Here is a 94,566-nt window from a genome sequence, read left to right on the forward strand (position 1 = left end):
TCTAAAATATCTCCAATCTATATAGCTTTTAATCTATAAAGTTTTATTATTTAATAAACGTCTTCAATTAATTTAGCAACACTGTCATATGATTTTACAGAGGCTGCTTTCACATCATCTCTTGCATTATTTACCGTATAACCCTTGTATCTTTCTATCATCGGGATATCGTTTAAATCATCCCCTATAACAGATACAAACTGTTCATCTATACCAATATGTTCTATGACAATACCAACACCCGTGGCTTTACTGATACCTTTAGGTACTATGTTTATATAATTTAAATTCAGAAAAACTTCTACTTGGTTTTCATATTTGAGTAGGATCTCTTTTTTGAGTTGTTCTGCCTGTTCAAAATTATCATTTAAACAACCAATTAATAACACATCGTCATCTAGCGCGGCTTGCATGGTTTTTGTATATATTGTTGAATTTCTATCGAATATTTCTTTGGATACTGCATTGGTGAGGCTGGCACTTTTATGAGTCATATTGAAACCGTCAAATCCATTGGATATATTAATTTCATCGCCCATTTTTTCTCTTAGCATGGTCACCAAATCTCTGGCTAATTGATTTTCTAAAGGCTGTTTAAACAATACATTGTTATCTATATCAACAACAAATGAGCCATTTAGAGAAACAATGTAGTCATATTCTATATTTCTCATTCTTTTTTCATTTAGCATACTAGCAACATCTCGACCAGTGCTGATGGCAAAGATATTGCCTTTATTTCGCCACTTCGTGACTGCATTCATGTTGGTTTCTAAATCTTGTTGATCGTGTCGATGGAAGGTTTTATCGTAATCTGAAGCCACTAATTTCATGCAATGTATTCCTTTTCTTTCATTTATTAAGGTAATCATGACATATAGCGGTTACCAATCAAAATGCAATGTTGAGTCGCTAGCTCAAACGCTCTGGTAAGCTGCACTATTACCACCTTTCAAATGATTAACTGCCTTGATACTCATTACCTGTAATTGGTAAAACAGCTATAGGCCTTAAATGGGCACCTCAAATTATAAGCAGGGAGCAACCAATGATTTTCATACCTTCAGATTTAGTACATTTAGATAGCCACATATAACAAATAGTTTATTTGGTTATGGCTAGTAGGTTTTGTATTTTGATTGGGAAAGTTTATTTGGTTATGGCTAGTAGGTTTTGTATTTTGATTGGGAAAGTTAATTGGGAAATTTGATTGCCACTGCAATACCAACTTATTTTAAGCCATTTTACTTTAAGCCATTTTATTCGGAGTTATTAAGATATTGAATACACAGATCATGAAAGGCTAGTGCTTGAGGGTACATTATTTTATCAATTAAACGGAAAATACCAATTTGTCGCTCAATGAGTGGGTCTATCAATGGGATCCAAGTTAAGTGTGTGGAGTGTGTTGGAAAAGCTAATTTAGGCAATGTTGTTACGCCTATGCCCAGTTCTAAAACCGAAAATAAAGAGGTGATATTTTCGACTGAACAAATCGCTTTTTCACTGAGTATTCGAGCGGGAGTAGGGTCAAGTAAGACACAGGTCCCATTTCGAATGAAAGGTTGATCTAACAATGCTTGCCATTCTATACCTTTAGTCTGGGCTGCTAATGGATTATCTTTGAGGCATACCACTCCAATGGGGTCAGAAATTAAAGGTGTAAATGAAATCTTCTGTTCGTCAATATAAGAACAATTACCTAATGCTAAATCAACATCACCAGATAGCAAACGTGCCTCTACCCCTGCCGCATTGTCATCGATTAAACTGACTTCTACGTTAGGGTATTTTTCATAAAACACACCTAGCACACTTGGAATCAATTTAGCGGCTACAGAGGGGACACTGGCAATTCTAACCTTACCTTGTTTTCCTGCTGCTGCCGCTTTTAGATCGTACTCTAAGGTATTGTAAATATTGATAAATTGTTTGATTCTTGGTAAACATATCTCACCATAGGGAGTTAATGTTGATTTGTTGCCGGCTTCAAAAAGAGACTGCCCTAAGATACGTTCTAGCTCCTTTATTGACGTTGAAAGTGCTGCTTGCGAACGGTTTGCAAGTTCGGCTGCTGCGCGAAATCCTCCTGATTCGACGACCAAAATAAAGTGTTTTAATTGTTGGATTTTAAAGCTCATGGTTTATTCCTGATCGCACATATTCAAGACTTGCTGCTTTCGATTCATCAACAGCAATGTATAGCCGACAACAAGCATTATACGCCGTCTGTTTATATTACATTAACTCTAAAAGTGATAAGTTTAATTTATCACTTTGATTAAATTTACCGTTATATTTATCAATAGTCAAAGGTTAGTATATTTTCACTTTATAAGGAGAGCGAAAAAATGAATCAAAGCGTAGCAGTACAGAATAATAAATATGCAGTTAAAACAGCGCTTTTTGCGTCAAAAGCTCCACTTGAATGGGCTGTTGTTAATAATGGCACTTTGTATACCGCACAAATTCCTATTGATCAAAGTGGTGTTGTTGTTCCTGGTGGAATTGAAGCACAAACACGACAAACGCTTGAAAACCTAGCACACACCTTAGAGTCGGCAGGAGAATCTTTAGATTCAGTGGTTCAGGTGTTAATTTACGTCACCGATCGTGCATACCTAAAAACAGTTAATGATATTTATGCCGAGTATTTTAAAGCACCTTATCCAAATCGTGCTGCAGTAGTAGTTGCAGGGCTTGCGAGAGAAGAGATGCTGGTGGAATTAGTCGTCTATGCATCGGTTCAGTCTGATCAGTAACTATTTATTAGTAAATGTTTATTAGCAGTTATCTATTAGTAAATGTTTATTAAAAATTATCTATTAAAGAATACAGCGCTAGTTTGTTAATAAATGTAAAAAACATCATCGCTAACGAATACAAAAGGAAATAAACATGACAGCTCAAGCACAAAATATTCAAGCAGAAAAATCTCTTTATATTGCTGGAGAATGGCAAGCAGGTGTTAGCACGATTGCTAATATTAACCCGTCTGACATTAGTCAAACACTAGGACACTTTGCTCAAGCGAGTTCAGCACAAGTAGCACAAGCGATTTCTGCAGCAAAACATGCGCAACCAGAATGGGAAAAAACCCCTCTTGAGCGTAAACAGTCAGTATTACAAGCGATTGGTGATGAACTGATTGCACGTTGCGATGAGCTAGGACGTTTATTATCTAGTGAAGAAGGTAAGCCTTTTTTAGAGGGAAGAGGTGAAATTTATCGTGCAGGTCAATTTTTCCAATATTTTGCCGCTGAAGTATTACGTCAAATTGGTGATAACGCAGATTCAGTGAGACCAGGTGTTTCAGTTGATGTCACGCGTGAAGCCGTGGGGGTGATTGCGATTATCTCTCCTTGGAATTTCCCAACAGCTACTGCAGCTTGGAAAATAGCGCCTGCACTTGCATTTGGCAATAGTGTGATTTGGAAGCCTGCGAATTTAACACCTGCTAGTGCAGTTGCATTAACGGAAATTATTTCTCGCCAAGGTTTACCGGCAGGCACATTTAACCTTGTCTTAGGTAATGGTTCTGAAGTTGGTAATGCCTTGATCCACAGTAAAGAGATTAGTGGCGTGAGCTTTACTGGCTCAGTGGAAACTGGTCGTAAAGTAGCGGCGGCAACTGCTCCAAATTTCGTTCGAAGCCAATTAGAAATGGGCAGTAAAAATGCACTATTAATTGCAGATGATGCAGATATACAAATTGCGGTTGAAGCGACTATCGCCGGTTCATTTTCAGGTTCTGGTCAAAAATGTACTGCCTCGTCACGTTTAGTGGTAATGGATAAAGTACACGATGTTTACGTGGAAGCATTAATCAAACGTATGAGTGAACTAACCGTCGGCCATGCATTAAAAGAAGGTGTTTTCATGGGGCCAGTAGTTGATTCAAAACAACTCGAGTCAAACTTTGCATGGCTGAATAATGCAACAACTAGCGGTGCTGAAATAGGCTTTGGTGGAGAGCGATTAAATCTCGAACATGAAGGTTATTACATGTCTCCGACTTTGTTGTTAGATACAAAAAATAGTTGGGAAGTTAACCAAGAAGAAGTGTTTGCTCCAATGGCGAGTGTGATCCGTGTTGCCGATTTAGAAGAAGGTATCGCAACGGTTAATGACACCCGTTTTGGCCTAACTGGCGGCATTATTACTCAGAGTTTACGTAGTAGTGCGATGTTCAAAGAACAAGCTCAAACAGGCTGTGTAATGGTTAACCTAGCAACGGCAGGAACAGATTATCACGTGCCATTTGGCGGACGTAAAGAGTCTAGTTTTGGTCCAAGAGAACAAGGTCAATATGCGAAAGAGTTCTACACCGTCGTTAAAACAACTTATCAACGTCCTTATTAAAGTCAGTTACATATAGATTAACAACGGATTAGTACTGAGTTCAAATTAACAAAGGGTGAGAGTAAGGAAATATTATGTATCAAAAACAAATTGTGATTGATGGATTGCAGTATTGCAATTGGAGCAGAGAGTATTTTCAAACGCTTCAAGCAAGTGGTATCACAGCGGTACACGCTACTTTGGTTTATCACGAAAATGCACGCGAAACCTTAAGCCGTTTTGCTGAGTGGAATTTACGGTTTGAGCAAAATGCAGATTTAATTATGCCTATCCATTCTTTGGCAGACATTAAAACTGCCAAAGCACAGGGTAAGGTCGGTATATTTTTTGGCGCGCAAAACTGCTCCTCTATTGATGATGAGATAGGTTTGATTGAAGTGATGCGTCAACAAGGTTTACTGATTATGCAGCTGACTTATAACAACCAAAGCTTATTGGCGACGGGATGTTATGAAAAGAACGATACAGGCATTACTCGCTTTGGGAAGCAGGCGATAGAAGAAATGAATCGCGTTGGAATGATTATTGATATGTCACACAGTGCGGAGCGTTCTACGCTGGAAGCGATTGAGCTGTCTTCTCGTCCAATTTGCATCAGTCATGCAAACCCTAGTTTTGCCTACGATGCTTTACGTAACAAATCAGATACCGTGATTAAAGCATTAGCTGCAAATGGTGGTTTATTAGGTTTTAGCTTATATCCCTTCCATTTACCAAATGGAAGCCAATGTACATTGCAACAATTTTGTCAAATGGTCGCTAAAACAGCGGATATGGTCGGGGTTGAACACTTAGGCATCGGCAGTGATTTATGTCTAAACCAACCACAAAGTGTATTGCAATGGATGCGTAATGGGCGTTGGTCAAAAGACATGGATTATGGTGAAGGTTCTGCGGGTAATGCGGGTTGGCCTGATTCATTACCTTGGTTCTGCGGTAGTGCTGGTATGGAAAATATTTATAACGGATTAATAAGTCATGGGTTCAATGAATCTGAGACTGGGTTAATACTTGGTGGTAATTGGTGCAACTTCTTAGAACAAGGACTCGCACCAATCTCCAAAAAAAGTACCCCACACATGGAGTCATCTGCTCAATATAAAATTATTGGTTAGGTGGTAAATAAAGTGTGTATCAATAGTGATAAGCAATTGAACAAGGGGGGCACTTTAAAAGTGCCTCTATTGATAGTGACCAATTGCCTTTCTTCTTTGATATATGCAGTGAAAGCGAATTTACTAATTAACAGTCTATTTACGCTTGTAAAAGCTAACTGAGCGACGCTATTCATTATAATTATTTGTATTGTAACTATATGTTTTAATTATTTATTTTGTATTTAGAACAATTAGTTACTTTAATCAATAGCTTTGTTTTGTACTTAAACAGACGCCTTAATTAAAAAATTAGCATGACAAACCTTTTAGGAGTCAGATATGACTGATTTAACTAGTATGAAAGTTTCAGGTGTTGATAATACACTTGTTGCAAGTAATAAATTAACTGATGCGAAGCAGCAATTAGATGCAAGTTCGAACATAGATAAAAGCTCGACGGCTGCCAAGTTAGCTTTAGGTAATCCTACTTTTTGGTACAGCGGCGGCTTTATTTGTTTGTTTGTATTACTGGCTTTGTACGATGGCGAACTGTTGGCCAGTATCGTCAACCAAGGCTTTTCATGGGCAGTTAATGTGTTTGGTCCTTATTGGCAAGTACTGTTATTACTGACTTTTTTAATTGGTCTTGCTTTAGCGGCTGGTCGAACCGGTAAAGTTATTTTGGGCGGAATTGATAAACCTGAAATGGATGGTTTCCGTTGGATGGCAATTATCTTTTGTACTTTATTGGCCGGTGGCGGTGTGTTTTGGGCTGCTGCAGAACCAATTGCTCATTTTGTTAGTCCTCCTCCTTTATATGGTCCTTCAGATGATGTGCAACAAGTTGCTTTTAATGCATTATCACAATCATTTATGCATTGGGGATTCCTTGCTTGGGCTATCGTCGGGAGTTTAACGTCTATTGTTGTGATGCACCTGCATTACAATAAAGGCTTGCCATTAAAACCACGTATTCTGCTTTATCCTTTGCTTGGTGAGCGAGCATTAAAAGGCCATACCGGAGCATTGATTGATGCGTGTTGTATTGTCGCCGTTGCCGCTGGCACCATAGGACCTATTGGGTTCTTAGGCTTACAAGTTAGCTATGCATTAAACGTTTTATTTGAGATCCCTGATGGTTTTACCACACAGCTTGTAATTATCATGTTTGCTATTGTTTTATATACGTTATCTGCATTAAGTGGCCTCAACCGTGGAATGCAAATGTTAAGCCGCTATAACGTGATCCTCGCTTCTGCGTTAATGCTTTATATTTTAATTTTTGGTCCAACCAACTTTATAATCAATGGTTATATTCAAGGGGTTGGTGGTCTAGTTAATAACTTTATTCCGATGGCAACATTCCGAGGTGATGAAGGTTGGTTAAGCTGGTGGACGGTATTCTTTTGGGGATGGTTCCTAGGTTATGGCCCGATGATGGCGATCTTCATTGCGCGTATTTCCCGCGGCAGAAGTATTCGTCAGCTAGTGTGCACGATCAGTATCATAGCACCGTTGGTAACATGTTTTTGGTTCACCGTAGTGGGTGGTTCAGGGTTAGCGTTTGAAATTGCAGAACCTGGTAGTGTTAGTAAAGCCTTTGAAGGTTTTAACTTACCGGGCGCCTTATTGGCTGTAACCTCTCAATTACCGTTTCCGATGCTGATCTCGATTCTATTTTTGATATTAACTACCATTTTTATTGTCACTACCGGGGACTCAATGACCTATACCATCAGTGTGGTGATCAGTGGTGAAACTGAACCAAATGCAATGATTCGTATATTCTGGGGGGCGATGATGGGCTTGACTGCATTGATTTTGATTTCTATAGGATCAGGTGGAATATCTGCACTGCAGTCCTTCATCATTATCACTGCTGTACCAGTGTCAATTATCTTATTACCGTCTTTGTGGAATGCCCCTCAAATTGCGATGAAAATGGCAAAAGAACAGGGTTTATAAAGGTCGTAGTAAAGATTTTAAGCAACAAGGGCGCTAAAATCGCGCCCAAATACAAACCATTTACACTGAAAGGTGGTGAGCAGTATGGAAGCACATCGTTTAACCAATAATGACGTCAATATGCGTCGTCCAGAAGTTGTTATGGCACCACAAAGATTGGGTGCTATGCATTCCAATAGAATAAGCTTTGTTCGTACTTTAATTCGTAAAATGGCACAACAGAAATGGCAAGTCACTAAGGATCTCTGGCAACTATCGGCACAGGGTTTTGGGCACGTTATTTATAAACTTAAGACACCTCATCATATTTATCATCTGGTGGTCTTTTGTAATGAGATAGAAGACGATGAACGTAATGATCGTGTTATTGCTGAAAAATGGGACGTTACCTTTGCGCTTGTTTATGGAGAAGTATCAGAGCAGTTATTAGCTCAGTTACAAGCCAATGTACCCTTACAAGAAGCGGGGAGAAACCCGACCAATGTGCTGGTGTTAGCAAGAGCAAATAAAAGTGTGCGGGTGTTTGAGCATATTGTCTCTCATTTAGCCGAGGGTGTGCAACCTACCTCCGATGAGTTGGTTGATGTGGGGTATATTCTTCGCACTACCGCTGTCTACGGTAATGGTAAATTTGGTATTGCTGACTTTAAAATATTGGAGAACAATCCTGACTTTAAACAATCTTTTAGCGCTCAAATGTGCGCCGTATATTTGTTACGTGAGTTCAGTTTAGATTGGATTGATTACCTAGCAAAGCAGAAGGGGGGTGAAAAAGCATCTCCTTTAAGTAATGATCTAAAACGTTACCTTGGTGTGGGCAATGCGACTGGGTTGGGCATGGCGCCTTATTTAATTAATCACCCCTGTGTTGTTGACCAATGGATGTCTAATCGTGAAGCTGCATTAACATTGGTACTAGACTGTCCTGCGGATCTTGCAAAGCATCAAGCATTATTATTTTTACTCAATAAAGCGGTGTGTCATTTACAACAAGTGAATACGCAGAATCAAAATCAAGAACAGTTAAATCATTGCTCAGTTAATGAGTTACAACGTTTTAATGGTCAATTAAAAGACTTAATTTCTACCAGTACAACCTGGCGTGACTTGCTGATTGCAACTGAACACTTAAGTTTAGAAACTCAAGAAATCTTAATTTCTTGTTTAATAGAAATTTACCCTGAACTCGTTGATGCTTTTGAAGATCAAGTCAATACACATGAGAGTTTAAACTTGGCAAAAGGTAAAAAAGTTAACGATTTATTAATGCTCTTAGATGACAAATACCGCTGGGCTATTGAGACTGATTTTAGCAAACCAGAAAACAATTATTGGTTTTGGTATCGCTCGCAGGACAAAGAGGAACCACGTTTGGGTGTTCGCGGTGAGGAGATAGGTGAAGAGCGAGAATTACCACTAGATATTGGTCGTCAGGTATATCGTTTGTATTACGCTTTATTAGCTTGTCCTGCAGAAATGACCTTGGCTGAATTTCTACTACAAAAGCCACAATATAGAGCCATTGCACGTCGAGTATGGACATTAGGTAATAAAGTAATGGGCGATATTCAGATGAATGTGCTGCATAAACAATCGTTACCGATGCATTTATTACGCTGTAAGTTATCTTTTTTTGGGGCGACTAAATTTGATCCCCGTTCAGATCGTTGGGTAAGGGTTAGCTTCTTTCAAGGTGCACCTTTGTTGAGTGAGATTCATGATGGAGAGTGGTTATTCCCAGTGTTACCTCAGCAAGCAGTCGTTGATAAAAGTACAGATGCGGCAGTAGATAAATCAATAATTGCACTACAGGAGAGCAGTAAATGATTGTTACACACAATGAATTAATTACAGTGACGAATAAAGCTTTCCTGGGTATGCGACGTGTGTGTGGTGAAGCTGATTTGATTGCAAATATGGTCGCTGATCTACAAATGGTGGGTTTGCATGGGGTAAAGCATTTTAATAATGCTACTCAGTTTATTTCTTTAGAGAGAGATGAACCTGTTGATATTAAGGTCACTGATGGGCACTTGATAGCCGATCTGCATGGCAGTAGTGTCGCTTGCCATTTACCGGTGATTATTGATTATGCACTTGAACAAATGATTGCTAATAAGCATTTAAAACTGTCGTTAAAAAACTGCCACAATCGCTGGTTGGCCTATAGTGAATTATTGATGTTGGCCGGTAAAGGTATTGCTTGTAAAGCGCAATGGGATAATGGAAGTAGTCCTAAACACACGCTATACATTCTGAACAGAGGTTGTGTTTTACCTGAATTATTTTTAGCAGAAACACTGCAACGAGAGGCTAATGGGTTAAATGATATGACCATTGAACTGTCGATTAATGATTTCGATATTGCTAATTTATCGTCGGGTTATAGCAAGCATATTGATGCTAAAAACCTCAGTGGAATTCAGGACACTGCTTGGAATAAAGGGGTTTTTGTTGAAGACCATGAGTGGGATTTATTAAAAAATACCGCCACTGCGATATTAGTTGAGAACAGTGAGCAATCGATTAGAGGAGCGGGTGAATAATCATTTTCCCGTTTCTTTTTGATTATAAAGGTACGGGAAACAAAGGTTATAACATGTAAAAATATAAAGCTGCATAGGCTCGATGTTTATCAGCTATTCCATTAATGTCACTTCTCAATAAAACCCCAATGCATACTAATAATGCTTATTCTATTAAGTATCTGATCAAATATTGGGCAAGTAAGGTGAATCAATTTATGCTGAAATTGCTCCAAAGGATTGTTATTTTTACAAAACTCTAACGCTACAGTGATATATTTTAACCTACAATAATGGGAGCTATTTAGTGCATTGCTATAATACCTTTTATCATAGTCAGCGTATTTACGACTGATCAGCAAAGTTTAAAAGTGCTTGTATGTTTAACCGTCAGCCAACTGTACCGCTGCATCACCGGCCAGATTATAAGACTGCAGCCATTGATTCATGAAAAATCACGGCAAGGTTATTTCAATTTATACCTTTATATTAAACAACTATATTAATCACCTATATTAATCACTTATATTAAAGACTCATTTTAAATATCTATATCGAACACTCATATTAAACATCTATATTTAGAACCTTCATTTAAAAGTATCACTAAAAACCATCATCAAAAACTAACACAATGACTCATTATTATTTTCTTTGAATAAATGCTGATGTTAACTGAATTTTGTTAGTGAAGAACATGGCCACTGATTTTTGCATTTTAATGGAAGGTAAGTTAAAAGCTTAGAATAGGGTTGACGAAGTAGAGTGAACGCTCTACCATTGTGTAGAGCGTTCATTCTACTAATAGGATTTATATGTTAAAAGACGAAATTGCGGTGAGTCTTGAAAGGGCGTTTAGCCTCTATGGTTTTGCAGAGCCGAGTGTAGCTGATTTAAAAAATGCCTGTAACGTAAGTTTACGCACATTATATAAGCACTATCCGTCTAAAGAGGCGATGATAATAGGGGCCCTCGGATACCGCCATCAACGATATCTTGCTTTTCTAGATCAAGAAGAAAGTGCTGGTGGACTTGAGTCTGTCCTTCATATTTTTAATCAACTTGAATTTTGGATGAAAGAATATGCTCCCCATGGCTGCATGTCGATGAATGCAATTGCCGCCTTTCCAGATAATTTACAAATCAATAAAGCAGTGAAACAACATAAACAAGATGTTCGTGAATTTTTAGGGCAGAAAAGCCAGAGAGATGACCTTGCAACGGTTATTTTTTTATTGCACGAAGGGGTTTCAAGCGCCTGGCCGGTGTTAGGAGCAAGTGCTGTAATATCAGCGCAGCAAGCGTTACTACAACTTTTAAAAGAGGATAAATGATGACTACAATTCCAAAGACGATGAAAGGCGTGCAGCTTATCGGCCACGGTGGTCCTGAAATGTTGCAATATCGAAATGATATCCCTGTACCTGTACCCACTTCAAATGAGGTATTAATTCGTATTGCCGCGGCAGGAGTCAACAATACTGATATAAATACTCGCATTGCTTGGTATTCGAAGAATGATGGAGGCAGTACTGATGCAAGTTGGTCTGGTCAAGCACTGGAATTTCCGCGCATACAAGGGGCTGATGTGTGCGGCATTATTGTAGCCGTAGGCGAAAATGTAGAGGTCGCGCGCATAGGTCAAAGAGTACTCATTGAACCTTGTATTACTGAAGTTAACGGCAAAAATCTGACAACACCTTGGTATTATGGATCTGAATGTGATGGTGGATTTGCAGAATATACCGTGGTTGCTGCCAAGCATGCCTATGCAGTAAACAGTAACTTTAGTGATACTGAGTTGGCCTCATTTCCGTGCTCTTATTCAACTGCCGAAAATATGTTGACGCGTGCGAAAGTAACTGCAAAAGATAGAGTGCTAATTTCAGGGGCATCTGGTGGAGTTGGTTCTGCTGCTGTTCAGCTTGCCAAAGCACGTGGAGCCTATGTCATTGCGATCACTAGTCCAAGTAAAAACCAGCAACTGCTTGAGCTCGGGGTTGATCAGGTTGTTGCAAGAGAAGCTGATTTAATTGATGTACTAGAAGAAAACAGTATTGATGTTGTCATCGACTTAGTCGCAGGAAAACAATGGCCTCAGTTTTTACAATTATTAAAACCCGGTGGTCGATACGCCGTATCTGGCGCAATCGGTGGCCCTTTAGTTGAATTGGACATTAGAACGCTTTATTTAAAAGATTTAAGTTTCTTTGGTTGTACTGTATTAAATCCAGAAGTGTTTCAAAAACTAGTCAATTACATTGAGCAGGGAAAAATAAAACCGATTGTTGCTCATGCATTTCCTTTGCAAGAAATTAATGCAGCTCAGAAATTTTTCTTAGATAAAAAACACACTGGGAAAATAGTTTTAAATATCACTAATCCATAAATTAGATTGATTATGCTGATTTTATGTCCTTTGAATTTTATTTATTGCAGGGCATTTTGATCGAAATAAAAGTATTTTAATTATTATGCAAGGTGTCTTGTTGAGATATTGTTAGTAAGACACCTTACACCCCTTACACCTTACAGTTTTATCTTTATTTGTAAGTATAACTGTACCAATACATCGATCTAGAGCATACCCCTTGCTAGAGCCATTACTCACTCATACCGATTGCTAGACCGATCCTCAATTTGAAATTAAATCACTTATTGAATCGACGGTTAATGTAAGATGAAATAAATTATTTATATTCAATACCCTAGAATCTAACGACGTGAATTTAGTATGTATAAATAAGTTTCTGCTCTAAGTATAGAGGATCCGTTTCGAACATAAGTTGGACATTAAAATGAGTGAACTAGATAAAATGCTTACGGGTGAATTTTATGATCCAAGTGATGAGACCTTGTCACAAATTCGCTTCAATGTGAGGGAGGTTACCGCTAAATATAATACTACTAATGGAGACCAAAAAGCAGAAAGAGAAAGGCTGCTAAAGGGGTTATTTGGACGTACCGGTAAAGACATTACTATAGAGCCACATTTTAATTGTGATTATGGCCAAAACATTAAAGTGGGTGAAAATTTTTATGCTAACTTTGCCTGCGTGATATTGGATTGTGCTGAAGTTAGCATTGGTGACAACTGCATGCTTGGCCCACAAGTGGGTATTTATACTGCTTGTCATCCTATTGACCCTATCGAGCGACTAACTGGAATCGAGTTTGCAAAGCCAATACGTATTGGTAATAACTGCTGGATAGGTGGACACGCAACAATAAATCCTGGTGTGACATTAGGCAATAATATAGTCGTTGCTTCAGGAGCTGTAGTGACAAAGTCTTTTCCTGACAATGTTGTTATTGGTGGTAATCCCGCTAAAGTAATCAAAACAATACCGTGAGTTTTACCCATTAGCAAAACAAGGTGTCGCTGAGTTGACACCAGATCGTTATTTTTTGAGATAGCTATTCTGATTGTTGACGTTGTTATTTTGAGTCAGTTATTTTGAGCAGGTATTCCGATTCAGATGCTGTTATTTTGCAGATTTAACGACCCTTGCTTTTTTCTCTGCTCGCTTAATATTAAATACGCCAATGATCCCTGTAAAAAATAGTAGAATCGCAAAAGGTAAAAACAAAGAAGGTGATTTATGTTGTAGTGAAGTGAGCGTTTCTACCACGGTACAAAATAACCCTGTGATCACTAAAACCAAATAAAACAACTTCATATTATTATTCATATCAATACCTTTCTTATGCTTTAAACATTCAATCTAATACAAAACTCGTCTTTTAAAGCTGCTCGTCTTTTAGAGCAACTAATATTTTAAAACAGTGAGTTACAAGCATTATTTTTTGCAAAGGAGTGTACTAAAGAAAGTTATCATAGATCAATATATGAACCTGTAAAGAGATAGATATATGATATGTATTTGATTTAAATGAAGGTTGTAGAGTAATAGCTGAATAATGTGGTTCATTAATAGGCAAAATGCGTTTGAATTACATGCAGCTGTTTGGTCTATGCAATAAACATTTTCAAATTTTCATCTATTAACTTTATTTAGTTATGAGAGTGGGCATGAAAAATGAGGTGTTGGACTATTTTTATGGTGAGCATTTATAAAATAGTCCGTGAGATGGTTAACCCTTTCTATTCTTTTTTAGTCATTCTACGTTAGGCTTATGAATTTTCTGATTAAATTTATCATTGACTACCAATGCTAATAAGATAATGCTAGCACCTATGGATAATCTTAAAATATCTGCATCTCGGTTCCAAAATAACACATTGACAATAATGCCTGCTGGAATTAATAAATTATTAGCCACCGCTAATGTACCGATATTAACCATCGTTGCCCCTTTGTTCCAAGCAAAGTAACCTATTCCAGAAGCGACGATACCTAAGTAAAACAAAATTGACCATTGTAGGGTGGTTGTCGGTAATTTATCAGGATCGCCAAGTACTAAATAACACGGGATAACGACGGTTAATGCGCCAATGAAAAACCATCCAAAGACTGTACGTTGTGGCAAATCTTCACGCTCTTTTGCAATAATACGTTTGTAGCCAACTTGTCCCGTTGCAAAACATAAATTGGCACCTTGCACTATTAACAACCCTTTCAAGAATCCTTGATCAATACCCTCATAACGAATAGCAATCGCGCCAATAACCGCTAATAAAGCACTAATAATAAATCCGATATTGAGTCTTCGATCTAATAAGTCATTCAGCAGCGTAATATAAATTGGTGTCATTACGGTAAACAGTAAAACTTCCGGGACTGAAAGGTATAAAAAAGATTGATAATAGAAGCCATACATAATGCCGAGTTGGAATGCACCGCAGACCATCAATTGTAACGCGACTTTTATGCTGATTTGTTGTAGTTTTAAAAACGGTAAAAAAACTATTGTCGCTAACGCAACTCGCATTAGTACTGAAAACCATGCATCGACTTGTCCGGCTAGGTAAACGCCAATTAGACTAAAAGAAAAAGCCCATAAAAAGGTGACGGCAATAAGTATTGGCATGAATAACAATTCCATTTGAATATAATGTCGGCTAGTTTACTGATTTCTGTGATCAGGGTAAATCTGTTTATGTTTATCGCTTTTATTTTAAAAATATATGGGTAAAAAAATTGAGTCAATTTAAACCAGCCAAAGGGCTTAGCAATCAGCATTTACAATCTATTTTGTCCAGCACTGGGCCGAGAAAGCTATTAGAGAAAAGACGTGCTTCTGTATTATTAAAAACAGCTGAAAGACATGTGATCACAACACCTCAAGGTGTAAAACTACTGGGCTTTCTAACAAAAAGTCATACTAAGGTTGCTAGCAAAGGCCTCGCCATTATTTTACATGGGTGGGAAGGGTGCTCAGAGTCTTTATATGTACTCTCCAATGGTCAAAAATTATTAAATGATGGTTATGATGTTTTTCGTTTAAATTTTCGCGATCATGGTGGTACCCAGTCCCTTAATAAAGACTTGTTTAATTCAACACGTTTGCAAGAAGTAGTGGAAACGGTTAAATATCTCTGCGGGCGATTTGGAGGGAGGCATAATGTTTTGTGTGGTTATTCGCTTGGCGGTAATTTTTGTTTACGCGTGGCTAATATCGCTAAGGTTGAAAACATTGCTTTGCACCAAGCCATTGCCATTTGCCCATTATTACATCCAACAACAACGATGCAAAAGCTGAATACGGGTTTTCCTGTGTATGAGCAATATTTTGTAAAAAGATGGAAAAATTCATTATTCAAAAAATTACAACATCACGATCATTTTGATTACGGCGATAAGTTAAAAAAATTAAAAACATTGGATCAAATGAATGAGTTTTTTGTATTAGGTTATACGCCATTTAAAAGTCTTCAAGCATATTTCGATGCTTATTCAATATTGGGTGAGAGTCTTAGTCAATTGGCGATTGCGACAACCATTATTGCTGCGGCAGATGATCCGATGATCCCTGCTGATCAATTGGATGAATTATTTAGCTCGCCTTGGTTAACCATAGAGTTGCAAGAGAAAGGGGGGCATTGTGCTTTTATTAAGAATTGGCGACTAGAGAGTTGGGCAAGTGACCGAGTTTCTGAGCTTGTAAAACAACAACAAGAAGCGATTGAGTAATTGCTTGAGCTAAATAATCACCACCTTAATGAAGGTGATGATTATTTCTATACTGTCTGGGTATTGGCTAATTAATGCTTAAACGCTCGCTAATGCTTGTTCTACATCAGCAATGATATCAACAATGTTTTCAATCCCTACTGAAATACGGATTAACTCCTCACTCACACCTGCCGCTTTTAGCTCATTGGCATTAAGTTGACGGTGAGTGGTGGATGCAGGGTGACAAGCGAGGGATTTTGCATCGCCGATATTCACAAGACGTAAAATCATTTGTAGTGCATCAATAAATTTACCGCCAGCTTCAGCGCCACCTTTAATGCCAAAACTTAATACACCGGAAGCTTTACCGCCACAAATCTTTTGACAAGTTTGGTAATAAGCACTGCTTTCAAGTGCGGCGTAATTAACCCAAGCGACTTTTTCATGGTTACTTAAATAAGTGGCAAGTTTCTCTGCATTTTCACAATGTCTCTCCATACGTAAACACAGCGTTTCTAGCCCTTGCATAATTTGGAATGAGTTCATCGGTGAGATAGCAGCGCCTGTATTACGTAAAGGTACTACGCGGCAACGACCTATAAAAGCAGCTGGTCCAAAGGCTTCAGTGTAAACCACATCATGATAAGAAGGATCTGGTTCATTTAATACGGCAAAACGTTGTTTGTTAGCAACCCAGTCAAATTTGCCTGAATCGACGATTGCACCACCAATTGAGGTACCATGGCCGCCAATATATTTAGTCAGAGAATGCACTACAATATCAGCACCAAACTCAAAAGGGCGACAAAGCACTGGTGTTGCTACTGTATTATCAACAATTAATGGTAATCCATGGCGATGAGCTATATCGGCTAGCTTTTGCAAATCAACAATATTACCGGCCGGATTACCGATTGATTCACAGAAGATAGCTCGCGTATTTTCATCTATTGCATCTTCAAACCCTTGAAAGTCATCATAAGAAACCATTCTTGTTTCAATGCCTTGTTTAGGTAATGAATGAGCAAATAGATTGTAAGTCCCACCGTAAAGTTGACTGGTACTGATGATATTGGTGCCAACTTCACAGATACATTGAATAGCATAAGTAATGGCTGACATGCCGGATGCGACTGCTAGTGCCGCGATACCGCCTTCCATTGCAGCGACACGCTTTTCTAATACATCGGTCGTTGGGTTCATTATGCGCGTATAGATATTCCCAGGTACTTTTAAATCAAATAGATCAGCACCGTGTTGGGTATCATCAAAAGTATAAGAAGTGGTTTGATAGATAGGCACAGCTGCTGCTCTAGTGGTCGCTTCTGATTCATAACCATGGTGTAACGCAAGTGATTCTAATTTCATAAATACCCCAAATAATGATTAAAAACATTTCACTGCATATTGCAGAATATCGTTCTCAATAAGTAATTTAACTCGTTAATTAACAGAAATTTTTATTGTTAAACTTTTTGTATCTGAATAGTGACGAGTACATCGGCTAACTTATATGAACAACAATAAACGCAATTTGAGTGAAACAGAGATAACATATTAATCGCTACTAGTGATGTTGCAATTAAAGGCAGTCGTTTCTGTAAGCTATAGCAAGTTTTGATCATTTAGCATGCAGGATAATTTATGCAGATATGCACTATTCAATGAGAATTGTTTCCCGATGGCAAAAAAGATCTAAGAACAACAGTCTTTAGAAATTGTGATTTAAAGGCGTGCTTGTTCTTTAATACTAAATTCTTAATTTTAAATAATGAAAGCTAAATAATTCATTGTAAACGGAAAATGATATATATGACCGGTAGTCAAAAATACTAAACTATTGTTATTTAGCTCATTAACATTTTAATTTAATCAAATTGTCTCCGGTGAACTAGCCTTTTATTATAGTGGATTATTACGTTTTTCTGCTCCAAAACGATCAGCATTAACCCCTTTTTTCCAATAGCCCACGGCAAAGATATTTAAGCGATCAAAGCCTATCTCTTCTTGTAAAACAGGACGTAGCGCGCGGATACTACTGGCTTCTAATCCTAGGAATACATGACTATCTTTTGCCATATTCTTAGCTGCCTCGAGTACCGTTTCTTCTAATGTTATTGTGGCTTCATCCTCAATAAACCAGTGTGTGTTAAGCGAATCATCATAATCCATTTTTATAATGTCTTTACGATTAGGCACTGCGATAATGGCTTTAATATCGGCTTCTTTTTTGAACTTTGGAATATATCCATTTAATGCATTCATTGAGGTTAAGTCACCCACAAGTAAATAACTGTGGTGATCATAATTTGTTATTTTCATTGGGCCTGGACCTGCGATACCAATGTTATCGCCTATTTTTGCATTTTGAGCCCAGTCAGTAGCTGGACCTTGATGACGATTAATGACAAAGTCTAAAGATAACTCATTTTTTTCTCGGTCAAATAGTCGGATCGTATATGAGCGCATCACGACTTCACCCTCTTTTTGCAACACAATTTTGACATAGGAGCCTTCTTGATCAATCGGAAAATCGTTAAGGCTATCACCTGTAACAACAATGCGACGTAAATGCGGTGAAAGGTCAATCACCTGCGAAACATGTGTTAATCGCTTATTCTTATTTGGCTTTTTAGATTGCATAGGGTTTTCCTTGAATTAATTTATTTTAGTTGATAAAGTCTACCATAATGTATTTAGGTTGATATTGTCAACTAATTTAAAAAGGTGCCTTATGAAAAATGATTTTAGTTCAAATGCTGTTTTCAATATCGTTCATTGCTATCGTTTAGCGATGCGTTCAGCACTGAAAGCTAATGAAATTGGTTTAAATTCAATGCATGTAAAGTGTTTGTCATTTATTAAAAAAAATGCATCTTGTACCGCGCATGATATTGTGTGTTTTTTCGATAAAGACAAATCGCAAATAGCCCGCTTAATTAAAGAAATGATTGATCATAAATGGATCACTAAAACAGCAAATCTCGAGGATAAGCGTAGCTTGATCTTGTCACTGACAAAAGATGGAGAAGTCTTAGCTACGCAGATCTCTGAGGCACAAGTAAAAGTCAAGCAGCAGATGCTGCAAGGGTTATCTCAGGAAGAACTACACGTGTTTAATAAAGTGAGTGAGACGATGACAAATAATTTGAAATTATCTAAAAGATGATATCGAGGAGATTATTTAACCTCAATTCTGGTTAATGAAAGCGGAATTATATTTAAAATCATAAGACTATATTTTTTTGGCTATACAGTGCCGCTAGTTTTGCGTAGTTCAAGGCGAATTATTGAAGCAATAACTGGTTATTGAGAGATAATTTAACGAATAAATCCGCGGAAATAACGGTGTTGTATCGCTTTGCTTATCCAGAACTGAGGTTATTTAGCAAAATAAGCCCTCGATAAAAAAGATCCTAAATAAGATCCTAAATAAAAGGGCGATGAGATTCTTTTATAATTTACTTTCTATACTCAACTTTCAATGCTGAAAGTATAAACTAATTGAATAGGGTATCAGCCAATTGATCAACGGTCATTTTTGCTTTTCTAATGGTGATCTCAATACATTCATCGCGACTGCCTACTAAATCAGATCGAATGAATTGATGAGTTTGTAATGTGTCATCTTCACCCTTAGTGATCGTCGCTGCTACTCGAAATTGCCCACCTTCTGCTATCGGAGCAGGCGTAATAATAAAGCCATTATACGCTACGCTTGCAGCTTCTGCGGCTGTTGTTGCTGCTTCTGAAGTGTTGCTTGAAAAAAGCGAGGTGATACTCGATAAAAATCCCATTGTATATTCTCCTTAAGTCCTGTCTGTAGCGGTACACTCATTTTGAATTATTGTTTGTATTTATATTTGTAATAAAAAAAGCAACTCAATGAGTTGCTTATAGACTGTTATACAGGATAAGCACAACAATCAGTATATTGTGCTTATTTTACGCAGCAAGCTAATATTTAAAATAAACCAATAGCATTGGCAAATACTAATAGAATACCGATTGGTGCTACAAAACGCAGTAACAATAATACAATCGAGAAAGCTGTATCTGACATTTGGAACTCTTCTTTCAATATTTCTGGTTTGATCACCCAGCCAGCAAAAATTGAGATAAAGATACCACCAAGCGGCAATAGAATATTAGCCGTGATGTAATCTAAGAATTCAAAGATGTCTCCGCCCATTCCAAATGATAGTTTTGTCCATTCTGCTCCTGCAAATGAGAATATAGTCAATAGACTTAAAATCCAAACTGTTACACCAGCAATGATAGCGGCTTTGGTACGACTCATATTTTGACGTTCAGCTAAATAAGCAGTAGGGGATTCAAGTAAAGCGATTACTGAAGTAAAGGCTGCAAATACAATCATGATAAAGAATAGTGTGCCCACTAAATCACCAAATGGCATTGAACCAAACGCAAGTGGAAGCGATTGGAATAATAGACCTGGTCCCGCACTTGGCTCTAGACCATTAGCAAATACGATTGGGTAAATAGCTAAGCCCGCAATTAATGCAACAACTGTATCGGCAATCGCGATAGTAATAGATGTTTTTACAATTGAGACACCTTTTGGCAGGTAAGCACCATAAATCATCATTATACCCATTGCTAAGCTCAGCGTGAAAAAGGCATGGCCTAATGCAACTAATGCCCCCTCAATAGTAAGCTGAGAAAAGTCAATGTGGAACATAAAGCTAAATGCAGATGCAAAATCACCAACCACTGCGGAGTAAAGCATAATGCCCACTAATAGCAGTAATAAAGATGGCATTAGGTATGTAATGGCCGTTTCTAAACCATTCTTTACGCCTTTTGAAATCACATAAACAGCAGCAATAAGTGTTAATGAAGACCAAACAAGCAGTTGTGAAACACTAGTAATTAAGTCAGTAAATAAAGCGCCAATTACATCTGCATTCGTTGCAGGTACTGCAGCCGCAGAACTGAACTCGCCTGAGCCAGCAAAAAATACGTAAGCTGCTGCCCAACCTGCAATTACTGCGTAAAAACTAAGTATTAAGAAACCCGCTAATACACCGATAGTACCAATGATTGACCAATGCGAAGAATGGCCTGACTCAGTAGCAACATGTGCTATAGCATTAGCTGGTGTAGAACGACCACGTTTACCGATCACTACTTCGGCCATCATCACCGGTATACCGATTAGGAAAATACATAAAAGGTATACAAAAACGAATGCACCGCCTCCATTTTCACCCATGATGTACGGAAATTTCCAAATATTACCAAGTCCAACTGCAGCTCCTGTTGCAGCTAAAACGTACGCGTATCGACTCGACCATCGATTGGAGACATGTGTATCAGTGTTCATTTAAATCCTTGAGATGTAATTAAAATAGATATATTTATAGCTGAAACGTATAAAAACATAATTTAAGTAAATAATTGGGTAAGAATAATAAAAGTTCGGCCTATAGGCTACATAAACCATCATAAAAATTAATTTATGTCATTGAAAGTGTGCATAGCTCAATAAAATGGCGCATACCTTAGCATTACTATGGCGAATAGAAACTGATTGCATACTAAATAATCGATTTTTAATGGCCTAACCGCAAGATTTAATTTGTGAGGAATCACGTATTTTTTTAATTTTTTATAAAACTACACAAAATTATAAAAAACTATGAAAAATCGCAATTGTTGTCTGACAACTAACGATCGATAAGGTTAACGATAAGATAAATGTTTTATAGATAAGTTCAAGGTTTGATAGGTAGCAATCAACGTTGTTAAGCGTGTAGCTAAGCATGTTGTTATCTAGGGCATTATGTTAATGGGCTTTATTTTAGCATTTAAATTATTACTAAATGATGGGGGGACATTGTCACTGTCACTGCCACTGAAAATCTCATCATGTCGCCATTTATCGTTTTGGGTTTACTGTCATTTTTTTGCTTGTGTTGCCAGCTATGTTTAGCAGGAGTAAACTGCTGTCTTTTTAAATTCATCATTAAAGCGACTGACTTGCTAATGAAAGATCCGTTATAAATCATAATGGCATAAAGCTTTGAGGCTTTAACCTATCAAGCTTGATCATCCTCCAATAGTCTAATTTTCTGGTTTTGAAGCAGATAATAAAATAATTTGGTCAGCGTATTTTCTAAAAATAAATGCTTTAATAAAATAATCTCCGTTGTTCAAATTAATACGGGACAACATCTGGTACATTAATCTGATGCAAACATCATAAAAATAATAGGAGTCATCAATGATCAAAATTGAAAAATCGATCACGGCCAGTTTTGATATCGATCCTCAGTGTGGCTTTACTCCGTTGTGTCCTGATGAATTACCCATTATTGAGGGAGATTTTATTGCACTAGAGTTAAATGCACAGGCTGTATTTACGCGTTATCGCTTAGTCAGTAAAGATTGTCACCCAGCACAAGCTCCTTGGATAGCAGAATCTTCTGACCAAGTGATGACCCCTGTAGAAGGCGAATATCCTGATTTAGATATTAAATGGCCCGCTCATTGTGTGGTGGGGACAAAAGGAAATACGTTAATTCCAGGCTTACCTAATGAAGCTGATTACGACTTATTAGTGAAAAAAGGAGAGCAACCATTTAAGCATCCCTATGGTGCTTGTTATCACGATCTTGCGGAAACTGAAAGTACTGGTGCTATTGAATGGTTAAAGCAACGGGGAATTGAAGTCGTTATTGTCGGTGGATTAGCCACTGACTATTGCGTTAAAACATCTGTATTACAGCTTTGCCGAGCTGGATTTCAAGTTATTGTTAATTTAGCCGCATGTCGTGGTGTTGACAGTGAATCGACTAAAACTGCCTGTGAGACGATGCAAAATGCAGGCGCAAAACTGATCACTAATAGTCAGGAATTGGAGCTTTAATGAGTAATGAAAAAATAGATCGCTGGTTGATTAATAGCTTAATGGATATCGACTTTTATAAAATTACCATGTTGCAGGCTTTTTATCACGCGGCTGAGTTTCGTCTTGTTAATGTGCAATGGAAGTTTGCATGTAGAAATAAGGAAGGATTAGATTTAACTCCATTGATTCCTGAAATTCAAAAACAACTTGAACATATCTGCACCTTATCTTTCTCAGAGCAAGAACTTGATTATTTAGCAAAGTTGTCTTTTATCAAACCTGATTTTATTGAGTTTTTACGGATCTTTAAATTAAACATGAAATTCATTCACCTGCATTGCGATGGTGAAAATATTAATTTGCGTTTTGATGGCCCTTTGTTGCATGTCAGTTTATTTGAAATTTACGCATTATCGATCATTAGCGAATTACACACTTATATTAATTGTGGCGGTTTTGACCTTTTTGTGGCACGTGAAAAGTTAGCTTCAAAAATTGCATTGCTGAAAGCGGAAGGGGATTTGACTGGCTTTAATTTTATCGACTTTGGTACCAGACGCCGTGCCAGTAAAGATTGGCAAGAAGAAGTATTAAAAACCTTGAAAACACAACTACCAGACTCTTTTCTTGGCACCAGCAGTGTACATTTTGCGAGAACGCTAGGTTTGCCAGCAGTTGGCACGATGGCGCATGAATGGTTTCAAAGTTGGCAGGCTGTTACTCGCTTAGCAGATGCACAAATTGCTGCCTTAGAAGGTTGGGTTAGGGAATATAGAGGACGCCTTGGTATTGCATTAACAGATTGTTATTCGATGGATTCTTTCATTCGTGATTTCTCTGATCCTTATTTTGGTAAACTTTATGATGGCTTACGTCATGACAGTGGTTGCCCCTTTGTCTGGGGAGAAAAAGCCATTGCGTTGTACCAAAAGATGGAAATAGATCCACTCAACAAAACTCTGGTATTCAGTGATTCATTGGATTTCCCGCGCATGATTGAAATTTGGAAACGATTTAGAGGGCGTATTAAAGTCTCTTTTGGTATTGGTACTAATTTGATGAATGATGTGGGTAATGTGCCATTGAGTATTGTGATTAAAATGATCTCGGTTAATGGTAAACCAGTGGCTAAAATTTCTGATGAGCCCGGTAAAAGTATGTGTGAAGACCTAGGTTATTTGCAATATCTCGCCAGTCAATATGGTATCGACCCAAGTATTGTAAGAATCTCTAAATAATTTTTGAGCGCTTAACGGAGTTAGGCGCTTTTTTTCCTGTTTCTCTTCACTTCAAGTCACTTTATTTTAGGATATTACAATACATTGTGTTTTCCATTGGTTGGTCTTCACGTTCAGTAACATTTTCTGCTATTCCTTAGTGATTCTTAGCCATCTAGTAGCAATTCCGCTAAATAGCGGATCAGTCCTGTTTATAATTGTGTTGCCCTTTTGTTTATTTTAATTCATTTCTTTTAATCCCCTACGTCATATTTTATGTTTTTGAAAAAAGTTCAATAATAAAACAAAATATTAATGACAATAGTTATCATTTACAATACCATGTATGTAACTGATAACTATTCGCAAATGATTGTGGTTTATCAATAATTTTATTAAGGATAAGCAATGCAAGGGATGGCCGTTTTATCATGTTGGGTATTAGGCGCATTGCAAGGTGCGATTTTAATACTGATCCCTAAGATGATGTTACAGGGTCAACTTACTGCGTTGCAATTAGCATTACCTTTATCTTTAGGTACCCTTATTTTCATGGCATTCTGCGGTCAATGGGGGCATTTGTTAGATAAGCGTTTTAGCGCGAAACAATCACTGTTGGTGGTTGTAAAATGGGTATTATTGGGTTTTATTATTTCTCAACTTAGCTTTATTTTATTATTACAATATAGCCAGCTTACAGGGACGCTCTTATTATTTGCACTGTGTGTAAGTCGTGTCTTACACGGTATTTTCTGTAGCGCAATCACTCCTAGTGCCCAACTTAGTTTGTCACGTGATGATATAAAAGGCGAACGCTTAGTTTGGTCTAGTATTGCAACTAATGTCGGAAGACTGACTGCACCGTTATTAACTTTTGTACCAATTAATAATGATTATTTTAGTTTATGGTTTATTTTAACGGTGACAGTCTGTGCTTTGCTCATTGCTTGTTTCAGTCATGATTCAAAACAACACCTCGATCCGGCATTTACAGCTATCAACCACGGTAAAGTAATTGCGCCGACGCCATTGTTTTCCTTTTTCAGCCAGCGTTTATTAGTGATTGTGTGTATCAGTGCACTTTTACTCTCTTTGTTTTCATCACAGTTACAATTTAGCCTCGGCCCTTTATTATTAGCGCAATACAACAGCGCCAATTTAGCGACAGAGATGACGGCTCACCTGTTGTTTGCTGCCAGTGCCAGCGCACTGATTTCATTATTTATTGTGTATCGTCTTCTTAGCCGTTATCCGGCCATCTTCTTAATGACTATTTCTACCGCTTTGATTGTAGGTTGCTGCTTATTTGTGTTGCAACAACAACTTATGCTTGCGGTTATCTTGATCAGTGCTGCGTTATCGATGGCACCTGCTTGGTATACCGCGTTAGCGATGCATGCTAGTCAGTTTCATAAAGCGCGCACCTCAGCGGCGGTCTCCCAAGGACATACTTTGGGCAATGCTTTTGGTGGGTTAGTAGGAGGGGCACTTTTATTACTTGGGGAACAATCCTTGTTAGTGAGTTTTATTTTGCTTACTAGTTGCATGTTAGCGACTTGGTTTGCCATTTACCTTCAAGCAAGCCGAAGCACTGAACGCACTGCTGTATTAGATAAACTCAGTTCAGGTTCTGTGTAATGGGAGGAAGCTAACAATATAAATACGAATTAGTCACTTGTTCAGACAAACAGTGTGTAGCTGCACTTTAAACACTAGATTAAAAAATTAACTCGAGGTCTCTGTAAAGCATGAAGCTGCCAATTATAGCGGTAAGGCTTCAAGGTATTGAAAGCTGAGACAATATTAAATGTGAATATCTTATTTATATAAATGGAATTAACCATGAAACTAGCGCAATCAAAATCAAAATCAATTAAATTTATCTTAAATCCTATTGTTATCGCAATGTTAGGGATGCCGTTACTGGCTCAGGCTGAAGTCGATGATGAAGGTTATGCAATGGTTGTAACCGCGAACCGAAGTGCGCAAAGTATCAGTGATATTGCAGCAACGGTGTTGGTCATTGAAGAAGAGCAAATTGCCGAGCAAGCGCAATCAGGTGTTGATTTCAAAGCATTATTAGCCAACTTAATTCCAAGTTTGGATATGGGCAGTCAATCTCGAACCAATTCTGGCCAAAACATGCGAGGCAGAAAAACCTTAGTGATGATCGATGGTATCTCATTGAACTCTTCTCGTAGTATCAGTCGTCAATTTGATTCTATTAACCCATTTAATATTTCCCGTATTGAAGTGATCTCTGGTGCATCAGCTATGTATGGCGGAGGTAGTACTGGCGGTATCATTAATATTATTACCAAAAAAGGCAATAACGTATCGGGTAATAGTGAAACTTGGGTTGGTGCTAAATCAGGGTTTAATAATAGTGAAGATTTGCAATATCAAGTCGCTCAAGCTCTATCAACAAGTACTGATACGCTGGATGCTCGTTTAGCAATTTCTTATGACCACTCTGATGCTATGTATGATGCAAACGGCGATATGGTGTTGCAAGATGTCACACAAACTAGCTCTCAGTATGTATCTCAAGTAGATATATTGGGTAGTGTAGGTTTCGATCTTACTGATACGCAACGTCTGGAATTAATGGCGCAGTATTATAATAGTGGCCAAGATAGTGATTATGGAGTGGATTACGGAGCGAATTACGGTAATATTTCTGACCCAAGCCAAGAGATCAATATGGTCGATGGTTACCAACTTGATGACCAAGCACAAACTGATCGTTATTTAATCGCCGCTAACTACATTAATAGTGATTTTTATAATCAGACCATGAATTTACAATTGTTTTATCGCTCAGAATCATTACGTTTCAATCCATTTCCCGATTTTGCTAACTCTTCTTTAGGGGGATCTGAGCAAGATACTAAAGTGGTCGGTTCAAAATTGGTGTTTACTGCTAAACCTACTGACGCACTTAGCTTAGTGTACGGTATCGATGCTGAATACGAAAAGTTCTCTGCGACTCAAACTTATTATGATATCAGCACAGCATTAGCTTCTAGCGGTTTAATAAATAACCGTATTGGTGCGGCAGGGCGTTACCCTGATATCGCAACAACCTCTATTGCTGGATTTTTACAGGGTGATTATGACGTTAACTCTGCATTGAATGTGCACGCAGGCCTTCGCTATCAATATACGAATGTTAAAGTAAGTGATTTTGTTGGCGCGGCTCAACAATATAAATTATTAACGGGTTCTTTAGCCTCTGCAGAGGCAATAGGGGGGGGAACAAAAGCTTACGGTAATACCTTAGTTAATGCAGGGTTAGTTTATAAATTAACAAAGCAACAACAGTTATGGTTTAACTTCTCGCAAGGTTTTGAAGTACCTGACCCAGCTAAATATTATGGACAAGGTGTTTATAATGCAGACGGCACGGTAGCCAGCAGCGTTAACGTTTCTGAAAATCCATTAGAAGGAGTAAAGACAAATGCGCTTGAATTGGGATACCGTATTAATGACGAATTATTTTCTGCGCAGTTAGCTTCTTATTACTCTATTTCTGATAAAAAAGTTGATTACAATAAAGCGGATCAAACCGTCGATGTTGTTGATGATAAAGTACATATTTATGGTTTAGAAGCACAACTAGACTTTTACTTAACAGAAGAAATTAGCACGGGGGGGAACTTTAATTACATTATTAGTGAAACTAAGGTGGATGGAGAGTGGCAAGATTTGTCAGTTGCCAGCGCTAGTCCTTCTAAGTTAACCGCTTATCTCAATTGGCATACTGAACAATTTGCTACTCGTCTTCAAACCACTCAAATGTTTGATTATAAAGATGCAAGTGGTGGCAAGCTTGAAGGGTATAACACGGTAGATTTATTATCTGGCATTAAGTTACCAGTTGGTAAAGTCCAGTTTGGTATTACTAACTTATTCAATACAGAATACGATACGTTATGGTCTCAACGTGCCCAAGATACTTATAGTACTTTGATTGCGAATTCTGACTTGGTTAAGTTCCAGGGCCAAGGTCGTACCTATTCTATTAACTACAATGTGGCATTCTAACGTTGACTGCTCTATTAACTGTGAATAATTTATCTTGCCATTTAGGTGGCAAGTTAATTTTAAATGATATTTCCTGCGAATTTCAACAAGGCAAAGTAACCGCTTTAGTTGGCCCTAATGGGTCGGGTAAAAGTACCTTGTTAAAACTCATTGCTGGCTTAGAAACGAGCAGTGCTGGTGATATTACGTTATCTGGAAAGGGAGTCGCGCAATACTCCCGTGCAGATTTAGCGATCAGATTAGCGATGCTACCACAGCGACATGCCACTCCAGTGGGATTGACGGTGGCTGATCTCGTTGAATTTGGTCGTCACCCTCATCGCCGTTGGTTTGCGCCATTAACCAAAAAAGATAAACAAAAAATGCATTGGGCGATGCAAGAAGCTGGAGTGCTTGAATTTGCAAACCTCGCCATTGAAACATTGTCTGGTGGAGAAGCGCAGCGGTGTTGGTTGGCAATGGTATTAGCACAAGATACTGATATCGTTTTATTGGATGAACCGACTTCATGGTTGGATATTGGCCATCAAGTTGAGTTGTTACATATTGTGAAACGCTTAAACGAACAATATGGAAAAACTATCATTTGGGTATTACACGATCTTAACCATGCGCAAACATTTAGCCATCAAGCTATTATGTTAGAAAAAGGCAAGGTAGTGGCTGCAGGTGATGTTGACGTTGTGTTCACTGCTGAACGTATTTCTGAAGTTTATAATACTTCTGTTGCACGTGTAGAAGTGGAAGGGCAAGCATTATTATGGCCAAGAACATCAGCGAAACCTGAATTAATCACAGCGGTAGACTCTGACCCTACGAGGCAAGGCTAATGTTATCTCGTTTTATGTTAGCCACTGTTTGTATACTAGGCGTATTGCCAAACTTAGCGTATAGCCAAATGGGTCAAGCTGCTATTAATAAAAACACCATTAATAAGGAGGTTATTAACAATGAAGTCATTAACAATAACATTGGAAATAAAAACCTCATAGATAGAGAAAGTGTCAATGAACTAAGTATTAATGAACTAAGCATTAATAAACAAAGCATTAACCAGTTTGAAGCTTCCATTGATATTTCAGATGACGCAGCCTTAGCACTGTCACTTCCTTCCATCTTAGTTGAACTGCCACGTGTTGTTGCATTAAATTGGACAGCTGCAGAAATGTTGTTGTCTTTGGGCATAAAACCCGTCGCAATGACGTCAAAAAATGGTTATCGGACTTGGCAATCTAATCATCCCGCTATTCCAGATAGTGTTAGAGAAGTCGGTAATCGCGCTTTTCCTAGTTTGCCAGTGATCTTACAACAGCAGCCGGACCTTATTATTGGCTATCCCTTTCGTCATGCTCGTTTAATTAATGAGTTAAAGATGATTGCCCCGACCTTGTTATTGCAACAATTTGCCCGCTTCAATCAGCCCAATTATCGATATATGCAACAAATGCGAGAAAACTACCTGCTATTAGCAGAGCGAGTGGGTAAACAAACCTTAGCTAAACAACAGTTAGCTGAAATGGATACGGAGTTAACGCGTCTACGTTTGCTGATCATTAAGGCGGGATTACACAATAAGAAAATAGCGTACGGAAAATTTGTTGGCATGGGTTATGGTTTACGTGTTTTCTCACAACGAAGTTTAGCGGCTTCTATCGCTAGCCATCTAGGACTTAATTATCAATGGGATATGACGTTACCGGGCAAGGACTTTACACATTTACAATTAGAACAAATTAAATTATTGCAAGATACGGCTTTGATTTTAGTTCAAGAACGAGCTGGTGTTGGTGAACGAATGATGCTTTCACCACTGTGGGCTGAACATGACTTTGTGAAGAATAAAGATATTTATACGGTGCCGTCATTGTGGAGTTTTGGGGGGCCTGTGTCTGTTATTCGTATGGCACGTGCTTTTACTAAAGCGCTATTGGAGCAACAACATGATCACTAATTTCTTAAGATTAGAGCAAGATCTTTTAAAAAAATCATTGCTTGTGTTGGTTAGTTTAATGGTTGTTGTTTTTGTTTGGGTTAGCTATCAACAAACAGTATTAACAAACATGTATCAAATCACTTACTTTTATCAATTATTGCTACCAACATTATTAATGGCGGGGTTATGTGGCGCATTACTTGCGCAATCAGGTGTAGTAGTACAAACCTCGTTAGGTAATGCTTTTGCTTCACCTTCCACTATTGGCATTAGCGCAGGGGCGTTGTTGGGTGCGATGGTGATCAATTTAGTGATTGATGAACCTACTATTTGGCAAGTGTGGATTGCAGCTTTTGTCTTTGCATTAGTGATTGCAATGTTGATTTTATTGTTATCACAGGTAATTGGTGGCGGTAAATTACAGCTTATTTTGATTGGTATGGCGATGAGTTTGGCCGTTGGCGCGTTGTCTTCTGCGATTATGATCTATGCAGAGCAGCGTATGGATGGTTTGTTTTTATGGGGCAGTGGCAATATTGGACAAAGTGATGACCAATTAGTGTTCACTATTTTATTACCCGCGTTATTGTTATTAGCGTTACCTATATTGTGTAATCGTCAGCTGGATATGCTCAGTTTAGGTGATGATACGGCTAATGTGGTGGGTTTATCTGTACGTCGTTGGCGCGCCATTTTATTGTTTATAGCCGTGTTACAAGCTTCTTTAGTGACTGCGATGGTTGGTGTTTTAGGCTTTGTTGGGCTGATGGCGCCTCATATTGCTCGCATGTTGGGGTTTAACAAAACACGGCAACAGTTGATTTGTGCCAGTCTGTTTGGCGCATTACTCGTTGTCATCGCAGAACTCTTTTCTCGATCATTACCAGTGTCTGGTTTTCGCTTACCTACCGGCGTTTTAACCGTATTGCTGGGTATTCCTTTTTTCTTGTATTTATTAAGTCGTAAAAAAGGAGCGATGGCGATGCAAGAAAGTGGTTTTGGTTTAGCGGCATTAATTAAATTACCAAAGTCGATAGCCCTTGTGCTGCCGGCTTGTTTTCTGGTTGTCACGGCAATGATATTTTGGCCTGATGCATTAGGTTTCCAATTTAATGCATGGCGAATGGCTGTTGCAGTGATGGCTGGTATGGGACTTGGTATGGCAGGGTGTGCGTTACAAGCCCTGTTTAGAAATCCGATGGCAAGCCCTGACATCTCTGGTGCAACCTCAGCATCCGTTTTATTTATTATCGGAGCCTTACAAATTTGGCCTGACGCTTCTAGAGTTGACCTGTTTTTCTGGGCTTTAGTGGGGGCGGCTATTGTTGTCTGTATTTTGTTTATTGTAATGCGATATCAATTACGGGTATCGCAACTCGCTTTACTAGGAATCGCGATTTCAGCTTGGTGCGGCACTATTGCTTCGATGGTCCTGACCTTTGGTGCTGGGGCGGCTTCCGTCACTGTATTATGGCTAACGGGTACAACCTATGGTGCTGATGCGCAAATTGGCTGGTTATTACTGGCGGTCACCTTACCCTGCTGTTTCGCTTTATTAATGTTATCGCGACATCTTGACCTTTTTACTCTTGGAGAAGATTGGGGGGTGCGACTTGGGCAGCCGTTAATGAAGTTACGTCTATTTATCATATTGCTGGTGGTGTTATTAACCGCTGCTGCGGTGGCTGCGGTAGGTGCGATCGCTTTTGTTGGATTGTTATCGCCACATATTTTACGTTTGCTCGGACAAACGCGTCATTGGGTATTGCTGTTAGGTAGTGCGCTAGTGGGGGCATGGTTATTATTATTAGCTGACGGTTTAGGCAGAACCTTGATTGCTCCTTTTGAAATAGCCAGCGGCATATTGGTGTCAATCATCGGTGGTTTATATTTTATTTGTTTAATTTTATTAGGTTATAGAAGGAAGTAAGGATGTCAGTATTAGATCTTATTTATCAGCGCAGTTCGTGCCATGTCCATGAAATGGAACATCCCGCTCCGGATCACATTAAGTTAAAGCGAATTTTCCAATCGGTAATGAGTGCACCTGACCATGGCAATATTAAACCTTGGCATTTAGTGGTGGTTGATACTGAACAAGTGGGGGAAATGTGTGAATTGATGTGTCAAGCATGGCTTGAACATGCTGAGCATATAGAACCTGCACGTATTCGCCGTTTAACGAGTTATTTGAAAGACGCGCCGATGGTGGTGCTCGTTTCTGCTGATATTGTTGAGCCACATGCAGTGTCAAGACGTGACCAAGTGTTAGCCGCCGCCGCCGCTTGTCAAAATATTCTCTTAGCTGCAGAGCAAGAAGAAGTAGCAGCCATTTGGTATAGCACTGATGCGGCAGAGTTACCTGCCGTGCATCGACTGTTTGGATTGACTTTACAACAAGAGCCCGTTGCTTTTATTATGCTTGGCACTAAAAAACAACAACGTATAAAAAAGCGCAGTGATGTTGCTTCGCATTGTTTCAAGTGGCAGGGGGATAATCAATTAAGTCCTTTATTTGATGCAACGGCGATGACCTTCAGTGAAGCAGAATAAACGCGCTAAATATTCATTATTAAATCTTCAACACCTAACATTTAAAAGTGTGTTCTAAACTATAAACAAGGCAGTTGATCAGAAAAATCGCAATACAAGTTATACCAATCAGGATAAATAAATGACTAGATAATTACTTAGATTGGTACTAGTTAGTTTATCAAGAGTTGAGCTTGTATGAACTGGATAAACAAAAAATCCAATACACTGTATTGGCTTTTTATGTTGGGCGTTATTTATTGGAGAGGCGGTTTAAAGGTTATTCGATGCTATTCGGATCTTTTAAGCATTAATTAACTGTTAGCGATTTAGTTTTAATCTAACCTTGTCTCACAAACTATCAACAGTAACTGAGTTTCTAAGCCCAAGTGCTCATGTACTAAGTCCATTAATTTTAATTGAAGCGACGTAATTTTGATAACACATCAATTAATAAAGTAATATCAAATTCATTTTCAAGTCCTGATTTTTCAACGCGTTCGCCTTGCCAATCAATACTATCAATGTCGCCATTGCCAGAGAACTGGGTGATTTTATCTGTTTCATAAATGATGTAATTATCGATGTCACCAGATAGCACATATTGGCGTTCATTATCATCCAACAAGTGTTGGCCACTGCTGTAAGTGCTGGTTGGGTTGGTAACTGAGAAAACGTCCTGCATCAAGGTTGGCATAATATCAACATGGCTAGTCATTCTATACACACTCTTAGGAGTTTTATCTGGCCAAATAATCACTAATGGTACATGTGAACCATTAATTAATTCATCATTGGTACTTTGACCTTTAAAGGATTGGCCGTGCGTTCCAGTGATCACAATGATCGTACTTTGATATTGTTTTTGAACTTTTAAAGTATCGATCAAACGCTGGATCTGAGTATCAATAGTGGCAACCTGGGACTGATATAAAGACAGGTTTTCACTTTGCTCTGGAATCGTTCGATGCGTTGCTTGAGCAAATAAATGATCATTTTTTTGTTCTAAATAAACATAGCTAAACCAAGGTTTATCTGATTGTTGAGCAGCAGCCCATTTAATCCATTGTTGTACGACTTGATTGTTGTTTTCAGCTTTTGAGTAATACACATCAGGTGTTTCTTTTAACTGGCTAAAGCTACTCTGTAAAAATTCAGGATGAACAAAACCAATACTGGAAAATAAACCCATTGAGCGTTGTTGCTCAGTTATTTCAGTCATGAAAATAGGGGCTATATGGTTTTCAGTTACGGAATTCCAATAACTGTTTGGTAAGCTATAAAATAAGCTAAACACACCTTGACTGCTATTATTTGCACCACTGAAATGATTTTTAAAATTCATTCCTTGTTCGCTTAATGCGGCTAAGTTAGGCATGTTGCTGGGATTCAACATATCTGCGCGCAATGACTCAACATTAATAATTAAGATATTATCGTTGACGCTAGTTGTAGGCTGCTCTGCATAACTGAGAGGGGCAAGCGGATACCTCAGTTGTTGCTGATTAGTACCTGCTTGACCTAGGCTATTTTTTTGTAATTTATCTTCATTTAACCAACCCTGTTTGGTCAAAAAAGTGCGCGCAGTCATCGGATAAGATAACGGGTAAAGTGACTTTTGATGAGTGATTGGTCGATATTGCGTGGCATCAGCCCAGATAAAAACCAGATGTGTGAGCACGAAAGCTGCAAATAAAAATAGCGCGATAGGCTTACCGATACGTTTAGACTGAATTTTTCGTACTTTTTTCCATAATAAAAAGGAAAAAATCAGTTCCAATGAGAATGTGATTGGTATTGAAATATAGTGAAGGTTGATTGAATAAATTGCTTCAACTTGTTCCGGTTTTTGTAAAAATTGCCAAATAAGTGGATTTAGATGGAAATCATAAAGCCGAAAAATTTGTGTATCAACAATCAAAAAGGTGATCGCAGTGGTTGCTATCACAATTGAGATTATTCGATAGGTCAAATTATGGGAGACTATAAATGCTAACGGAAATAAGAGAATGCCAAAGACCATCGCGCCGAGAAAACTGAAATGACCAACTAAGCTTAAGAATTGATAAAAAATTCCTAAGCTTGAATCGGCCAATCCTGAATAGGCGATATAACGCAGGCTAATTAAAGAGATGGCAACAATATTGAAAAATGTAAACCAGTGAGCCCAAGCAACTTGCTTGGCTACGTTATCGTGGAATTTATGACCCGTTTCAACCATTGTTATTATTTATCTTTCAAATTAATAGAAGCACTTAATGCTTTTACAAATTTGTCGCTAATGGCTTTACGTTGAGATGTTGGTACTTGGCTATTAATAACATGTGTAATGCTATTTCCGAGAATCATTAGACTCAAATCAACGGACACATCATTGTCATGTAAAACCTCCATTACCTGGTCAAGAATAGTTTCGATTTTTTGGCTAGAGTATTTCGATTGAATTGGCATAATAAACTTCTAATTAAGGGATAATAATTACGATATGATACCGCACTCATATTATTATACCAATCACTTAAAGACTGGAATTTTAAAGTTAATCGGATAATTAACCAAACATATTGTGTTCTCTAGCACATCAGCCTGTGAATTATGAAAGTGAATCCGAACAATAAGCATCGATTTGCTATTTTAAGATCCGCCGTGGTGTGTATAATTTACTAATTCAGTTCACTTGCTCCAATAAGGTCTCTCTATCTATGAACGTTTCTGCTACTAACATCATTTTACATTCTCTTAGTTACAATAGCGAAGGGGTTTTAAATTGTAAAATGCGCGAAGGTGAATTACCTATTTCCCCTTCTATTGAGCAACTGGTGATGGACTTACACCGTGGTTACCAAAGTAAATCAAATAAAGCATTTGCTTATTTCGCAGCCGAAGCAGACAAGCCACAAGTATTTCAACGCGCTTTGAAAGAAGAGTTAGCGGGTGAGTTAGACTTCGTTAGCTTTTCACAACAAGCAGCAACGTGCTTAGTTAATGAATTAAAAGAGCATGACTTCGCAGAAGAAGGTGTGTTGTTAATTACTAAGTACAGTTGGACCACCAGTGATTATTTATTGGTGGCTTTATTACAAAATAACCAATCTATTAGTGTTAACGAAAACTTAGAACTACAAGTTAGTCAGCATATTGAAACCAGTAAAATTCAACTTGTGGCCAGAATTGATCTCACTTTATTAGCTCGCGATCCAGAAGCTAATCGCTATATCTCATTTATTAAAGGGCGTGTGGGTAGAAAAGTATCCGATTTCTTTTTAGACTTTATGGGTGCAAAAGAGGGGTTTGATGCAAAAGCACAAAATCAGGGGTTGTTAAAAGCGGTCGATGAGTTTTGTGAAAAACAAGCTCTGCCTACTGAACAAAAACAAGTGGTGCGCGAAGTCACTTCAAATTATTGTAAAGAACAATTAAAAGAAGGTGAAGATATTGACCTATCGAGTTTATCAGAAGAGTTTAAAAGTGCTTCTAGCCTAGAAGGCAGTTTTTATGATTTTGTTAGTGAGGATTATCAACTAGAAGAGAACTTTCCTGCAGACCGAGCATTAATGAGAAAGTTAACCAAGTATACAGGCCAAGGCGGAGGCATGAACATCAGCTTTGACCAAAAACATTTAGGTACTTCGATCACCTATGATGAAGCTTCCGATACATTGACTATTCAAGGTATTCCACCGAATCTTCGTGAACAACTTAAACGCGATGCGTTAATCGAATCTGATAGCAAAACTGAGTCGACACAAATATCTGACGATGGCAAAGCGCCTTTTTAGGGTTGATTGTTAATTTAAAAAAGTGATTAAAGAATGAAATTATTTGTACGAGATTTAACGGTCATTGACTCTACTTATTTAGACCATAAACGTGGTTTTGTAGGCGAAAGTTACCAAGTCGACGTAGTGTTAGATGGACAGTTAAATGAACAATCTATGCTATTAGATTTTTCATTAGTCAAAAAACAAATTAAAGCAATTATTGACGCGGAAGTCGATCATAAACTTATCGTGCCGAAGGCAGCAAAGCAATGCACTATATCGATTGATGCAGACCGAACGCAAGTTGACTATGTACTTGAAGATAATAGTGCTATTCAGCTAAAAAGTCCGCACCAAGCTTATTGTTTATTAGAGTGCGACGCTGTCACTATCTCGGTATTAGAGGCTTATTTAGAGCAAGTGTTATTAGTTAAGTTGCCTGAAAATATAACCGGATTATCGATTACGTTACGTTCAGAAGTGATCTCGACACCGTTTTATCACTACACTCACGGATTGAAAAAGCACGATGGAAATTGTCAACGAATTGCGCATGGTCATCGTTCAAAAATTGATATTTATATCAATGATCAATACAGTGAACTATGGGTTGAAAAGTGGGGCCAACGTTGGACAGATATCTACTTAGCAAGCGATGAGGACCTATTGGATCCTGCGTTATTATCTTTTTCACCTAAAGCGTCAACGGTACCTATGCATTGTTCTGCTTATCATTCTGCGCAAGGATATTTCGAACTATTGATGCCGGCGAGTCGCTGTGAAGTACTCAATAATGACACGACGGTTGAAGAGTTAGCTCGCTTTATTTGTGAAACCATTAAGCAAGATGAAGGTCAGAACAATGTGACTGTTTATGCTTATGAAGGGATTGGTAAAGGGGCGATTGCAGAGTTGTAATCGTTTTACCTGTTTTATTGTATGGTGCGGCAAAGACTTAATTGTCGTTAAGAAATTAATTTAATACTAGCTTTAAGGATTTAAGATGGCTGAAGAAACCATATTTAGAAAAATTATTGATAAAGATATTCCGTCTGATACGTTATATCAAGATCAATATGTGACTGCTTTTCGCGATATTTCACCACAAGCACCAACACATATTTTGATCATTCCTAATAAATTGATCGCAACTGCAAATGATATCGAAATAGAAGATGAGTTTCTTATTGGTAAAATGTATACCGTTGCAAAAAATTTAGCTAAGCAAGAGGGGATTGCTGAATCGGGTTATCGTTTAATCATGAATTGTAATGCTGATGGGGGGCAGGAGGTGTACCATATTCACTTACACTTGTTAGGTGGTAAAGCTCTAGGTAAATTGGTGAACTAAAATAGACTGCTTACGTTTTACTTTCATTACTCGCTGCTAATGAGGCTCAATGAAGTCAAACAAGCTCATTATACTTTTACAAATAGATAAACTAATCACATTACTGTAAATAGATGATTTTTTATGTCATGGTTAATGAATATTTACAGTTATCTTCAATCATTCTTTTTAGGTGGAATTTACGATGAAAATACAATCTAGTTTTTGGTTAGCAATAGTAGCAAGTGTGATTTTATCTGCTTGTTCAACATCTGTTGAGCGTTTGGATGCCCAACAACAAATTGATTTAAGTGGCGCATGGAATGATACCGACTCTCAATTAGTCGCACGTGAAATGATCGAAGATTCTTTATCCCGCGCTTGGATTTCTAAATTTGTTAAAAGTGAAGGTAAAGATCCTGCTGTCATTGTTGGCCGAGTGAAAAACTTAAGCCATGAGCATATCAATACTAATACCTTTATTGCGAACATGGAGCGTGAGTTAATCAATTCAGGTGAAGTGCAATTTGTAGCAAGTTCTGCTAACCGTCAAGAAATTCGTGATGAACGAGCGGATCAAGACTTAAATGCTTCTGAAGCAACACGTAAAGAAATGGGCCAAGAATATGGTGCTGATTTTATGATGCAAGGTCAAATCAACACTATTATTGATGTTGATGGCAGCACTCAAGTTCGCTTCTATCAAGTTAATCTAGAGCTGATTAGTATTAAAGATAATCGTAAAGTGTGGATTGGTGAGAAGAAAATCAAGAAACTGGTTAAAAACAGTAAACTACGCGGTTAAGCATATTCAATCGACATTCATATACCCGTTAGATAGACAACGTTATACTAGCACCTGTGCACACTCAGCTTGCTGATGTCCTATGTTGAATATAATGGGTATATCTAATTAAGCTCTACTTAGCGCTTATTTAATTTGAAAGTGGTCTCTTTATGCACAAAATAATGTTTGTTCTTTTATGCTTATTATCGGGCTGCGCAGCTCAACATAACAATATTAAACTGGCTAACCAACTTCAACAAGAACCCCCAGAAAAAATCCTCTCAATACTGAGTGAGAAAGAGCCCGATCAATCTGATTTTGCACAGTACTATTTGAATCTAGGCTATTTGCAGTTACTTTCCGGTGAATTTGAGTTATCAATAGATTCTTTATTAAAAGCAAAAAATGAAATGCTCTCATTACAAGCAACCTCTATTTCGGAGAATGTTGCTGCCGGTACAGTCAATGAAACATTTAGGCGTTACAGCGGCTACCCTACGGATCGTGTGATGGTGCATAACATGTTGGCATTGAGTTATTTATTTAACAACGGCATAGATGATGCTCGTGTTGAAATGCTGCAAGCCGATGTTGAAATGAAAAAATTAGCACAAAGTGACTCCTTGAATGGTCAATTGGCCAGTACCCATTTGTTGTCTGCAATTATTTATGAGTTACTGGATGAACGTTCTAATGCATTTATTAGCTATCAATTAGCGGAGAAAATACTCAAAGAACGTAACATAAGCTTACCTCGAGGATTGAAGTTAGGCCTATTGCGCATGAGTGATAAAATGGGCAACGACACGCAATACCAATATTACAGTAAACAATATCCAGTACTGAGTAAATTAAAGCAAGTAAGGCAAAAAAAGCACCAAGTATTCGGTCTTTATTTTGATGGGGTTGTTTCAAATAAAGTGCAACAAAGTCTCGCGGTTCCTAGTTTTAATGGCAAGCAAATTGTCAGAGTTTCGATGCCTGCTTACACAAGTGTTCAGCACCGAGATCAGCACAATCAAATTAATGACAATGAGCAGAAAATCAACAGTGAAGTGGTAGAAAATGTAGATAAGCTAGTACGAGAAGATTTAGATAAAGAATATCCCTCCATTTTATTGTTAACAACGACGCGCGCTATTGCTAAATATCAACTGGTTAAGGAAGCGCAAGATAAAGATCCAATCTTGGGGATACTAGCAAACTTAGCAACGATATTTAGTGAGGTAGCTGATTTGAGAAGTTGGAATATGTTACCTGCAACCATACAGTTTAGTTATCTAGAAACAGATGCTGATCATATTGTTGTATCAACCAATCATCAAGGTGATAGTGTCGTGGAATTAGCCGCGTTAAAGCAGCATGTCATTTTAAGTACAGGATTGTCCGATAAAGTGTTCCATTATGAGCAATGATATAAAATATATTGCGGCTCATAGGACAGGATTAAATTTTTTATTCAATCGTTTTTACTGATTCAATTTTATGGAGTTTTTATGAACAAAATAACCTTCTCGATACCTATTTTATTATCAATGTTATTTATTGCCGCTTGCTCATCATCGAGCGATCTAGAGCAAGATAACAAACAACGACCGGATTGGATTGACCATGCGCAAACTACTTATCCAAGTAATGTCTATTTAACGGCTGTGGGACAAGCATCAAGTAGAACACTTGCGGGTAAAAATGCGGTTGCTAATTTAGTTGAAATATTTTCCGTTAATGTCAAAGCTGAAACACATACATTGACCGAGGCAATCAAAAATGAAAGTGCTTTAGGTGTCACTATGGAGAGTTCGAGCAGTTTACAACGTAATATTGCTACGGAAACAAATCAAGCAATTGCAGGCGTTGAAATAAAACAGACTTGGTTGAGCCCAAGTGGTGAATATTATGCGCTAGCAGTGCTGCATAAGATTAGTGCCGCACAAAACCTTACAGAAGTAATTATGGAAGCGGATCAAGAGGCGCTTAAGCTGATAGAGTATAGTCGTAATACCGCACCCAATTCTATTTTAGCCGTTAACGCATTACGTAATGCTAGAGATCTGCAAGTTTCGCGCAAAATGGCTGATTTACAGCTAGCGTATATTAGAGGACGCGGTATCCCTATTGAGGTTTCTAGCCAAGACATTGAACAGTTAATACGTAATAGCTTAGCTTCCTTAGAGGTTAGCATTGCTGATGATAGCGAGACAGATAGCAGTTTATTACAAGCAGGATTATCAACATTGGGAGTGAAAGTTGTTGATACATCGAGTTTACAATTATCAAGCTCGATTGATGTGACTAAACCAACGCGTCTCGAACAATGGTACTGGTTACGTGGAAGTTATGAACTGAGTTTTTCAGAAAATGGAAAAGTGATTAGCCGTAAACGTTGGCCAATTAAAGTCTCTTCGCAGCAACCAGAGTTATTGGAGCTGCGTTTAAGAGATAAGCTAAACGAGCATATTAATACTTATCTTCAGCAATTGCTGAGCGATTCTCCAACGCTTTAACTTTATTGTATAACTCATGTAAAAGAGGCGCCTCAAGGTTATGTTGTCGTGCCTTTTTGATTAAATAACCATTAATAAATTCGATTTCAGTCGGCCTATGATAAAAAATGTCACGGTTCATTGATGAAAAGTTTTTTGCTGTTGCTAAGATTACTTGATCGATGCTTTGCTGCAAAGTGAGTAATTCAAAATCAACATGTTCTGCTTTGGCAATGGCAACAATTTCTGCAACTAGAGATTGAATGACAACAGTATATTCAGAATATTTCAATTTTCCATTTTGTATTTGGTGAATTGCTGTTAAGGGGTTAATAACAGCATTGATGGCTAACTTTAGCCAACATTTTGTGACAATGTCTTCACTCCAACATACGTCTGGCATTGCCTGTTGCAGTGGCTCAATAACAGGTATTAAAATATGCTGCAGCTGCGTTGCTGATTGTCCGTTTTCCTTTGTTTGAGCCTTCACTGCCGCTAAATCTGTAAAAGGACCTAGGTAAGTAGGACCAATTCCTGTGTGCGTAATATCGAGTGGTGCATTGAGTAAACTTGCATTTGCCGTAGTCGCACAGATGATTGGATTATTTGGGAAGTGTTTACGGACTTTTTCTGCACAACCATAACCATTATGCATCAAAATAAGCGTTTGTTTTTTATCTATATATTGTTGCTGTGCTAATAAAGCAGAGACAACGTGCTGTGCTTTGACACAAACTAGAATAGTACTTCTTTTCTGCTCAGCGCTTGTATTTAATAGCTGTTGACTAATGGAAACAGTAAGTAAACTTTGCTTACCAGATAAATCTGTAAACTGTAAGGTTGAGTTTGTGTTTTTTGATCTAGAAACAAGGTGACAAACGCTGCCTGACTGTTGTAGTTTTGCCAGCCATAAACAGCCGATTGCCCCAGCACCAATAATTTGAATCATACTTGCCCTTACCTCTATCATGTCATTATTTTCTGCTTACTCTGCCTTATTATACCCGTGCCACCTCAAGATGCTTTGCCAGGCGAAACCTCGGATACCAGAGCAAGGCGCAACATGAGGCAATAGTTATTCCCTTTTTGATTGTTGCAACGCAGGGCTGATTTTCGAGGTTGCGCCCCGTAGGGCAAGGCAACTTGCACCAATCTGCGTTGTTATAAAATCTTTATGTAAAATAACTATACTTCAATTTTATGCCTAGCATCTCGGTACAATTTGCCTTGCTGACTTTGCATCTTGAGGTAGCATGGGTATATATCAATCCCGTTAATTTAATGATCAGTTAGTTAGCGGAGTTGGTATTATACCCGTTACTAATCAATCTTGTACAAGACTCGATGATTGACTAGAAATGACCCAGAGAGCACATTGTAGTCCAAGAGATGGCATCAACCTAAGAGATACCTAAACAAAGTCCAGTAGGGTGATAGATGCTAGCGAGGTTTTCTGGTAAATTTGCTATTAATTATTTTAATTGTTTATTAAGGAACAAAAATGCCTTCATTTGATATCGTTTCAGAAGTTGATTTAGTGGAAGTTAAAAATGCAGTCGATAACACCAGTCGTGAGCTCGGTACACGTTACGATTTTCGTGGTGTAAAAGCATCTATAACGCTAAACAAAGAAGTTGTTAAATTAGAAGCAGAAGCAGAAATGCAAATTAGTTCATTACGCGACATGTTACGAGCTAATTTAGTTAAGCGTAATATCGATACACGTGCAATGGATCCTGAGAAATGTGACCAATCGGGTAAGTTTTGGTCTCAAACAGTTAAGTTTAAAGTAGGGGTTGATCAACCTACTGCAAAGAAATTAGTTAAATTAATTAAAGACAGTAAAATTAAAGTTCAGGTTTCGATCCAAGGTGATCAACTACGTGTTACGGGAAAAAAACGTGATGATCTGCAACAAGCAATGCGCTTGGTAAAAGAGTGTGACCTAGGAATGGGTTTTCAATTTAATAACTTTAAAGACTAACTTTTATTGATTGAGCAGTGAATTAAGCAATTTAATACTGTTTAGTTCACTGCTTTTAGTCAACCTCCGCTTTACTTTCATCATTTGAGTACAAGTCGATTAAAAGTAAAGTATGAATGTCTAGTAATACTAAACATTTATACGACTCGTTGATGGCCACTAATTCATCATAAAAACTATCTTTAACAGGTAGAGAACAGGTTAATTGTCAGCAATATGCATTTCAATCAACTGTTCGAACTCCCTGTGCATTTCATCATGATTACCTAAATTAAGCTCAATCAATCGTTTTAAATGTGACATCGTTTCTAGCTCAGTTTTAGTAAAGTGAATACCTAAAAGTTGATCTTGTTGATGGCTCACTGTGCCATTTAGTAGTAGTTGTACCTCAGAGCCTTCAAGCGTAAGAATGACCTGAACCTGTTGTTGATTTAGATCCGGTGCAAAGGCATTAACGGCAACTAATGCGCCATTAAATGAGATATCTACCAGCGAAGCATCAAAGTCATGTGTAGCAATTTCTTGATCAAAAATGAGTGAACAATGACATTGGAAGTTTATACGTGAAAATTTACGACGTTCAGACATGATTATTCCTTTAGTGGATACTTACCGTGTGTTTATATTGCAAATATATTGTTTATATATGGTAGGCAACTCTTGCTGAATTAGCGATCCACCTTGAACAGTATATTGCTTTAAGGTGTTGGAAATAAGATCTAAATCCAGTTGTGATAAAAAATCATCAGCCAAAGGGAAATAACTGATATGCCAAGGTTCTTGTGCAACACCTCCTTGGTCATACTGATAAGGCCGATAAAAACCAAATTGTTCAATATTATTACTTAGCCATGCCGTTAGCTCTGAGAAGTAACCACCCTCTAAATATTCACTTTTTTGTAGCTGTAAAGATTGTTCAGCGGGCAGTAAAGTGGGGTCATAAACATCTATATCCGTGCCCCAGTGATGACGACTGGCAGAAGGTAATGCGGACCAATGTAATATTTTATATAATTTGTCTATCTCACTGATCTTATCACTCTGTATTGCAATTTCATGTTTATCTAAAATAGGAGTGAGACCTGCATATTTTTTATTCCAAATGAGCAACTGACGCTCAAAACTACGAAACGCGCTGGCAATATGTAATGTAAACCCATCACGTTTCGCGGCCTGTTGAAGAGCGGAAAAGTCAGCAATGACTTCTTTATGCAGTAATCGGTTAGGTGCAAACTCTATAAGATGTGTTTGTACCTGTCCGGTTAACTGCATTGGGGTCATGGTTGTAGGGCTCATGCTAATAAATTTTTCAAGGTCAGTTTAAAAATATCTACAAGCTCATCAAGTTGTTGCACATTGGTTGATTCATTAACTTTATGAATAGTGGCATTAATAGGCCCTAACTCGACAACCTGCGCACCTGTAGGCGCAATAAAGCGTGCATCAGATGTTCCGCCACTGGTGGATAGTTCAGTAGTGATACCGTTGGTTGCTAAAATAGCTTGTGCAACTGCATCGGTTAATGATCCTGGTTCAGTAATGAAAGGTTGCCCATTATAAGTCCAGTGAATTTCATACTCAAACCCTGCTTTATTGAGGATGCTTTCTACTTTATCTGTAATCATATCCGCTGTTAACTCTGTTGAATAGCGGAAGTTACACTGCACAACCGCATCACCTGGCACAACGTTGCTTGCACCTGTGCCTGAGTTGAAATTGGTAATTTGAAAGCTAGTTGCAGGAAAGTATTGGTTGCCTTTATCCCATTCTGTTTGTACTAATTCAGTTAATGTAGGTGCCGCAAGGTGAATCGGATTATTAACGAGATGTGGATAAGCAACATGTCCCTGTGTGCCTTTGAAGGTAATATCTGCCGTTAATGAACCACGTCGACCATTTTTAATAATATCGCCAACATGGTTGGTGCTTGAAGGTTCACCAACGATACAGTAATCAATTTTTTCATTTCTTGCTTCTAACACATCAATAACACGCGTTGTCCCGTTGATAAATGGACCTTCTTCATCACTGGTTATAAGCAATGCAATAGAACCTTTATGATCTTGATGTTCTTCAATGAAAGCTTCGAGTCCTAACATAAAACAAGCGATACCACTTTTCATGTCGGCTGCACCACGTCCATATAACATACCATCAATGATAGTCGGTTCAAATGGAGGGGTTGCCCATTTACTCTCAGGACCGGTCGGCACAACGTCAGTATGGCCTGCAAAACAAAACAATGGTGCTTTAGTTCCTCTTCTTGCCCACAGGTTTAACGTATCTTCAAATTCCATGGTCTCACAGACAAAGCCTAGTTTTTCAAGACGTGAAATTAATAAGTCTTGGCATCCAGCATCTTCAGGTGTCACTGAACGACGGCTGATTAAATCCTGTAACAGGCTTACCACTGGGGAATGAGTCATTGTATTTCCTTATACAGCAAAAAATTGTTGATAGTTGTTAACGTTAAATCCAATGATGGCCACGTTATTGTGGATCACTAGTGGTCGTTTTATCAGTGTTGGTGATGCAAGAAAAAGTGGATTAACAGTCTTTGCGTCAAGTGATGATTTTTGTTCTTCAGTTAGAGCTCGATAACTAGTACTGCGCTTATTGAGTAATTGATCCCAACTTGCAACTTGATAAAACTGTTCTAGTAATTGGGTATCTAAACCATCTTTACGATAATCATGGAAAGTAAACGAGATATTATTTTCATTAAGCCATTTTTGGGCTTTTTTAATCGTGTCGCAATTTGGGATACCGTACATTATTGTATTCATAAGAAGCACTTAAGTATTAGAATAAAAAAGATAGGGGATTGTAACAAGTAAGGAAGGAGAAGAAAAATATATAGCGATGAATATGCCCCCCATGATCTGGATGGTATGTGTATATTGAATGATAAGGGTATTTAAAAAGAATTATTAAAGCGTAATTATGGGAGATCAGTAAATTGTTAATGCTAAAAATGCAGAAAACAAAAGAGCCGTCTAAGCGACTCTTAATAAGAAAACATCTAAATAATTAAAAAGATTATTTAACTATTTTTAATACTACATCCGTTGCTACTTCAACAGTACCAGACATTTTTTGTAGCTCTTTAATCTCATCCATATTTGAGATTACAACAGGTGTTAAAATTGATTTTGCTTTTGCAGTTAAGAAAGCTAAATCAAACTCGATGATAGTATCACCGGCTTTAACTTTTTGACCTTCTTGAGCGATGCGAGTGAAACCTTCACCTTTTAACTCAACTGTATCAATACCGAAGTGAACAAATAGTTCAATACCCGTATCAGACTCTAATGAGAATGCGTGATTTGTTTCAAAAATCTTACCAATTTCACCGTCACAAGGTGCAACCATTTTGTTGCCTGTTGGGCGAATTGCAATACCGTCGCCAACGATCTTTTCAGCAAAAACAACATCTGGCACATCTTCAATTGCAACAATTTCACCTGAAAGTGGTGCAATGATATTAATCGTACTAGCTGTTTGTGTATTGCCTGTTACTGCTTTTTTTAAAGAATCAAAAAAACCCATATTAGTAAACTCCGAATATTTGATAAAGTGCAAGAAAAGGTGATGTTATATCACCTTTAAAATTAATTAGTTAACTAATTCCTTTAGCGCGATTGAAATCGTTAACTAAGGCTTCAATTTCAGCTGCAGTTGCCATTGAAAGAGCTTTATCAGCGAGTTCTTTAGCATCCGCAAAATTAGTACTGCGAATAATTTTTTTCACAGTTGGTATTGAGATTGCACTCATAGAGAACTCATCTAATCCCATACCTAATAGCAATAATGTTGCATGCTCATCACCCGCTAACTCACCACACATACCCGTCCATTTTCCGGCTGCATGTGAAGCATCAATAACGGTCTTAATAATAGTTAACACTGAAGGTGAAAGTGGATTATATAGATCAGAAATTAGTTCATTACCACGGTCTACAGCAAGTGTATATTGTGTTAAATCGTTTGTACCGATACTGAAGAAGTCGACTTCTTTAATTAAATGATGAGCAATCGCAGCTGCAGCTGGAGTCTCAATCATTACGCCAATTTCAATTTCTTCATCAAAGGCAAAATTTTCATTACGCAATTCTGTTTTCAACAGTTCTAAAATATCTTTTAGCTTACGAACTTCTTCTACTGAAATGATCATTGGGAACATGATACGGATCTTACCAAATGCCGAAGCACGAAGTAGGGCACGTAATTGCGGGTTCATTATTTCAGGGCGGTCGAAACAGATTCGAATTGCACGCCATCCTAAGAATGGGTTTAATTCAGCAGGAAGATTTAGGTAGGGTAAGTCTTTATCACCACCAATATCCATAGTACGGATAATACAAGGTTTACCTTCCATTGCTTCAACTACATCTTTATAAGCAATAAATTGCTCATCTTCAGTTGGTAGTTGATCGCGGTCCATGAATAAGAATTCTGTGCGGTATAAACCAACACATTCAGCGCCATTTCTTTTAGCACCATCGGTATCTTTTACAGAACCAACATTGGATCCTACTTCTACTTGATGACCATCTAACGTCATAGCAGGTAGATCTTTTAATTTAGCAAGTTCAGCTTTTTCTTCTAAGAATGCATCACGTACTACTTTAGCTTCAGCAAGTTGTGCTTTGCTTGGGTTAATGATGATTTTATTATTCAAAGCATCAAGAATAATCATGTCACCATTTTTAACGCATTTAGTAATATCATTAGTACCAACAATCGCTGGAATTTCTAATGAACGCGCCATGATAGACGTATGTGAAGTACGACCACCAATATCTGTAATAAAGCCTAACACTTTATCTAGATTAATCTGAGCTGTCTCAGAAGGTGTTAAGTCATTAGCAATTAAAATAACTTCTTCTGAAATGTCGCTTAAGTTAACTAATTCGATGCCTAATACATTTTTAAGTAAACGGTTACCGATATCACGGAAATCCGCTGCACGTTCACGTAAATATGGGTCATCTAATTCTTGTAACATTTGTGCATTCTCTTCCACAATCGAGTTGATTGCGAAATCAGCGGTGCACTTATTTTTTTTCATATAGGCGATGATATCTTCTTCAAGCTCTTCATCTTCAAGTAGCATTATATGCCCTTCAAAGATAGCTTCTTTCTCTTCACCAAATGTTTCAAGCGCTTTTTGCTTGACTATTTCTAGTTGAGCTGAAGTTTTTGCTCGGCCATCAACAAATCGAGTAATTTCGTGTTCAATATTGCGTACTTTCTCAGTATTGAGAGAAATTTCGTCTTCTTGTAATAACAACGCTTTTGCAAACGTAATACCAGGGGATGCAAGTATGCCAGATATCATAACCTATCCTTAAAAAACTACTGAATTTGATCTAATAAAAGATGTTTTGAATTAAACTAAAGTTGCCATTAATTCAACTAAAGTATCAACAGCTTTTTGTTCGTCTGCGCCTTCAGCTTTGATATTTACAGATGTACCTTGAGTTAAACCTAAAGTTTGTAGTTTGAAAAGGCTTTTAGCACTTGCAGATTTGGCGCCAACTTCAACAGAAATGTCAGATGCAAATGATTTTGCTTCTTTAACAAATTGTGCAGCAGGACGAGTATGAAGGCCATTTGGCGCAGTGATAGTTACTGTTTTTTGATACATGAGAGAACCTTAATTAAGTTTAAATGGTAATAATAACAATTAATCTAATGCAATTAATTGTTATTAGCTGAAGTAAATTGTAATAACAAACTGATTAAACATAAAAAACGACAAGAAAGTTTAGACATAGGTCAATATTTGTTTGAATAAATAATAGCTTTCAGATTTACTCAATTTTTTATTCAGTTTTATGTAACTATAACAATCTATATCGATCTTTATGATCCTAAATAAGACGGGTTAGGTCAATGACTTTCTCTATATAGGTGATGAAAATAGGGTATTATTCGTGTATTTGTATGTTTTTTGTCCTACGCAAGCAGTTAGGATCTCGGTAGTAAAAAATAAAGGTACTTAAAGTACCTTTATAAAATCATAAAATAACATTTATGCGACGTTTTATGCGAAGTTTTCGCCGTCAAAAAGACCTGCAAAAAGTGCAGTCGATAAATAACGTTCACCCGAACTAGGTAAAATAACAACAATGTTTTTATCTTTAAATTCAGGCTCTGCAGCCAATCGAGCGGCAGCAACAACTGCGGCGCCTGAAGAAATACCCGCTAGAATACCTTCTTCTTCCATTAGTCGTCGAGCCATTGCGATTGCATCTTCATTACTTACCGCTTCAGCTCTATCAACTAATGAGATATCTAAGTTTTTAGGAATAAACCCTGCACCAATACCTTGTATTTTATGCGGACCTGGTTTGATCTCTTCGCCAGCTAATGTTTGAGATATTACTGGTGAATCTGTTGGTTCTACTGCAACACTAATGATCGCTTTACCTTGTGTTTCTTTGATGTAGCGACTAACACCAGAAATCGTACCACCAGTACCCACACCTGCTACAAATACATCTATTTCACCGTCTGTATCATTCCAAATTTCAGGGCCAGTAGTTTGTTCGTGGATTTGTGGATTAGCAGGGTTATCAAATTGACGTAAAACTAAGTATTTTCCTGGTGCAGACGCTGCTAATTCTTCAGCTTTATTGATTGCGCCTTTCATGCCTAGTGCGCCTTCAGTCAATACTAGATTTGCGCCTAATGCTTTTAATAATTTACGACGTTCAATACTCATTGTATTTGGCATTGTTAGTGTGATTTTATAACCACGTGCAGCAGCCACAAATGCAAGTGCGATACCAGTATTACCACTTGTTGCTTCAACTAATTCAACGCCTTTAGTTAATGTGCCATCTTTTTCAGCTGCATCAATCATGTTCGCGCCGATGCGATCTTTAACGCTGAAACTTGGGTTGCGGCTTTCAACCTTTACAAATACATTACCTGTAGTCACATTATTTAAACGTACTAACGGCGTATGACCGATGGTTTGTGAATTATCGCTAAAAATCTTGCTCATAATGATGTTCCTATCCGTTGGGTTATTTAATAATTAGTTATTGATAGCATATCCAATGTTTGTAAATGAGGAAGTGAAATTTTGTTATACCATATAGGTTTTTGAGATAAGTTGTATTTTAGAGGGGTGAGGTAGCCTAAAAACGTGATTCAAAACCAATTAAAGCTTGGCTTGTGCCATAACCTGGTAGGTTCTTATTAGAAATCAATACTTTGATTTTACTGTAAGGGGATGTTTGAAAGCTAATACCGGCTCCAAGAGAGAGTTCACTATTATAAATATCGAGCGCTTCGGAGTTTTCAATATATTCATACAAGGTACGGCCAGCAGTCATAGTTTGGCGATTATCGTTATTAGGATCGGACAACTTACCAAAGATCTCAAACTGAACTAATTGGTTGTTAGTTGATATGAATGGAACGGAAATTATTTCGTACTGTTTACTTTTTTTAAAGGTACTATCTTTGATAGACGTTTCGAAAGAGATACGTTGATAAAAGCCACTGAATACAGAATCGAGGTAGTGATAAGTTGCTTCCGAGATGTGATAAAATGAAGAGAAAGGTTTATCCAAAAAATCAACTTTATTCATGCTTAACTGGTAATCAAGTTGCAGTTGATTTTGGTTATTCTCTTGAGCAAAACTAACACTGGGAGCAACTAAGCAACTTAGTACCAATATCGTTAATTTTACTGAAAGTAACTTTATTCCAGACCACTTACTCAACTTGATCGCTCCTTGATCTTCTCATCCTAGAATCGCAATTGCCATACTTTACTATTAAACACAAACTATAGAATAGTTTTGCTATTTTTTAACCATTTTCATTCAAAAACTCTAGATAATGTCCCAGTTTTTGTAAGATTTCTATCTTCTCTTCACTGTGTTGATGCTCGACCGCCAAGATATTAAGGCGTTCTACATAGTCATTAGTATGATCAATCAGATAAGCTTCACGATGCCTAGCCCACTTTTGTTGTTCTTCAATCGTCAACGTTTGTGGGTAATTTCTCGCTTTATATCGCCACCAAAGTGCAGCCAAGTTAGGGTCGTCAAAATTAACTTCATGATTGATTATTTGTTGTGGTGAAAGAGCACAAATAGTTTTTGCTTGTTGTTTATCATTAGCCGTTGGAAAACCACCTGAATAGAGTTTTTGCTCTGGCTGCTGATTTTCATTTATTTTGGCTTCAGTATTAAACACTGCAATCAGCTTCTCTACTAGCTGCCTGTTTGCTGAGAAAAAATCCATAGAAAGACGGCATTGTTTTGCATCTACGCCTAACTCTTTAGCCCTTTCTGCGGTCAATGTTTTTGCACTCGCAACGATGGGGCATTTATTAATATGAATAAGCTTAATAGGGGGCCTATTAATACCTTCAGGTAAATCATCCGTAGCAGTATATAAATAGGCTTGTAATTGTTCTACCGTTAATGAGTCCAATTGTGAAATATCTTTGTTTAAATCAAGCACAATGACTGCATTGTTATTCGTCGGGTGCTGTGCGATTGGCAGGATATAAGAACAACAACCCTGTAGCGCAGAAAACATGCCGGAAATATGTACCAACGGTGTAAAAGTACCGAGTTTAAGTTGTTCCAACACTTTATTTTTTTGTCTTAGGCTATAACAATATTGGTATAATTTAGGGTGCGTGTCCTTGATCAGTTTTGCCATGGCAATCGTTGCATAAACATCTGACATTGCATCATGTGCTTGTTGATGAGTGATATCATTTGCTTTAGTTAATAACTCTAATCTAAAGCTTGGCGCATCATTGTCATCAAATACCCACTCAATCCCTTCCGGCCTAAGGGCATAACAGGCACGTACCATGTCAATAATATCCCAACGTGAACAGCCATTTTGCCATTCTCTCTGATAAGGATCGTGAAAATTACGGTATAACGTAAAGCGAGTTACTTCATCATCAAAACGGATATTATTGTATCCAACCACACACGTCTGCGGTTGTTGAAATTGTTGTAAAATATTAAAGATAAATTGATTTTCAAATTCACCATGCTGCAATGCATGTTGAGGCGTTATTCCTGTGACTAAACAGGCTTCTGGTGCTGGTAAGTAATCATTCGGCGGACGGCAATACCACTGATAAGGTTCAGAGATAATATTTAATTCAAGATCCGTTCGAATTCCTGCAAATTGAGAAGGGCGGTCAGTGCCAGGGTTCAATCCAAATGTTTCATAATCATGCCAAAAAAGGCTTGGAGATGCTTGATTCATATTCTTATATCCAAAATGTTCAGTTGTCATATTGTGGCTAATTTGCTCCTAAAAAGCGAATCAATTGAACTGAATGTGATTGAATAGTAGGTATTAACGAAATAATAATCATTTTTCAATACAATTAAGCCAGTGCTCTTTGCATATGATGGTTTTGTTGATGATTCGTGGAAATGGATCTAAAAAGTAGCGATTCTGTTATTAGATGTTGCTAAATGTTATTTTTATGTTGCTTGTTATGATCTGACTTTCATCTTTTGGTATGTTAATTACAGTTTGGTTGTTAAAGCACTCAATGCAATTTATCTTTTTGAATGCATTTCCTAGTCTAAAATATAAAAAATGGGGTAAAAATAATATGTTATGAATGTTATTCGAGTAAGTTTTATACCATTTACTCCATTAACAGTGTGATCAAATATTGTGCAGAAAAATGAGTCAATTTAAAGCTGAAATAGCGTTAAATGACTGTTGTCTTTGTATTATTTATAACGCAGCAGTGATGCATTTTAAGCTGCAATATTGATCGGTTAGTTTGCGGTGTTGGTATTAGATTCAAACATTGTAAGCACAGCTTTAAGCCGATACAAGAACGATTAAACCCCATACATTTGTTGATCGCTATTTATACCAATCTAAGTAATTATGGAGTCATTTACCCAGGTTGCTATTAGTGTCATTTGATATTGCAGTGAGATTAGGCCTGGTTCTTTTTTGATGCAGTGAGATTAGGTCTGGCTCTTTTTTTATGCAGGGATGTTAATGCAGATTGATTTCGTCGCGCTACCAAGATATAGATTTAACACAAATTACAGATACAAAAAAACCTGCACTAGGCAGGCTTTATGATTCTGACTAATTAAACTTATTTAGAGATAAGTGAGATTAAGTCTAGAACTTTGTTTGAGTAACCGATTTCGTTATCGTACCAAGATACAACTTTAACGAATTTGTCAGTTAGTGCAACACCAGCTTTAGCATCGAAGATTGAAGTCAATGTTTCACCATTGAAGTCAGTTGAAACAACTGCATCTTCAGTGTAACCAAGAACACCAGCCATTTCGCCTTCAGAAGCCGCTTTCATTGCTGCACAAATTTCTTCGTATGTAGCTGCTGTTTTAAGGTTAACAGTTAAGTCAACAACAGAAACGTTAGCAGTTGGTACACGGAAAGCCATACCTGTTAGAAGACCGTTTAGCTCAGGAAGAACTTTACCTACAGCTTTAGCTGCACCAGTTGAAGATGGAATGATGTTTTGAGAAGCACCACGACCACCACGCCAGTCTTTCATTGAAGGACCGTCAACAGTTTTTTGAGTAGCAGTTGTTGCATGAACAGTAGTCATAAGACCAGATTCAATGCCCCATTTATCGTTAAGTACTTTAGCAACAGGTGCTAAACAGTTAGTAGTACAAGAAGCGTTAGAAACGATATCTTGACCAGCGTAACTTGCAAAGTTTACACCGTTAACGAACATTGGTACGTCACCAGAAGGACCAGTTAAAACAACTTTTTTAGCGCCAGCAGTGATATGCTTACGAGCTGTTTCGTCAGTAAGGAAAAGACCAGTTGCTTCAGCTACTACGTCAACACCAGCAGCATCCCATTTTAGATCTTCAGGGTTACGTTCTGCAGTTACACGTACAGTGTTACCATTTACGATTAGGTTACCGTCTTTAACTTCAACAGTACCGTTGAAACGTCCGTGAGTTGAGTCATATTTAAGCATGTAAGCCATGTATTCAACGTCGATTAAGTCATTGATTGCAACAACTTGAATATCATCACGTTCACATGATGCACGGAATACGAAACGGCCGATACGACCGAAGCCGTTAATACCTACTTTAATTGTCATTTTATTGTTCCTTATGGAGGTTTGATTTTAAACTTGTCATCATTATAAGCGTCCAAAACGCCAACGACTTGATGTTAGTCAAGTTATAAGCTCTGAAAACACATTTTTTGTCTGATTAAATCATTAAAAGTATTTAATTAAAAATTAGTGTGTTTTTTTGAACTGGTATCACAGTAATTAAATTACACGAGCATATTAAGGGCAATTCTAGAGAAAATAAAGAAAAACCATGATTAAAGTGCGATTTCAATAAGTCAATACCTAACTGTAATAATAAGATTGCTTTTATTTCACTATATTGGTGTTTTTTATTCTTTTTTTGTCAGTAAATTTCATTTTTTGAATAACGGTGAGTTATTTTATGACTGTTTTTAGTGTGTGTGACTCCCCAGGTACAACCAAAACACCTTGTTTTGAGGTTATTGCTGATTCAATACACATCATTGTTTGGTAACCATCATCAGGCATATCTGCAAAGGCAATTGATCCTGATATCCATGGATTCCAAACTACAACAGAATCATTACCCGTATTATTAACGGTTATTTTGCGTTGGTTTTGTAGGTCATTAATAGTCACATCACCGTTATTAACCGAGTAAATAGTATCAATCGGTTCATTAACTGTTAATACCGCCTCTGCTGTTTTTTGTTTGCCACTGTCCAATGAGTCCGTATAAGTTGCGGCTAAACCTTCTATAGAACTTTGCGTTATATCTGCAACACATAGGTAAGAGTGCAACGCGCCGCCATACTTGAAAGTTTCGGTACCAGTGTTTTCGGTAATAAGTGAAAGTTCAACATGGTCCGATAAAGACGCTTTTAGGGTTAATGTGAAGTCATGATCCCAGATCGCTTTAGTCGTTCCATTAGCTGATAGTGTAAACGCTAGATCAATGCCTTCAGATGTTTCACTAACAATAGACATTTCCCATTTACTGATACGAGCAAAACCATGTCCAGGTAATTTTTTGCTAAGACTTTCTTCGGTATTACCAAACCAAGGCCAACAAACTGGCACACCACCTCGAATTGCTTTTTTATCATCAAATAAAGCTGTTTTACTTAAATAAATAAGCGGCGCTTGTTGTTTTACTTGGAAATGAATTAAATGTGCGCCATGTAAAGTAAATGCAGCATCAAATTTAGGGTGATTAATAATAATAAACTCAAAGCCTTTACTGTCCACTTGAAGTGAAATCTGTTCAGAGAGGGTTTTTGTTGTGTTAAGTCTCAAATGTGAAATCATTTTTGTTCCCTATGTCATGAATTGTATGAAGTTCAGTTATGTTTTATCCATTCTACTATATTGTTTATTTAAATTAGTGAGCTAAATCATTAGCGAGGCTTGTTAATATAAAAGTGAACGAAATTTTGATATGGTTTTGAAAAATAAATTATAAACATGCATGAGATTTAATATTTTTAGTAAAATAACTATTTGATTAAGTTATCATCCACTGATGAATTCGTTATAAATTTTGTCTATTTTGTTACATATTCATTTTTAATATTAAAATCTAGCGATAAATTAACCATACATAGGTGTTTTATGAATAGTTCTGCATTAGAGTCGTTTATGCAATTGAAAGGGATTGATCCAAATTTTGTTGATGCGTGGGGAGCGCCTGCAATTGTTCTTGATGAAAATATTAAAAATATTATTAATCATATGGGGTTTGATGCTTCAGATGAACAAGCACTATCAGTGCATTATGAAGAACAAGAAACACAACATTGGCTGAGGTTACTCGCTCCTGTCTCAGTGCAACAACAGGCATCGCAATATCAACTTGAAGTACATCTGCCTATCGATTTTGTTACTGATCCGCTTATTTACAGAATCATCACGGAAGATGGTCTGCAAATAGACACAGCAATTACTGCAACAGATTTTCCGCTGTTAGGTAATAAAGATATAGCTGACGTTGAGTTTCAATTATATCAAGTGACTTTACCAACTGAATTAGCAATCGGTTATCACCAACTCATTCTATTGGAAGAAGGTAACGATGAACCATTAGCCAACATGTCTTTCATTGTTACTCCAAGTGCTTGTTTTACGCCGAAGGCGATGCAAGAAGGTAAAAAGCTATGGGGCACCAGTGTTCAACTATATTGTTTAAAAAGTCAAAACAACTGGGGTATTGGTGATTTTTCAGATTTGAAATCATTATTAACTAAAACGGCACAAAGCGGTGGCGATTTTATCGGCTTAAACCCAATTCATGCACTTAGCCCTGCACAACCTAATAATGCAAGTCCCTATAGCCCTTCATCACGTAAGTGGTTAAATATTCTATATACCGATATTCATGCCGTTCCCGAGTTTGAACATTGCAAAGCGTTGAAAGATAAATTAGCAAGCAGTGATTTTCAGCAGAAATTAAATTCACTACGTGCGGTTGAGTGGGTAGATTACGAGAATGTTACTGCTTTAAAGTTGAGTGCATTACGTGATTTGTTTGCAACTTTAAACGATGGCAAACCAAAAAATAATAAACGTTTACAAGAGCTTACTGAGTTTGTGCAACAAAAAGGCGAGTCATTAAAGCAGCAAGCAGCTTATGATGCTTTGCAGTTTAAATTTTTAGCTGAAAACGAACAAGCTTGGGGATGGCCTGTATGGCCGGAAGGTTTCCAATCATTCTCTACACCAGAAACCCAACAATGGTGCTCAGAAAATGAATCTGAAATTTTATTTTGGTGTTATTGCCAATGGCTTACTGAAACGCAATTAGCAGAAGCTGATGAGCTTGCAAAATCATTAGGTATGACGCTGGGTATTTATCGTGATCTAGCCGTTGGCGTAAGCAAAAATAGTAGTGAAATATGGGCTAATCATGAATTCTATTATGAGAATATTAGTATTGGTGCTCCACCTGATATTTTAGGTCCTTTAGGTCAAAGTTGGGGATTACCTCCGCTCTCTCCCGATAAGTTATATGAATCTGGTTATCAACCTTTTATTGAGTTATTACAATCAAATATGAGTCATTGTGGTGCATTACGTATTGACCATGTGATGGCTCTATTAAGACTTTGGTGGGTTCCTGAAGGAGCGCCTGCAGGTTGTGGTGCTTATATTTATTACAATATTTATGACATGCTAAATTTATTGGCATTAGAAAGTGTGCGTAATCAATGCCTAGTGATAGGTGAAGATTTAGGTACTGTTCCAGATGGTATGGATGAATTACTCAAAGAAGCTGGCGTTTATTCTTATAAAGTATTTTTCTTTGAGCAAGCTGAAGATGGTGGTTTTCTATCTCCATCTCATTATATTCAACAAGCAATGGCTACGTTATCAACCCATGATATGCCAACGATTAAAGGGTACTGGCATTGTGAAGATCTATATTTAGGCAAAAAATTAGGCTTATACCCTGACCCTGCTGTTTTGGAAAAGCTGTTTCACGATCGTGTAGAGTGCAAACAACAGATTCTCGATAGCTTACATGGACATGGTAGTTTGCCAGAAAATTACAACCGAGATGCTAATACAACAGGCATGGATCAAGTATTGAACTTTGCATTACAAAAACACCTTGCGGCGGGCAGTGCTTCATTGTTAAGTTTGCAGCTAGAAGATTTTTTAGAAATGGATCAACCAGTTAATGTGCCTGGCACAAGCGATGAATATAAAAACTGGCAACGGAAATTATCTAAAAATTTAGATGCTATTTTTGCTGACTCAGCTATTCAGTGCTTATTGAAAGATTTGACAGAAGCAAGATCTAAATAATCAGACATTAGGCCAAATAAACTTCGGATTAGGTATTTAAAATGACTAAAAAAACAACGTCAAAGAAAGTGTCACCAAAGAAATCACCGGCAAAAGCAACATCTGATAAAAAAGTAGTTGCTGCAAAAGAGCCTGCAAATATTAAAACGATGCCATTAAAGCATGAACTTTTAGGATCACTTAAAGAAGCTCGATTAGCGAATCCTTTTGAGCAATTAGGGTTAATTAAAAATCCAATTAGTGATGGTTTCCTGTTACGCGCTTGGCTACCCGATGCGACTTCAGTTTCATTTTCTGCTCTAGATGATAGCGGCATTTCTGGTGAATTATTAAAAGTCTACGAAGATGGTTTATTTGAAATTAACTTACCACAAGTAACCGATAAATTTGTTTATCAGTTAGATGCTGAATACAAAAATGGTAATCATCAATTTATAGACCCGTATCAGTTTCATGAGATTGCATTTGATGGTTTATCTACTTTGCATGAAGCGCCACAAAATGTTTACCACACCTTAGGCGCTCAATTAAAAACAGTGACTGTTGACGGTGTTGAAGTTAGCGGTGTTAGATTTATTGTATATGCACCCAATGCAAGTAGCGTAAGTCTTATTTCAAATGAAAATCATTGGGATGGTCAACGTAATCCTATGCAACGCAGTTGGTGTGGACATTGGGTATTATTTGTTCCTGGTTTAGCTGCTGGTTGTGCTTATAAGTTTGAACTGAAAGATGGACTAGGTAATCGTTTACCGCATAAAGCCGATCCAGTAGGTTTTCAAGCGGAATTATATCCTTCTCATTCATCCATTGTAGTTGACCATAATGCTTATCAATGGAATGACGATGCATGGCGCGCTTCGCAGCTAGGTGATAAACGCTATGCTGCTATGAGTATCTATGAAGTGCACTTAGGCTCGTGGAAACGCAAAAATGAAAATGGTCATGAACGTATGCTGACCTATCGTGAATTGACGGATGATTTATTACCTTACCTTGTTGAGATGGGATACACGCATTTAGAAGTATTGCCCATTTCAGAGTTCCCTTTTGATGGCTCGTGGGGATATCAACCGGTTGGTTTATTTGCTGCTACCAGTCGTTTTGGCGATGCAGATGATCTTAAATTCTTCATTGATCAATGTCACCAGGCTGGTATCGGCGTGATTGTTGATTGGGTACCTGCGCATTTTCCTTCGGACCCGCATGGATTAGCTCGCTTCGATGGGACTCCACTTTATGAATATGAAGATCCACGTCGTGGTTGGCATCCAGATTGGAATTCTTATATCTATGACTTTGGTCGTGACAATGTGCGTCAATTCTTAGTTGCCAGCGCTTTAATTTGGCTTGATAAGTTCCATGTTGATGGCTTACGTGTTGATGCTGTTGCCTCTATGTTGTATTGGGATTACTCGCGTGAAGAGGGTGAGTGGGTACCGAACGTTGATGGTGGTAATCATAACTATGAAGCGATCAGCTTATTAAAATGGTTTAACGAAGAAGTTTATAAACAATATCCTCACGCAATGACGATTGCTGAAGAATCGACTGCTTTCTCTGGTGTTTCAAAACCTACTTTTGATGGTGGACTTGGATTTGGTTTCAAATGGAATATGGGGTGGATGCACGATACATTAAGTTATATGCAGCAAGATCCAATGTACCGTAAATATCATCACCATGAAATGACCTTTGCGATGGTTTATCATTACAATGAGCATTTTGTTTTACCAATTTCGCACGATGAAGTGGTACATGGTAAAAAAAGTATGTTAGAAAAAATGCCAGGTGATGAATGGCAAGGTGCTGCTAACTTACGTGCTTATATGGGGTATATGTACGGTCACCCAGGTAAAAAATTAAACTTTATGGGCGGGGAGATCGCGCAAGCTCGTGAATGGAACCATAACCAAAGTTTAGATTGGGACCTATTAGCTTATGATAAACATAAAGGGCAAAAACAACTTATTTGTGATTTGAACCATTTTTATAAAAGTCATAGTGCTATGTATGAATCTGACTATGAACCACAAGGATTTGCTTGGTTAGACCACAGTGATGGTGAAAATAGTGTTGTTTCGTTTATTCGTTATAATATTACTAAAACAGAACATGTTATCTGTGTTAGTAACTTTACCCCTGTACCACGTGAACGCTACCGTTTACCCGTCGATGAAGCAGGGCAGTACGAAGTCGTTCTAAATACTGATAGTGAATATTATTGGGGTAGTAATTACCAAATGGGAGACCAAATGGGTACCTTTAATAGCGAAGATTACCCATGGCAGGGTAAAGATCATTCTATTGTGTTAAACTTACCTCCATTATCGACAGTGTACTTGAAGAAAAAAGGATCGTAAGTGTCAGGAACTAAAATGGAATTGGCTACACAAATAGGTGCTAAACAGCATCTATTTGTTAGTTTTACGGGAAAGAACTATCCGTTAGGAGCGACCCTAGACAAACAAGGTTGCAACTTCTCTGTGCATTGCCAAGAAGGAAAGCGTGTTGAATTATGTCTATTTGATAAAAATGAAAATCAAATTGATAGTTACTTTCTCACGCCTACTCATTCACATCTTTGGCATATTTATTTAGAAGGTATAACGGCGGGACAGATGTATGGTTACCGTGTCCACGGTGAGTATCAACCTAAAAAAGGGCTGTTATTCAATGATAAAAATTTATTAATTGATCCATACACCAAATGCTTAAGTAAAATTCAACACAGCTTTGTTCAATCACAAAGCGATTATAATGATAAATATGTAGCTAAATCAGTAGTTATTTCTGATGATTTTGATTGGAAAAATGTTGAAAAACCAGCAATAGAAGAACAACATCGTATTTTATACGAAGTGCATACTAAAGGTTTTACACGCACCAACCCTAATATTCCTTTGCCAATGCGCGGCAAATATCTAGGCTTATCACATCCTGAAAGCATCAAACATTACCAATCTCTTGGCGTGACCAGTTTACAAATAATGCCAGTGTTTAGTTTTGTCAGTGAACCACGTTTAAAAGACTTAGGGTTGACCAATTATTGGGGATACAACCCAATCAACTTCTTTGCACCTGAAACACGTTATGCCCAATATGATGCGGTAACTGAGTTCAAAACCATGGTGCGTGAGCTTCATGCCGCTAACATTGAAGTTATTTTAGATGTTGTTTTTAATCATACTGCAGAATCAGGTAGTGATGGTTTAATTCTGAGTTTTAAAGGCTTTGATAATAAACAATATTATACTTTTGAAAACAGTAAGATGGGGCTTGATTATCAGCGATACAGCAATCACTCTGGTTGTGGTAACACGGTTAATTTAGATTTTAGTTGGTCATTAAAGATCACTATGGATGCATTACGTTACTGGGTAACAGAAATGCAAGTGGATGGCTTTAGATTTGACTTGGCGGTTACCTTAGCGCGAGAAGCACAAGGTTTTACAGAACGAAGTGCCTTTTTTAAAGCGTTATTACAAGATCCTGTGTTAAGTGATGTGATTTTGATTGCAGAACCTTGGGATATTGGACCAGGAGGATACCGTTTAGGTGCATTTCCTGAACAATGGAAAGAGTGTAATGATCGTTATCGCGATACCATGCGTTCTTTTTGGCGTGGTGATACGGGGATCGTCTCTGAAGTGGCAATGCGTCTTCTAGGGTCACATGATTTCTTTCCTATTGGGCTGCGTAGTAATACCACTAGTGTTAACTATATTTGTTATCATGATGGGTTTACTTTGGATGATATGGTTTCCTTTCAAGATCGTCATAATCAAGACAATGGTGAAAACAATCGAGATGGTCATGGCCATAACTTATCAGCTAATTATGGCTGTGAAGGTCCAACTAAAGATGCGCGCATCAACACATTAAGACAACAGCAAAAACGTAACATGATTGCGACATTATTTTTATCTCAAGGCACACCGCATTTTTTATCCGGTGACGAGATGGGTAACCATCAATCGGGTAACAATAATGCTTATTGTCAAGATAACCAAATTAGTTGGATTAACTGGGACCAAAGTAAAGCGGACTTAGCCTTATTTAAATTTACTTCTCAATTGATCGCATTACGTAAGAGTTCTCGTTTATTTGGTGATTTAATATTAAATGACGATAAGTCTGTCAGTGATCAAGTACAATGGTATCACCCGGATGGTTATGTGATGGAACAATCTGATTGGCATGCCTCTAACTCACAAGCGATTGCCGTAGAGTTAAAGGAAGCGGATCCTGCTGGTGAGCATTGGCATTTAATCTTAAATGCATCAACCTATCAAATTGCTTGTCAACTTCCAGAATTACCTAACAATAAAGATTGGTATGAAGTGATGGATACTAATTGCCCTAGTGGTGAGTTGATTGAAGACCCTAAAAAAGTAGTGAGCCCTGTATTTGCAAAAGCACACTCTATTTTATTATTTAAAGCTAAATTAAGAGATTAATAGCTAAAAAATAAAGTCTTATTATGGCAGCCCTGCTATTTATAAAAACTAGATATTTATAACAGCTAGATATTTATAAAAATGCCTTAAACATTTTTTATCTTATTACTTTTTAGATTATTAGTAATAGATGACTTGAAGTTTAAGGCGTTTTTGATCGTCATAAATTTCATTGATTTATTGAATATAACTTGCCGCAGAGCATCTCCTTTATCCCTATCTCCTTTATTATTTTTAGATTCTCTTCACAGCCCAACACGCTTTTATTACGCTTATTATTCGACGTCTGTTGGTCATAAAAGCCGATCAATGGCAAAAAAACTAATGCTTGCGTAATCATCACTAGATAATTTTAAGTAAATAAATATACTTGCTGCACATTACTAAACTAGTTACGGGTAAAGTCTGTGTCAAATATCAATGAGTATGCAAAAAATATATCTTCAGAGCTTTATGAAAAGCTAAAAACAGCCGTAGAAACTGGGAAGTGGTTAGATGGCGCACCACTCACCGAGGAGCAAAAAGCTCACTCCCTACAATTGGTGATGGCTTACCAAAAAGAGTTTAATGTCGAGCCGGACCATTTCACCATTGCTCAAAATGGTGAAATTTATATGGAATCAAAAAAAGTATTAAAAAATCAATTCGCCAAAGCGACTGAAACTGACGAAGTACATTTAATTAATTTATAACCGCGATACTTCAAAGTGTAAAGTCTGCAAGGAAAACAAGCGTTAAGGTGATAGGCATAACATTGAGCTTTCGAGAGATTCACTGGTTATTCCTGTATCGCTACAATGATTAAAAGAGATCATACTGGTGCTAATTATTCTACATAGCAAGTTTATAACAACTCAAATTAGTGATGTTTATCTTGCCCTACGGGGCACGTGCTCAAATACCATGCTCTGTTGCAATAATCAAAAAGGGCAGTTCATTACTTGATATGGTGACTTGCTTTGATATTCGAGTTCCTGCCTGACAAAACACTTTGAAGTAAGATGGGAATATAACAACTCGCGATTTTAGTTCAATAATATACTGGTCGCGTCGGTTGTGGATGTAGATTTTCCTTGCTGACTTTGCATCTCACAGTATCATGGAGAAATACGAGCGCTTACTCGTAAGTTAAAAAATATAAATTAATAAAATATTGATGGTTACGTTTTCTGATCTGATGATTATCAATCAATCCAATTAAGTAGGTACTATGAATTTATCGATTATTAAAGATGAGCTACAAGAAGCTCAACAGGTGTTAACCGCATTTCTTTCGGAACAACAAAACTTACAACATATTGAAGATGCAGCTTCATTACTAGCAGATGCTTTTAAAAGTGATGGAAAAGTATTAGCTTGTGGTAACGGCGGCTCTCATTGTGATGCCATGCATTTTGCAGAAGAATTAACAGGTCGCTATCGTGAACATCGTCCATCATACCCAGCGATTGCAATTTCAGATGCCAGTCATATCTCCTGTGTAGGCAATGACTATGGTTTTGAACAAATATTTGCACGCTATTTAGAAGGTGTTGGGCGTGCTGGGGACGTATTATTCTGTTTATCGACCAGTGGTAACTCGACCAATATTCTAAAGGCCATTGATGTGGCAAAAAGTAAAGGTATTAAAGTCATTGCATTGACCGGTAAAGACGGTGGAAAAATGGCGGGTCTTGCGGATGTTGAGATTCGAGTGCCACACTTTGGTTATGCTGATCGTATTCAAGAAATACATATTAAGATCATTCATATTTTGATCTATTTAATTGAAAAGAAAATGGCTTAGGTTAAACAATGTGCGAATTATTAGGCATGAGTGCCAATGTCCCAACTGATATTTGTTTTAGTTTTAGTGGGTTAGTGAAACGAGGTGGAGCAACTGGACCTCATAAAGATGGGTGGGGGATCACCTTTTATGAGGGCAAAGGCTGTCGCAGTTTTAAAGATCCCAACCCTAGTTGTGATTCTAAAATTGCAGAACTTGTTAAAAAATACCCGATTAAAAGTAAATCGGTGATCAGCCATATTCGTCAAGCAAATCGTGGTGGTGTTAATTTAGAAAATACACATCCGTTTATTCGCGAGCTATGGGGACGTAATTGGACTTATGCGCATAATGGCCAACTTACGGGGTACGAAAGTCTAGAAATGGGGCATGCTTGCCCTGTTGGTGAAACAGACAGTGAACGGGCCTTTTGTTGGATTTTGCACAAGCTACATCAAGACTTTCCTGAGCAACCGACTGATATGCGATTAATCTTCAAAAAAATAGCCAGTTATGCGGATCAATTAAGAGCATTAGGTGTTTTTAATATGTTGTTGAGCGACGGCCAATATGTGATGTGTTACTGCACTAATAATTTACACTGGATAACACGACGTGCTCCTTTTGGTAAGGCACAGTTAATCGATGAAGATATGATCGTTGACTTTCAAGAGGAAACTTCTGACAGTGATATTGTTACCGTGATCGCAACTCGTCCACTCACTAAAGACGAAGCATGGAATAAAATGGAAACAGGGCAGTTCTGTGTTTTCCATTTTGGAGAGTTAATTTTGTAATCAATAATGAGGTCATGGACTTTAATAAAATGATCTCATTACTCATTCCCGTTATCATCTCTATTATTTATGCCTTTAAGCTGGTAAATATCCCATTCATTTTTTTATGATGGTGAGCTCAGTAAAATCTTAAACCTATCAGTTGGCGATTAGTCACTTCTCAATTCGATGCTAACTATCTCCGCTTACTTATTTACTTAATCGGTAGTCTATTAACCAACTTATCTACTAAACAACTCATCTACTAAACAACTGACTAAAAATAGGAACAACATGGCTGCTTTATTAAAAGATGTATATAACCTAAATTATATTTCTCACCTAGCTGATGTTGTTGAAAACAGTTATCCATTATTGCAAAAAAAACAATTTATCGAAGCGGTGTTTAACGAAGAGTGGATAGATAAAGAGCTCAAAGCACGGACTTTACACCTTGCACAACAACTGAACCTCTTTATTGAGCTTGATTACTTACAAAGCTTAGCGGTTATTAAACAAATAGCGCCTTATTTTACAGGTTACGAAGGCATGTTTATTCCTGCTTTTGTTGAATGCTACGGATTGCATGAATTTTCAGCCTCAATTGATGCACTCTCTTATATAACCCAGTTTGCAAGTGCCGAGTTCGCGGTACGACCTTTTATTGTCCAATATCCACAACAAATGCAATCTGTCTTATTAACATGGTGTAATAGTGACGATCGTCATATACGTCGTTTAGCATCGGAAGGGTGTCGACCTCGATTACCTTGGGCAATGGCTTTACCTGAATTTAAAAAAGATCCCAGTTTCATCTTGCCGGTTTTAGATGCATTAAAAAATGACGATAGCGAATATGTACGACGAAGTGTGGCTAATAACCTCAATGATATTGCCAAGGATCACCCTTTAATTGTGGTTAACTTAGCACAACAGTGGTTAGCTGAAAGTGAAACTACAGAGACAAAACGTTTAGTAAAACACGCCTGTCGAAGCTTATTAAAGCAAGCACACCCATCTGCATTGGCATTATTTGGTTATTTACCTCCAGTGCATGTTGAAGTATTTGATTTTAAAGCTGATAAAGTCGTATCGATAGGAGAAGTTTTTACTTTTTCTTGCCTTTTAACACATCAGAAATCCTTACCCTTGAATAAATTAAGGATCGAATTTGCCATTGATTTCATGAAAAAAAATGGACAACAAGCCCGTAAAATATTTCAACTATCCGAGGCGGTTATCAACAAAAATAACAAGCCGATCAGCAAATCTTTTAGCTTTAAAAAAATCTCTACAAGACAATATTACAGTGGTCAACATAGTGTTGCCATCTTAGTTAATGGTGTGCAATTAGCTGCTATTGATTTTATGTTAGCTGGTTAAAGAAGTATTAAAATGTCGTCACTTCTGTAGAATTGTGATCTAAGTACGTTTTGTTAAACGCTACTGCACTTATCTGATCGAATACCATACAAAGCGAACTTTTCAGACCGTAATAATGAGCTTAAATGCGCAACAGTGGATAATTAGCCTTGCGTGAGTACTTAATGCTGAAGTGCAGATTGATGTTTAATATCTTATAAAGTAAAGGATTATATGATGGAAAAAAAGGAAGTATGATGACCGCAACAACCGCAATAAAAAACCAAAATAAAATGTCATTAACTAAGCGTGTATTGGTCGGGATGGGCTTAGGTATTTTGGTTGGATTTGTTATCCGCAGCCTCTTCGCTGATGTTGCATTTGTTCAAGACTATATTGTAAACGGTGTCTTTTATGTTGGTGGCAAAGTTTTTATCGCTACGCTTAAAATGCTAGTGGTGCCATTGATTTTTGTCTCATTAGTGTGTGGAACAAGTAGCTTAAAAGATCTCTCTACATTAGGTCGTTTAGGTGGTAAAACCTTATCATTTTATATGTTGACGACAGCTATCGCGATCACGCTTGCTATTTTGATGGCTAATCTTTTTGAACCTGGCGTAGGCGTCGATTTAGCGCAGGCAACCAGTTTTTCCACTAAAGATGCGCCCTCGTTGGGAGACGTTATTATTAACATGTTTCCAACCAATCCTATTAGCTCAATGGCTGAAGGCAATATCCTGCAAATTATCATATTTTCAATTTTGTTCGGTATTGCTATTAGCGTTTCAGGCCCTGAGGGTGAGCGCATTGCAAGTTTATTTTATGACTTCAACAAAGTGATCATGAAGTTAGTCGTTATGTTAATGAATATCGCGCCATACGGGGTATTTTTCTTAATGGCAAAACTATTTAGTGACATTGGGTTAGAAGCCATATTCAATCTAATCAATTACTTCTTAGTATTAAGTGCTACCTTGTTACTGCATGCTTTGGTGACTTATAGTCTCTTTTTTAAAGCACTCACTGGTTTAAATCCAATCACGTTTTTCAAAAAGATGGAAACAGCGATCACTTTTGCTTTTTCAACAGCATCATCAAATGCAACTATCCCTGTGACCTTAGAGACAGCAACCAAGCGCTTAGGTGTTAATAATAAAGTTGCCTCATTCACCGTTCCACTGGGTGCCACCATTAATATGGATGGGACTGCTATCATGCAAGGTGTTGCCACCGTGTTTATTGCACAGGCTTTTAATATTCACTTAAGTCTTTCCGATTATGGGGCTGTTATTCTAACGGCGACATTAGCGTCAGTAGGAACGGCAGGCGTGCCGGGTGTTGGCTTAATTATGCTCGCCATGGTACTTAATCAAGTGGGTCTGCCGGTTGAAGGTATTGCGATGATTCTTGGGGTTGATAGATTATTGGATATGATCCGTACCGCCGTTAACATAACCGGTGATAGTGTGATCACCTGTATTGTAGCGAAGTCGGAAGGTGAAATGGACATTGATGTATTTAACGACCCTAGTGCAGGTGCGAGTGAAGAATCGGTACAATTAGGGACAACGAAAAAGTAATAATGCTGGTGGCTTGTTACATTGGTTTAAAAACCCAGTTTGAACTGGGTTTTTATGTTCTTAACTTTTAATACAACCGTGTATTGTAATTCGATTAATACAGGCTAGAAAACGGCTCAGCTAAATGCATCGATAATACTGCATTGCGACTGTTCATCACCGGGACATTGTTGAGTGATTTTAGTCAACTGATTTACAATTGCCTGTTGCTGTTGAATGCGTGACTCAATCTCTTTAATTTTTTCTAGCGCTATTTTCTTTACATCTGCGCTATTTCTATTCTCATCTTCACCGAGTAATAGTAAGGCTTTACATTCTTTTAGGTTAAAACCTGCTAATTTCGTTTTATGAATAAAATGCAACTGTTTTAATATTTGCGGTGTATAAAAACGGTAATCGTTTTCGCCTCTTGGTGGAGTACTAATCAATCCAATAGATTCGTAATGGCGAATTGATTTAATGGACAATCCTGTCTCTTTTGCTGCTTGGCTTATTGAATACATAACGACTCCTGCCTCTATCATGTGTGTTTAAATCGTACGTTAAATTATTATATTTAATGTACCTTTTCTCGCATATGCTGTTTGCTGATTTTGCACATTGATGCCAAATCAGCATCTGCAAAGTGACCTAAGTATGAGTTACTTAGTGCCACTTTTGTTTATAGCTATCAACAACAGTTAATTATCAGTACTGATTTTATTAATGCTTATTTGTCAGTACTAATGTTAATGCGTTTTAAGCGTAATGAATTACTCAATACCGTTAAGCTTGACGCAGTCATTGCGATTGCCGCTACAGTTGGGTTCAAGTAACCAAAGGCCGCTGCTGGAATTGCTAAACTATTAAAAATAAATGCCCAAAATAAATTTTGACGAATGGTCGACCAAGTACTGCGTGAAATCTTAATCGCCACTGCTATTAACCGCGGGTCATCTCGCATTAATGTCATTGAGGCTGTTTGTTTTGCAACATCACTACCTCCGCCCATTGCGATACTCACATCGGCTTTCGCTAATGCAGGGGCATCATTAACACCATCGCCTACCATCGCCACTAGCGATTGTTTTTGTAGTGTTTCTAGCTGTTGTAATTTTTGTTCAGGTGTTTGTTCTGCAAAATAGCTTTTAATACCTAATTGCTGACTCATCGATTTTACAACACTGTCTTTGTCGCCACTTATTAGCGTGGTAGATAGTCCCAATTGATGTAAGTCAGAGATGGCTTGTTGGCTCTCAGGACGAACTTGATCGGCAATACTAAAATAACCAATCAGATTTTGTTGATAGCAAACATAAATTACATTATCAGTTGTTTCCGGTTTAACGCCTCGAATGGCAAGCTGTTGGTTTAAATCAATATTAAAGTGCGACAGTAGCTTAGCATTACCAGCAATGATTTCTTGGTTATTAACACGCCCGTGGATACCTTCACCGTGAATACTTTGTATATCATTGACTGTGGTTGCTTGAATATCAAGTGTCTCACAATGTTCAACAACCGCTTTGGCAATTGGGTGTTTACTTGCTTGCTGTAAGCCTAATAAAAGCGGCAGGAAGTCTTTATCAAATGCAGTTATATTATTTAAACTAACTTGTCCTTTGGTTAACGTACCGGTTTTATCAAAGGCAATATGCGTTAATTTATGTGCAAGTTGTAATGTATTAATATCTTTTATTAAAATACCTTTTTGCGCTGCGAGCCCAGTGCCAACCACCATGGCCGTAGGGGTTGCTAAACCTAATGCACAAGGACAAGCAATCACTAGTACCGCTACACTGTGGATCAAGGCTTGTTCAAAGTCTCCACTATGTAACCACCATGCACTAAACGTCACTGCTGCAATGGCTAATACAATCGGAACAAAAATAGCGCTAATTCTATCCACTAACTCCAATATTGGTGCTTTACTCATTTGAGCGGATTCAACTAATTGAATAATTTGATGCAATTTGGTTTGTTCTTTGACCGCAGTGCTCTTCATTAATAACACACCATCGCCATTAATCGTACCGGCAAACACTGTATCTTCTACTTGTTTAAGCACTGGCTTACTTTCACCGGTTAATAATGCTTCATCAATGTAGCTGCTGCCTTCTAAAATAACGCCGTCGACGGGGACTTTATCACCGGCTGCAATTTGTATTAGGTCGCTCACTTGTACTTGATCAATCAATACTCGTTTGAATACTTTACCTTTTTTGACCAAGGCATCAACGGCTTGTAATTTATTTAGAGCACTCACCGCTTTAGAGCTTGCTTGTTTAGCTTGAAACTCCAAATATTTACCTAAACGAATTAATACGATCACTAAACTACTGCTTTCAAAATATAGATGCCCCGTATTGCCTTTTAGAATCATATATAGACTGAAAAAGTAGGCTGCGGAGGTGCCTAATACCACTAACACATCCATATTCGCTGATCGACCTTTCAGGCTTTTCCAAGCACCTTTATAGAAACGAGCACCAATAATAAATTGTAGAGGAGTCGCTAAAGCAAGCTCAAACCAAGGCGTTAATAACGGCGAATCACTAAATAGCATACTGATCATTGCGAACCAGAATGGCAGACTTAACAGTAGGGCAATAGCGAGGCCTAGTTTTTCTTGTTGTTGTTTTTTACGTTCTTTGTTTTGTTTTTCAATTAATTGTTGTTGTGATGTGATCGCTTTCTTTGCCGTTAATGGATAAGGACTTAAGGCGATTAACGCTTTGATAAAAGAGTCGTTAACAAAACTTTCTAATGTTTCTACATACACAATTTGCGTCGCAAAATTTGCTTTTACATCCACCACTAGTGGGTGTTTTTTTAATGCTGTTATCGTTGATTCTACACAGCTTGAACAAGACCACTCCGCTTCAAACACTACTTGTTGGTGATCGGTCTGATAGCCTTTTTGCTCTAAAATAGTGATGATTTGAGGCGCAATAGGGCTTTTTAATTGCGCTTCATCGACGCTTAAGCTTGCTTTTTCTAAAGTGATATTTACATTGGCTTCGATGCCATCAAGTGTATTAAATGCTGCACTTAGTTTACTGGCACAACTAGCACAATTCATTCCATAGACAGGGAACGTTATTTGTTGTGTTGTTGTCATATCAGTTACCTTATTAGTTAAAAATAGTAAGTTAAGTGATGATTATTTGGGACAATTAAAATGCCTGATCTCACTCAATAGTTAAAGCTTAACCTTTACCCTAAGGTCAATGTCAAACGTAAGTTTAATTTTTAACTTGTATTTTTTCAGTAGAGCCATTAAATTAACTGTCTATAAACACAGTTAATGCGTTGTAGTAAATCATTTTAGTGCTATTAACTATTATCATTCAACTAGTTATCAGTGTTTGTTAATTTTTGATTGTTAATCTTTTATCCATTTATCTTCCACGCAATGCTACTAGAGGTCGTTTAACCATGTATTCAGAAACGACCGAGTCAGATCCAGATGTTAAAGCGCCGAGTGTTACTCCAATAGCACGTAAAATAATTCATATTGATATGGATTGTTTTTATGCTGCAGTCGAAATGCGTGACAATCCTAGCTATCAGAATATACCACTTGCGATAGGGGGCCGCAGTCAACGTAGAGGTGTTTTGTCGACGTGTAATTACTTAGCACGTCAATATGGTGTGCATTCTGCTATGCCTGTATTTCAAGCAAAGCAATTGTGTCCAGATCTGCTTATCGTGCCGGGAAGAATGTCGGTTTATGTGGAAGTCTCTAAAAAGTTACGTGAAATTTTCTTTCGCTACACCTCTTTAGTTGAACCTTTATCACTGGACGAAGCTTTTTTAGATGTTACCGACTGTACTTTGTTCCAAGGTTCGGCCACTTATATTGCCCAAGATATAAGAAAATCGATTCAACAAGAATTGAATCTAACAGCATCTGCGGGTGTTTCATACTGTAAATTTTTAGCGAAAATAGCCTCTGATGAAAATAAACCTAATGGACAATGTGTGATCAGTCCAGAGCAAGCCAGTGACTTTATTTTAACCTTGCCACTTAAAAAAATCCCCGGTGTAGGTAAAGTAGGGCAGCAACACTTAGCTGACAAAGGCTTGTTTACCTGTGGTGATATTAGGAAATATCCAGAACAAGAGTTGTTATCGACTTTTGGTAAACTAGGGCAAGCATTATCAGCTTACAGTAAGGGCATTGACCAACGAGAAGTACAGCCGAATAGAGAGCGAAAATCCGTTGCTGTTGAGCATACATTTGAACATAACTTGCTCAGTGAAGAGCAGTGCCTAAAGCAGCTCAGTGATTTTTACTTACAATTACAATCTCGGTTGGAAAAACATTTAGAGAATAAAGTGATCACTAAATTGGGGATAAAGCTAAAGTTTAGTGACTTCACAATCAAAAGTAGTGAGCGAAAATATACGCAACTTAACATTTCAATTTTTGAACAATTGTTACATCAATTGATTGCTGCCAATCCGGACAAACCCATTCGCTTATTAGGCCTCAGTGTTGGCTTAAGCAATAAACTCCCTGAGCAACCAGTACAGTTGAGTTTGATTGATGAGTAACCTTACCGTTTAACGTTATCCCATGACTGTGATTTAATGATGTTGAATGTCTATAGCTAACGTTAATGAAGGAAGGTAAAGCTTAAAAGGGAATTGCTGAAACTAAATTGGTTAATCTCAGCAATATTAGAACTGTAATCTTGCGTGAGTTTTGTGCATGAGACAGTCAATCGACTGCTATTACATTGAAATAATGCGCATGGCTTCGTAAATAAATTGATTCAATTACAACTGAATCATCAACTTATGTCGAAACTGCAGACACATGGAGCATAAAGTGGATAGTCGTTATGAGAACCAAACTACAGCAAAATACATTCATACTTGTGGAGTTCGGGAGCGTTTATTGAAAGAGTGATCCTCTCTACGTGTAATAATATTTTATTTAGATGGGGTAGGTACTTACTTGAAGCAAGGGGGGACCATGCATTTGTGAACGATCATTTTCTAAATGGATGCGTGCATGTTAGTTGCGTCCAAAATTTAGATTAAGGCTGATTTTATAGCTTTAATCGTTGGGCTCAGATAAATTGACAATACCATCAGTTAGTATGAATAGAAGTTAAGCTTAAGTTTCTCTATCAAGTATAAATACAGGTAAAGACAGGTGCCAATATATTGCACTTAGTCGCAATGTTAGCGTGCCACATATAGCAAGCAGCATTGATAAAATTGGCGTTAATCCAATGAAATGGCCTATTACAAATAAGGTTGCGCCTAAAATAGATGCTGTCGCGTATATCTCTTTTTGTAAAACAAAGGGGATTTGACCACTTAAAAGATCTCGTACCATACCACCTGCTACACCTGTGATACAGCCCATACCAATTGCCACGGGGCCAGTAAATCCAAAAGACAATGCTTTTTGTGCTCCGATAATGGTAAATATGGCCAAGCCAAAGGCATCTAGCAGAGGTAATAAAAACACTGGAAAACGATGAATATGATGCAGCCAAATAACACTTAAAACGGTAGTGCATAAAATTACGTATAAATAGGTGTTATCAAGAATCCAAAATACGGGTGTTGCGCTCATCATCATATCTCGAATGGTTCCTCCACCAATACCAGTAACAGTAGCTAAAACTATGATGCCAAAGGGATCCATACGTAAACGGGCTGCAACAAGTACCCCTGATATCGCACAAGCAATTACACCTAACATATCTGCAAAATAAATAAAATTGTGTAACATATAGTCTGTCCGTAGGTTAAAAATATTGCAACTATTGAAGTCGTCGCCATTTAAGCCTTTTATGACGAGCACCAACTTCAGTTGCAGCAATTAATTGTTGATCTAATTCTGCCATATCATTATTTGCATAACGGTAAACGTTTCGCTTTACATAAACGAACACCATCAACGGTTGATGCGTGATTAAGTGAATCGGAGATAATCGCATCGTTTGCATCTAAAATAGTTTCAAATAACCCCGTATTTGCATCAAAGCAAGAGGTATACAAGATAGTATCTTCCATCCCTAAAAATGCTGATAACTTAGCTTCTAATTGCTTATGCTTATCTTGCGTATCACAAATAAAGCGTACGGATGCCATACCAAAACCTTGCTCATATAACCCCTTCTTAGCTGTTTCGATTAAAGAGGGATGATTTGCTAAACCTAAGTAGTTATTAGCGCAGAAGGTTAAAACTTCTTCATCTGTAGAGGTAGACACAGCGGCATTTTGAGCTGAAGTAATAACGCGCTCACGTTTATATAGGCCTTCTGATTTTAGGTCTTTTATCTGATTATTGATTTGATTATAAAAGGTAGAGGTCATGAGCATATTCCTTTTAAACATTTAATAAAAACAGATTGTTATGAAATAAACCCGAACAAGCTATAGAATCATTTACACCGTAAATACATTCTAATTGATTCGATATAAGAGTATTATCCCTATAGATGGAAAAGCATTAGTGAAAAAAAGGCACAAATGGAATGATAATATCTCAAAAACTGATCGCCTTATTACCCGACCTTGCTAGTTTTACTCTTGTTGTTCAGGAGAGAAGCTTTACTGCTGCGGCTAAAAAACTAAATGTCACACCTTCAGCGCTGAGTAAAACAGTTACTCGGCTAGAAAAAGCCTTATCTGTTAAACTCTTTGAACGAACGACCAGAAAACTGATCATTACCGAAGCAGGAAAGAAGATTTATGATCAATGCATTTCTATGGTTAATGCTGCACAGCAAGCGGTTGAAATATCAAGTGTCATCCATCATAAGCCTGCTGGCTCAATAACCGTTGCCGCGCCTGAGGCATTTTTAAATGTGGTGTTACAGCCTTTTGTCATACCATTTTTAAAGCAGTATCCGCAGATTCAGCTCAAGTTACGTGCTATTGATGGGGCAATCGATATTTTTACAACGGGGATCGATATTGCCTTTCTTCTTACCGATAAACCTGATGAAAATTTGGTTCTAAAAGAGATTGGTAAAACCAACTTAGTGCTATGTGCAAGCCCTGATTACCTAAAAGAGAAAGGGGTTCCATCCCACCCTGAACAATTAACAGAGCACGATTGTCTATATTTAGCTGAAAATGAAACCGACCACATCTGGGATTTTATTAAAGGCGATGAATCCCATACAGTGTCAGTTTCAGGACGCTACGCAGTCAACCACTCTCAGATGCGCTTAAACGGAGTTATTAATGGCTTAGGTATCGGTATTTTCCCTGATTTTGTGGTGCAGGAAGCAATAAGCAAAGGAAATGTTACTGAGGTTCTCTGCGACTGGACGATTAAGAGTAATTATCAGGGGATCATTGCACTTCAGTATGCCCAAACTAAATATATGCCAACTAGGCTCAGAGTTTTTATCGACTACGCTATGCAGCATTTGGCAATAAATTAGGGTTTATACTGCTAGGGTAGTGAAATCAATTAATCACACTATGATTGTCTACTCTCAGGTTGATTTGAGCGCTCCCCTTGGGGGAACTGTGGATCTCATCTTCAATAGTTGGATTTTGAATTCAAGTATAGCTTCGGTAAATTTGAAGGATAGTCATAGGCGACTTTATAGTGCAATGAAGCTAGGCCTCAAATAATATTATGATTTTTCTTCTTCGTCGTATTACGTTCTATAAATTTTATTGGAATCATGAGTTTTACTAAGCTAGCGCTCTGTTCTGCAATTTGTTCTACAATGATTTTTACCGACTCTCTGGCTAAGCGGCTAAAGTCCTGCTGAAAAGTAGTGAGTTGATAATTGAGCCATTCTGTTTGAGGTATATCATCAAAACCTATCACTTGTAACTCTTCAGGAATACGCAGTTTAAACTCTAATCGAGCGACATCCATCACTGCTATTGCCAGTTCATCGGTAGCACAAAAAATGGCTTCTACTCTATCTTGGCTAGACAATAGAGCTCTAATTTCATCCAGAGAATCGAGATAGCCTAAATCAGCTTCTATCACTCGAACCGGACATCCTGTTAGATCTTCAAATTCAGCACAAAATCCAGATTGGCGTTCCCCATTAGTATATGTAGGGATGTTGCCAGTAAGGTAGGCGGCTGATTTTACTCCGGTTTGATGAAAAAACTGTGCCGCAGTTTTCCCCGCTGTAAAGTTATCACTAATCACATAACTGCTTTTGGTTCCCTCAACCACACGGGCATATTGAACAATTGGAATATTAAATTCTTCACATTCTTTATAAAGTGACTTATTCAACGTTGCTGAAGCAGCAATGACACCATCCACCCTATACTGAAAAATATTAGGGATTGAATGCTCTACACCCCCATTCAATTGCCAAGGAATTAATACGGCAGAATACCCATTTTTTTGTAATTCAATCGAAATTAATTGCAGCGTTTTCATGTGAATCGGGTAATCAGTATCCGGAAAAACCAAGCCAATAAGCTTAGATTCATTGGTTGATAAACTGCGAGCAAAAGCATTTGGACGATAGTTAAGTGCCTTCGCTGCTTCAAAGACTTTTTGTTTGGTTTTGTCAGCAACGGAACTGCCAGGTACAAAAACACGAGATACCGTAGATTGAGACACGCCCGCGAATTTCGCAACGTCTTTTGAAGTAACAGTAGTTTTAGGTGAATTCATGAGTAAGTGCTTATTTAAAAATTAACTTAGTAAAGAATAGCATAATTATGGTGCGTACTCACAAAATTATAAAACCTTATTCCTATAATAAATAAGGTTTTATAATTATAATGTGGTCACCATATGGGTACAACCCATTACTCGTTTTTCAAGGTGCTGAAAGCCACAGAGTAATTTTAATTTGTGGTTGATTGATAACGGGTTGTTCAAAGAGTGCTTCAGCTAAGAAACACTCGTTGGTAATTAAGGCCAAGTTTTTAAGCTTAGGCTTTATTAGTATTACAGAGTAGGGTTTAATATTTGTTGAGTTCGTTCAAATACATCTATCCCTTGCTGTTGCAGCCAGTATGGCAAGTCTATTAATACCCAGTTCTCAGATAGCTTGTCACCATCGCGGTAGTAAACATCAACTACTTGCATATTCGCGCGTACTTCGCCGCCCGGCATTCCTAAGAAGCCACCAGTAGGGGTGTTAGACAGATTTGGCCAACCGAAGAAGCAAGCAAAGCTGCCTTCAGCAAAACGACAAACATGGCCGTTAAACTTCTTGTCTTTAAGATTGTTACGGAATGGAAGTTGGTGTTGCTGTTGGTAACGATGAATTGTATATGATGCACCGATGCCGCAAGGGCCATACCAAATCATATCTTCAGACCAGCTCTTAGCAAGTATTTCTGGAGGGCAACCCATCGCGCCACTGTCGTTAAGGGCAGATAGGTCGTCAACCATTTTATTGACTAGGGCTAGTGTTGCAACACCTTCCTTTGGATCCGCATCTTCAAACAATAAACCATCATGATTACGTGGGCCAGGGTAAACGAAATATTTACCGGTAGAGGGCGGAAGAGGATAACAGCCAGCTTGATCCATCATGCCTAATAGATCTAAAAACAGACCTGTCTTCGTTATTTTACCATTTTCAACACAACTGAACTCAGCGTAACGAACGTTCATGATCTTGCCGGTTGGACGCATTCCTAGAAATTCAGAATCTAATAAGCCCATGAAGTGACCCATGCTCATTACCCAAGTTTCATCATTATTTACATCGTTATCACCACCGATAAATATATCTTGGCGGCGTTGCATACGCGTCATAGATTTCATAAGAGGAGACCAAAAAACATCAGCAGCTGCTCGCGCACCTTCTTGCTCTCGGAATGGGTAAACGCCACGCCATAGGTAATTTTCTGAAGTATGAGATGCTAGTATTTCTGCTACATTTTCGTGAGTTGCATTTTCCATAGCATCGAAATATTTACGTACAACGAGTTTTGCTTCTTGATATTTAGACATATTTTTATTCCATATATTGGCGAGCCAACTTAAGATGGGACTCGAAAAAATTGATTGTGCTTGTCGGCAGGCACATTGCCTGCCGTTTTAATTAAATTAAGCGTTGGTTTGTATTGGAGATTTTCTTTTGTTGAAAATGCCACTTTTCAGCGTTTCTGGTAGCGACAACCATAATAGCCCCGCAACAACCCATATGATCGGAGACCCCCACATTGCAGTCTCTAAATTTGAACGTTCTTGGATATAGATAAGCACCATTGGCGCCCACATACCTATGATACGACCACCATGGAACAGTGCCGCACCGTGGCTACGAAGGTGTGCAGGGAACAACTCAGAGAAGTACCCACCCCATACCGCAGAAGCTGAAAGACCGAAGTTGTAAATAAGCCCCATAAGTGCCAGCGCATTTAAACCACCAATCATGACATCGCTTGGAGCGATGAAGAATATCGAAGCCATGATGCCCGCAAGAATGAAACCAAACGCATTCACTTTTCGGCCAAATTTGTCCGCAATCGCACCCCAGAACCATGCTCCGAATAAAGAACCAAATGCAGAGATAGAAAATATAATACCGATAGTCGCACCATCAAACTGTCGCACATCTTTTAGGTACGTAGTCACGAAGCCACTAAAGAATTGGTAACCGTAGAAGTTCAAGCCAGCCAATAATAAGCAAGTGATTGTTATTTTTCGGTGATGCCCGCTAAGCATTTCGCGCCAAGTACCTTTCTTCTTAACAACGCCTGAGTCCTTTTCTTGTGCTGCCGCTTCTTCTTCACCGTATGCAATGATTTTGTTCTCATTTGGAAGAAGAAAAATCATGAGTGCCGCTGCGACCAACGGTGGAATACCGCCAACCCACATTAAGCTTTGCCAAGGCGCATCAATACTGCTAATAAATGCTGCGTAAATCCCCATTGCCATCAGTGCTACAGAGAACATTGAAGAAGCAAATGCGGTTAATTTACCACGTACAGTAGGGGTGAATAGACCAATCATGAGGCTTACCGCAATAGTAAAGTAGCCACCTAGGGAAAGACCAATGATGAATCTCATCAATGCCCACGTCGCGTAATCCGTGAACATCATATTAATAATCGTCGCTCCACCGTTAAGTGCTGTAATTGCGATAAGCGTTGTTTTTTTGCCTAAATGGGATGCAATCCACGCACAGCTAAGTGCACCGATTAAAGCTCCAAGGGATTGCCAAGTATAGAATTGGGCGGTATCTGCAAGGCTAATACCATCGTAATCTTCTACGATGTAAGGGCGTACATAGTCAATAATTACAAAGTTATAACAATAGAAAAAATAGCCTACTAGAATGGTTAAATAAGCAGCTACCCTTTGAATCATGGGAACTTCACTCATATGTATTTTTTGATTATTTACAGTCATGATCGATATACCTCTACTTATCTGTAAGTTAGCTTAATTATCCGTAAATTAGCTTAATTATCCGTAAATTAGCTTTATGTTCAGGAGAGATAGACTGTCATTTACCTTTCTAGCTCTCTTCGATTTCGAATTGATAGTAGTTTTTTGTGGTTATAAAATATGTGATCAATATCGACTTATAAATGAATACGTACCCATTTGGTAGGGATTGGTGATCAGGATCTCTCTTTGGTTCTTTACCCTTGTTGCGAGCGAGCCCACAGTTATGGTGATTTAGTTCACGTTTGTGGTGGAATGTAACGATGGTAAAGACGTAAATGGGTAATATACAGTGATATTCATCGATATCGATACTGAAATCAGGACAATAAAATGGTTACGTACTCAAGCTATCTAGTGATCACAATTTATTTAGCAATAACCATACTCATTAGCTATTTAGTTAATAAGAGGTATAACACTGGGGGAGATTTCTCTACTGGTGGCAAGCAGTTTGGTTGGTTTACAGCAGGTGTTTCAATTCTAGCGACTTACATAAGTACAATGACATTTGTAGGAATGCCTGGTTGGGTTTTTAGCTCTGGAATGGAAGCTATGAGTATCCATTTGAATTACCCTATAGTAATCTTTTTCACTGTTCTATTTTTTGTGCCGGTATTTTACAAACTAAAACTTACTTCTATTTATGAGTATCTAGAGCTTCGGTTTGGCGTTTATGCTCGTACCATAAACTCGATAGTATTTATTGTTGTTCAGTGTATTTCTGCAGGAGTGATCCTTTATGCAGTGGCACTGATCTTAGTGAAAGTGATTCCAATATCTATCTCAGAAGCCATTATATGTATCAGTATTTTTACGGCTATTTACACTTATTCTGGAGGTATTTCTACGGTTATTTGGACTGATATGCTGCAATCTATTGTGCTTATTACCGGTAGTATTGCTATTTTTGTAATCCTCATAATCGAAATTAATAATGGTGGCAATTTATCACGAGATCATCTTACTATCATCAATACAAGTTTCGACTTGGGCGTCGATACGACACTCTTAGCTGGAGTTTTTGCAGTCAGTTTCTTGCACCTCAGTGTGTATGGAACTAATCAGTTAATTATTCAAAGAACATTGGCGACGAAAAATGTTAAGACAGCGCAAAAATCCATGCTGCTTTGTGGATATGGAGCATTTTTTATATATCTATTTTTCTCAATTATAGGTGTTCTTCTGAGTGTTTTTTATCAAGACCAGCCTTTTGAAAACAGCAATGAAGTTATATTAGATTTCGTTTTTAATCATACTAACCCGCTAATTATTGGACTAATTATTGCCGCTCTTTCAGCAGCCGCTATGTCTACTTTGGACTCTACATACAATTCAATGGCAACTGTCGCGACTTTCGATTTCTATAAGCGATTTTTCCGTAAGAATGCCTCTGGTACTCACTATGACTCAGTCGCTAGAAAAATGAGTTTAGTGTCTGCTTTTATAGTGGTTATCCCTGCATTATTTTCGGTGTCTAATGAATCAGTGCTCAAAACCATTGCGAGCTTGACCTCTATTTTTGTGGGCATTCGCTTAGGTTCATTCGTACTTGGACTATTTTTCAATAAGGCTAACGAAACCGGCGTTATTGTAGGCAGTATATTGAGTATGATTGCTGTATTTATAGCTCGTTATATGGATATTGCTTGGCCGTGGTTTGCCCCAATAGGCACTTTAGCCTTTCTCTTTTTTGGCGTTCTTAGCAGCTTTTTTTACGGCTCTATTAGCAATGAACAAAAGGTTTTCATAAACAATCAAAAGCAACTTTTTGCCAAACCTAATGCAAGCCATTACGGATTACTTGTTTTTGCTATTGTGACAATCTACGCGTGCACAGTCATTCCAGATTGGCTTTTTTCTGTACTCTTATAACGAATAATTTTATGCTTTGTACCATTGAGATCGGAAAAATTGGTGTCGGAAAATAGCTTCGGATGCAAATAAACCCAATGAACAATGTGTGATCAGTTCAGAGCAAGCAACACAATCTCAGTTAGAAAAAACATTAGAGAATAAAGTGATCATTAAATTGGGGGGAAAGCTAAAGTTTAGTGATTTTACAATCAAAAGTAGTGAGCGAAAATATACGCAACTTAACATTTCGATTTTTGAGTAATTGCATCATCAATTGATTGCTGCCAATCCAGATAAACCCATTCTCTTATTAGGCCTAAGTGTTGGCCTAAGCAATAAACTCCCTGAGCAATCTGTAGAGTACAGTACAATACAATACAATACAGTTAAATTTGATTGATGAGTAAGCTTGCCGTTTAACGTTATTCCATGACTGAGGTTAAATGATGTTGAATGTCTATAGCTATGGGTTAATGCAGGAAAGTAAAACTTAAAAGGGAATTGCTGAAACTAACTTGGTTAATCTCAGCAATATTAGAACTGTAATCTTGTGTGGGTTTTGTGCATGACAGGCAATCGACTGCTATTACATTGAAATATTACGCACGCCTTCGTAAATAAATTGAATCGCCAACGCGGCAAGAATCACGCCTAAGAAACGACGTAATATTTCATCACCCGTTTTGCCAATGAACTTTTTCAAGTACTTTGACATCATCATACCCACCAGAGTGATCAATAAAACACTAATGATAGCGGCACTCACCGTCACGACTGAGTTACCTTGAGTATTTTGCGAGAATAATAAAATGGCTAAGGTAAGTGTGCCAGGGCCTGCTAATAATGGAATAGACATAGGGAAAACTGATATATCCGCATCTTTATCGGTTTTAGCAAATTTTAGTTCCTGCGTGATCATGATAAAGGCGGTATAAAAAAGTAATAAACCGCCAGAGATACGCAGGGAATTAATATTAATACCCAAGTGATAAAATAGGGCTTCACCGTAATTGCCAAATAAAATCAATGTAACACCACTGATAGCGACTGACTTGATGGCCATTAAATTACGGAATTTTTGATCACTACCCGAGGTCAGCGAATTAAAAATAAGCGCCGACCCAATCGGATCGATAATAACCAATAAACCAGTCATCGCGTGCAGGTATAGTGCAATATCCATTTTATTTTCTTAGCCTAGTCAATTAAAAAATAAGGTGTGCAATGCCTGCAATGACCGGTAAAGTCACTAAGGTACGTAGAATAAAAATCATAAATAATTCAGCAATATTAATTGGAATTTTACTACCAATAAGCAGCGCACCAACTTCACTCATATAAATTAATTGTGTTACCGACATCGCTGCAATGATAAAGCGCGTCATATCAGATTCGATTGAAGCAGCCAAAATTGAAGGGATGAACATATCAGCAAAACCCACCACAATAGTAGTTGAAGCTTGTTCAGCTTCTGGTATTTGCAATAACTCAAGTAATGGAATAAACGGCATACCTAAATAGTTAAAGATAGGCGTATATTCAGCAATAATTAAAGCAACAGTACCAATGGCCATGATCACTGGTATTACACCAAAGACCATATCAATAACATTTTTTAAGCCATCGAGTAGTGTATGTTTAATCCCTTTTGAATGTTCTGCACGCTCTAATGCTTGATGCAATCCCCACGATAAAACATGATGACCTTCAGGCGTTTTTTCATCATTTTCGTGACGCGAAGAGCCATCAATATAAGTGTCTTTTTTAAAGCACAAAGGCGGTAATTTAGGCACCACGATAGCAGCAACTAAACCTGCAGCACATACAGAAAGATAAAAAGGTAAAAATAAGTATTCTAACTTAACTTGTGCAATCACCACCAATGAGAAGGTAATCGATACTGCAGAGAACGTTGTACCAATCACAGCCGCTTCACGTTGCGTATAAAAACGTGATTCATATTGTTTACTTGTTAATAGAATACCGACACTGCCGTCACCTAACCAAGATGCCATACAGTCAATAGCACTACGACCTGGTAAATTAAATACAGGGCGCATAATTTTGGTTAATAAGGTGCCGAATAATTCTAACAAACCAAAATTAAGCAATAAAGGTAATAACAAACCAGCAAAAATAAATACACAAAGCAAAATGGGTAACAGGTCATTCAACACTAAAGCACCTGTATTACCAGAGTTGATCATTTCTGGTCCAACTTGCCAATAGGTTAGGGTAATAAAAATGGCACCTAATACACGTACTAACAACCAAGCTGGGCTAACATTTAATAATCCATTTAAAAATTCATTATTTGCTAAAAAAGCAGGTTTAAATATTTTACATAATAAACTTAAAACTGCGGTAGTAAGCACCACTAAGGTTACGATCAATGTCGCAGAATCTCCTAGAAACGCTTGTAGGGCTTTGGAGACAATAGCGATAGGGATAGTTAACGCATTATCGTAATTAATAGGCGTCATAAATAATAACAAACCAATTAAAGAGGGAATAATAAACGTCAAAATCGTCGCGAACGTAAATGATTTTTTTTCTGTCACACTGTTTACCTTTGTTAAGTTTATTAGCATTAAAAGCTAAGGTTAATAGCGCATTTACGCGCAAGGCGGCAAGGGTACTTGCTTTATATTCTGTTGTAAATCGACATGTAGTAAGATTTACTGAACCAGATCAGAAAATGTTAAATTAAAGCAAAAAAGGGGGCCAAGACTTCCTGTTAGTTAATTTAAGTAAGCAAATTTAAGTTAGTTAATTTAAACCAGTGAATGGGAAGTAAGGGGATAGCTAATCGCTTATTAGCTTTTGTAATTTGAACGGCAATGGACAAAGTTGATGGTGTATTATCGCTTAATACCTATAAAACCATTTTTCCGCCGATAATTAAGGCGAGTTATGATTAAAAATGTGATCTGATACGTTCTCTTATTGATGCCAAATAATTTATTTTCCTTAATTCCATCTATACTTTAACCCACTATAATCAATGACCTGATAAGAAATCGCCCTAATGACCAAAGAATTAATGATTGAATCTGCAAAGAATTTAAAAAAAGCGTTGCCACTGATGATGAAATACTCAGTACCGACTACACCGAGTAATTACGCGCTTTGGTATCATTATGCGGCAGAAAAAAATCTTGCCTTAAAAGAGTCAATGGATAATCTATTAGCAAACAATGAAAATTGCCCTCCTATCCAAGCTGAATCACTATATCGTGAGCATATTCGTTCAGAAGAAGAAAATGCGACGTTACAGCTACGCACCTCTATTGAAAAAATGATGATCCAACTTGATAAATCAATTATCGATACTCACTCTGATACCAACCAATTTCAAGAATCCTTTGAAAAGACCGTTGCCAATATCAGCAAAGTGGAAGAAGAAGGCTGGTCAATTGATGAAGTGATTGGATTATTAAAAAATCTAGAAAAAGATGCTAAACAAATGCGTAATGCAACGCGATTTTTTGGTAATAGTTTATCCGTAGCAAAAAGTGAAATAGATTCATTAAAAGAGCAACTAGTTCAAACTCGTCATGCCGCTATGTATGATTCTTTAACGGGATTATTCAACCGTAATGCTTTTGATACGGAGTTATCTGCTTATTTAAAAGCCGATACCAAAGGTTTATGCCTTATTCTTTGTGATATCGACCATTTTAAAAAATTCAATGATACTTGGGGACATTTATTAGGGGACCAAGTTTTAAAAGCGGTAGGTCGAAAAATAAATGATGGCATGCGCAATGGCAGTACGGCTTATCGATTTGGTGGTGAAGAGTTTGTGATGCTGTTGCCCAAAACAAATGTACGAATCGCACGACATTTTGCCGAAACCACACGAAAACAATTTGAAAAGTTAACCTTAAAAGATAAACGTTCAGGACAAATGATCAATAATATCACCGCTTCATTTGGTGTTGTTGAAAGTAAATCGGGTGAGAGCATCACCGAATTAATTGCACGTGCGGATGACTATTTGTATAAAGCTAAACGATTAGGTCGCAATAGGGTGCTACCTATTTAACTTTCACTGCTTGCTATTCTGTTAACGAGCCTATTTAGCTATTTAGCTATTTAGCTATTTAGCTCGCTAATCTTGTACCTATTTCTTTGCTTTTGTTGGTGGTTATCATCAAAGGCATAAAGAGTTTGAATTTTAGCTCCTTTTCCCTCATACATATTCTTACAGCACTCTTCATTGTATTAGGTACGCGATACGATAATGCAAACTTTATAGAGGGTGTAAGAATTGATGTTGTGACATGAAGAGCGTAAAGATCGCAACGAGCTAAAAAGAGATCATCTTTGTTTGTTAATCGCCACTTTCACTAGATGGTGAGCATTGAAGCAAAAATATCCGTGCTTAAAAATACAACGTACTCCTTTTGGTACTGATTTTAGCAATATATTAAATGAATACTTATCCCAACCCATTATTTTAACCGATTACATTAACCTATAATTCCAACCTATAATTCCAACCCATTATTTTAACCGATTACATTAACCTATAATTCCAACCTATAATTCCAACCCATAATCTTTACCCATATTCCTAACCCATAATTCCAACTAATTACTTTAACCCACAATTATAAACATTCACTGTTAGTTGACTAATCCCTATTCTGCCCATAAAGTAAGTTTTTCAAGGTGTTACTTTATTAACAATGAGCAAGCAATAAAGCATGTTTAATGTTGAAACACGGTTGATTTAAGAACATGGCAGCGTTAATCACTGCACTTATTTTAGTTTATTTATACTTTAGGGATCCCCATGGAATTATACGGTAGTTACACTTCACCTTTTGTCCGCCATTGTCGTATTGCATTTTTACAAACCGAGTTAGATTTTAAATTTATTGAAATTGATGCAACACAAAGTGCAGAATTATCCCCGACTAAGAAAGTGCCTTTATTGATAGATTGTGAGTTACAGTTAACTGATTCAACGTCAATTTTAACGCATATTTATGAGGTAGCAGGAGAAGAGTTCTTAAACGACGTAGAGGAAGTTGAGCTATACCATATGGCAAATACCTTGCTTGACGCCTACGTAAACTTATTTATGCTCGCTAAGTTTGATGGTATTACACCAGAAAAAAGTATCTATTTAACGCGTCAACAACAGCGTATCGAATCTGGGTTAGTTGCGATTAATAACAAAAAGTTTAGCCAAGCATTACCGTTAACCCATGCAGAAGTTAGGCTGGCCGCTTTTGTTGATTGGGCCACTTATCGTGAACTTTTATCGTTGAACGATTACCCTCATTTACAACAACTATTAACCTTGGCTAATACTGATCCCATATTTGTTGAAACTGCACCGAAGGGATAATTATGTTGGGTTTATCCAACGTTATTGAGAGTCGTGAACTGCTGATACTCAATTACGTTATACGACCTTCAACAAGATGACGCCTAACAAAAAAGCCGCTTATTGCTTACAAAAAATGTTAACAATAAGCGGCTTTTTATTTACTTGAATAAGTTAAACGTTATTCTACTTTAATAATCTTACAAGTATTGGTGAAACCTTGTTTAACATTATCGCCGTGCGTTAATAGAATAAGATCACCGATTTTAATTAATCCCGATGACTTAAGCGTTTCTAGCGCATTAGCAATGAACTCAATACTGTTTGTGGTAGTAGAGTCAAATTTAACCGGTGTTACACCACGGTATAAAGCACAGTAATTTAATGTTTGTTGATTGCTTGATAATGCATAAATTGGCAAACCTGAGCTTAAACGAGACATTAATAGTGGAGTAGAACCAGAAGCTGTTAAAGCAACAATCGCTTTCACACCATTAGTATGGTTTGCTGCATACATAGTGGTCATCGCTAATGCTTCACCTGGATCATCAAAGGTATAGTTAATACGGTGATTTGAAACATTAATGCTTGGGTGTTTTTCAGCGCCAATACAAACTTCACTCATTGCCTTAACCGTTTCAACAGGATAATCTCCTGCTGCCGTTTCGCCCGATAACATGACTGCATCAGTGCCATCTAACACGGCATTGGCCACATCCATTACTTCTGCACGTGTCGGCATCGGAGCACTGACCATCGATTCCATCATTTGTGTTGCGGTGATCACCACTCGGTTCAAACGACGCGCCGTACGGATCATATCTTTTTGTATGCCAACTAAACGAGCGTCACCAATTTCAACACCTAAATCGCCACGGGCAACCATCACAACGTCAGACGCTAAAATAATATCTTCTAAGGCTTCTTTTGTTTCAACGGCTTCAGCACGTTCTACTTTAGCGACAATTTTTGCAAAACAGCCAGCTTCATGCGCCAATTTACGTGCGTAATGTAGATCTGCACCATTACGTGGAAATGAAACTGCAAGGTAATCACAACCAATTTCAGCAGCGGTAAAAATATCTTTTTTATCTTTGTCTGTTAACGCAGCGGCAGATAAACCACCACCTTGTTTGTTAATACCTTTATTGTTAGATAAAGGTCCACCAATGGTAACAACCGTATGTACTTTATTACCTTCAACAGATTCAACTTTTAGCTGAACACGGCCATCATCTAATAACAATACATCGCCGGTATCAACTTCCTGCGGTAATGTTTTGTAATCAAGACCAACTTGTTGCTGGTTGCCTTGGCCTTTTTCAATATCACTATCGAGCGTAAATTTATCACCAACAGCCAATAGTATTTTGTTGTTCTCAAAAGTAGATACGCGAATTTTAGGGCCTTGTAAATCACCCATAATAGCCACTTCTTTACCTAATCTAGCCGCGATCTCTCTGACTTGTTGGGCACGTTTTACGTGATCTGCCGCTTCTCCGTGAGAGAAATTCATTCGAACCATATTAGCGCCAGCTGCAATAATCTGCTCTAAATTATTACCGCGATCCGTGGCGGGGCCTAAAGTGGTTACGATTTTGGTACGTCTTGCCATGTTAACTCCTGTTAAAAATAAAAAAGATAAGAATAAAGCAGGTTAATGAACTTTCGATTACAACTTATATTATCATGGTTAATAGTGATTGTTAGGGAAGTTAACTTGCAAACGAATCACATCGAAGCGAGTGATAGTTTACAAGATAAACAAGTGCCTAATCTTCTGTTTTTTCAAAGCGAGAATCTTTAATACCCGCTTTAACACGTTTTAAATTATCTCTAAATTTAGCGCCACGGCGTAAGGTAAACCCAGTGGTCAATACATCAATTAATACCAGCTGTGCAATACGTGATGACATAGGCATATAAATATCGGTATCCTCAGGCACACCAAGCGATAACACTAAATTACTTTGCTCAGCTAAAGGCGAATTAGCAGCTGTTAATGCAATCACAAAGGCATCATTTTCACGTGCAAGTTGAGCAACTTCGACCAAGGGTTTAGTGCGCCCAGTATGAGAGATCAAAACAATCACATCGCCCTCAGTGCAGTTAATGCAGCTCATGCGTTGCATCACCACATCATCAAAACACGATACCGGAATATTAAAACGGAAAAACTTATTAAGGGCATCATGTGCAACCGATGAAGAAGCCCCTAAACCAAAGAAAGATATTTTGTTCGCTTGTGTCAGCACATCCACAGCACGATTGATTAAATTAATATCTAAGCCGTTCTTCGCAGCATTTAAACATGCCATCGTGGACTCAAAGATTTTTGAAGTATAAGCTTCAGGTCCATCATCTTCATTCACATTACGGTTCACATATGGGGTACCATTCGCTAAACTTTGTGCTAAATGTAGTTTAAAATCAGGGAAACCCTTAGTGTCTAAGCGACGGCAAAAACGATTAACAGTCGGCTCACTGACTTCTGCAATTTTTGCTAGATTAGCAATGCTAGAATGAATTGCTGTTTGCGGAGACGCCAAAATAGCTTCTGCTACTTTGCGTTCAGATTTACTAAATGTATCGAGATTTTTTTTAATTAACTCTAAAGTATTCATTATATTGTTCACTCAGTAGTAATGAGGCGATTAGTGTCTAGTAAGAACATTTGTAACTAGAAATGAAATAAAACTACAAGAAAATCGTTTAAATTCTTAATGGATTATAAAGTAGCCTGATTTTCTTGTCATTTTATTACATAAAAACAATGTTTTAGATCAAATAAAAAAGGCTAAAATAAAAAAAACTGAGAGGCTGATCTGCCTCTTGATCAAAGAAACTTAAAAAGTGTAGGAGCAGAACCATGTTATCAGTTGTTGCAGATGTCGGTGGCACCAATATACGTTTAGCAGTGTTAGACATCGCCAATGGTGAAATGTCTAAAGTAAGAGAGTATCCATGTGCACAATTTATCACTTTAGAATCTGCATTAGTGCAATATTTTGCTACTTTATCAGATCCTGTTAGTCACCTTTGTGTTGGCATTGCCTGCCCAGTTGAAGATGATTTAGTCAGTATGACCAACTTGAACTGGCAGTTCTCAAAAAGCGAGTTACAACAAAAGCTAGCGTTAAAAACACTCTATGTTATCAATGATTACACTGCTATTTCATTGGCTGTCCCATTTGTTGAAGACAAACAAAAAATTCAGATTGGTGGTGGCGTAGAAGTCACTAATGCCGTGAAAGCTATTTTTGGCCCTGGCACCGGATTAGGTGTTTCACACTTAATTAAACAAGATGATAAATGGCTGAGTTTAGATGGAGAGGGCGGTCATACCAGTTTTGCACCGAACACTTCTCAACAAGCAGACGTATTACTGCTTTTACAAGGTCAGTTTGGTCACGTTTCTAATGAACGCTTATTATCAGGCCAAGGTTTAGTGAATATTTACCATGCATTATGTCGTCTTGCGGGTAAGCAACCTGAGTTTTTTGAACCAGCTGAAATTACTAAATCAGCATTAGCTGACGAATGTGAAATAGCGGTACAAACATTGACACTATTTTGCCAAGCAATGGGGGGCTTTGCTGGTAACCTTGCGCTTAATCTAGATTGTAAGGGCGGTGTTTATATTGCGGGCGGTATCGTGCCTCGCTTTATTGATTTCTTCCAAAATAGTGAATTCCGCACATTTTTTGAAGCAAAAGGGCGTTTTTCAAAGTATTTGAAAACAGTACCCACTTATTTAATCACTCATGAAAATCCTGGGTTATTAGGTGCCGCTGTTTATTTACGTCAAGAAATAGCATAAATATCTGAAAAAAGAGCGTTAATAGTTGATTTAAAGCACCGAGTTAACTATCATGCGCTCCGCTTACATAATACATACGCACTTCCAGTATGATTAATGAGCAGTTTTAAAATTTACGGAGAATTGGCCGAGTGGCTGAAGGCGCACGCCTGGAAAGTGTGTAAGGGGCAACCCTTCGAGAGTTCGAATCTCTTGTTCTCCGCCACATTAAGTACCGTCAAGGTACGGGAAAACCCGCAACGCTTATTAAAAGGCTTGCGGGTTTTTTTATGTCCGAATAACTTGTCTCTTGTTGTAGACTGCGTTAAAGAAGTAATTATTCACATCAACTTAAGTCTCAAACTAAGCTATTTTCTTAACCTAAAATTCAGATCACATATTTAATACAATTGGTAATAGAAGTTGAATGACCTTTTTAGTTAAATATTTTATAGTATGTTTTTGTCTTTATTACTTTTTTTGCCTGTAATAGAGTTTTCATACATATAAAATCACGTTCAATATACGACGAAATTATTTATCAATATAGCAACATTCTTTAATCGACGCGTAAACCACTAAAATTTACTTAACCGACGACCATAGTCGAATAGGTACTTTAATTTAAAAGGATTCTTTATGAGTTACAAAGCAGAGTTTAAAGACTGGGGGGAACTAACATTAACGGATTTAATGGTTGCGTATCGTAAGGCTAAGGCTGATTGTTTTATGGAGGACGGATATCCCTCAGCTATAGATTTTGCCGAGTTTGAAGGAAACTTACTAGGTAATCTAAAGCATTTGTTAAAAGAGTGGCAAGAGCATGATGGACCAAAAAACTTAAATCATTATTTCGGGCAGTTTAGGGTCGTACCTAAAAAAGTGTCAAGCAAACCGAAAGAAAAATGGAAGAATGGGCATACTCACTTTTCGAATAAAAAAAGAGCATTTGAGCATTTTTGTCATTTTAATATCATCACGCCAGAGTTTCGGATTGTTGGTAATTTCCCTGTTAAAACACACATTTTATCTGCGCTCTGGATCAATATGGTGGGTCATAAGTTTGATTCATGTTTAAGTGAAAGTGATGTTTATGGTGCGAGATTGAAAAGACTAAAGGGTGAAGGTGTTAATAAAGAAAAGCCTTTTAATCTTTCTGGCGTTGGTTCTTTTAAACCTTATTATCAACCTTATCAACAATGGCGAAATGACGGTTTATCTGCAATCAGAAGCGAATTAGAGCTTCATCGCCCTGTAATAGCCGTTTCATTAGATTTAAAAAGTTACTACCATACAATAGACTCAAATTTTATTACAGATATCAAGTTTCAAACCGCAATTGGATTAATTGGTACACGAAGCCTTTCACAAAAAGAACAAGAGTTTACAAAAAAGGTGGTTAGGCTGCTTAAAGAGTGGGAAAAAGCGGCCAGTAATTTTTCTAAGCGTTTAACAACTTCAGCGAAAGTTATTCCCGGTGGCTTAGTTATGGGGCTTACTGTTTCTCGTGTTATTTCTAACGTATTACTTTGTAAGTGGGATAAGTTAATCCGCGAGGAACTTGCGCCTATTCATTATGGACGATATGTTGATGATATGTTTTTGGTACTTCATGATGGAGGTAAAATCTGTGATACCAAGTCATTTATGAACTTTCTATCTGAACGTTTAAAGTTCAAATTTGGGCAAAGTGAAAAACCAGTTTTAAAACAAGATGATAAAATCCCCGAGTTGTGGAGTATTGATTTACCAAAATATTATCTAAAAAACACGAAAATACAGTTTCAATCAACTAAACAAAAACTATTCATTTTAGAAGGAGAGGCTGGCTTAGATTTGGTTGGTAGTATTGAACAAGAAATGTATAAGCTGTCGAGTGAACATAGGCTTATGCCCTCAATCGATCAGTTTGAACAAACAACAGCCGCTAAAGTTTTGATTGCTGCTGAGTCATCGAGTGAAAGTGCGGATACTTTAAGAAGAGCTGATGGGTTGAGCCTTCATCGATTAAGTTGGTCAATTCAGTTAAGGCAAGTTGAGACTGTTGCTCGCGATATTCCTCCATCAGGTTGGCTAAAAGAGCGTAAAGAGTTTTACCAATTTGCTCATGATCATATATTATGCCCTGAAAAGATACTAAATCATTACACTTATTTACCTAGGTTGCTTAGCCTAGCTATTTCTCTTAGGGATTGGGATGATGCAAATAAAATTGTTACTGCCACATTTGATGCTTTAGATAGCCTTATTGCTCACTTAAAAAATACGCAAAACAGCGGTAACATTAATGGCGTGGAGAAGTGTGTTTTTAATGATGAACTATGGAATGAGTTATATAAATCTTTAGCACATTCATTTATCGATAGCGCAGCAAAGGCTTACCCGACAGATCTTAAAAATGAAGCCGCGAGCAATGTGGTTAAAAAACTTGCTAAAACTTTCATGAAAACCTTAACGAAGCGTTTTAGTTTTGAAAATGATGATTTGTTCTCTTCATATATCGATAATGGCTTTTATGAAGTTGCGCCTAAGTTACAAAAAAGTGATTTAGCGAAAACACCATATAAATCAATTCAAAATTTGCATGGCTTTCTTGAAAAAAATACAGCTAATACAGAGTTCATTTCAGAACAAAAAGAAATATTATCAATGCTAAGCAAAGATAAGTTTTTAAACGCAACTCATTTAATAAAGTTTTTAGCTAAGACACAAAGTAAGCGGTTGCGTCGTGGCGGGAATCTTGAATATGAAAATATCATACCTTTTATTTTTCCTACCAGGCCTTTTACCTCTTCAGAAATAGTAGAGCTTGCACCTGAATGCATAGGTAAAAATGCAAAGAAAAACTCTAGCTCAATAAAGATGCTAGCAAAATATATTTCAGTGCTTAGGGGAGCCTGGGTTTCACCTAATTTGTTGGATCCCCCAGTCACTCCATCTAAACCTTCAAAAAATATCAAAATAGGTAATGGCAATGCTAAAAAAGTGCTAGTTGCAGTTGCTAGTTTAGCTACTAAAGAAACGAGTTGGGAAAAGTCTGCTTGCAATAGACCTGATCACTCTTTAGAGCGTTATAAACAAATTTGTGAATTGATTAATAATGTTATTTCGTCAAAACCTAAACCAGAATACTTATTCTTACCTGAGTTATCACTGCCTCTTGAGTGGGTTGATAGTATTTCTAACCGTTTAATAGGTGTAGGGATAAATTTGATTGCAGGTACAGAATATCGGCACTTTAAAAATAATAAGATTGCCAGTGAGGCTTGCTTAGTATTGAAAGATAACCGTTTGGGATACCCACACTGGACCAGAATTTGGCAACAAAAGATAGAGCCCGCGCCATCAGAAGATGAAACTCTTACAAGGATCTTTGGTAAGACATGGCAACCATCAAAAAAATCAAAATGGTTAAAGCCTGTTTATAACCACAACGGTTTTCATTTTGGTGTGATGGTTTGTTCAGAGTTGCAGAACAGTAAAACTCGAGTTGCCTTTCAAGGAAAAGTTGATGCTCTTGCGGTTTTATCTTGGAATAAAGATTTGGATACATTTGCCACATTAATAGAAGCAGCTGTATTAGACATTCATGCATACACAATTTTTGTAAATAACCGCCATTATGGAGATAGCCGTATTCGAGCTCCTGCAAAGCAAAGCTTCCGTAGAGATTTGGCTCGAATAAAAGGTGGTGAAAATGATTTCTTTGTAACAGTAAGTCTTGATATTAAAAGCCTTAGAGAGTTTCAAAGTAGGGCTAAAAGATGGCCATTAGATTCTGATTTATTCAAGCCAGTGCCAGAAGGCTTTGTTGTTACCAATTCACGTAAAATATTACCACCGAGGTAGAAATTAAATATGACATGTTTTGAAACAGGTTATTCAGTTTTATTAAATATTGAGACTTGGAACAATTGGATTCCAATCATTAGTTTATTGGTAGCAATTGGTGTGTTAGGGGTTGCTTATTGGCAAGTTCATGTAGGTCGAAATGCTTCGGCTTCAGCACAAGCGCATGGGATTTATCAGCAGTATTTAGCACTATGTATCGCTCACCCTAAACTTGCAAGTGGAGACTACATTGCGACAAGAGATAATGACACAGAATACACTAAATATACTTGGTTTTTCTCAAGTATGTTATTTGCTTTTGAACAAGTATTAGAAGCTAAACCAAATGATGAAAAGTGGATTGGAACGATTCGATCACAGCTCGAAAAGCATCAAGTTCACCTTGCAAAATCAAGAACAGCAGGCAGCAATCAGTGGCATGAAGGTTTAAAGAAAATTATACAAGAGCTAAAAGAGTAATGGGTAAACGAAAAAAAGATCAGCAAAAAGATCAGAAAAAGATCAGGAAAGATCAGGGAAAGATCAGGACAGGGAAAGATCAGGACATCCATATCTTTTTGACTGAATAGTGATATTGACCTATG

The 94,566-nt window shown here is 37.7% G+C and carries 75 protein-coding genes, 1 tRNA gene and 1 pseudogene; 43 read left to right on the forward strand and 34 right to left on the reverse strand.

The features are described 5' to 3' along the window. Positions 1 to 50: 50 nt before the first annotated feature. Both H5084_RS09080 and H5084_RS09085 read right to left on the reverse strand, forming a co-directional pair. The gene (locus tag H5084_RS09080) at positions 51 to 833 is read right to left on the reverse strand and encodes an HAD family hydrolase (RefSeq protein ID WP_028867161.1); all 783 of its coding nucleotides are present in this window, start codon (positions 831 to 833) and stop codon (positions 51 to 53) included. A 426-nt stretch (positions 834 to 1,259) separates the two neighbouring features. Further along, a complete protein-coding gene (locus H5084_RS09085; protein ID WP_028867160.1) occupies positions 1,260 to 2,141 on the reverse strand; it encodes a LysR family transcriptional regulator in 882 nt (293 codons plus the stop codon). A gap of 210 nt (positions 2,142 to 2,351) precedes the next feature. Here H5084_RS09085 and H5084_RS09090 point away from each other — a divergent pair, with 210 nt between their 5' ends. The 9 genes from H5084_RS09090 (at position 2,352) to H5084_RS09130 (ending at position 13,302) form a co-directional block, all read left to right on the forward strand. After that, on the forward strand, positions 2,352 to 2,762 hold the full coding sequence (locus H5084_RS09090) for a RidA family protein (protein WP_182690238.1): 411 nt from the start codon (positions 2,352 to 2,354) through the stop codon (positions 2,760 to 2,762). Positions 2,763 to 2,898: 136 nt separating this feature from the next. After that, positions 2,899 to 4,362 carry an aldehyde dehydrogenase family protein gene (locus tag H5084_RS09095; protein WP_182690239.1) on the forward strand — a complete coding sequence of 488 codons (1,464 nt, stop codon included), beginning with the start codon at positions 2,899 to 2,901 and terminating at the stop codon, positions 4,360 to 4,362. Positions 4,363 to 4,436: 74 nt separating this feature from the next. Beyond that, a complete protein-coding gene (locus tag H5084_RS09100; RefSeq protein ID WP_182690240.1) occupies positions 4,437 to 5,477 on the forward strand; it encodes a membrane dipeptidase in 1,041 nt (346 codons plus the stop codon). A gap of 321 nt (positions 5,478 to 5,798) precedes the next feature. Continuing rightward, on the forward strand, positions 5,799 to 7,424 hold the full coding sequence (locus H5084_RS09105; RefSeq protein WP_028867157.1) for a BCCT family transporter: 1,626 nt from the start codon (positions 5,799 to 5,801) through the stop codon (positions 7,422 to 7,424). An 84-nt stretch (positions 7,425 to 7,508) separates the two neighbouring features. Further along, entirely contained in the window at positions 7,509 to 9,251 is a 1,743-nt protein-coding gene (locus tag H5084_RS09110; RefSeq protein WP_259396730.1) for a hypothetical protein, read from the forward strand. Beyond that, positions 9,248 to 9,970, forward strand: coding sequence for a DUF3726 domain-containing protein (locus H5084_RS09115; RefSeq protein WP_182690241.1), 723 nt, complete (start codon positions 9,248 to 9,250; stop codon positions 9,968 to 9,970). The genes H5084_RS09110 and H5084_RS09115 overlap by 4 nt, the downstream gene beginning before the upstream one ends. A 794-nt stretch (positions 9,971 to 10,764) precedes the next feature. Continuing rightward, positions 10,765 to 11,283, forward strand: a complete 519-nt coding sequence (locus H5084_RS09120) for a TetR/AcrR family transcriptional regulator (RefSeq protein WP_182690242.1) — start codon at positions 10,765 to 10,767, stop codon at positions 11,281 to 11,283. After that, positions 11,283 to 12,338: an alcohol dehydrogenase family protein gene (locus H5084_RS09125; protein WP_220485938.1), complete on the forward strand. Its 1,056-nt coding sequence runs from the start codon at positions 11,283 to 11,285 to the stop codon at positions 12,336 to 12,338. Before H5084_RS09120 ends, H5084_RS09125 begins: the two co-directional genes overlap by 1 nt. A 409-nt stretch (positions 12,339 to 12,747) precedes the next feature. Beyond that, positions 12,748 to 13,302, forward strand: coding sequence for a sugar O-acetyltransferase (locus tag H5084_RS09130; RefSeq protein ID WP_182690244.1), 555 nt, complete (start codon positions 12,748 to 12,750; stop codon positions 13,300 to 13,302). Positions 13,303 to 13,434: 132 nt separating this feature from the next. On the opposite strand, the gene H5084_RS09135 is transcribed toward H5084_RS09130, so the two are convergent. Both H5084_RS09135 and H5084_RS09140 read right to left on the reverse strand, forming a co-directional pair. Continuing rightward, positions 13,435 to 13,641, reverse strand: coding sequence for a hypothetical protein (locus H5084_RS09135; RefSeq protein ID WP_182690245.1), 207 nt, complete (start codon positions 13,639 to 13,641; stop codon positions 13,435 to 13,437). A gap of 427 nt (positions 13,642 to 14,068) precedes the next feature. After that, positions 14,069 to 14,941 (reverse strand): carboxylate/amino acid/amine transporter, encoded by an 873-nt coding sequence (locus H5084_RS09140; protein ID WP_182690246.1) that lies wholly within the window; start codon positions 14,939 to 14,941, stop codon positions 14,069 to 14,071. 110 nt (positions 14,942 to 15,051) lie between these two features. Here H5084_RS09140 and H5084_RS09145 point away from each other — a divergent pair, with 110 nt between their 5' ends. Continuing rightward, positions 15,052 to 16,044 carry a YheT family hydrolase gene (locus tag H5084_RS09145; protein WP_182690247.1) on the forward strand — a complete coding sequence of 331 codons (993 nt, stop codon included), beginning with the start codon at positions 15,052 to 15,054 and terminating at the stop codon, positions 16,042 to 16,044. A gap of 78 nt (positions 16,045 to 16,122) precedes the next feature. On the opposite strand, the gene H5084_RS09150 is transcribed toward H5084_RS09145, so the two are convergent. Together H5084_RS09150 and H5084_RS09155 are read right to left on the reverse strand one after the other, a co-directional pair. Further along, positions 16,123 to 17,394, reverse strand: coding sequence for an O-acetylhomoserine aminocarboxypropyltransferase/cysteine synthase family protein (locus H5084_RS09150; protein ID WP_182690248.1), 1,272 nt, complete (start codon positions 17,392 to 17,394; stop codon positions 16,123 to 16,125). A gap of 534 nt (positions 17,395 to 17,928) precedes the next feature. After that, on the reverse strand, positions 17,929 to 18,669 hold the full coding sequence (locus H5084_RS09155) for a siderophore-interacting protein (RefSeq protein WP_182690249.1): 741 nt from the start codon (positions 18,667 to 18,669) through the stop codon (positions 17,929 to 17,931). Between the two features lie 91 nt (positions 18,670 to 18,760). On the opposite strand from H5084_RS09155, the gene H5084_RS09160 reads away from it, so the two are divergent. Continuing rightward, positions 18,761 to 19,195 carry a MarR family winged helix-turn-helix transcriptional regulator gene (locus H5084_RS09160; RefSeq protein WP_182690250.1) on the forward strand — a complete coding sequence of 145 codons (435 nt, stop codon included), beginning with the start codon at positions 18,761 to 18,763 and terminating at the stop codon, positions 19,193 to 19,195. 331 nt (positions 19,196 to 19,526) lie between these two features. Here H5084_RS09160 and H5084_RS09165 read toward each other — a convergent pair whose 3' ends face one another. Together H5084_RS09165 and H5084_RS09170 are read right to left on the reverse strand one after the other, a co-directional pair. Next, complete coding sequence (locus tag H5084_RS09165; protein WP_028867146.1) at positions 19,527 to 19,823, reverse strand: HlyU family transcriptional regulator; 297 nt, start codon at positions 19,821 to 19,823, stop codon at positions 19,527 to 19,529. A gap of 167 nt (positions 19,824 to 19,990) precedes the next feature. Further along, positions 19,991 to 21,373, reverse strand: a complete 1,383-nt coding sequence (locus tag H5084_RS09170) for a sodium-dependent transporter (RefSeq protein WP_182690251.1) — start codon at positions 21,371 to 21,373, stop codon at positions 19,991 to 19,993. Positions 21,374 to 22,273: 900 nt separating this feature from the next. On the opposite strand from H5084_RS09170, the gene H5084_RS09175 reads away from it, so the two are divergent. From H5084_RS09175 to H5084_RS09210, 8 genes are all read left to right on the forward strand, one after another. Continuing rightward, positions 22,274 to 22,918, forward strand: a complete 645-nt coding sequence (locus H5084_RS09175) for an isochorismatase family protein (protein ID WP_182690252.1) — start codon at positions 22,274 to 22,276, stop codon at positions 22,916 to 22,918. After that, entirely contained in the window at positions 22,918 to 24,138 is a 1,221-nt protein-coding gene (gene pncB / locus H5084_RS09180; protein ID WP_028867142.1) for a nicotinate phosphoribosyltransferase, read from the forward strand. Before H5084_RS09175 ends, pncB begins: the two co-directional genes overlap by 1 nt. A gap of 387 nt (positions 24,139 to 24,525) precedes the next feature. Continuing rightward, entirely contained in the window at positions 24,526 to 25,755 is a 1,230-nt protein-coding gene (locus tag H5084_RS09185) for an MFS transporter (protein ID WP_028867141.1), read from the forward strand. 204 nt (positions 25,756 to 25,959) lie between these two features. Continuing rightward, on the forward strand, positions 25,960 to 28,164 hold the full coding sequence (locus tag H5084_RS09190) for a TonB-dependent receptor (RefSeq protein WP_182690253.1): 2,205 nt from the start codon (positions 25,960 to 25,962) through the stop codon (positions 28,162 to 28,164). Positions 28,165 to 28,166: 2 nt separating this feature from the next. Then, positions 28,167 to 28,994 carry an ABC transporter ATP-binding protein gene (locus H5084_RS09195; protein ID WP_220485937.1) on the forward strand — a complete coding sequence of 276 codons (828 nt, stop codon included), beginning with the start codon at positions 28,167 to 28,169 and terminating at the stop codon, positions 28,992 to 28,994. Beyond that, entirely contained in the window at positions 28,994 to 30,115 is a 1,122-nt protein-coding gene (locus H5084_RS09200; protein ID WP_259396733.1) for an iron-siderophore ABC transporter substrate-binding protein, read from the forward strand. Before H5084_RS09195 ends, H5084_RS09200 begins: the two co-directional genes overlap by 1 nt. Continuing rightward, positions 30,105 to 32,027, forward strand: coding sequence for an iron ABC transporter permease (locus H5084_RS09205; protein WP_182690254.1), 1,923 nt, complete (start codon positions 30,105 to 30,107; stop codon positions 32,025 to 32,027). Before H5084_RS09200 ends, H5084_RS09205 begins: the two co-directional genes overlap by 11 nt. Positions 32,028 to 32,029: 2 nt before the next feature. After that, complete coding sequence (locus H5084_RS09210; protein WP_051368855.1) at positions 32,030 to 32,650, forward strand: nitroreductase; 621 nt, start codon at positions 32,030 to 32,032, stop codon at positions 32,648 to 32,650. Positions 32,651 to 33,044: 394 nt separating this feature from the next. Here the strand turns inward: H5084_RS09210 and H5084_RS09215 are convergent, their stop codons facing one another. Together H5084_RS09215 and H5084_RS09220 are read right to left on the reverse strand one after the other, a co-directional pair. Beyond that, the gene (locus tag H5084_RS09215) at positions 33,045 to 34,850 is read right to left on the reverse strand and encodes a DUF3413 domain-containing protein (RefSeq protein ID WP_182690255.1); all 1,806 of its coding nucleotides are present in this window, start codon (positions 34,848 to 34,850) and stop codon (positions 33,045 to 33,047) included. Between the two features lie 5 nt (positions 34,851 to 34,855). Continuing rightward, the gene (locus H5084_RS09220) at positions 34,856 to 35,080 is read right to left on the reverse strand and encodes a DUF1414 domain-containing protein (protein WP_028867137.1); all 225 of its coding nucleotides are present in this window, start codon (positions 35,078 to 35,080) and stop codon (positions 34,856 to 34,858) included. A gap of 251 nt (positions 35,081 to 35,331) precedes the next feature. Between H5084_RS09220 and yejK the strand changes: the two genes are divergently transcribed. The 6 genes from yejK (at position 35,332) to H5084_RS09250 (ending at position 41,011) form a co-directional block, all read left to right on the forward strand. Further along, positions 35,332 to 36,408: a nucleoid-associated protein YejK gene (gene yejK, locus H5084_RS09225; protein WP_182690256.1), complete on the forward strand. Its 1,077-nt coding sequence runs from the start codon at positions 35,332 to 35,334 to the stop codon at positions 36,406 to 36,408. 33 nt (positions 36,409 to 36,441) lie between these two features. Further along, positions 36,442 to 37,308, forward strand: coding sequence for a 6-carboxytetrahydropterin synthase (locus H5084_RS09230; protein WP_182690257.1), 867 nt, complete (start codon positions 36,442 to 36,444; stop codon positions 37,306 to 37,308). An 85-nt stretch (positions 37,309 to 37,393) separates the two neighbouring features. Further along, positions 37,394 to 37,741 (forward strand): HIT domain-containing protein, encoded by a 348-nt coding sequence (locus H5084_RS09235; protein WP_028867134.1) that lies wholly within the window; start codon positions 37,394 to 37,396, stop codon positions 37,739 to 37,741. A gap of 184 nt (positions 37,742 to 37,925) precedes the next feature. Further along, positions 37,926 to 38,525, forward strand: a complete 600-nt coding sequence (locus tag H5084_RS09240; protein WP_028867133.1) for a penicillin-binding protein activator LpoB — start codon at positions 37,926 to 37,928, stop codon at positions 38,523 to 38,525. Between the two features lie 152 nt (positions 38,526 to 38,677). Continuing rightward, a complete protein-coding gene (locus H5084_RS09245) occupies positions 38,678 to 39,922 on the forward strand; it encodes a COG3014 family protein (RefSeq protein WP_028867132.1) in 1,245 nt (414 codons plus the stop codon). A gap of 81 nt (positions 39,923 to 40,003) precedes the next feature. Beyond that, positions 40,004 to 41,011, forward strand: coding sequence for an LPP20 family lipoprotein (locus H5084_RS09250; protein WP_182690258.1), 1,008 nt, complete (start codon positions 40,004 to 40,006; stop codon positions 41,009 to 41,011). Here H5084_RS09250 and H5084_RS09255 read toward each other — a convergent pair. Further along, the gene (locus H5084_RS09255; protein ID WP_182690259.1) at positions 40,965 to 41,939 is read right to left on the reverse strand and encodes a ketopantoate reductase family protein; all 975 of its coding nucleotides are present in this window, start codon (positions 41,937 to 41,939) and stop codon (positions 40,965 to 40,967) included. The two genes, H5084_RS09250 and H5084_RS09255, sit on opposite strands and share 47 nt — an antisense overlap. A gap of 552 nt (positions 41,940 to 42,491) precedes the next feature. On the opposite strand from H5084_RS09255, the gene H5084_RS09260 reads away from it, so the two are divergent. Next, entirely contained in the window at positions 42,492 to 42,974 is a 483-nt protein-coding gene (locus H5084_RS09260; RefSeq protein WP_182690260.1) for a YajQ family cyclic di-GMP-binding protein, read from the forward strand. 201 nt (positions 42,975 to 43,175) lie between these two features. Here H5084_RS09260 and H5084_RS09265 read toward each other — a convergent pair whose 3' ends face one another. The 12 genes from H5084_RS09265 to H5084_RS09320 form a co-directional block, all read right to left on the reverse strand. Then, entirely contained in the window at positions 43,176 to 43,562 is a 387-nt protein-coding gene (locus H5084_RS09265) for a PilZ domain-containing protein (protein WP_182690261.1), read from the reverse strand. Between the two features lie 21 nt (positions 43,563 to 43,583). Continuing rightward, positions 43,584 to 44,270 carry a M15 family metallopeptidase gene (locus H5084_RS09270; protein WP_259396734.1) on the reverse strand — a complete coding sequence of 229 codons (687 nt, stop codon included), beginning with the start codon at positions 44,268 to 44,270 and terminating at the stop codon, positions 43,584 to 43,586. Further along, entirely contained in the window at positions 44,267 to 45,400 is a 1,134-nt protein-coding gene (dapE, locus tag H5084_RS09275) for a succinyl-diaminopimelate desuccinylase (RefSeq protein WP_182690262.1), read from the reverse strand. Before dapE ends, H5084_RS09270 begins: the two co-directional genes overlap by 4 nt. A gap of 9 nt (positions 45,401 to 45,409) precedes the next feature. Continuing rightward, a complete protein-coding gene (locus tag H5084_RS09280) occupies positions 45,410 to 45,760 on the reverse strand; it encodes an ArsC family reductase (protein WP_182690263.1) in 351 nt (116 codons plus the stop codon). Between the two features lie 253 nt (positions 45,761 to 46,013). Continuing rightward, positions 46,014 to 46,523, reverse strand: coding sequence for a PTS glucose transporter subunit IIA (gene crr / locus H5084_RS09285; protein ID WP_028867124.1), 510 nt, complete (start codon positions 46,521 to 46,523; stop codon positions 46,014 to 46,016). A 70-nt stretch (positions 46,524 to 46,593) separates the two neighbouring features. Further along, complete coding sequence (gene ptsI, locus H5084_RS09290; protein ID WP_028867123.1) at positions 46,594 to 48,315, reverse strand: phosphoenolpyruvate-protein phosphotransferase PtsI; 1,722 nt, start codon at positions 48,313 to 48,315, stop codon at positions 46,594 to 46,596. A gap of 51 nt (positions 48,316 to 48,366) precedes the next feature. Further along, entirely contained in the window at positions 48,367 to 48,624 is a 258-nt protein-coding gene (locus H5084_RS09295; RefSeq protein ID WP_028867122.1) for an HPr family phosphocarrier protein, read from the reverse strand. 399 nt (positions 48,625 to 49,023) lie between these two features. Beyond that, the gene (gene cysK, locus H5084_RS09300; RefSeq protein WP_028867121.1) at positions 49,024 to 49,989 is read right to left on the reverse strand and encodes a cysteine synthase A; all 966 of its coding nucleotides are present in this window, start codon (positions 49,987 to 49,989) and stop codon (positions 49,024 to 49,026) included. Between the two features lie 136 nt (positions 49,990 to 50,125). Next, complete coding sequence (locus H5084_RS09305; RefSeq protein ID WP_028867120.1) at positions 50,126 to 50,716, reverse strand: hypothetical protein; 591 nt, start codon at positions 50,714 to 50,716, stop codon at positions 50,126 to 50,128. An 88-nt stretch (positions 50,717 to 50,804) separates the two neighbouring features. Continuing rightward, on the reverse strand, positions 50,805 to 52,235 hold the full coding sequence (gene sbcB, locus H5084_RS09310; protein WP_182690264.1) for an exodeoxyribonuclease I: 1,431 nt from the start codon (positions 52,233 to 52,235) through the stop codon (positions 50,805 to 50,807). Positions 52,236 to 53,100: 865 nt separating this feature from the next. Next, positions 53,101 to 54,093, reverse strand: coding sequence for a type I glyceraldehyde-3-phosphate dehydrogenase (gene gap, locus H5084_RS09315; protein WP_028867118.1), 993 nt, complete (start codon positions 54,091 to 54,093; stop codon positions 53,101 to 53,103). A 354-nt stretch (positions 54,094 to 54,447) separates the two neighbouring features. Continuing rightward, positions 54,448 to 55,341: a D-hexose-6-phosphate mutarotase gene (locus tag H5084_RS09320; protein ID WP_182690265.1), complete on the reverse strand. Its 894-nt coding sequence runs from the start codon at positions 55,339 to 55,341 to the stop codon at positions 54,448 to 54,450. Between the two features lie 303 nt (positions 55,342 to 55,644). Between H5084_RS09320 and malQ the strand changes: the two genes are divergently transcribed. From malQ to H5084_RS09360, 8 genes are all read left to right on the forward strand, one after another. Next, the gene (gene malQ / locus H5084_RS09325) at positions 55,645 to 57,837 is read left to right on the forward strand and encodes a 4-alpha-glucanotransferase (RefSeq protein WP_182690266.1); all 2,193 of its coding nucleotides are present in this window, start codon (positions 55,645 to 55,647) and stop codon (positions 57,835 to 57,837) included. A gap of 149 nt (positions 57,838 to 57,986) precedes the next feature. Then, complete coding sequence (gene glgB, locus H5084_RS09330; RefSeq protein WP_182690287.1) at positions 57,987 to 60,200, forward strand: 1,4-alpha-glucan branching protein GlgB; 2,214 nt, start codon at positions 57,987 to 57,989, stop codon at positions 60,198 to 60,200. Positions 60,201 to 60,215: 15 nt separating this feature from the next. Next, positions 60,216 to 62,297 carry a glycogen debranching protein GlgX gene (gene glgX, locus H5084_RS09335; RefSeq protein WP_182690288.1) on the forward strand — a complete coding sequence of 694 codons (2,082 nt, stop codon included), beginning with the start codon at positions 60,216 to 60,218 and terminating at the stop codon, positions 62,295 to 62,297. A 407-nt stretch (positions 62,298 to 62,704) separates the two neighbouring features. Continuing rightward, positions 62,705 to 62,989, forward strand: coding sequence for a YeaC family protein (locus H5084_RS09340; RefSeq protein ID WP_182690267.1), 285 nt, complete (start codon positions 62,705 to 62,707; stop codon positions 62,987 to 62,989). Positions 62,990 to 63,507: 518 nt separating this feature from the next. After that, positions 63,508 to 64,083, forward strand: a complete 576-nt coding sequence (gene lpcA / locus H5084_RS09345; RefSeq protein WP_182690268.1) for a D-sedoheptulose 7-phosphate isomerase — start codon at positions 63,508 to 63,510, stop codon at positions 64,081 to 64,083. A gap of 8 nt (positions 64,084 to 64,091) precedes the next feature. Then, the gene (locus H5084_RS09350) at positions 64,092 to 64,859 is read left to right on the forward strand and encodes a class II glutamine amidotransferase (RefSeq protein WP_028867111.1); all 768 of its coding nucleotides are present in this window, start codon (positions 64,092 to 64,094) and stop codon (positions 64,857 to 64,859) included. A gap of 273 nt (positions 64,860 to 65,132) precedes the next feature. Next, positions 65,133 to 66,221: a DNA alkylation repair protein gene (locus H5084_RS09355; protein ID WP_182690269.1), complete on the forward strand. Its 1,089-nt coding sequence runs from the start codon at positions 65,133 to 65,135 to the stop codon at positions 66,219 to 66,221. Between the two features lie 254 nt (positions 66,222 to 66,475). Continuing rightward, positions 66,476 to 67,780 carry a dicarboxylate/amino acid:cation symporter gene (locus H5084_RS09360; RefSeq protein ID WP_409077632.1) on the forward strand — a complete coding sequence of 435 codons (1,305 nt, stop codon included), beginning with the start codon at positions 66,476 to 66,478 and terminating at the stop codon, positions 67,778 to 67,780. Positions 67,781 to 67,896: 116 nt separating this feature from the next. On the opposite strand, the gene cueR is transcribed toward H5084_RS09360, so the two are convergent. Together cueR and H5084_RS09370 are read right to left on the reverse strand one after the other, a co-directional pair. Beyond that, the gene (gene cueR / locus H5084_RS09365; protein WP_028867108.1) at positions 67,897 to 68,283 is read right to left on the reverse strand and encodes a Cu(I)-responsive transcriptional regulator; all 387 of its coding nucleotides are present in this window, start codon (positions 68,281 to 68,283) and stop codon (positions 67,897 to 67,899) included. 206 nt (positions 68,284 to 68,489) lie between these two features. After that, positions 68,490 to 70,880, reverse strand: coding sequence for a heavy metal translocating P-type ATPase (locus H5084_RS09370; RefSeq protein WP_182690271.1), 2,391 nt, complete (start codon positions 70,878 to 70,880; stop codon positions 68,490 to 68,492). Between the two features lie 317 nt (positions 70,881 to 71,197). Here H5084_RS09370 and dinB point away from each other — a divergent pair, with 317 nt between their 5' ends. Further along, positions 71,198 to 72,319: a DNA polymerase IV gene (gene dinB / locus H5084_RS09375; RefSeq protein ID WP_182690272.1), complete on the forward strand. Its 1,122-nt coding sequence runs from the start codon at positions 71,198 to 71,200 to the stop codon at positions 72,317 to 72,319. A gap of 568 nt (positions 72,320 to 72,887) precedes the next feature. Here dinB and H5084_RS09380 read toward each other — a convergent pair. Both H5084_RS09380 and H5084_RS09385 read right to left on the reverse strand, forming a co-directional pair. After that, positions 72,888 to 73,514 (reverse strand): trimeric intracellular cation channel family protein, encoded by a 627-nt coding sequence (locus H5084_RS09380; RefSeq protein ID WP_028867105.1) that lies wholly within the window; start codon positions 73,512 to 73,514, stop codon positions 72,888 to 72,890. Positions 73,515 to 73,575: 61 nt separating this feature from the next. Continuing rightward, positions 73,576 to 74,101 (reverse strand): annotated as a pseudogene (locus H5084_RS09385) (aminotransferase class I/II-fold pyridoxal phosphate-dependent enzyme); the annotation flags it as partial. Positions 74,102 to 74,262: 161 nt separating this feature from the next. Between H5084_RS09385 and H5084_RS09390 the strand changes: the two are divergent. Continuing rightward, on the forward strand, positions 74,263 to 75,180 hold the full coding sequence (locus tag H5084_RS09390) for a LysR family transcriptional regulator (RefSeq protein ID WP_084296170.1): 918 nt from the start codon (positions 74,263 to 74,265) through the stop codon (positions 75,178 to 75,180). A gap of 188 nt (positions 75,181 to 75,368) precedes the next feature. On the opposite strand, the gene H5084_RS09395 is transcribed toward H5084_RS09390, so the two are convergent. From H5084_RS09395 to H5084_RS09405, 3 genes are all read right to left on the reverse strand, one after another. Then, the gene (locus tag H5084_RS09395; RefSeq protein WP_182690273.1) at positions 75,369 to 76,394 is read right to left on the reverse strand and encodes a LacI family DNA-binding transcriptional regulator; all 1,026 of its coding nucleotides are present in this window, start codon (positions 76,392 to 76,394) and stop codon (positions 75,369 to 75,371) included. 279 nt (positions 76,395 to 76,673) lie between these two features. After that, positions 76,674 to 77,690: an ester cyclase gene (locus H5084_RS09400; protein WP_182690274.1), complete on the reverse strand. Its 1,017-nt coding sequence runs from the start codon at positions 77,688 to 77,690 to the stop codon at positions 76,674 to 76,676. A gap of 96 nt (positions 77,691 to 77,786) precedes the next feature. Continuing rightward, positions 77,787 to 79,094, reverse strand: coding sequence for an MFS transporter (locus tag H5084_RS09405; RefSeq protein ID WP_182690275.1), 1,308 nt, complete (start codon positions 79,092 to 79,094; stop codon positions 77,787 to 77,789). 372 nt (positions 79,095 to 79,466) lie between these two features. On the opposite strand from H5084_RS09405, the gene H5084_RS09410 reads away from it, so the two are divergent. Beyond that, entirely contained in the window at positions 79,467 to 81,008 is a 1,542-nt protein-coding gene (locus H5084_RS09410; RefSeq protein ID WP_182690276.1) for a sodium:solute symporter family transporter, read from the forward strand. 568 nt (positions 81,009 to 81,576) lie between these two features. Here H5084_RS09410 and H5084_RS09415 read toward each other — a convergent pair. Beyond that, on the reverse strand, positions 81,577 to 82,173 hold the full coding sequence (locus H5084_RS09415; RefSeq protein ID WP_028867102.1) for a MarC family protein: 597 nt from the start codon (positions 82,171 to 82,173) through the stop codon (positions 81,577 to 81,579). A gap of 22 nt (positions 82,174 to 82,195) precedes the next feature. Then, positions 82,196 to 83,581 carry a YjiH family protein gene (locus H5084_RS09420; RefSeq protein ID WP_182690277.1) on the reverse strand — a complete coding sequence of 462 codons (1,386 nt, stop codon included), beginning with the start codon at positions 83,579 to 83,581 and terminating at the stop codon, positions 82,196 to 82,198. Positions 83,582 to 84,018: 437 nt separating this feature from the next. Here H5084_RS09420 and H5084_RS09425 point away from each other — a divergent pair, with 437 nt between their 5' ends. Next, positions 84,019 to 85,038, forward strand: coding sequence for a GGDEF domain-containing protein (locus H5084_RS09425; RefSeq protein WP_182690278.1), 1,020 nt, complete (start codon positions 84,019 to 84,021; stop codon positions 85,036 to 85,038). Between the two features lie 753 nt (positions 85,039 to 85,791). Then, positions 85,792 to 86,352 (forward strand): glutathione S-transferase family protein, encoded by a 561-nt coding sequence (locus H5084_RS09430; RefSeq protein ID WP_028867099.1) that lies wholly within the window; start codon positions 85,792 to 85,794, stop codon positions 86,350 to 86,352. Between the two features lie 160 nt (positions 86,353 to 86,512). On the opposite strand, the gene pyk is transcribed toward H5084_RS09430, so the two are convergent. Then, positions 86,513 to 87,946, reverse strand: a complete 1,434-nt coding sequence (pyk, locus tag H5084_RS09435) for a pyruvate kinase (RefSeq protein WP_182690279.1) — start codon at positions 87,944 to 87,946, stop codon at positions 86,513 to 86,515. A gap of 157 nt (positions 87,947 to 88,103) precedes the next feature. Beyond that, positions 88,104 to 88,955: a MurR/RpiR family transcriptional regulator gene (locus tag H5084_RS09440; protein WP_182690280.1), complete on the reverse strand. Its 852-nt coding sequence runs from the start codon at positions 88,953 to 88,955 to the stop codon at positions 88,104 to 88,106. A gap of 245 nt (positions 88,956 to 89,200) precedes the next feature. Here H5084_RS09440 and H5084_RS09445 point away from each other — a divergent pair, with 245 nt between their 5' ends. The 4 genes from H5084_RS09445 (at position 89,201) to H5084_RS09460 (ending at position 94,441) form a co-directional block, all read left to right on the forward strand. Next, on the forward strand, positions 89,201 to 90,151 hold the full coding sequence (locus H5084_RS09445) for a glucokinase (RefSeq protein WP_182690281.1): 951 nt from the start codon (positions 89,201 to 89,203) through the stop codon (positions 90,149 to 90,151). Positions 90,152 to 90,268: 117 nt separating this feature from the next. Further along, a tRNA-Ser gene (locus H5084_RS09450) sits at positions 90,269 to 90,356 on the forward strand. A gap of 413 nt (positions 90,357 to 90,769) precedes the next feature. Next, entirely contained in the window at positions 90,770 to 93,979 is a 3,210-nt protein-coding gene (locus H5084_RS09455; RefSeq protein ID WP_182690282.1) for an RNA-directed DNA polymerase, read from the forward strand. A gap of 9 nt (positions 93,980 to 93,988) precedes the next feature. Further along, positions 93,989 to 94,441, forward strand: a complete 453-nt coding sequence (locus H5084_RS09460; protein WP_182690283.1) for a hypothetical protein — start codon at positions 93,989 to 93,991, stop codon at positions 94,439 to 94,441. Positions 94,442 to 94,566 lie beyond the last annotated feature (125 nt).

The sequence above is a fragment of the Psychromonas sp. SR45-3 genome (assembly GCF_014163575.1).
Classification (GTDB): Bacteria; Pseudomonadota; Gammaproteobacteria; order Enterobacterales; family Psychromonadaceae; genus Psychromonas; species Psychromonas arctica.

What these genes read in the sequence shown, in the direction of transcription:
- H5084_RS09080 (WP_028867161.1), bottom strand. Translation starts at nt 833, where the DNA reads ATGAAATTAGTGGCTTCAGATTACGATAAAACCTTCCATCGACACGAT.
- H5084_RS09085 (WP_028867160.1), bottom strand. Translation starts at nt 2,141, where the DNA reads ATGAGCTTTAAAATCCAACAATTAAAACACTTTATTTTGGTCGTCGAA.
- H5084_RS09090 (WP_182690238.1), top strand. Translation starts at nt 2,352, where the DNA reads ATGAATCAAAGCGTAGCAGTACAGAATAATAAATATGCAGTTAAAACA.
- H5084_RS09095 (WP_182690239.1), top strand. Translation starts at nt 2,899, where the DNA reads ATGACAGCTCAAGCACAAAATATTCAAGCAGAAAAATCTCTTTATATT.
- H5084_RS09100 (WP_182690240.1), top strand. Translation starts at nt 4,437, where the DNA reads ATGTATCAAAAACAAATTGTGATTGATGGATTGCAGTATTGCAATTGG.
- H5084_RS09105 (WP_028867157.1), top strand. Translation starts at nt 5,799, where the DNA reads ATGACTGATTTAACTAGTATGAAAGTTTCAGGTGTTGATAATACACTT.
- H5084_RS09110 (WP_259396730.1), top strand. Translation starts at nt 7,509, where the DNA reads ATGGAAGCACATCGTTTAACCAATAATGACGTCAATATGCGTCGTCCA.
- H5084_RS09115 (WP_182690241.1), top strand. Translation starts at nt 9,248, where the DNA reads ATGATTGTTACACACAATGAATTAATTACAGTGACGAATAAAGCTTTC.
- H5084_RS09120 (WP_182690242.1), top strand. Translation starts at nt 10,765, where the DNA reads ATGTTAAAAGACGAAATTGCGGTGAGTCTTGAAAGGGCGTTTAGCCTC.
- H5084_RS09125 (WP_220485938.1), top strand. Translation starts at nt 11,283, where the DNA reads ATGACTACAATTCCAAAGACGATGAAAGGCGTGCAGCTTATCGGCCAC.
- H5084_RS09130 (WP_182690244.1), top strand. Translation starts at nt 12,748, where the DNA reads ATGAGTGAACTAGATAAAATGCTTACGGGTGAATTTTATGATCCAAGT.
- H5084_RS09135 (WP_182690245.1), bottom strand. Translation starts at nt 13,641, where the DNA reads ATGAATAATAATATGAAGTTGTTTTATTTGGTTTTAGTGATCACAGGG.
- H5084_RS09140 (WP_182690246.1), bottom strand. Translation starts at nt 14,941, where the DNA reads ATGCCAATACTTATTGCCGTCACCTTTTTATGGGCTTTTTCTTTTAGT.
- H5084_RS09150 (WP_182690248.1), bottom strand. Translation starts at nt 17,394, where the DNA reads ATGAAATTAGAATCACTTGCGTTACACCATGGTTATGAATCAGAAGCG.
- H5084_RS09155 (WP_182690249.1), bottom strand. Translation starts at nt 18,669, where the DNA reads ATGCAATCTAAAAAGCCAAATAAGAATAAGCGATTAACACATGTTTCG.
- H5084_RS09160 (WP_182690250.1), top strand. Translation starts at nt 18,761, where the DNA reads ATGAAAAATGATTTTAGTTCAAATGCTGTTTTCAATATCGTTCATTGC.
- H5084_RS09165 (WP_028867146.1), bottom strand. Translation starts at nt 19,823, where the DNA reads ATGGGATTTTTATCGAGTATCACCTCGCTTTTTTCAAGCAACACTTCA.
- H5084_RS09170 (WP_182690251.1), bottom strand. Translation starts at nt 21,373, where the DNA reads ATGAACACTGATACACATGTCTCCAATCGATGGTCGAGTCGATACGCG.
- H5084_RS09175 (WP_182690252.1), top strand. Translation starts at nt 22,274, where the DNA reads ATGATCAAAATTGAAAAATCGATCACGGCCAGTTTTGATATCGATCCT.
- pncB (WP_028867142.1), top strand. Translation starts at nt 22,918, where the DNA reads ATGAGTAATGAAAAAATAGATCGCTGGTTGATTAATAGCTTAATGGAT.
- H5084_RS09185 (WP_028867141.1), top strand. Translation starts at nt 24,526, where the DNA reads ATGCAAGGGATGGCCGTTTTATCATGTTGGGTATTAGGCGCATTGCAA.
- H5084_RS09190 (WP_182690253.1), top strand. Translation starts at nt 25,960, where the DNA reads ATGAAACTAGCGCAATCAAAATCAAAATCAATTAAATTTATCTTAAAT.
- H5084_RS09200 (WP_259396733.1), top strand. Translation starts at nt 28,994, where the DNA reads ATGTTATCTCGTTTTATGTTAGCCACTGTTTGTATACTAGGCGTATTG.
- H5084_RS09205 (WP_182690254.1), top strand. Translation starts at nt 30,105, where the DNA reads ATGATCACTAATTTCTTAAGATTAGAGCAAGATCTTTTAAAAAAATCA.
- H5084_RS09210 (WP_051368855.1), top strand. Translation starts at nt 32,030, where the DNA reads ATGTCAGTATTAGATCTTATTTATCAGCGCAGTTCGTGCCATGTCCAT.
- H5084_RS09215 (WP_182690255.1), bottom strand. Translation starts at nt 34,850, where the DNA reads ATGGTTGAAACGGGTCATAAATTCCACGATAACGTAGCCAAGCAAGTT.
- H5084_RS09220 (WP_028867137.1), bottom strand. Translation starts at nt 35,080, where the DNA reads ATGCCAATTCAATCGAAATACTCTAGCCAAAAAATCGAAACTATTCTT.
- yejK (WP_182690256.1), top strand. Translation starts at nt 35,332, where the DNA reads ATGAACGTTTCTGCTACTAACATCATTTTACATTCTCTTAGTTACAAT.
- H5084_RS09230 (WP_182690257.1), top strand. Translation starts at nt 36,442, where the DNA reads ATGAAATTATTTGTACGAGATTTAACGGTCATTGACTCTACTTATTTA.
- H5084_RS09235 (WP_028867134.1), top strand. Translation starts at nt 37,394, where the DNA reads ATGGCTGAAGAAACCATATTTAGAAAAATTATTGATAAAGATATTCCG.
- H5084_RS09240 (WP_028867133.1), top strand. Translation starts at nt 37,926, where the DNA reads ATGAAAATACAATCTAGTTTTTGGTTAGCAATAGTAGCAAGTGTGATT.
- H5084_RS09245 (WP_028867132.1), top strand. Translation starts at nt 38,678, where the DNA reads ATGCACAAAATAATGTTTGTTCTTTTATGCTTATTATCGGGCTGCGCA.
- H5084_RS09250 (WP_182690258.1), top strand. Translation starts at nt 40,004, where the DNA reads ATGAACAAAATAACCTTCTCGATACCTATTTTATTATCAATGTTATTT.
- H5084_RS09255 (WP_182690259.1), bottom strand. Translation starts at nt 41,939, where the DNA reads ATGATTCAAATTATTGGTGCTGGGGCAATCGGCTGTTTATGGCTGGCA.
- H5084_RS09260 (WP_182690260.1), top strand. Translation starts at nt 42,492, where the DNA reads ATGCCTTCATTTGATATCGTTTCAGAAGTTGATTTAGTGGAAGTTAAA.
- H5084_RS09265 (WP_182690261.1), bottom strand. Translation starts at nt 43,562, where the DNA reads ATGTCTGAACGTCGTAAATTTTCACGTATAAACTTCCAATGTCATTGT.
- H5084_RS09270 (WP_259396734.1), bottom strand. Translation starts at nt 44,270, where the DNA reads ATGAGCCCTACAACCATGACCCCAATGCAGTTAACCGGACAGGTACAA.
- dapE (WP_182690262.1), bottom strand. Translation starts at nt 45,400, where the DNA reads ATGACTCATTCCCCAGTGGTAAGCCTGTTACAGGATTTAATCAGCCGT.
- H5084_RS09280 (WP_182690263.1), bottom strand. Translation starts at nt 45,760, where the DNA reads ATGAATACAATAATGTACGGTATCCCAAATTGCGACACGATTAAAAAA.
- crr (WP_028867124.1), bottom strand. Translation starts at nt 46,523, where the DNA reads ATGGGTTTTTTTGATTCTTTAAAAAAAGCAGTAACAGGCAATACACAA.
- ptsI (WP_028867123.1), bottom strand. Translation starts at nt 48,315, where the DNA reads ATGATATCTGGCATACTTGCATCCCCTGGTATTACGTTTGCAAAAGCG.
- H5084_RS09295 (WP_028867122.1), bottom strand. Translation starts at nt 48,624, where the DNA reads ATGTATCAAAAAACAGTAACTATCACTGCGCCAAATGGCCTTCATACT.
- cysK (WP_028867121.1), bottom strand. Translation starts at nt 49,989, where the DNA reads ATGAGCAAGATTTTTAGCGATAATTCACAAACCATCGGTCATACGCCG.
- sbcB (WP_182690264.1), bottom strand. Translation starts at nt 52,235, where the DNA reads ATGAATCAAGCATCTCCAAGCCTTTTTTGGCATGATTATGAAACATTT.
- gap (WP_028867118.1), bottom strand. Translation starts at nt 54,093, where the DNA reads ATGACAATTAAAGTAGGTATTAACGGCTTCGGTCGTATCGGCCGTTTC.
- H5084_RS09320 (WP_182690265.1), bottom strand. Translation starts at nt 55,341, where the DNA reads ATGATTTCACATTTGAGACTTAACACAACAAAAACCCTCTCTGAACAG.
- malQ (WP_182690266.1), top strand. Translation starts at nt 55,645, where the DNA reads ATGAATAGTTCTGCATTAGAGTCGTTTATGCAATTGAAAGGGATTGAT.
- glgB (WP_182690287.1), top strand. Translation starts at nt 57,987, where the DNA reads ATGCCATTAAAGCATGAACTTTTAGGATCACTTAAAGAAGCTCGATTA.
- glgX (WP_182690288.1), top strand. Translation starts at nt 60,216, where the DNA reads ATGGAATTGGCTACACAAATAGGTGCTAAACAGCATCTATTTGTTAGT.
- lpcA (WP_182690268.1), top strand. Translation starts at nt 63,508, where the DNA reads ATGAATTTATCGATTATTAAAGATGAGCTACAAGAAGCTCAACAGGTG.
- H5084_RS09350 (WP_028867111.1), top strand. Translation starts at nt 64,092, where the DNA reads ATGTGCGAATTATTAGGCATGAGTGCCAATGTCCCAACTGATATTTGT.
- H5084_RS09355 (WP_182690269.1), top strand. Translation starts at nt 65,133, where the DNA reads ATGGCTGCTTTATTAAAAGATGTATATAACCTAAATTATATTTCTCAC.
- cueR (WP_028867108.1), bottom strand. Translation starts at nt 68,283, where the DNA reads ATGTATTCAATAAGCCAAGCAGCAAAAGAGACAGGATTGTCCATTAAA.
- H5084_RS09370 (WP_182690271.1), bottom strand. Translation starts at nt 70,880, where the DNA reads ATGACAACAACACAACAAATAACGTTCCCTGTCTATGGAATGAATTGT.
- dinB (WP_182690272.1), top strand. Translation starts at nt 71,198, where the DNA reads ATGTATTCAGAAACGACCGAGTCAGATCCAGATGTTAAAGCGCCGAGT.
- H5084_RS09380 (WP_028867105.1), bottom strand. Translation starts at nt 73,514, where the DNA reads ATGTTACACAATTTTATTTATTTTGCAGATATGTTAGGTGTAATTGCT.
- H5084_RS09390 (WP_084296170.1), top strand. Translation starts at nt 74,263, where the DNA reads ATGATAATATCTCAAAAACTGATCGCCTTATTACCCGACCTTGCTAGT.
- H5084_RS09395 (WP_182690273.1), bottom strand. Translation starts at nt 76,394, where the DNA reads ATGAATTCACCTAAAACTACTGTTACTTCAAAAGACGTTGCGAAATTC.
- H5084_RS09400 (WP_182690274.1), bottom strand. Translation starts at nt 77,690, where the DNA reads ATGTCTAAATATCAAGAAGCAAAACTCGTTGTACGTAAATATTTCGAT.
- H5084_RS09405 (WP_182690275.1), bottom strand. Translation starts at nt 79,094, where the DNA reads ATGACTGTAAATAATCAAAAAATACATATGAGTGAAGTTCCCATGATT.
- H5084_RS09410 (WP_182690276.1), top strand. Translation starts at nt 79,467, where the DNA reads ATGGTTACGTACTCAAGCTATCTAGTGATCACAATTTATTTAGCAATA.
- H5084_RS09415 (WP_028867102.1), bottom strand. Translation starts at nt 82,173, where the DNA reads ATGGATATTGCACTATACCTGCACGCGATGACTGGTTTATTGGTTATT.
- H5084_RS09420 (WP_182690277.1), bottom strand. Translation starts at nt 83,581, where the DNA reads ATGCTAATAAACTTAACAAAGGTAAACAGTGTGACAGAAAAAAAATCA.
- H5084_RS09425 (WP_182690278.1), top strand. Translation starts at nt 84,019, where the DNA reads ATGACCAAAGAATTAATGATTGAATCTGCAAAGAATTTAAAAAAAGCG.
- H5084_RS09430 (WP_028867099.1), top strand. Translation starts at nt 85,792, where the DNA reads ATGGAATTATACGGTAGTTACACTTCACCTTTTGTCCGCCATTGTCGT.
- pyk (WP_182690279.1), bottom strand. Translation starts at nt 87,946, where the DNA reads ATGGCAAGACGTACCAAAATCGTAACCACTTTAGGCCCCGCCACGGAT.
- H5084_RS09440 (WP_182690280.1), bottom strand. Translation starts at nt 88,955, where the DNA reads ATGAATACTTTAGAGTTAATTAAAAAAAATCTCGATACATTTAGTAAA.
- H5084_RS09445 (WP_182690281.1), top strand. Translation starts at nt 89,201, where the DNA reads ATGTTATCAGTTGTTGCAGATGTCGGTGGCACCAATATACGTTTAGCA.
- H5084_RS09455 (WP_182690282.1), top strand. Translation starts at nt 90,770, where the DNA reads ATGAGTTACAAAGCAGAGTTTAAAGACTGGGGGGAACTAACATTAACG.
- H5084_RS09460 (WP_182690283.1), top strand. Translation starts at nt 93,989, where the DNA reads ATGACATGTTTTGAAACAGGTTATTCAGTTTTATTAAATATTGAGACT.